Below are 89,251 nucleotides of genomic sequence, written 5' to 3'. Positions count from 1 at the left end.
TGAGGCGCATATTTTAATGAACCCCGTCTCGATGTCAACCTTTATTTTTAATTTATTTTCGAAGCCAACACCTGAAAACAAATTAAAACCGGTTAAACACCGCATAACAAAGATACTTAAAAAGATGTTCTAAAACAACACGTTATCTTCGTTATGACTCGTTGTCTTTGTCGTCCTTTCGGTGACTCCCTCAGCGAGTGGAGGCGTATTATAGAGACCTCCCTTCTGCCGTCAACACTTATTTCAACTTTTTAATAAAAAACGCAAAAAAACATCAAAACCGGTCAAAAAACACACAAAAGCATTTAAAACCGAACAAAAACAACCAGCTCAGGTACAAAAAACGCCCCAGTGGGGCGTTATGCAATACAGATTAAGCAAGGCTAGTTTTGGTTATTCTCTTCTTCTGCCATTGCATTCTCTAGTTCATCATCAAGCTCGTCATCTTTGGAGACAAAGAAGCGTGATAGCAGAATACCTAGTTCAAACAATAACCACATGGGTATTGCCAGCAAGCTCTGGGAGATAATATCCGGCGGCGTTAAAAGCATACCGATAACAAAACACCCTACGATAACGTACGCTCTTTTGCCCGCTAGGCTCTCCGCCGTAGTAGCTCCCGACCATATCAGCATGAGTGTGGCGATCGGTATTTCAAAAACAACGCCAAATGCAAAGAATAGCTTCAGCACAAAATCCAAATAGCTGCTGATATCCGTCATAACAGCAACACTTTCCGGCCCTACACTAGTAAAAAAGCCAAATATCAGTGGGAAGACCACAAAGTAAGCAAATGCGACCCCTGCATAGAAAAGGAAGATGCTCGACACAAGTAATGGGACTGCTAAACGCTTTTCATGACTGTACAGACCAGGCGCAATAAAGCTCCATACTTGGTGCAATATAAACGGGACCGCTGCAAAAATAGCCAGAACGAGGGTCAGTTTAAAAGGCGCAAAGAACGGCGATGTAACATCCGTTGCGATCATGCTTGTGCCTTCAGGAAGTAACGCAGTCAGCGGAGCAGACAGATACTCGTAAAGGTCATTAGCAAAATAGAACAACCCTAGGAAGATGACGAGCACGACTACTAACATGCGCATCACGCGCTGCCGCAACTCTACTAGGTGAGACACCAAGGTTTGTTCTTGGTCAGTTTCGGCGTGCTGGCTCATGCGTTAGAACTTTTACTGTCGGGATCTGTGGTTTGAGAGACTTTAGGCGAGTCGGCTGGCTGTGGCTTTTCTACCTGATCGACACTTTGCGCCATAGGTGACTCCTCGCTAAACGCACTGTTAAAGGGCTGCTTCATTTCTGCAAGCTCTTTGTCCAGCTCCTCTTTCTGGATCGCTGCTGTGCGCCGCAGCTCATCCATTCGGAGTTCTTCTGATATTTCGCTCTGAACACTGCTAATTGTTCGCTTAGCGCGGCCCACCCACAAGCCCACTGTGCGTACAGCTGTGGGTAGCTTTTCAGGGCCGAGCACAACCAGCGCAACAACGCCAATCATTAATAGCTCTGCAAATCCGATATCAAACATAGGCGTTTAAATCAGGATTGCTGCTGATCATTCGGCTTTTGCTGTTTCGTCGCCGTTTCATCCGCAGCTTTAAATGTTGCGTCTTGTTCGATCTTTTTCTCGTCAGTTGTTTCAGTAGCAGACTCTTCTTTCATCGCTTTTTTAAAGCCTTTAACTGCACCACCTAGGTCACCGCCTAAGTTACGTAGCTTTTTTGTGCCAAAAAGTAGAATGATGATGCCTAGAACAATGACTAGCTGCCAAATACTAATTCCACCAATGCCCATACTGTCCTCCAGTTCTTCAGCCTACCACTCAGGAATGGCCGTTATTTTTGTTGTCTATTTGCTTTCTCTTCAAGACCCGACATATCAAAGCGTCGCGCCAACTCATCTAAGACAGCCTGCGATGACTCCCCTAAGTGGGAAAGCATGACAAGGCTATGAAACCACAGATCGGCGGTTTCGTAGATGACATCTTTATTGTCACCACTATGCTGAGCATCTTTCGCAGCAATAATGGCTTCAACAGACTCCTCACCTACCTTCTCTAGGATTTTATTTAAGCCTTTCGCATGTAAGCTGGCGACATACGAGCTATCGCTACTGGCCTGCTTTCGTGCCTCAAGAATTTGATCAAGTTGCTGCAATACGTCTGACATTACTTCTCTTTCCCGCTGTAGATCGCTTTTGGGTCTTTGAGCACTTCATCAACACTCTCCCATTGGCCATCACGTAGTACACGATAAAAACAACTCTCTCTACCCGTATGACAAGCAATACCACCTAACTGCTCAACATCGAGCAAAAGTACATCACTGTCGCAGTCTAAACGGATCTCATGTAAGCGCTGCACATGGCCGGACTCTTCGCCTTTACGCCAGAGTTTACCGCGCGACCGAGACCAGTAAATTGCTCGCTGCTCGCTAACAGTAAGGCGCAACGCCTCTTCGTTCATCCAAGCAACCATGAGGATACGCCCGGTTTGGTAATCCTGAGCAATGGCCGGAATGAGACCATTACTATCCCATTTTACCTGTGCTAGCCAGCTGTCTGTCATCATCTCTTCTACTGTTCTGGATACTCAATATCGTGCAAGCATACCGGAAGCCCATTTGCAGCTCCATCTTACCGCCTGCGACTTAGGGCTCAGGCACGCATAGCAAAGTAGCTGCCAATACCTATGAATGCCCAACCCATTAACGAAATACTCTCAATGAGCTCTCGCGTCGTTTCATGTCCAACCCATAACCCTGCAATGATCAAAAGGGCTGCGATTACGCGGCTTTTCACGCGACGCTGACGAAGAGTCGCTTCCTTCAGCTTTTGCGCTTCTCGATTGCGCAGCTCATTCAAAGGCTGACTCTTAACACTCTGGAGCGCCTCAAAAACGAGCTGCGGTACTTGTGGCATCTTATCGAGCCAATCAGGTGCTTGCTGCTTCACAGTTGCGTAGGCAGCCTTCGGGCCAATACGCTCTTTCATCCAGTTCTCAAGGAAAGGCTTACCTGTCTGCCAAAGATCGAGCTCTGGGTATAGTTGACGGCCTAACCCCTCGATATTCAGCAGCGTCTTTTGTAGTAGTACAAGCTGGGGCTGGACTTCCATGTTGAAACGGCGCGCCGTCTGAAATAACCCCAATAGTACTTGGCCAAAAGAGATATCTTTTAGCGGCTTATTAAAGAACGGCTCGCAAACACTGCGAATAGCCGTTTCAAATGCGGTCACATTGGTATCTGCTGGCACCCAACCCGAATCGATATGCAGCTGTGCTACTTGCCGATAGTCTCGCGTAAAGAACGCTAAGAAATTACGCGCAAGATAACTCTGATCCTCCGCGGTTAAAGAGCCAATAATGCCGAAGTCTACAGCAATATATTGCGGTTCTTTCGGGTTATCACGCGATACAAAAATATTTCCAGGGTGCATATCCGCATGGAAGAAGCTATCGCGGAACACCTGAGTAAAGAAGATCTCTACCCCCCGTTCAGCTAGTTTCTTCATATCGGTGCCTTGTGCTACCAGTTCATCAACATTCGCCACCGGGATGCCACGAATACGCTCCATGACGATGACATTTTGACGGGTTAGATCCCAATACACTTCTGGCACATAGAGGACGTCGGAACCCTCAAAGTTACGTCTCAGCTGCGAGCCATTGGCCGCCTCTTTACGCAGATCCAACTCATCTAACAGTGTTTGTTCATATTCAGCGACCACTTCGACAGGACGCAGTCGGCGACCCTCTCGCCACAATGCGTGAATAATATGAGCAAGCGTAAAGAGTAGTGCGACATCTTTGCGTATGGTTTTGGCGATACCGGGACGGATGACCTTGACTACCGCTTCAGCGCCATCCGGTAGCTTCGCAAGATGTACCTGTGCAACAGAAGCAGAGGCTAGCGGTTGTGTATCAAACTCAGAAAACAGCTCACTGACAGGCGCTCCAAGCGACTTTTCAATAATACGCTGTGCTTGCTGACCATCGAAAGGCGGAACATTATCCTGCAGTTGCTTCAGCTCATTGGCAATATCATCTGGCAGCAGGTCGCGGCGCGTCGATAGCATCTGACCAAACTTAATAAATACCGGCCCTAAAGACTCTAGCGCTAACCTTAGGCGCTCAGCGCGCGGAGCTTCTACCTTAATAAATAAACGCCACGGCAAGATCAGCACCAAGAAGCGCAAGTACCACGGCAGTGGCAGCTCCTCAAGAAAGGTATCCAATCGATAACGGATAAAGGTTTGGGCTATTTTTAAACTTCGGGTTAGGCGGCGCACTGAAAAATCCTAAAAATCGACGGCGATGAAGAGCGGCCTAAAGTGTGCCCCTTATCGCTAATAAGGTAAAGCCTAAGCAACACAGACGCGGTTTCGTCCCTCTTGCTTTGCTTGATAAAGTGCACCGTCCGCACGCTCGAAAAGCTGATCCGGCGTATCACCGGCTTGGATCTCAGTAACGCCAAATGACATAGTGATGGTGACGGGTTTACCGTGAAAGTTAAACGGGCTTTTACCAATGGCGGCGCGTAGCTTGTCGATGCCTGTCTGAGCCTCGCTGGCTTTAGTCGATGGCATTAACACAACAAACTCCTCTCCACCGAAACGAGCAATGAAGTCTGCGCTGCGCAAATTGCGTGATAAAACACGTGCAACGAGTCTCAGTACCTTATCGCCCGCTAAATGACCATAGGTGTCATTGATGCGCTTGAAGTAATCAAGGTCGCCCACTGCGACAGAAAAACCCTGCTGGTAACGGGACCAACGTTCAAACTCTTTGCGCATATGGTCATCGTACGCGGCACGGTTGGGTAACCCTGTTAACGAGTCAGTGCGCGCTTTTTGCCGCTCCTCCTCCATATGTGTTTTAACGCGCTGAGTTTCCAGCTCCATTTCAGCAACACGGGCCATGAGTGAGTCATAACGCTCCTGCATACGCGTATCACGCTGCTCTTCATTACGGCGAAACTCATCCATCGCTTCGACAATACCGGCCAGTTGCGTCGCAACCGACTGCTTAAGCTCGCTTAGATCGATAGAGCTTTTGACCGCGCTTTGAATCTGCCCAACATCCTCGCGCACCTTTTGATCTAACAAACGGTGCGCATCTCCCGCTACCTGCTGCTCAGAGAAGCTCTCTTGCAAGAAGCTTTGCACCTCAGCCAGCTGTGAGTTCAGGTTAATGAGATAGTTTTCGAAATCTTCGTTCGTGGAGGTATGCGCAGCGCGCGCGAGTTCAACCACTTCTTTTAGGGCGTCCACAAGGACAGGGAGGGTTAAACCCTCGCGCAGTCTTGCCGCAATACGGTTCGCTTGCTGGCGAGCTGAGTCGCTCAGAATTAACAGATCAACCAAACTTGCCAGCTCGGCTTCAACCGGCGCCAGATCAATATCCGTCGAAGCATCTTGGCTTGGGCCACCTGCGATTTCTGTAATTAGCTTACCTTGCAAATCGACAAGCTCAGCAACAACGTCCGGCAGCTGATAGGTACTTTCTAGCTGCACCGGTGCAGTGCGCTCAAGTGTCAGCAGCGCTTCCGATAGAGAGGACTCCATCGTCAGATAACTCTTCAGCTGGCGAATCCAAGTGGAAACGGCTTCTAGAATAGCCTGCCCAGAAGCTGCTCGCTGTTGGTCTAGCGCTCGAATTTGCCGATCAACTTGGTCGAGTGCTGGCTTGGGCAGCCGCGTTGTAGATTGCTGAGGTTGTAGGTGAGGTTGAAGCGCATTAAGCGCATCGTCCAACGCCTGAGACTGGCCAGAAACGCCAACACTAAGACGAGTCGCAAGCTGCCTAAGTTGCTGCGCAGTTTGGTCATTTTCGTACGCTTCTAGCTCCTGCGCCGCTTCCTTATACTTCGCTTTCCAGTCGATCGTTTCCTTATTCACTCTACAGCCTCAGACTAAAGACGTTGACATGCCCAGCTTCATGTTAGTCCAAAGGTTCTTCGCGGGCTAGATTAGCAATCATACAGATACAAAAAAGCCGCTATTGAAGCGGCTTTTTTGTATCTATGTCGCGTCTAAATCACTGCTGTTCTTTCTCGACCAGGTAATCAACGACTTTTAACATCTGCTGCTGACCACCAGCCATCGCTGCTGTAATGCGATATTTGCCGTTCACAACCATCGATGGAACACCATCAATCTGGTAGCTACGCACCTTAGAATCGCCTTGGTTAAGCTTAGTATTCACCGCAAATGAGTTGAAGGTTTTTTCAAACTTAGCGCGATCGACACCTAAATCGGCATAGTAATCAGCCAGTGCCTCTAAATCACGGAAGCGTTTGCGCTGCAGGTGAATCGCGTCAAACATCGCTTGGTGAGTTTTCTCAACTTCACCGAGCAGCTCAGCCGTGTAGTAAGCGCGAGCCATCGGCTCCCAGCTACGGCCAAACACAACCGGAATACGCTTAAAGTCAACGCCGTCTGCTTGCTGCTTAACCCAGCTCTCTAGCAGTGGCTCAAACGTATTACAATGTGGGCATGGGTAGCCAAACATCTCGATAACTTCGACTTTGGATGGGTCAGCTGTTTTAACCGCTGTCGGCAGTACTTCGTAGTGCTTTCCTGCTTCAAACTCTTCAGCTTGTGCAACCAAACTTGCGCCAATTAACACAACAACTGACAACAGTTTTTTAAACATCGATAATCTCCGATCATTATTCTTGGACACCTCTGTGACCGGTGCCACACAAAAGGGTTCCTTCGTTCATAAAAAAAGGCAGCCGTAGCTGCCTTCATCTTGAGGTCTAAGCCGCTCGCTTAGTAAAGACCTTGAATGTAGCTAGATACCGCTTTGATCTCAACATCGCTCAGTTTAGCAGCGATATCACGCATCATTGCTTGTGGATCTTGGTTACGTGCAGATACGCGGAAGTCTTTCAACTGCTTAGCAGTGTAATCTGCATGCTGACCGCTCAATGCAGGATAGCCAGCAGATGCGATACCTTGACCATTGGCACCGTGACACGCTGTGCATGCTGGTACACCTTTAGCCGCTAGGCCTGCGCGATAGATTTGCTGACCAAGCTCAAGTTGGTCTTGTGCAACCTTACCGCCCTGCACTTTTTTGCTCGCATAGTAAGCCGCGATATCTTCTAAATCCTGATCGCTCATTGCATCCAGCAGGCCCGTCATCTCAACGATCTTACGGTCGCCTGATTTGATGTCTTGGAGCTGCTTCACCAGATATGTAGCATTCTGGCCAGCTAGTTTTGGGAAGTTGGCAATTGCACTGTTGCCGTCAGCACCGTGACAGGCAGCACATACTGCAGTTTTTCCTTGTCCTGCAGCGGCATCACCTGCTGCGTTCGCTACGCCCGTTATACCTAAGGTTAACAGTAAGCTGATCAGTAATTTGTTCATGATTAACCTAGACTCTTGTCATCTTAAAATGGATGTTTTTACTGTTTATTGCTGGGCAAAAACAGCACCAACGTAAACCTTTATTATGCCCATCTGCTAGAGGTTGACTCTATTCACGGGTAAAATTTGGCGGCATTATAACTTAATATCCCTATAAACTGGAACGGTTAATGTGTAGCCAGCCCTTTTCGGTAACCTAAAGTATATGCCCCATATCAATAAAACGATCCATTACAATGCCGCACACTTTTTAACAAGTGCCAGCAAGCTGAGCCAATGCCCTCCTGACGAGGGAGCAGAGGTTGCTTTCGCTGGCCGCTCGAATGCGGGCAAATCGAGTGCGATTAACGCATTAACCAACAACTCCAAGTTAGCTCGCACCTCAAAGACGCCGGGCCGCACTCAGCTGATCAACTTCTTTACACTCAATCATGAGTCGTTACGAATCGTTGACTTACCGGGCTACGGATATGCAAAAGTGCCGGTGGCGATGAAAGTTCACTGGCAGAAGCACTTGGATCAATATCTCCAAGAACGCATGTGCCTGCGCGGCGTCGTACTCGTCATGGATATCCGCCATCCCATGAAAGAGTTCGATCAGATGATGGTTGATTGGTGCGCGACCACCGGTGTGCCACTGCATGTGCTGCTCACCAAAGCGGACAAACTGAAAAAGGGCCCCGCCCAATCCACCGTGCTTAAGCTTCGCAAAGAGCTCACTGCACTCTTGGGAGATAGCGTATCCGTACAGCCTTTCTCGGCGCTAAAACGCAGCGGCATCGACGTCCTTCAACATCGCTTGAATGATTGGTTGTTAGCTGAAGAAGAGGGTGCGGATCACTCAGAAACGGTGGCACCTAGCGAGCCAGAGTAAAAAAAACTAGCACCCAGGCATGTGCGGAAGGGGAAAAAGCACACTGCCTGGGGCTAAGGCGTCCTGCTGCAACCCACACATCTTTACTACTGAACACTAGGAGGGGAACGATAAGATGTGTCTTCTTATTGACGACACCCTTTTTTGTTAGTTCCCCAATTGATCAAAAAAAAACCAATTATTTTCCTCTAGTGGGCCTGATCCCAATTGTCGCCCGCGCCAGCTTCAACGATTAAAGGTACCGCCAGCGCCGCTGCTTGCTGCATTTTTTGAGCAATTTCTGCCTTAAATTCATCGACTTGATCTGCTTTTGCTTCAAAGATCAACTCATCGTGGACCTGCATAATCATACGGGCATCAAAGCCACTGTTTGGCAACCACGCATCCACCTGCACCATCGCGCGCTTGATAATATCCGCAGCTGTGCCTTGCATCGGAGCATTAATCGCGGTGCGTTCTGCCGCTTGGCGCTGCATGGCGTTACGTGCATTAATAGCAGGCAGATAGAGTCGACGGCCAAACACGGTCTCTACATACCCCTGCTCACGCGCTTTTTCACGGATCTCTTCCATGTAGCGCTGCACGCCAGGATATGTCGCAAAGTAGTGGTCGATATACTCCTGCGCTTCGTTGCGGCCAATGCCTAACTGTTTACCCAAGCCAAACGCAGACATCCCATAGATCAAACCAAAGTTAATCGCCTTAGCACGGCGGCGTTGCTCCGTACTGACCTGCTCGATACTGGTTTTGAACACCTCTGCCGCGGTCGCGCGGTGAATGTCGTCACCGTGATTAAACGCGTTTAGCAGCCCCTCATCGCCCGACAGGTGCGCCATGATGCGCAGCTCAATCTGAGAGTAGTCCGCAGCCACAAGTTGGTAACCCTCTGGCGCGATAAACGCCTGACGGATACGACGGCCTTCCGCGGTACGGATTGGAATATTCTGCAAGTTAGGGTCTGTTGAGGAGAGGCGCCCGGTCGCCGTAACGGCCTGATGATAGGACGTATGAATGCGCCCCGTCGTTGGATTGATCATCTGCGGCAGCTTATCCGTGTAGGTAGATTTCAGCTTGCTCAGACTACGGTACTCTAGCAGCAGTTTAGGTAGCGGATAATCCAGCGCCAGCTCTTGAAGCACCTCCTCTGCCGTTGAGGGGACACCCTTCGGGGTCTTTTTAAGCACCGGCAACGCCTGTTTTTCGAACAGGATATGTTGTAGCTGTTTCGTGGATGCCAAATTGAAAGGCTCCCCTGCGAGCTCATGCGCTTCGCGCTCTAAGGCGGTTAAGCGTGTCTCTATCTCTAGGCTTTGTTTGCCCAATAGCTCCGCATTGACCAACGCACCGGTGCGCTCCATACCCGACAGCACAGGAATCAGAGGTTTCTCTATCTCTGTGAACACCTCAGCAAGGCGAGTCTCTGCGTCTAACTGTGGCGCAATCGCGTGATGCAGGCGCAACGTGATGTCCGCATCTTCAGCAGCGTAAGGACCCGCTTGCTCCAGATCGATCTGGTTAAACGTCAGCTGCTTCTTACCTTTGCCTGCAATCTCTTCAAATGAGACCGTTTTTACACCTAAATATTTATCAGCAAGGCTATCCATATCATGGCGCGTGGCGGTGGAGTTCAGTACGTACGATTCCAGCATGGTATCGAAAGCGATGCCACGCATGGCGATGTCATACCGGGCTAGCACATTCATATCAAACTTGATGTGCTGACCCACTTTAGATAACGATTCTTCCTCCAGCAGTGGCTTCAGCTTTGCGAGCACCACATCACGATCCAGTTGAGCTGGAGCACCGACATAATCGTGCCCTAATGGCACGTAAGCCGCCTCACCCACCTCAACAGCAAAGGAGACGCCCACCAGCTGCGCTTCCATATAGTCAAGCCGGTCAGTTTCTGTATCAAAGGCGATCAGTTCAGCGGCTTGCAAGCGCGTTAGCCAAGCATCGAAACGCGCCATATCGGTGATCACTTCATAGTTCGTCTGCACCGGTGCCGCCGGCTGCTCATCTGTTTCTGTCGCACCGCTATCGCCCTCTAACTCGCGTACCCAGCTGCGGAACTCATACTGCTGGAACAGCGCCAGCAGCGCAGCGCTATCTGGCTGCGGCGTGCCGATCTCATCGAGCGTGAAGTCTAGTGGCACATCGGTTTTGATCGTTGCTAGTAGGTAAGATAACTCGGCGACCTCGCGATGCTCCATCAGCTTCTTCGCCATTGTTTTGGAGCCCCGAAAGCCCAGCGCCGCGATATCATCCAAACGCTCATATAGCGCCTGCAGACCGCCAATACCTTGTAATAGAGCGAGCGCTGTTTTCTCACCCACACCTGGCACACCCGGAATGTTATCGACTTTATCGCCAAGCAGCGCCAAGTAGTCGATGATCAGCTCCGGCGGAATACCAAATTTCTCCTCAACACCCGCGCGGTCCATCGTGGTATCCGTCATGGTATTGATCAAGGTAACGTGCTCATCCACCAGTTGGGCCATATCTTTATCGCCGGTGGAGATCACAGTCTCGATACCGGCTGCGCTCGCTTGGCGTGCCATGGTGCCGATAACATCGTCAGCTTCCACACCCTCTTCAACAATTAAGGGTAGCCCCATCGCGCGAATAATACTGTGGATTGGCTCAACCTGTGCGCGCAGATCATCTGGCATGGATGGTCGGTTCGCTTTGTATTCTGCGTACAACTCATCGCGGAAGGTTTTTCCCTTGGCATCAAAGATCACGGCGATACGGGCATCCGCGTACTGCTTAATCAAACTACGTAGCATGGATGTCACGACACGAATCGCACCACTTGGCATCCCATCTGACGTGCGTAGGTCCGCCTGCTGAGAGGCAAAGAAAGCACGGTAAAGGTATGAGGAGCCATCAACTAAGATGAGAGGGGCAGCATTTTGAGTCATGATCTATCCGTTTGTAAAAGTTGCAGGCGCTTTACAGCAGCGATTTCCAAGCCCACAATCATAGTCAATCTGGCGCAGCCAACCAATGAGTAAAGACGATGATTAAACGTTTATTGATGATTCTGGCCCTATCGCTGCCGCTGGCAGTCTCCGCTACTGGTATTCCCGGCGATCCGGACGAAGGCGAGCCAGATATTCGGATCAGCTATAAAGAAGACAAGACCTATTATGAGTACCGCATTGGCGGGCAGCTCAAAGAAATAAAGGTGGTTCCGGCTGTCGGAAAGCCTTACTATCTGGTGCCTTCTGATGATGGCTCATTCGCACGTTTCGATGAGTCCTCCTTATTACTCCCAAAATGGGTCATTTTCCGTTGGTAATTCTGTGGCTGTATACACTCAACTAAACGACAATGAGATGCAGAGCCTGGTCGAGCAGTTTGATCTGGGCCAGCTGGTTTCCTATAAAGGCATCGAAGGCGGTATCGAAAATACCAACTACTTCGTCACACTGGATAAAGCCGGTACGACAAGTGAGTTTGTATTAACCATCTTTGAAGAGTTCGGCATGGATGACATGCCCTTCTTCGTTGAGCTCACCACTTGGCTGGCCGAGCGCGGGCTGGCCGTGCCCTCACCTTTCCAAGATCAAAACGGCATTGCGCTGAAAAAGATTCATGGCCGCCCTGCGCTGTTGCAACCGCGCTTTTACGGACATCACGTCGCCCAAGCCGACCTAACGCCCGCACACTGCGCCTCTATCGGTGCACAGCTAGCGCAGTTCCATATCGCCGGTGAAAACTTCTACCTGCGTCGCCAAGCACATCGCGGCGTATTTTGGTGGCGCCGCGAGAGCCATAACATCCAACGTCACCTGAGCCGTGAAGAGGGTGAGTTGCTGCTGCAAGAGGTCCGTCTATTTGATGAGCTTCGCGAGCAACCTTGGGGGCTGCCGATGGGCATTATTCATGGCGACCTTTTCCATGACAATGCGCTATTCGAAGGCGAAGAGGTCTCCGCCATACTGGATGTCTACAACGCAGCCACTGCATTTTGGCTGTTTGACCTAGCCATCGTAGCGAACGACTGGTGCACACGCCCCGACGGTTCCATCGACCTTGAGCGAGAAGCCGCATTGCTAGCGGCATACCATAAAATACGCCCATTCACAGACGATGAGCACAAAGCGTGGCCACAAATGGCACGTACAGCAGCGATGCGCTTCTGGCTGTCTCGTTTGATTCCGGCCTGTGGTATCGCCCAAGAAAACCGCCAAGGTGGCGACATGGTGATCAAGGATCCTGATGAGCTCAAGCGTATCTTGCTGCAGCGTATCAACCAACCCACTGATCTACCTGCCTAGTTAGTTATTAATCGATAAGCACTGCGAATTTGAATGGACGTTACAGAAATACTTGATGGTCTAAACGACGCACAACGCGCGGCGGTCTCCGCTCCCCTTCAGAACCTGTTGGTGTTAGCTGGGGCCGGCTCCGGTAAAACCCGCGTTTTGGTGCACCGTATTGCGTGGCTCGTACAGACCGAGGGGCTATCCCCCTACTCCATCATGGCGGTAACCTTCACCAATAAAGCAGCGCGCGAGATGCGCGGGCGTATCGAAGAGCTACTGGGTGTTAACCCCAATGGCATGTGGGTTGGCACATTCCACGGATTGGCGCATCGCATCTTACGTGCGCACTGGAAAGATGCGAACCTCAATGAAAACTTCCAGATCATGGACAGTGATGATCAGCTTCGCTTGATCAAACGTCTCTGCAAAGAAGCGAATCTAGATGAGAATCGCTGGCCTGCACGCCAATTCCAATGGTATATCAACGCGCAAAAGGATGAGGGGCTACGCAGCCGTCACATCGAACGCTCAAACGATCCACACACCAAAACTATGATTGGTATGTACGAGGCTTACGAAGAGGCCTGCGACCGTGGTGGCATGATCGACTTTGGCGAGTTATTGCTGCGCTGTTTAGAGTTGCTGCGCGACCTAAACCCGTCCCTGTTGCGCCACTACCAAGAGCGTTTTCGCTATATCCTCGTTGACGAGTTCCAAGATACCAACGCCATCCAATATGCATGGCTACGCTTACTATGCGGCAGCGAACCCAAATTGATGGCCGTGGGAGATGATGATCAGTCTATCTATGGTTGGCGCGGTGCACGCATCGAGAATATTCAGCAACTACCGACACACTTTGGCGCCGTCGAGACGATCCGTCTTGAGCAAAACTACCGCTCAACGCAAAGTATCTTGAAAGCCGCGAATGCGGTTATCGAGAACAACCAGGGCCGCTTGGGCAAAGAGCTTTGGACCGACGGCAACGATGGCGAGAAACTCTCTTTATACGCTGCCTTCAATGAGCAGGATGAAGCCCGCTTTATTGTTGGCCAGATCGAAAAGTGGCTAGCTGATGGTAATATGCTCAGCGATACGGCGATCCTATACCGCTCCAACGCTCAATCTCGAGTGCTTGAGGAAGCGCTAATACGCTCAGGCGTCCCTTATCGAATTTACGGCGGCCACCGCTTCTATGATCGCTTAGAAATTAAGAACGCGCTGGCATACCTGCGACTGGTCTCGAACCGCAATGACGATACCGCCATGGAGCGCGTGATTAACGTTCCGACGCGCGGTATCGGTACGCGCACCATTGACATTGTGCGCGAACATGCTCGCGCCGAAAACATCTCAATGTGGCGAGCTGCCAGCGAAATCGTTGAATATAAAAAGCTGCCAGCCCGTGCGTTAAACGCGCTACAAGGCTTCCTTGATCTGATCAACCAGATCGATACAGACTCCGCAGGCACAACACTGCATGAGCAAACCGACCATGCAATTGAGCTCAGCGGTCTGATTGACCATCATAAAAAAGAGAAAGGCGAGAAGGGCCAATCCCGTATTGAGAACTTAGAGGAGTTGGTCAACGCCGCGAAGCAGTTTAGCGGTCAGTGGGAAGCCACCATGGAAGCCCAAGAGAACACCACCGAGCTGGCAGCCTTCCTTGATCAAGCAGCGCTGGATGCTGGCGATGCGCAAGCGGAAGAGCACAAAGACAGCACTCAACTGATGACTCTACACTCCGCCAAAGGCCTTGAGTTCCCGATGGTATTCCTCGCCGGTATGGAGGAAGGGTTGTTCCCACACAGCATGTCTGCCGAAGAGCCCGGCCGCTTAGAGGAGGAGCGCCGACTGGCATATGTTGGCATCACCCGCGCGATGCAAAAGCTCTACCTAACCTATGCCGAAGCCCGCCGTATGCATGGCCAAGATAACTACAACCGCCCTTCGCGCTTTATCCAAGAGATTCCTATCGAGCTGATCGAAGAGGTGCGCCTCAATGCCACGATCAGCCGACCGATGGCCGCTGTCGATCGTCGCGAGGTCAATCAGTTCAACAACCATGTTGAGGAAACGAGCGATACGCCTGCTATTTATGTCGGACAAGCCGTGAAGCATCCGATCTTTGGGGTTGGCGTGGTGTTGAACTGTGAAGGTAGCGGTCCGCGTGCGCGGGTGCATGTGAACTTTGATGACGAAGGCACCAAGTGGTTAGTGGTCGGTTTTGCGAAGCTTGAGCCGATCTAGCGCACTTTTGCGGCGTTGTGCTGGTAACGTTTCAGCATAACGCCAATCGTGCATCCCAACAGCAGACCAACACCGTTGGCAAACAGATCCAGCCACTCTCCCCAGCGATTAACATAAGGCTGGATCAGCTCAATCATACCACTCCAGCCAAAAAGTACCGCAACGCCCCACCACCAGTAACGTGGCTGGCGCAACGCAAGTGGTAAGACCAGCGCCATGTAAGCGATAAGATGATGGGATTTATCACTCCCGGGTACGCCCTGCGGCAGCTGCTCAACGGGCCACAATGAAAGCGTAGTAATTAGCATCAACAAAGCAACGGTCAGCATTGGCCAACGCTGCTCTATCCACCCAATGAGCCGCTCCATGTTTATCCCCTGCTACCTAGTTCTCGTCAATGTGACGGCCAGCATACTGTTAGATAGCAAGAAAGTCATTTGCTATTAGAGGCGACTTTCAGCGACAATTTAGCGCTATTTTCACGATTTACCGGAGAGAGACCTTGTCTAAGAAAAACACCCGTGGTGAGCACGCAGAATTAACTAACAAGTTTGTTGCTCTTGCTAACCAGATGAAGAACGAAGGCTACAGCATCGAGATCGTTTCAGCTGCGATGATGAGCGCATCGTGTGTCTACACGACCTATTCTGTCGCTGGCAACGAAGGCATCCTGACACCTAAAGGTATCGACGCTATCGCAGACAAGTACAAAGAGACGCTCTCTTTTGTACAAACATCGAAAAAAGCTGAGCTTGAAGCAAAATCAGGTAAAGCGTAAGTCGTTATGCCGCGTTATACGATCTTCTCGACTCCCGTTATCACACCACTCATCAGCGCGGTTTCCGCAACAGCGCTGAAACTGTTGGGCTGGCAGATAAAAGGCATTAACGCGGCAGATACTCCGCGCTGCATCATTATTGGCGCACCGCATACGACAAATTGGGACCTTCCCTTCAGCTTGATGATCGCATTTCAGCTAAAAGTGCCGCTTTTTTGGATGGGTAAAGATTCCATCTTTAAGTTTCCTTTTGGCGGACTGATGCGTTGGATGGGAGGAATTCCTGTTGATCGCTCTCGGTCACATAATACGGTCACCACAACAGCACAACTGTTTGAGACGGATGCGTCATTGCGCATTCTTATGGCACCCGAGGGCACCCGTTCGGCGGTCAAAGGCTGGAAAAGCGGGTTTTATCATATTGCCGTGCAGGGCAACGTGCCAATTTTGCTCGGTTACATTGATTACAAGCGTAAAGTGGGCGGGATTGCGCAAGCCTTCTACCCAACCGGTGACTATGAAGCCGATTTGCAACAAATTAAGAGCATTTATAACCAATTGACATAATGAGTAAGGGTGCATTCATAAAAACCCTCTCAAAATCGCGTCTTTAAATGCCAGCTGAATTTGAACTCATGCTCAACTATAGCGAAGCCTGCGAGCGCAATAAGTATGCGATTGCCACTCATCTTGATGCCTACCTGCCTAACGTCCGCTCAGTGCTTGAAGTGGGCAGCGGATCGGGGCAACACGCTATCTTTCTTACTAGCCAACATCCACATCTCATTTGGCAGGCTTCCGATCGTGAGCAGTACTTGGATGCGCTCTCAATCAACCTTGAGCAATACGGTATTAGCTCACTGCCTCCCCCTATAGAACTGGATGTATTAAATCACTGGCCAACGCGGCAATACGACGCCCTGTTTAGTGCCAACAGTTTGCATATCATGAGCTGGAAAGAGGTAAAAGCGCTGTTTGCCGGCGCAGGCCGTGCGGTATCGCGCCGAGGTTGGCTCTTTATCTATGGCCCGTTTCGTTATCGAGACGGCTATACATCCGAGAGCAACCGCGAATTTGACGCTTGGCTCAAAGCACGTAATAGCGAAAGCGGTATCCGCGACTTCGAACAGGTAACCGAGTTAGCCGAGCAGCACGGCTTTGCTTTACGGGCCGATGTGGCGATGCCAGCGAACAACCAACTGTTGATTTGGCAACGCCTCTAATAGCGGTTACGCCGAGAAAGCCCGAATATGGCCACTGTTATCGATGGCAACTTGCACACATTCGGTTTCCGTCACTTTACGGCGTGTCGAGCCATCCGGGCAGCGGCCCCATACTTCAACTTTGATGCGGATTGAACTGGTACCGGTTTCCACTACCTGGGTGTAGAAACTCAGAATAGTCCCCACCAGCACTGGTGAGAAAAACTCCATCCCACCGGTTGAGACAGTCGCCACTCGGCCTTCTGTCACCGCACCCGCGCGCATCTCAGCGGCAAGCACCGCTTGTGAAGACACCCAACCACCGAAGACATCACCAAACATATTGGTGGCATCAGCCCCTGCGGGGCGTTTCAGCGTTAACTCACCTTCAGGTTGCTGCAAAGCAGTTTCATCCTGTGCGCTATCAATCTCGTTCACGGCTACTACAAAGTCCCTGTATCTATTTAGGGTTATGATTTTCAATCAGTTTACGCCAACCCTACCCATATTGCGACGCGAGTTTAGCGTCAGTTACGCTTATAGTTATCAGGTCGCCCGCAGGAAAAATTTCATCATGTCACATTAGTGTCACAAAGCACTCTTATAGTGAGCCCAACTTAACTAAAACAACTCGTCTCTGCTGGAGCACATGATGAAACCAATGAAGAAGTTAATCGCAGCTGCTGCCATTTCTGCGACTTGCATGACTGCTAACGCTGCAGACCTGCTGGACCCAAATCTGCCAACTTACACCAAGGCATCTGGCGTTTCCGGTAACCTGTCTAGCGTAGGTTCTGACACACTGGCTAACCTAATGACGCTTTGGGCAGAAGAGTTCAAGCGTACTTACCCGAACGTTAACGTTCAGATCCAAGCAGCGGGTTCTTCTACTGCGCCACCAGCATTGACTGAAGGCACATCAAACATGGGTCCTATGTCTCGTAAGATGAAAGACAAAGAGATCGAAGCGTTTGAGAAAAAATTCGGTTACAAGCCAACACCGGTTGCTGTAGCAATCGACGCACTTGCAGTGTTCGCACACAAAGATAACCCTATCCAAGGTCTATCTATCCCACAGGTTGACGCGATCTTCTCTTCTACACGTAAGTGTGGCGCAAAAGCAGAAGCAAGCACTTGGGGTGACGTAGGTGTTGAGGGTTCTTTGGCTGACAAGAGCATCCAACTGTTCGGTCGTAACTCAGTATCTGGTACTTACGGTTACTTCAAGAAGAAAGCGCTATGTAAAGGTGACTTCAAGAACAACGTAAACGAGCAGCCAGGTTCTGCATCGGTTGTACAGTCGATCTCTACATCTTTGAACGGTATCGGCTACTCCGGCATCGGTTACAAAACATCTTCTGTTCGTGCCCTGCCACTGGCTAAGAAAGAAGGTCAAGCATTCGTAGAAGCAACACCTGAAAATGCGGTAAACGGTACTTACCCGCTGTCTCGCTTCTTGTACGTGTACGTTAACAAGAAGCCTGGTCAAGCACTGCCACCAATGGAGCGTGAGTTCTTGAAGATGGTTATGGCTAAAGTGGGTCAAGAAGTTGTTGTGAAAGATGGCTACATCCCACTGCCAGCGAAAGTTGTTGAGAAGCAAATGTCTCAACTAGGTCTATAAGACCAGACAAAACATAGCTATATCAATAGCTTAAGGGAGTTCCGCAAGGAACTCCCTTTTGTCGTTAGGTATGCCCTGTAACATTAGTGTCACAAAGAATCATTACCCTAGCGGCACAGAATAGCTCCACCAGGACTGATATTTCCCATGAGCACTGAAAACACCACGACTCCACAAATCGATTTCAATACACCTGCACAGCAACGCCTGCGCAAACTCCGTGCATTGAAAGATAAATCTGCGACTGTGGGTATTGCGTTTGGCGGCATCAGCGTGATCATCGCAATCCTACTGATCTTCTTCTACTTGCTATACGAAGTCGCTCCGCTGTTCCAGTCGGCAACGATGGATCGTTGGCAGCAGGATGGCCGTACAGTCGAAGCCTACGCGTCTCCGGGTGAAGGCAAAACGCTTTACCTCTCTATGGAAGAGCAAGCTGAGATCGGCGTTCGTATTACAGATCAAGGCCAAGCGGTCTTTTTCAATACGTTAGATGGCACCGTTCTTAAAGAACAAGCGCTGCCACACCCCGCTGGTGCTGAGATCGCGAGCTTATCGGTTATATCAGAGGCGCAGCATCTACTTGCACTGGGCTACAGCAATGGTGAAGCGCTCATCTTTAAGCACGATTACAAGTCGACCTACCCAGACGGTGTGCGCGTTATTACACCGAGTATTGAATACCCTGTCGGTAGCGAGCTTATTCGTGTCGGCGATAAGCCACTCACTAAGCTGGCAGTAGCGTTCGACGAAGAGAACTGGAGCTTGATCGGCGGTGATGCGACAGGTATGACACAGACAATTCTATCCGTTGAGGTCAACATGATGACCGACGAGGTAGAGACAAGCCTGTCGTCTATCGAATTACCGGCATTCAATATCAAAGCTCAGAAGATCATCCAGCTGCCTGATCGCCGCTGGTTAATGATCGCAGGCAAAAACAAAGTCGCGGTTGTCGATCTACAAGCTGACGATGGCCCACAAACATCGCAAGTTGTCGAAGCAACCAGCGGTGAAATCACCGTATTCCAATTGCTGCTAGGTGGCAATGCGCTGTTGATCGGCGATAACCAAGGCAATATCAACCAGTGGTTCTTGGTGCGCGATCAGGACACTAACTGGCACTTAACGAAGATTCGTAGCTTTGAAGGTGGTAGCTCACCGGTGGTTGATATCTCCACCGAGCATCGCCGCAAAGGTTTCGCCTCAATTGATGAAGCCGGTACATTGCGCCTGTTTAACACAACAGCACACCGCAATGCGCTAACAGAAGCCGTAACCTCAGGTGAAGCAGACTACATCGCTTACGCGCCACGCTCGAACGCTCTACTCGTAGAAGAGAACAACATGCTGACATTGTGGGCTATCCACAATGAGCACCCAGATGTTTCGTGGAGCGCGCTGTGGGAGAAGGTGTGGTACGAAGGTTACCAAGAGCCCGAATTTATCTGGCAGTCCTCTGCTGCAAACAATGACTTCGAGCCCAAATACAGCCTTATGCCACTGGCGTTTGGTACGTTGAAAGCGGCGTTCTACGCCATGCTACTGGGTACACCGCTTGCCATCGCAGGTGCTGTCTACACGGCATACTTCATGGTTCCGGCGATGCGCCGCAAGGTCAAACCTTTTATCGAGCTGATGGAAGCACTACCGACGGTTATTTTGGGCTTCTTGGCCGGTCTATGGTTGGCACCTTTTATGGAGGATCAGTTAGCGGGCATATTCGTGATCCTGATGGTTGTCCCCATCGCGATCGTGACCTTTGGCTTCGTGTGGGCGCAAGTACCTAACCGCATCCGTTTCCTTATTCCAGAGGGCTGGGATGCTGCTTTACTGGTGCCTGTGATTATTCTCGCGGTGCTGTTTAGTTTAAATATTTCCGATGGCATCGAGGTTCTACTCTTTGGCGGCGATATGCGCCTATGGATCAGTAACGGTCTGGAGATTCCATATGATCAGCGTAACGCTCTCGTGGTGGGTATCGCGATGGGCTTTGCCGTTATCCCAACGATCTTCTCGATCACTGAGGATGCGATCTTTGCAGTCCCTAAACACTTGAGCTATGGCTCTTTGGCACTGGGCGCGACACCTTGGCAAACGCTGACACGTGTGGTGCTGCCAACAGCCAGCCCAGGTATCTTCTCCGCTCTGATGATCGGTATGGGCCGTGCGGTAGGTGAAACCATGATCGTACTGATGGCAACAGGTAATACCCCCATCATGGATATGAACATCTTTGAGGGTATGCGTACGCTGGCAGCTAACATCGCTGTCGAGATGCCCGAGTCAGAGGTCGGCAGTACCCACTACCGCATTCTGTTCTTAGCAGCGTTCGTACTGTTCCTGTTTACCTTTGTCGTCAATACGCTTGCCGAGCTGGTGCGCCAGCATCTACGTAAGAAGTACGGCTCACTGTAATACCGGATTATCGAGGATTGATGAAAATGAAAGTCTCTTTTTCTGAATGGGCCAAATCCGGATCACCTTGGGTTTGGTTAAACGCTGGAGCTGTTGCCATCAGCATTATTATGGTCGTGGGGCTATTGCTCCTGATCGCATCGCGCGGCTTGGTACACTTCTGGCCTGCGGATATTTTGCAAGCAACCTATTCGCAAAATAACCACTCTATTCGCATCATCGGTGAAACGGTTGATAGCGAGCGAGTTCCTGCAACACAGCTGCGGGATGCTGGCGTAGATGTACCAGAAGGTGTCGAAGAGATGCGCCGCGACCTGATGAAAATTGGTAACCGTGACGTAGGCGGTACCGATTTCACGTGGGTACTACACGACAATCTATCCAACCAGCAGTATCCAGAGATGCTGTTCGCGGCAGAGCGCCACGAATGGGGTAACTTCTATGGCTACCTGCGCGCACTTAAAGAGGGCGACACTGTTGTCGGCCAGTACGATGGCTACGACAAAACGCCTGAATATTTAGCGCTGTGGGACAAGTTTGAAGCGAGCATCGAGCGCGCGCAGGAGATTCATGACTCGATCTACCAGATCGAAAAGCATGAGATCGGCGCCATCAACTACGAGATCGAGCGCCTGCGCTTGAAGCAACGCTCATTGGAGCTAGACGGCTCTACCGATGCTGCCGCGTTCGCAGAAATTGACGCTCGCCGCGCAGAGCTTGGCGAAGAATATAAAGTACTGCAGGATGAACTTATCGATCTATACGGCCAGATCAACCGCGACAAAATCGTGGCTGAAGTATCAGGTGGCCAAACTATCGAGATCGATATCGCCAAAATCGTTCGCGCTTTCCGCCCGAACGACATGGGTATCTTTGCAAAGCTTGGCCATTACGGTAGCAAACTGTGGGAGTTTGTCTCAGACGAGCCACGTGAAGCGAATACGGAAGGGGGCATTTTCCCAGCGATCTTCGGTACCGTTTTGATGGTCATCATCATGTCGGTTCTGGTAACACCTTTCGGAGTTATCGCAGCGGTTTACCTGCGCGAGTATGCCAAACAAGGCTTCACTACGCGTTTGATCCGCATTGCGGTGAACAACTTAGCAGGCGTTCCATCTATTGTTTATGGTGTATTCGGCTTAGGTTTCTTCGTCTACTTCTTAGGCGGCAACATCGACCGTTTGTTCTACCCTGAAGCCCTGCCATCACCTACCTTTGGTACTGGCGGCCTCATGTGGGCATCCATCACGCTAGCACTGCTTACTGTTCCGGTGGTTATCGTAGCAACGGAAGAGGGTTTAACACGTATTCCACGCGCGATCCGCGAGGGTTCTTTGGCGCTTGGCGCAACAAAAGCAGAGACACTATGGAAAGTCGTACTGCCCATGGCGAGCCCTGCCATGATGACCGGTGTCATTCTTGCCATCGCACGTGCAGCCGGTGAGGTAGCCCCCCTCATGTTGGTGGGCGTTGTGAAGCTAGCACCAAACTTGCCGCTAGATGGGAACTACCCATTCCTGCACTTGGATCAGAAATTTATGCACTTGGGCTTCCATATCTATGATGTGGGCTTCCAGAGCCCTAACGTTGAAGCGGCTCGACCGCTAGTATATGCAACAGCACTATTGCTGGTTGCGGTTATCGCACTGCTTAACATCTCAGCAGTCCAGATCCGTAACCATCTGCGTGAAAAATACAAAGCGCTCGAAATGTAACGCTGTTTTAACGAATTTTAGAAAAAGGTTTATTGAAGATGACGACTGACGCGAAAACTCATGGCATCGATATCTCTTCGTTGCAGCGTGCCGACCGCAACCTTAGCCTCGATACCGAAACAACGACGCTACAGGTAAAGGACCTACGCTTGGCGTATGGCGAAAAAGAAGCGCTACACGGTATCAACATGGATATTCCGAAGAAACGTGTAACCGCCTTTATCGGCCCATCCGGTTGCGGTAAGTCTACCCTGCTACGCTGCTTCAACCGTATGAACGACTTAGTTGATGGTTGTAATATCTCCGGCCAGATCTTGCTGGATGGCAACAACATCTACGACCGTGCGGTAGAAGTTGCTGACTTGCGCCGCCGCGTGGGTATGGTGTTCCAGAAACCCAACCCATTCCCAAAATCGATCTACGAGAACGTGGCTTATGGCCTGCGTATCCAAGGCATCAATAAGAAGCGTGAAATTGATGAAACGGTTGAGTGGGCGCTTAAATCCGCTGCACTGTGGGATGAGGTAAAAGATCGCTTACATGAAAGCGCACTGGGTATGTCCGGTGGTCAGCAGCAACGTTTGGTTATCGCGCGTACCATCGCCGTGAAGCCAGAGGTTCTGCTGCTCGACGAACCCGCTTCTGCACTAGACCCTATCTCTACTTTGAAAATTGAAGAGCTGATCCACGAGCTGAAGAATGACTTCACGATCGTGATCGTTACCCACAACATGCAACAGGCAGCCCGTGTTTCCGACTATACTGCCTTCATGTATATGGGTGATTTGATCGAGTTTGGTGTAACAGACACCCTCTTCACTAACCCTGAGAAGAAGCAGACCGAAGACTACATCACAGGTCGTTACGGTTAACCGTAATCGCGTTCTCAATTAACTGAATATATAGGCCGGAGTACCTAACAGTGGAACTCAAACAGGACAACTACTCGACTCACATCTCACAGCAATTTAACGATGAGCTGGAAGAGATTCGTACCGAGCTACTTACCATGGGTGGTATCGTAGAGCGCCAAGTACATGATGCGGTTGAAGCCCTTCTGACCGGTGATGCGGAGATGGCCGAGCGGTCACGTCGCGTTGACAAGCAAACTAACGACATGGAAGTGATGATCGACGAGCGCTGCACAACGATCATTGCCCGCCGCCAACCGGCAGCGAGCGACCTGCGCCTGATCGTAGCGATCTCGAAAGCGGTCAACGACCTAGAGCGTATGGGCGATGAAGCTAGCCGTATCTGCCGCCATGCCATTGAGCTGGTTGAAGATGGCGACTCCCAACGCGGTTATCAGGAAGTTCGTCACATCGGTAACCTAGTGCGCAACATGGTGAAAGATGTACTGACCGCCTTTGCACGTAACGATGCTGAGCTGGCTTACCATGTCGCTAAGCAAGACAAAGCGGTTGATCTTGAGTACCGGACGGCGATGCGCTCACTGATGACCTATATGATGGAAGACTCACGCGCGATCTCGAGCTGTCTAAACGTCATCTGGGTACTGCGTAGCTTGGAGCGTATCGGTGATCACGCACGTAATATGTCTGAGCACCTGATCTACCTCGTTAGCGGTACCGATGTACGCCATCTGCCTCTGTCTGAGATTAAAGAGACAGCTGGCATTAGCGACAGCACCGAAGACTAAGCGCCTCTCAAACGCATCTAAACAGCGCCACATGGCGCTGTTTTTCGTTTCACTCAGCGACGACTAAGCCAACACACGCTAGCCTGCCTCCAAGTTTTTTCTCTATTGGCCGATACCTTGATTGAATAGGTATTCCAGGTAACGCACCGAGTGGTTTGATCTATGCTGCAATATATCGTTTATGCCGACCTCAACTGCCCGTACAGCTATGCATTGCACGAGCGCCTGTACGCGTTGAACTTGCTTGATCAAGTTGAGTATCGTTTGGTCGAACACGCCCAAGATATCGGCTTGCAAGGTAACTCTCCCGATCTACTCGCGGAGCTTGCCAGCGACGTTTTTTCGGTTCGCAGCTACGCCAGTGATATCAGTATTGCTCTACCTCCCGAGCGCCCTGATAGCCGCTTTGCCAATTTATGCGTTATTGCTGCGGGTCTCATCGATCCTGAAAAAGCCCAACTTTTCCGCCGCCTGTTTTACAAAGCGCTTTGGGTTGATGGACTTGATATCGCAAGTCCTGCGGTCATCTTTGATTGTCTGGAAGCCGCCGGTTTACCCACCGAGTTATCGGTCGATTTTGAGTGCGAAGAGATACTTGATACCTGGCAGGATGCTTGGGAATCTAGCCATGTGGGATCCCGCGTCCCTGTTATTCTTGCCAGCGACGGGCGTAAGCTACTCGGATTAGCTACCAACGAAGAGATCACCGCATTCTTTGCCGGCGAGTCCACCGATGTTGAGTATGACTCGGGTAAAGCCTGCAAGTACGCGCAGCACCATACCATCGCAGTATTCGCCCCCGAGGGCATCAGCACCGTCTGGCAAACCATTGATGCTTTGCGCGCCAGTTACAATATTTTACTCCCCGCCACCTTCGCTGACCTGAAGCAGTTACTGGAATCCGCCGAGCAAACGCCGGATCTGATTCTGGTCGCCGCAGGTGATGGGTGGCTGCAAAACTTGCTCTACTGCCAACGGATGGTGCAGCAGTTTAATCATGCGTTTATACCGATCGCGATTGCGGGCGCAGAATCAGATGATCAACAGGAGGTCACCGCTTACTCCCACGGCGTATCGGATTATCTTGTCCAAGACCGCGCCCCCGCAGTGCTCAAAGCGCGTATACGCATGATGTTAGATCTCAAGCGCTCGCGTGATGTGCTAGAGCGTTCGGCTCGGATCGATGGCCTCACAGGTGTAAACAACCGTCGTGAGTTCGAAAAGCAGCTCGAGATGGAGTGGCGCCGCTGTGCTCGCACCCGTCAGCCGTTGTCACTCATTATGGTGGATGTAGATCACTTCAAAGCATTTAACGACCGATACGGTCATTTAGCGGGCGATAGTTGCCTGCGACGTGTGGCCAGTGCCATGCAAAACAGTGTTAATCGCTCCCACGATGCTATTTTTCGCTACGGTGGAGAGGAGTTCGCCGTGCTGCTGCCAGATACGGATAAAGCCGGCGCGCTCAACGTGGCACAAGCTATTCGCGATCAAATTCTCGCTCTTGGTATTCCTCACGACCGCTCATCAGCCGGTCTGGTGGTGACCGCCAGCCAAGGCTTGGAGACCTTAGTGCCCAGTGCCGAGAACAGCCCGCACCAACTGGTAGAGCACGCCGACACTGCGCTCTATAAAGCGAAAAAGCGCAGCCGTAACTGCGTGGTTGCTGCCTAACGCGCGTGCGTATCCCAATAATCGGCTAACGGCGGGAATCTCTCGATCAGTCCCGCTTTGCCCAGTTCATGCATCAAGGCAATATTCCGCTCGGGGATCGCATCAGGGTCCTTATAGTGGGCCAAGACTCTACTCATCTGGTTTTCACGAATGATGTGCAACATTGGAAAGGGAGAGCGGTTGGTCCAATGGCTTAGGTCATCTTGATCCACACCCGCAAACAGATAACCCGGATGAAAGCTAGCGACCTGAAACTGCTCACTCATTCCTGCTTGATCGAGTAACCGCTCGCAGGTGTGTAACAGGTCGAGATAGTCGTAAAAGTCAGCGGTTGCGTTGGGAAATATATAGAGTGTTGTTGCCACGCTTTTTTCATCGCTGCGCTGAATGAGGTCTAACTCACCTAAAAAGCCCGCCGCGACGTCCTCATCGGTTGCTGCGTCAGTAACGCTGTAACGCACTGAATCTTGCTTAACGACGGGCGCGGCAAACGGGCATAAGTTCAGCCCCACTACCATCGTTTCAACCCATGCACGCGTTAATGTAGCCGCTGCTACTTTGTCTTGCTCTGAAGATATTTTCATGGCCGCATCCTAATTCATTGTGGCGCTAATCGAAAGTGACCAAGCGCACGCTTTCGTAAGGCCAGCGGTGACGTGCTGCATGGGAAAGGAGTAGAATACCTGCCGAGCTTATAAAGGAATTGTTTGTGCCCGTCCGCCACTCTCTTATTCACGCCAGTTTTGATGCCCGCTGGTATCATTTGCGCCGCTTGTCCGCACTCCATGCGCCCTACCACTGGCAGCGCTGGTTAACCGACCGCGGCTCACTGACGCAGCACCTGATGAATGCCAGCCAAGGTCATTTTAGCGTTGAAGTGATTGCACAAGGCTGGGGACGCCCGAACCGCTCGGAAGCACAGATATTGGGAATGCCACCACGCCAGCTCGCACTCATTCGTGAAGTTCATTTACTGGGCAATCAGGAGCCGTGGGTTTACGCACGCTCAATCATCCCTGCGGCAACGCTGACGGGTCGCGAGCGACAGCTCCACCACGTCGGTAACCGGTCGCTAGGCAGTGTGCTCTTTAATGACCGAACCATGCGCCGCGGCCCCCTCGAAGTCAGCCGGTTCGATATCACCAGCGAGCAAACGCTATGGGCACGGCGCTCCCAATTTTATCTATCCGGTAAACCCCTACTCGTGTGCGAGGTTTTTTTACCGGCACTAGAGCAGGTAAACTATCAGCCCACAACGAGCTAGCCCTGACCTCAAACAGGGTTGAATTCCATTAGCATACCGTCACGGCGACTTTCAAAGATGACGGGTGATGATATAAAAGGATTGTTATGCCCGGTGCCTCCCTATTTAAGCCCATGAGCTTACGCGAGCGGTTGGATGTCTATGTCAATTTGACGCGCTTCAACCGGCCGATCGGCAGCTACCTGCTGTTATGGCCAACCTTGTGGGCACTATGGATCGCATCTGAAGGCATTCCCGATCTCAAGCTCATTGTTATCTTTACATTGGGCGTTTTTCTGACGCGCTCCGCTGGCTGTGTTATCAACGACTTTGCAGATCGGAAAGTTGATGGGCATGTAAAGCGCACCGCTCAACGCCCCTTAGCGACGGGAAAAATCACCGCCAAAGAAGCGCTATTACTGTTTGCTGCGCTCATGCTTGTTGCATTTGGCTTAGTGCTGCTAACCAATACGATGACGATTCTTATGTCATTTGGTGGTCTGTTTCTCGCATCACTCTACCCTTTTATGAAACGTTATACCCACCTACCGCAAGTGGTTCTCGGCGCCGCGTTCGGATGGGCGATCCCCATGGCATTTACCGCTGTCGGCGAACAGATTCCGCTGATCGCATGGGTGATCTACAGTGCCAAGCTACTCTGGACCGTAGCCTATGACACCATGTACGCCATGGTTGATCGAGATGATGACCTCAAGATTGGTATCAAATCGACCGCTATTCTGTTTGGCCAATACGATAAACTCATTATCGCGATACTGCTGATACTTACTCTTATCCTCCTTGTAGTAGCGGGCTTTCTGGCTCAGCTCGGTGGCTTTTACTATCTCGGCCTACTGGGGGCTGTCGGTTGCTTTGTTTACCAGATGCGGCTGATCAAAGATCGCGAGCGAGACCCTTGTTTTCGTGCCTTTTTGAATAACCACTACGCGGGGTTGTCGGTCTTTGTTGGCATTTTTCTTCACTATCTTTAGTGAATTGTTCTAGCATGTAACAATAGTGTCACAATAAAACATTGTAATACTCCCGTCTTATTTTAAGCGTAAGAGGCGGTTTACCCATGTCGGCAAGCAAGAAAGTGCTGATCGTTGATGACGAAGCTCCTATCAGGGAAATGATTGCAGTAGCTCTGGAGATGGCAGGCTACGAGTGCATCGAGGCAGATAATGCTCAAGAAGCACATGCGTTAGTTGTTGATCAAAAGCCAGATATGATTCTGCTCGATTGGATGATGCCAAACATGAGTGGCATTGAGTTGGCGCGCCGCCTGCGCAAAGATGAAACCACTGCTGATGTGCCGATTATTATGCTCACGGCTAAAACGGAAGAGGAGCATAAGGTAAAAGGCCTTGAAGCCGGTGTTGATGACTACATCACCAAGCCTTTTTCACCTCGCGAGCTCGTTGCACGCCTCAAAGCGGTGCTTCGCCGAGCTACGCCTAAAGGGATCGAAGAACCCGTTACAGTTGAAGGGTTAACACTCGATCCAATTTCACACCGCGTGACCGCCAATGACAAGCCGATAGAGCTTGGCCCAACCGAGTTTCGTTTGTTACAGTTCTTCATGACCCACCAAGACCGCGCATACTCCCGTGGGCAGTTGCTCGATATGGTTTGGGGTGGCAATGTTTACGTTGAAGAACGCACTGTGGATGTGCATATCCGACGCTTGCGCAAAGCGCTAGGTAGTCAGCACGACCATTTGGTACAAACAGTGCGCGGCACGGGCTACCGCTTCTCGACGCAGGTTGCATAGCACCGCTGCTGCACGCAATCTAGGTTAAACAGTTTATGCAAAAATCGCCTCGTGCTGGCGTTAGCGGCCTCTTTGCTGTTATCGCACTGCCAGCTTTTATTGGCTTACTGCTAGGTAGTTTAAGTTGGGGACTGGTTGCGGGTTTATCGCTCTGGGCCTACCTGCAACTACGACAAACACGCCGCCTGCAAAAATGGCTATTAAGCACCGATTTGCTGCCGCCTGAAAGCCATGGCCAGTGGGGCGATATCTTCGATGATCTCGCGCGCTTGCAAAAGCGCCATCGCAACAAGAGCAAAGATCTACGTAGTGTTATCAGCCGCTTTCAGCAGTCCTCCTCTGCCCTTCCTGATGCGGTCGTTATTGTTGATAAGCAAAATAACTTAGAGTGGTGGAATCGTGCGGCTGAGCGGCTGATCGGCTTGAAAAGCTCAGCTGATCGCGGCAAACCTCTCATGAACTTGCTGCGCGACCCTCGCTTTATTCGCTATTACCGCAAAGGGCAGTACGAAGAGCCTTTGCAGTTACCTAGCCCGCTGCACAACGATACGGTTTTACAGTACCAGATCACCGAGTTTGGTGTGGGTGATCGTTTGATTGTTGCCCGTGATATTACGCGACTAATACGTCTTGAGCAGACGCGACAAGACTTTGTTGCTAATGCATCACACGAGCTGCGCACACCGCTTACAGTTATTCGCGGCTACCTCGAAACCTTTCTGGACCAGCCGCTACCCAAACCCATGGAGCGCGCACTCACACAGATGCAGAATCAAGCCATTCGTATGGAGAGCTTAGTATCCGATCTGCTGCTACTGTCGCGGCTTGAAGCCAGCCAACACATTCCCGATGAAAACCCTGTCAATATTCAAGGGATGCTGCGTTCCATTCAGGCTGATGCAATCGCGCTATCTGGCGATAAAGAGCATCGTATAGAGTTAGATGCCAACCCCAACTATGACCTGCTGGGGCAGTCACAAGAGCTGCAAAACGCCTTCTCTAACCTTGTGTTTAACGCGGTTCGCTACACGCCCGCTCAAGGCCATATCAAGGTAACTTGGGAAGTAGACACTGAAGGTGGTCATCTATGTGTGACCGATGATGGTATTGGTATCGATTCGATCCACCTTGAGCGCCTAACTGAGCGTTTTTATCGCGTCGATGAAGGGCGCTCTTCTGCCACAGGTGGAACGGGGTTGGGGCTCGCAATTGTGAAGCACGCGCTGCAGCGCCACGGCGCTCGCTTAGAGATTGAAAGCCAACCCGGGGTTGGTAGCAGCTTCTGCTGCCACTTCTCCCGAGATATGCTCACCAAGACACCGCAGTCGCTGGTGAGCTAGGTGCTAGCAACCTGCGCGCTGGGCTTGGTCTTCGCACCAGTACAGCGTCGCACCAATGACCGCAGCAGGCATCATGATCAGATTCACCACCGGAATCAGCATCCCCATCTGAACGATAGCACCGAAGCTCAATGAGGTAAGATTGCGCTCAGCTAGCAGCTCTTTCATACGACGGAAAGTAACTTTGTTGTTATCCATGGGATAGTCACAATATTGAATTGCCATCATCCAAGCGCCGAAGACAAACCAGAGCAGTGGCGAGAGCAAGTTAACGCCGGGTATCAGGCTGATAACGAGCAACGCCAATAAACGTGGCAAGTAGTACGCTAGCTTAGACAGCTCACGCGCAAGCGCGCGTGGCACCATCGTCAGCAACCCCTTCCAGCCATCATCGGCGATACGCACACCCCGTTGCTGTAGCTCCACCTTCTCAGACAGGAAGCCATTGAACGGCGCGGCGATCATGTTCGCTACGATAGAGAAGCCGTAATAAACAACAATTAACACCAACAGTGCAAACAAAGGCCAAAGTAGGAAATCAAGAAAAGATAACCACGTTGGCAACTGTGACATCCAGTACGCCACCCAACGATCAAACTCATTGATCAGCAACCAGATAGCACCCGAGAACAGCAGAATGTTTATCAACAACGGGATCAGAACGAACTGGCGAATACCCGGCTGCGTCAGCATGCTAAAACCACGTAAAAGGTAGCCCGCTCCTTTGACAGGATTTCCTCGCATCTTAACTCCTAAGCAACAAAAAAGACGATAAAGCGCATAACCACAGCAAGAATCATCAAACCTAGTCCTGCACGGTTTACTTTGAATTCGATCGCATTAAAGCTGATCGTTGGCTGCCAAAACATCAGCACTGACTTCATATCTTTGGTACGTCCAACATACATCGCCAACGATACGCAAAATACGATCAATCCACCCCAGAATAGAAAAGGCTCAATCGTGGCTAGAAAGTTCATTTATCACTGCTCCTTTTGGTCTTATAAGGTGCCATAGACTAGCAGAATTGCGTTACAGGAGCTGCACAGATAGGCTTAAGTCTACTCTAATGTTTGACCGAAACAGCCCAGTAGCGAGGAGCACCGCGTGAAAGCAATACAACTACACACCTTTGGCGGTAACGATGTCTTAGGATATGAAGAGGTAAGCGAACCGAGCCTGAAGTTAGGTGATGTGCTGGTTCGAACCCATGCGGCGGGTATCAACCCCATCGATTGGAAAACATGTTCTGGCGGCGGTGCTGCACCCTTCATTGGTGAGTTACCCTTTATTCCAGGATGGGAGTTCTCAGGTACAGTGATGGCATGTGGTGCAGATGTAGCGGACTATCAAACAGCTGATCGCGTTTGTGGCTTTATCCACTTTCCAGCGCGCGCAGGCTGCTTCGCTGAACAGATCGCGGCACCCGCCGCATCACTGGCGAGAGTCCCCGAAAATGTCGATATGAATGTGGCAGCAGCGCTCCCTCTAGCAGGTTTAACAGCTTGGCAAGCGCTCTTTGAGGGCGCTAACTTGCAACCCAAGCAACGCATTCTCATCCTAGCGGCTGCAGGCGGTGTGGGCCATTTAGCCGTTCAGTTGGCAGCACACAAAAACGCCACCGTTATTGGTACTGCTTCTGCACCTAAGCATGCTTATCTTCGCGAGTTAGGCTGTCATGAAGTGATCGACTACCAAGCCGCCAACGTGGCCGATGTGATCGAGCCTGTCGATGTGATTCTCGACTGCGTGGGTGGGCAACACGCCATCAACGCTCTACCCGCACTCAAAGCGGACGGCGTGATGGTCACACTACCTACGGTAACAAAGGATGAGGTGATAGCAGCGGGTGAAGCAGCCGACCGGAAAGTGCTCAGTATGCGGGCGGTGCCTAATGCCGCACAACTGGCCCAAATGCTCAATCTAGCGGCAAGCGGAGATCTCGTACTGTCTGTCGCTGCTGAATATAAGCCTGAGCAGTTGGGTGAAGCGTTTGACCAGATCGCCTCAGGACGAACCCAAGGCAAGCTGGTTTTACGCTTCAAGTAGCTGAGCTGATACGCCGTGCTAGCGTGCTCCCTGCTGTGCGCTAGCACGCACAATATTGACAGCGTTTTGCAAAAACTGGCTGCGCTCGCTTTTATCGTCAATCTCGGTTGCAAGTACTTTGATCAACTCAGCAACCTTACTCTTTTGCGCACCATGCTCGCTGTACCATTGATCATATGCATCATCGAAAACAATCGATGCCGCTGGACCAATATAAACGGCTAACCCTTCACGCAACTGATCCATGACCCCTAGCAGTTCCGCTTCGTGCCAAGGGCGCCCCGGGCGCTTAGGCTTAGCTGCAGCTTTATCTGGTGCCGTTGCGGGCGTTTCCTCCACCGCATCAGGTGTTAGCTGCTTGCGGATTTTCGGTACAGCAGAGCGAATGCTGGTATTGATAAGGGCTAGATTCACGTCCTTATCCGTCATCATCAGCAGTAGCACATCTGAGTTGATCGCGTAGCCAATCAATAAGTTTTCATCTAATTCGAGAAATACCTCTCGGTGGTCTAGGTCCATCCCCTCAACCGCCATAAAGATCTGCCTAATAACACGGCAGGCACCCGCGATGTTTTCATCCAGAATGCTGGGGAATGTAGAGGCATCGACAGCGTCCTCTTTGAAGAGGCAGCTATGGTGAATCCCACCGAGTAGTTCGAGGTCTTTTAGTATTTTTTCCATAGCTTAAACGTCAACCCCACTGCAAAAGATCGTCAACTTGTTGCTTCAACGCACGAAACGATACCCGATTGGAGGATTGGATCCCGAGCACCTGTTCCGAGTCATTGAGAAATACGGTGATGTTATCCTCTTTCGCGCTACGCAAAGAGACGCTTTGCACCTTACCAAGGTCAGATACTTCTTCGAACACTTTGACAACGCCAGAGACGAACCCTACGAAGTCGTTGACTTCACCAGACTCAATAGAGGAGGTAACTACATCACCCATATCATCGGTTAACGCCGCTCCTTTGACGCCTTTAAAGTTCATTACGTCATCAACAATTGAATCTTTCATCACGACCTCTTCTCCGCGATAATCCTGAATCTCATAGCTGGATGCATCAACAGGTACCCATTCCTCTTCAAGCTCAGCGTCATTAGCTATCGCTCTCTTGGCAAGCTCAGCCCACTCGTTAAAGCGTACTTTATCTTGCAGGAGTTCCTCAACAACTGGCAAGACACTGGATGCTTTACGTGCATCGATAAAACGCACTCGGGCGTTAATACCCATCTCTTCTAGCGTATTTTCATACTCTAGTAGTGTTGGGGTATCACGTAGATCAGATCGGGTTACCCCAACGATGACAGGTTTACGCGAGATAAGCTCAGCGAACTCTTGCGCATAGTACTTAAGGTCTCGCATGGGATAGTTGCGTGTATTGTCCACCAAAAAGACGATACCCGCGCAGTCAGCGGCGATATTGGTCGCCAACATATCCCACATAAATTTGAAGCGCGCCTGCCCAGGCGTACCGTAGAGTTGCACAGCTTCATCATCACTTAAAGTGAGACAGCCGTAATCCATAGCTACCGTCGTCGTAGGCTTTCGTCTTCCGGTGACATCTGAAGCCTTCGCTTCGGTTTCAATATTCTCGTGGTCGTCGCAAATCGAGCGAATAGCCGAGGTCTTACCTGCCCCGACTGGCCCGATAAAAAGCAGTTTATGATAGTCCATTCGTAGCGATCCAAATGCGCTGGCGTTGCAGCGCTTCATTATTATTGTTGTCAGTCTACTCGTGACAGGTTTGGCTCCTAGCCAGCTTTCGCATCCCTGAAAGGCAGAGTATAAAAAATAGCCTAATTACCGACATAAATGAAGGGAGCAACCCAAGTTCAGTTAATTAAGCCTGAATGCATACGAAATTAAGGGGGATTAGAGCAGAAAAATGCTTGCTGGCGCATCAGTAATCGACAACCCTCGCCACGAATATTGTTATCCCAACAAAAATATTTCGCCCAAGATTTGTCATCTTCAGTTGGCTTCTCTCGGAACTCCGGCACGCCATCACAGAAGCCTGGTGTTGCGCTTGCTTGGCTTAGACAGGCTTTGAGAAATACACCGTTATTGACGGTACAGCTATATCCGAGGCAACCATCAAAGGACTGCAGCGCCTCATTTAAACACGCTTGCTGGTCGTTCTGCTTACCAAAATCGAGCCCAGCACGTTGATACTGTTCTTTTTGCTCGGCACGTTCAGCGTTAAAGTCCGCTAACCATGCATCGCGATTCAGCCAAAACAGGGATGTAGCAACGACAACTAGAAGCAGCGCTCCCAACCACACTTTTTTTGCCATGACAGTTCCTTATCAGCGGGGCCGTTAACGACGCCTGTAGAGACCAAAAATACACATAAAGAGACCTAACACAGCCACCAGCATACCGCCGTTCACTGCAAGAGGATGACGTGCCATGTAAGGCACAAAGGGGTGCTGGTTATCCATATCGCACGCCATTAGGCTGTAGTTGAAACTACCACCACTGGACAAGCAATCGTTAACGCTGCTTTGTTCATACATAAAGCCTGCCATGAGCGCCAAGCATGGCAGCACCAGCAGGATGAGTCCGACGCGTAACATTAGATATCTTCTGTGCTGATGCCAATATTGCTAAAGCCTTCATTGCGTGCCAGCTCACGGAGCGACTTCACGAAGTCTCGGTCCAGTTGTTTAGTATTGAGCAGGCGCTCGACAACTGTCTCTTGGAACTCATCTTCTTGGATCATCAGTTCGTGGTTGGTAATGAAGCGGATAATCTCTTCATCAGACATCTGATCATCGCCTTCAGAGACTTCAATAAAGGTGGCAACAGCTTCACGGGATACGTTGCCTACAGCAACCGCTTCATCAACGTCCGCCTCCAGTAGGCAAACTAGCGTTGAGTAAAGTGATACCACCGCATCCAGCGCAGGTGATGCACCATACATCTCAAACTCATCCAGATCTGGCATATTGTTTTCGACTTTATCCAGCTGCACCTCGAAGTTCATCTTCGCGCCGCCCGGTACCAACGACTGCCAAACGCCATCCAAAATCGTAGCTAGCTGCTTTTGATCACCAAACTCCACAAGGCTACTGAACAAAGCAAAGTTCGGAAACTGCCGCTCGGTCAACGCTGCGCAGTATGCGGCGAGCTTGATATGGTCCAAAGTCCGCAGTTGCCCCTCTACAGGTAGTCGGTCTGTCATGTGAATGATCTCTTTCCACGTCTGATGAGGCCCCTATTGTATGATATTTCAGCGGATTTGCAGCTACTCTGAAAGGAAACCGTGGTTTTACGGATAAATAACTCATACCTTTGTTGATATACTTTTTCAGAATCCGTAACCCTTTTGCAAAATGACGAGAAGAATAATGCAAAGCAGCTTTCTTATCCCCTTAGTCAAAGGGATCGATTGCCTCAGCGAGTGGACCGGCAAGCTTATCGCTTGGCTAACCCTGCTCATGGTCATCGTCACCTTTGTCATCGTTGTTATGCGCTACGTCCTGAGTATCGGAAACGTGGCGCTTCAAGAATCGGTCATTTACATGCACAGCTTCGTGTTCCTATTAGGTGCAGCATATACGCTTAAGCATGATGGCCACGTGCGTGTTGATATCTTCTATCGCCCGCTTTCAGAGCGTAACAAAGCGATCATCAACATCATCGGTACTCTGTTCCTGCTGATTCCTGTGGCCGGTTTTATCGGTTACATCTCTTGGGACTATGTAGCCAGCTCATGGGAACTCAAAGAGGGGTCACAAGAAGCTGGCGGTTTGGACTTTAGGTACTTACTGAAGAGTGCGCTTGTGGTAATGCCAACGCTAATGATTCTCCAAGGGATTGCGGAATTAGGTCGCTGTATTCTTGTATTAACGGGTCAAGGCCACCTGTTAGAGGAAGATGTTTCGGAGCACCCAGTATGATCGAGTATCTATCTCTTTTCCTATTTTTAGCGGCTGTACTCGTACTGCTGATGGGCTACTCAGTCGCCTTCTCACTGGCCGGAACTGGGTTGCTTTTCGCCGCCGTAGGTGCAGCAACCGGCCACTTTGATGCCGTATTCCTAGAGGCGATCCCGAACCGTCTAATTGGCATCATGAATAACGAGGTCTTAATAGCCGTCCCGCTGTTCGTCTTTATGGGCGTTATGCTCGAGAAGTCCAAGATCGCAGAGGAACTGCTCGATACGATGGCGTCTCTGTTCGGTCCAATACGTGGAGGCTTGGGTATCTCTGTCACGGTGGTGGGCATGCTGCTCGCTGCGAGTACCGGTATCGTGGGCGCAACCGTTGTTACCATGGGCTTGTTGTCACTGCCAACCATGCTACGACGCGGTTATGACCCACAGGTTGCTACCGGTGTCATCTGTGCGTCAGGTACGCTCGGCCAGATAATCCCACCCTCAATTGTATTGGTGTTACTGGGCGATGTTATCAGCTCAGCTTACCAACAAGCACAGATCGACCAAGGTATCTTTTCACCCGAAACCGTTACCGTCGGCGACCTCTTCTTAGGTGCATTAATACCCGGTTTGTTGCTTGTTTTGGCTTACATTCTCTACTTGGTTTACAAAGCGGTCGCGGCCCCTGAAACCGTACCTGCTATTCCTGAAGAGGATCGTGGCTCACGTGCAGAGCTACCCGGTAAAGTTATGAAGGTGTTACTGCCACCTATTATGCTGATCGGCTTAGTACTCGGTTCAATCCTTGGAGGCCTGGCGACACCCACTGAAGCTGCGGCTGTAGGTGCTGTTGGTGCGATTGTACTGTCGATATTTAAGCGCAGCTTCAATCTTAAAGTACTCAACGAAGTGATGCGCTCCACCACTCAGGTTAGCTCCATGGTGTTTATCATTTTGGTGGGTGCATCGATCTTCTCTCTCGTATTCCGCGGCTACGGCGGCGACGACCTGGTTCGCGAATTCCTGACCGATCTACCCGGTGGTATGTGGGGTGCCTTGGTTGTTGTGATGCTCGTGATGTTCTTGCTCGGCTTCTTCCTCGACTTTATCGAGATCACATTCGTTGTCGTGCCAATCGTTGCGCCTATTCTGCTCACCATGGGACTGGACCCAGTATGGCTAGGTATCATGATTGCGCTTAACCTCCAAACGTCATTCCTGACACCGCCGTTCGGGTTTGCGCTCTTCTATTTGCGAGGTGTTGCACCGGAATCGATCGCGACCATGCAGATATACAAGGGTGTTATTCCATTCATCGTTATTCAGCTCTGTATGCTTGGCTTGCTGGCCGCATGGCCATCGTTAGCCACTTGGCTACCAGAGGTTGTCTACGGCTAGAAAACAATGGTGTCAAAGCCACCTTTCAAGGTGGCTTTTTTATGCCTAAGCCTCTGCGCTGGCAGCTAAAGCCTAAAAGGCAGGCACAAAAAAGCCGCTCTATTGAGCGGCTTTTAGCAATCATCATCACTTACACAGGGTTACGTGCATTCAGATATGCTTGTTCAGACACTTGGTGCCATTTCGTTGCTTGATCACGGAACTGAACGAATGACTCATAAACTTTCTTCGTCATTTCGTCTTTAGCCGCCTCTTCTGCAACCACTTCGTCAGAGAGTTGCTTCAGCTTGCTAAGAACATCATCTGGGAACTTACGCAGTTGCACGCCTTGTTCTTTAACCAACTGCTCAAGAGAGCGGTTATTCTTCGCCGTGAAGTCAGCCAGCATGTCTTGGTTAGCAACTCGAATCGCGTTACGTACCAATACTTGCAAGTCCTTAGGAAGCGCTTCAAGTGCTTCTTTATTGACGAAGCATTCCAGCGTTGTGCCTGGCTCATGCCAACCTGGGTAGTAGTAGAACTTAGCAGCTTTGTGCAAACCGAACGCGGCATCGTTGTATGGGCCCACCCACTCAGTCGCATCAATCGCCCCTGATTGTAGTGATGGGAAGATTTCACCACCCGGCAACAAGACTGGTGTACCGCCGGCACGTTTCAAGACTTCACCACCGAGACCCGGCATACGCATTTTCAGGCCTTTTAGGTCGTCAACAGAGTTAATCTCTTTGTTGAACCAACCGCCCATCTGAACGCCTGTGTTACCTGCAGCACCCGGCACAAGGCCGAATTCAGCATAAACTTCTTCCCACAGCTCCATACCACCACCGTGGTAAAGCCAGCTGTTCATCTCCTGAGCCGTTAGGCCAAAGGGTACAGCGGCGAAGAACTGAGCTGCGCGGCTCTTACCCTTCCAGTAGTAAGAGGCGCCATGTCCCATTTCCGCGGTACCACGTGATACGGCATCGAAGATCTCCAACGCACCAACAAGCTCTTTGGCGCCGTACACTTTTACCTGTACGCGGCCACCTGTCATTTCGTTGATGAGCTTAGCTAGGTTATTCGCGCCCGTTCCCAAGCCAGGGAAGTTCTTCGGCCACGTAGTCACCATTTTCCATTTGAACTCAGGTGCTGCCTGAGCAGTTGTAGACATCATGGCGCCAGTAGCTACCGCTGTAGCACCTGCACCTTTCAAAAATTGACGACGCTTCACTGATCTACTCCCTTTATTCGTTATTCATTTTTTCAGGATAGTAGTTTGAACATAGCATGCACCCTACCCCCCTGCAATCCTGTATAGCCCTTTGCTAATACGTACGTGAAATTACTGACACAACAGCGACTTATCGCCATTCTCACAGGGGCACTCGCCGCCACACGTTAGGGGGTTTTACGTTTCGCTGATATACTAAAGGCTCACTTTAGTTGTTAGCGTTGAATGTGGCCCTACGTTGAACTCCTCGAACCTGCTGAAATCAATCGAAGATGCACGGCCTAAGCTGCGAAAATCGGAGCAAAAGGTAGCCGACTACGTTTTGGCGCACCCAAACGAGGTGATCCATATGCGGATCGTCGACCTCGCATCCGAAGCCAATGTCAGTGAGCCAACCGTGGTGCGCTTTTGCCGGGGTCTACACTATGATGGTTTCCAAGATTTCAAACTCACGCTAGCTCAAGGCTTAGCAAGCAACGCAAACTTCGAACAATTTGCCCTCGACTCGAAAGATACTGTTGCACAGTTCAAGCAGAAAATCTTCGACTCGATGATCGGCAACATGATCAATATCCGTGACCAACTTGAAGCACACGATCTGGAGCGCGCCATAGAAGCGTTGGTGAATGCTAAACGGATCGAGTTCTACGGCTTCGGCGCCTCTGCCGCTGTCTGTAGCGATGCTCAGCACAAGTTCTACCGCTTGCAGATCTCTGCAGCCGCGTACTCTGACCCTCATATGCAGACCATCTCAGCGGTCTCACTGACTAAGAATGATGTGGTGGTTGCGATCTCCCAAACAGGCCGCACTAAAGACCTGCTGCACACGGTCAAGCTTGTGCGCGAAACCGGCGCAACGGTGATAGCCCTGTGTCCAAGCAATACCCCGCTGGCCGAGATGGCGAGCATCGCGATCCATATCGATGTCGAGGAAGATAAAGACCTGAGCACCCTGATGTCATCCCGCGTGCTCCACTTGGTTGTTATCGATGTACTAGCGGTTGGTGTTGCCATGCGACTCGGCCCGCAACTACTGGATCACCTCAAGACCATCAAGCGCAGCTTGCGCAGCTTGCGCCAGCAAGAGAAGCGAATTCCACCTCGTCGCCCCTGATAAACGCCTGCCTTATTGTCATATTTCTGCAAGATAAGCTGACTAACCTTTAGCCTAAACCTGGTTGAAAAGTGAGCAGCTTTTCGCTAGATATATAGTGTTGATGTATCCTGAGGACCTGTCCTGAGGCATAAAATTCGGCTGGTACTCAGAGGAATGAGCGAGGTTGACGACTATGTTAAATCAAAAAACCAGCGATCTGAGCAATGTGCAGATTGAAGTGATTGATACATTAATTGGCTTTGAGGAAGAGGAGAAGATCAAGAGCAAACAGCTCGCTTCCAAACGGCTGTTAGCTGCTCGGCGTGCCATAGAAGAGCACAAAGAAGCGCTGCGCTTGGCCGAAGATATCGACCAAGACGCGTGGTTCGGAGAGCTAGAATAGCCCGCTAAGACGCATCTGAATATAAGATATTCAGCGGCACAGACTGCCCATCCCCTAACACAACCGCAGCATGGTGGCGCTTGAGCTGACGCGGCTCGGGCGCTCCACATGAGTGTGCAATCATCTCCACCTCGTGTACCAGCTTGTTATGGTACTTGTAGACACGCTCCGCTTTATCATCTGGCACAAGACCTTGTTGAAGCTCGGGGTCATGGGTAGTGATACCCGTTGGGCAGGTGTTTTTGTTGCACTGTAACGCCTGTATGCATCCGAGAGAGAACATAAAGCCACGCGCCGAAACGACAAAATCAGCACCAAGACAGATCGCTGCGGCCACATCTGTTGGGTTGATCATCTTACCGGAAACAACAAGACGTACTCGGCTACGTAAGCCATGTTGAGCTAACTTATCCACCAGCAAAGGTAAGCTTTCGCGCAGCGGCAAACCCACGTTGTCCATCAATGGCATGGGGGCTGCGCCAGTGCCGCCGTCTGCACTGTCTAATGTTATGAAGTCTGGCGCGCGTTCAATACCACGCTCGATCACGGTTTGGCAGAACTCATCAATCCATGCGGTGGTGCCCAAAACAAGCTTAAAGCCGCAAGGTTTACCGGTTACTCGACGAACCCGCTCAACCATATCTAGCAGATCAGCAACTGAGCCTATATCGGGATGGCGGTTCGGACTAATCGACGCTTTACCTTCGGGTATACCACGAATCTCAGCAATATCTCGATTAACTTTCTCCGCAGGCAGGATGCCGCCCTTTCCGGGCTTCGCGCCTTGGCTGAGCTTAATTTCGAACATCTTCACTTGGCCAATCGATGCTTTCTCCTTGAGCTTTTCATCACTCAACTGACCTTCAGCATCACGAACACCGTATTTCGCAGTCCCGATCTGATACACCAGATCACAACCACCTTCCAAGTGGAATGGCGACAACCCACCCTCACCGGTGTTCATCCAGCAACCCGCTTTGGCGGCACCACGCGATAAAGCTTGCACCGCAGGTTTAGACAATGCGCCATAACTCATTCCAGAGATATTAAAAAACGAAGCGGCTTCATAGGGCTGCTCACAGAAGGGGCCGATTACCATCGTTTGCGTAGGCGCTGCATCTTCCTCCAAGGTTGGAAACGGGCAGTTCAAAAAGTAGTAGGTGCCAGGTTTACGCAGATCTTTAGTCGAACCAAACGCAATGGTGTTATCTACCCCTTTGGCGGCCCGATACACCCAGCTACGTTGCGCGCGGTTAAAAGGTAGCTCTTCTCGGTCCATCGCAAAAAAGTACTGGCGAAAGAACTCGCCAAGGTGCTCAAACAGATACCTGAAGCGCCCAATAAGAGGGTAGTTGCGGCGAATCGTCTGGGCAGTTTGTTGTTTATCTTGATAGTAAAGTACAGCAGCAGTAGTCAGCAGACCGGCGATGACTAATAGAAAAATAACGCCAACAACGGCAATGAAATTGACCGCAAAAGAAGTAACCGCATCCATTATCTTATTATCCTACTTTGGGAGGTTTTTACGCATCCTACTGTATCCTCTGCCAACTGATAAGTGCGGCAAGTACGATGTTATAGTAGTGTGAATGTAGATCAATAATATCCGCTGTGGGGAACTTATCGCCGCGGTTGGCATCCATTCTGGTCGTCGTGATACGTTTCATGAGTACTGTAACTGTGCAAAAGTCGCTTAACTACATCGCTATCTGCGCTCTGCTTATCTTTGGCGGCATCCTGTCGCCGATTGGGATGCAGTCATCGCATGGTATCGCAGTGTTATATTTCGCTGAGCACCAACACGAGTTACACACAGACGCCTCCGCGCATCACGATATATCCGATCACGTTCACGAAACATCCGCCTACCGCCACAGTCCTGGAACCTATTACCTAGCATCTGTGCGCGAAACAAGCGCGATTCAGGTCATTTACTCCAACCACGCAGCCAGTGTGCCTAAGCCTCCTCCGAAGCCTGCGCGTTTTATCTAACGCCCAAATTTATTTGTAAATTTCGATCAATTTCGGAGACTTTTTATGCAACTTGCACTGTTGCGAGGGTCGTTGCGCCTATTTATTGCGCCGCTATCGCTCCTCCTCACGCTTTTGCTTGTTCTACTGCTGCTGGGCATCAGCGAACAAGCGCTAGCCCACGCTGTAGCTCAAGGTGATAAGGGCTACATTCAAGAGATCAGCGGCGTAAAGCTGATCGCTTTCATCTATCTCGGTGCCAAGCATATGGTAACGGGGTACGACCATTTACTGTTTCTACTCGGCATTATCTTTTTTCTCTACCGGCTGCGGGATATTACGCTCTACGTCAGCCTGTTTGCGCTCGGCCACTCAACCACAATGGTGATCGGCGTGTACTTCAATCTGGCAATCAATAGCTACATTATTGACGCCATTATTGGTCTCTCTGTTGTTTACAAAGCGCTAGATAATCTCGGCGCCTATCAGCGCTGGTTTGGTTTTCAGCCCAATACGCGTGTCATGACGATGGTTTTTGGTCTGTGTCACGGATTTGGCTTGGCATCCAAAGTGATCGACTACGAAATTGCCCAAGATGGGTTACTTCCCAACCTGATCGCTTTCAACGTTGGTGTCGAGATGGGGCAACTGATCGCGCTCAGCGCCATTTTGATTCTGATGGGTTACTGGCGTCGCCAACCAAGCTTCTTCAAACATGCCTACTCTGCCAATGTACTAATGATGGGCGCGGGCTTTACGTTAATCGGTTATCACCTTGTTGGCCTTGCAGTCAGCTAGTTAAGAGAGACACATCATGTTTAATACACATATTCCATCAACAGCAGAACTCCCCTCTACCAAGCAACTTATTAAGTCCACCCTACTGGCATTGGTTGCGGCGATAGTGCTGCTCATCACGGTTGTTTTACCGGCTGAGTATGCCATTGATCCCACGGGCATTGGCCGGGTAATCGGCCTGACCGAAATGGGCGAGATCAGAGAACAACTAGCGGCAGAAACCGCTGCGGATGAGCAAAGCGCTACTGCAACAGCGCCCCAACGCGCAGTTGAGCTGGCGCCAACAATCGCTGAGCCAAAACCGACAAGCTTGCAGCCGTTACCAACAATGGCTAAACCAAGCACAGTGCAAGAGGTCGCCACCGCCCAGCCTACACCACCCACCCCTGTCTGGCGGGATACCACCACCGTCACCTTGACGCCCGGACAAGGCACCGAGATTAAGATGACGATGCGCAAAGGTGAGGTCGCCCAGTTTGAGTGGCAGTCTCCTGAGGGCCCATTGAACTTTGATACTCATGGTGAAGGGCCAGAAGGCTCCATTAGCTATAAAAAAGGCCGCGGTGTTGCTGGCGAAGCCGGTGAGCTAACCGCAGCATTTGATGGCAACCACGGCTGGTTTTTCCGCAATCGTAATCCGCAAACAGTGACGTTTACGCTCAATACCAAGGGCAGCTACCTCGTGTTAAAGCGCACGAAGTAACCACTCCAATGAGGGGCATCTTAGCCCCTCTTTTATGTGCCGTATGCTAGGGCAGCATCCAAGCAACCACCTTGTTGTCCAACATCATCGGTGCATACAACATACTTCCGTATCTGCCAATATCCGCCAAGCCCGGAGCTGTTTGCAGCACTGTTCGGCGCTCGTTATCTTCCAACCGATACAGCGCACCACTGATCCAATCGCTGATATATAACGCCTTCTGATAGCTCACGACCCCATCTAAATTACCAAGTTGATAACCCGTCGCTATAGGCTTGAGCTGCTGACTGCTTGGGTCTATCTGGTATAACGTACCCGGCGTTTTAGTGGTGAAATCCGACTGAATATCCAACCCCCAACTCGCCACAAAAAGCTGCCCATCTTCCCAAAGTAGCCCATTGGGGTGAGGCATTTTTTCTGGCTCCAACCACAACGCCAATTGCTGATCCGCTAAGCGATAGATGCCTCCAGCTAACATATCCGAAACATAGATAGACCCATCGGGCGCGGCCGTCACATCATTTAGCATGTGGGCATGAGGTGCATGATAGCGCTCAGATACCTTGCCGCTGGTAAGGTCGATCTCATGTAACACCTGCATATCTGCCACATAGAGCTTACCCTTGCTGATGGCCATTCCTTTAGGCGCATTAAAGCCAGCGAGCCAGTGCCGTGTAAAGCGCTGACCCTCGCGATCCACTCGGCTGATGTAACCTTTACCGTTGAGTTCCAGCGGCGCGCCATTGATATTTGAGATGTACAGCCATTCACCCTGTGCATCCGCAACCACTGACTCCGGCTGGTCTAGTGCATCAAGCTGCCATGCTTGCTGCAATGCCGGCTCTGCCATTAATACTTGGCTGCTAAGCAGTAAACTTCCTAACGCGGCCTTCGCTAATTTAAAAGACATAAATACACTCTCCTGAAGATAGTCGTTGATCTTGCTACACAACAAGAGGATATTTAAAAGATACCAGGTAACAACAATTAGCGAACAGGGTATCTAAAATTGATACTTAATTGAAAATTGGAGCGCACATCATGGCACCTCAGCAAGAACTCAATGGTCTATTCCGAGCCCTTAAACAGGTGCTGAAAACGCAGGGGCTACGCTATCGCGACCTTGCCGTAATGCTCGAAACATCAGAAGTGACCGTGAAGCGGCTCTTTCAGGAGCAGGATTGCAAAATGAGCCGCTTAACGGAGATATGCGAGGTACTTGGTATCAGCCTCACGGAGTTAATGAGCTTAGCCGAACATACACCAACCGAGCCCTCAACTCTGTCGACTGAAACAGAGCAAGCGCTCGCAGAGAAACCAGCGCTGTTCAGCTGCTTGGTACTGCTGCTTAGCGGCTTTAGCAGTCATGATATTGCTCACGCAAACCAGCTTAGCCAAGCTGACACCTATCGCTATATGCGCGAACTAGAGAAGCTACAGCTCCTACGGCTAGGGAAAAATGACTCCGTTCACCTGACGGTACAAGTGCCGATTCGTTGGCGTCTAGACGGGCCTTTGCATCAAATGCTTGTTCAGATCAATCAGGCCTTTATCGAGCACACCATCAACGAGCAACATAGCGGCAACTTTCCTTTCTTTTCAACAAGCCGCTTGCTCAGTCAGCACAGTGCAAAACAACTGCAAGAGGAGGTCAATCAGCTCTATCAGCGCTTTCAAAAGCAAGCATCATTGGATCAACTGTTCTACCCTGTCGAAACACTGGTGCCCTACAAGATGGTCACCACCCTCGCCCCATTTACAGTATCTAAGTTTTTCGAATTGCCGCCGTTTGACGAACAACCTTAGCGTGCTGCCATTCAGGAGCCGGATTCGGCCAACTGAGCCGCAGCCGCGCGCTTTTCAGCCAATGCTTGGCGGATGATCTGCCAAGATGAGCTAAGGAACAGCGTCGCCATAATCAGCGCTGTTAGGAGATCAGGCCATGGCGTATCGGTGTACCACACACCGCTTGCAGCGAGTAACACAACCAAGTTGCCTATCGCATCATTACGGCTACAAAGCCAAACCGAGCGCACATTTGCATCGCCATTGCGGTAACGCATTAAGAGCAGCACGCTCAGCATATTGGCACTAAACGCTGCTATTGCCACCCAGCCCATTGTGAAAGCGTCTGGCTGATTCAGCACCCAGATTCGATAAAGCGTACTGCCCACTACCCAGATCGCCATCAATAACAAGCTGATCCCCTTAATTAATGCAGCACTGCTGCGCACGGTTAGCGCTTTGCCAATCGCCCACAAACTAATACCGTAGCTTAAGGTATCTCCCAGAAAATCAAGCGCATCTGCTTGCAAGGCCTGCGATTGTGCGCTGATACCTGCCAGCATCTCGACACCAAACATCACCGCATTGATCGCGATAATAAACCAGAGAATACGTTTGTAGCTCGCACTTAGCCCGGTAAACTCTGTCTTTGCGCAACAACTAGACACTGTCGGAACCTCTTTACTTGTTGATCGTCAGAATAACTATAAAACCTATAGTAGCTAGAGGTTCAAGAGGTTAAATGCTGATGCCTAACACAACCTATTCGATCGGAACATTAGCCAAGTACAGTGGCTGCAAAGTCCCCACTATTCGCTGGTATGAAGCACGCGGTCTACTCTCCAAACCTGATAGAAACGCAGGCAACCAACGCCGCTACCGCGATACCCATCTCAAGGAGTTACGTTTTATTCGCCACGCACGTGCGCTCGGATTCGACCTCGCAGCGATAGAGCAACTGAAGATGCTCAGTAGCTGCTGCTTGACCGACCATCTCCAAGCCGATGATATTGCACGGCGTCATCTCGCGGATATCCAGCAAAAGATCCGTCAGCTACGTGCAATGGAAACAGAATTAGAGCAGATGATTACCCAATGTAATTATGATCAGGAGCACCAGTGCCATGTGTTAGATGTACTTGCCGACCACTCGCTGTGCCAAACGCACCATGAGTTTGATGATGTCGATTGTACAGCGGATAAAACAGGTTGAGGTGCTGAGGGAAGCTCACGAAAAAGCCCCCTAAGCGGTGATCACTTAGGGGGCTTAAAGCAAAGGTTACATTGCTAAGGTTTATTCAACCGTTACCGACTTGGCTAGGTTACGCGGCTGATCCACATCCGTACCTTTGAGTACCGCAACATGGTAGGAAAGCAGTTGTAGCGGCACTGTATAAACGATCGGTTCCAGCACTTCAGGGACTTCTGGCATCTCCAATACATGGATACCTTCACCCGGTTGTACCTCTTGAGAGCAACCTGCAAACACAAACAACTCACCACCACGAGCGCTCACCTCTTGCAGGTTCGCTTTCAGCTTATCCAGCATCTCGTTACGCGGCGCCACTGTGACCACAGGCATATCTTTATCGACGAGGGCAAGAGGGCCATGCTTAAGCTCACCCGCCGGATAGGCTTCAGCGTGGATGTACGAGATCTCTTTGAGCTTCAGCGCACCCTCCATCGCCACCGGATAGAGCGTGCCACGCCCTAAGAAGAGAGAGTGGTTTTTCTCGGCAAACGCTTGGGACATCTCTTCAATAGAGCCATCCATCTTAATAGCGTGCTCCATCAGCCCCGGCAATTGCGCAAGCAACGCAACGATCTCACGCTCCTTCTCTTGGCTCAGCTTGAAGCGGCGTCCCAATACCAGTGTAGTCAGCAACAAACCGACCAACTGCGTCGTAAACGCTTTAGTTGAGGCAACACCAATTTCTGGGCCCGCGTTTGTCATCAAGTTAAGATCCGACTCACGTACGAGAGAACTCGCAGGTACGTTACAGATCGTCAGGCTCGCCAGTATTTGGTCTTGCACATCGCGCAACGCAGCCAAGGTGTCAGCCGTTTCACCCGACTGAGATATCGAGATAAACAGCGTACCTTCACTAATCACAACAGGGCGATAGCGGTATTCGCTGGCCACCTCAACATGACATGGGATGCCCGCTAAACCTTCCATCCAATATTTTGCGATCATACCGGCGTGGTAGCTGGTACCACAGGCTATAATTTGTACCTGCTTAACCTGATCAAAGATCACTGCAGCTTGTTCACCAAACGCACTTTCGTCAACCAAGCCATCTTTGATGCGATCTTCAAAGGCCGCGTGAGTTACCGCTGGCTGCTCGTAGATCTCTTTGAGCATGTAATGCTTGAAGCCTGCTTTATCAGCCGATGTCACGCTGTGCTCATATTGTGATACCGCACGCTCAGCAGGTTCGCCCACTTTATCCCAAACGATGATTTCATCTTTTGTCAGCAGCGCAATATCGCCCTCTTCTAGGAACATAAAGCGATCCGTTACCGGTAGCAGCGCAAGCTGGTCAGACGCGATAAAGTTCTCGCCAATACCTACGCCAATTACCAGCGGGCTACCTTTACGTGCAGCCACCAGTTCACCCGGCTTATCACGGTGCATTACACCCAGCGCAAAAGCACCCTCCAATGAGGCAACGATCTGCTGCACAGCTTGTGTTAGATCCAAGCCAGTTTGCATAGCACGATCTAATAAGTGAGCGATAACCTCAGTATCCGTATCGGAGCTAAACGCATAGCCGCTCGACGTTAGATCGGCTTTCAGCGCTTCGAAGTTCTCAATAATGCCGTTGTGAACAACAGCGATGGCGCTACCCGACATGTGCGGGTGAGCATTACGCTCTGATGGCTTACCATGGGTAGCCCAGCGCGTATGCGCAATACCAGTAGAGCCGGTGAGCGGCGTATCATCATGGGCATCAGCTAACGCCTGAACCTTACCTTCACGGCGCAGACGCTGAATCTCGGCACCGCTCCATACAGCCATACCGGCAGAGTCATAGCCACGGTACTCAAGACGGCGTAGCCCCTCCAATAAAACACCAGATACCGAACGCTCTGCCGCAGCCCCAACAATTCCACACATAATTAACTCCTTACTTCTTTACCGGGCGCTGCCAGTTGGATAGGTTGACTTGCTTAGCGCGTGCGACGGCAAGCTCATCACCATCAATGTTTTTTGTGATCGTAGAACCGGCTCCCACTGTCGCTCCCGCTCCCACACTCACTGGGGCAACGAGTGACGTATTAGAGCCAATAAATGCTCCATCACCGATCTCTGTTTTAGATTTATTCACACCATCGTAGTTACACGTGATTGTGCCCGCACCTACGTTTACGTTGCTGCCGATTTCGGCATCGCCAATATAGGTAAGGTGATTCACTTTTGAGCCAGGGCCGATTTTTGCTTTCTTCGTCTCAACAAAGTTGCCAACTTTGGCACCGGTTGCCAGTTCAGTACCTGGACGAATACGGGCGAATGGACCAATATCACATGCCTCACCAATGACAGCGTCTTCGATGACAGTATTCGCTTTAACTACCGTACCTGCTGCAATTGACGCATTCTTGATATAGCAGTTAGGGCCGATCTGTACATCTTTACCAATCTCAACCGTACCCTCGAAAACGGCGTTTACATCGATGATCACGTCACCTGCAACGCTGACATGGCCTCGCACATCAACACGGCTTGGGTCTGCCAGTGTGGCACCATTCACCATTAACTGCTCAGCCTGCTGTGCTTGATACCAGCGCTCCAACTCAGCCAACTGCACACGGTTATTGACGCCTTGTACCTCTTGCTCGCAGGATGGGTGCTGGGTTTCGATCTCGATACCGCGCTCCGATGCCATAGCGATCACATCGGTTAGGTAATATTCGCCTTGCGCATTGTCAGAAGAGAGCTGAGGCAACCAGTCAATCAACCAACGGTTGGGCAACGCCATGATGCCCGTGTTCACTTCATTGATGGCAAGTTGCTCTGCATTGGCATCTTTCTGTTCAACAATGGCAACCACGCGGCCGTTGTCTCGGACAATACGGCCATATCCTGTGGGGTTGTCCAGTTTCACAGTCAGCAATCCTAGCTTGTCATTCTGCGCAGAAGAGACCAGCTCAGCCATCGTTTCTGAACGTGTAAGCGGTACATCACCATACAAAATTAGTGAGACACCTGCAGGATCTAGCGCCGGCAGTGCCTGCGCAACCGCATGACCGGTGCCTAGTTGCTCAGTTTGCAGGGCGAAAGTGACCGCTGCATCGGCAAGCGTTTCACGTACTTTTTCCGCACCATGACCTATCACCACATGCGGCTGGACACTGCCAAGCTCTGCTGCGTTTTCAAGAACATGCTTCACCATCGGTTTACCACCAACACAGTGAAGTACTTTAGGAAGCGCCGACTTCATTCGGCTACCTTGGCCCGCAGCCAGAATCACAATATCCGTTGTCATGTTGTTCACTTTTGATTGAAGGGCATTTATTGACATTAATAGGGTCTTTACGGCTAATCTATATCAAACCGATATCTATACAATACTCATTGTCAGGAATATTTTGACAAATGCATTATCCAGCACTTGAAAACATTGGCCTGAGTCAACGCGAAGTCTCCATTTATCGAGCCTTACTCGCACTGGGCCCGAGCCCGATAAGAGCCATCGCGGAAAAAGCAGACATAAATCGAGGCACAACTTACGACTGCCTAAAAGTCTTACTACAAAAAGGTTTAGTCAGTTACCTGCCCAAAGGCAAGCGGCGTTTATTCTCTCCGCAACCACCAGAGGTATTACTCCAACTAGCAGAGCAGCGCCAACAGTCGCTAGACGACGCCATTACTAAGCTTAAAACCAGCATTATCCCTGAGCTAACGCACCTACAACCCGATTTTAGTGCCGCCAATGTCCAGTTCTATGAAGGCGATGATGGCATCGAGTTTGTGCTACGGGATATTCTGAACAGCGTCTCTGCGCTGCCCGAGAGGCGCTACTGTGTTTTCTCTTCTAAGCCTATCAGGGATCACCTTTACCGCCCCTTTCCCAACTATACGGCTCAGCGTATTCAACGCGGAATCCAAGTTCAGGTGATTGCAATTGGAGACGGTGGTGAAGATGCTAAGTTATCAGAGCGAAAATGGATAAAAACTGAAGGAAAAGTCGATGCTGCCTATATTGCCATCTACCCACCGAAGTGTGCGGTGATCTCTTTGGCTTCAAATAACTACCCCACCGCGGTGGTTATCGACTCAAAGGAGGTTGCTGGCGCTCAACAGATCATATTCGATACACTGTGGCGCTTATTGTAACGATCGCGCCACAATAATCGTTATACTAAGAGGATATTAGGGACAATCTAGATCACAGCGGATGTAAATGGAATTTAAACGTACGCGGCATGCGCAACCATTCGTGCTGTTTTTCTTTGCTCAAGCTTTGCTAACACTACTTATCGGCCTACCTGATTAGATGAGTGTAGATGCTTTAGTGCAACTATATGAAGGCCAACAGGTCCGTTTAACCCGCCGATTATGCCTTCCCTTTTCTTTATAAGTTCAACAACCCTGAAAGTTAGCCCAGCAACACGTCGCTACGCCGAGGCTGATTAAGCCAAACAAAAAAAGGCAGCCGAAGCTGCCTTTTTTGTGCGAGTCGTAACTCGACGACGTCAGTGTTACTTTCCAAGCTTTTTGCGAATCTCTTGAACCGTACGCAACTGAGCAGCTGCTTCGGCCAACTGAGATGCAGCGCGGCCATAATCTAGCTCGCTCTGCTTTTCGCCAATTGCCTGTTGTGCTTGTTTCTGAGCTTCTAGAGCCGCTGCTTCGTCAAGATCAGCAGCATGCAACGCAGAGTCTGCAAGTACTGTTACCTTGTTAGGCTGAACTTCTAGGAAGCCGCCAGAAACATAAAAAATATCCTGCTCGCCGCCCTGCTTGCGCAGTTCGACAGGGCCTGGTTTCAGTTCCGTGAGAAGCGGAGCGTGACCTGGGTATACACCCAAGTCACCCAGGCTACCTGTTACGGATACGAACTCGATCAAGCCTGAGAAGATCTCTTCTTGAGCACTTACGATATCGCAATGAACAGTCATAGCCATGTTTCTTACCTCTTTAGGTTGTCACCAGACGCTTACATGCTCTTGGCTTTTTCGATCGCTTCTTCGATACCACCAACCATGTAGAAAGCTTGCTCTGGTAGGCTGTCATATTCGCCTTCCAGGATGCCTTTAAAGCCACGGATAGTTTCTTTCAAAGGAACGTACTTACCAGGCGCACCTGTAAATACCTCAGCTACGAAGAATGGCTGAGATAGGAAACGCTGGATTTTACGAGCACGAGCAACGATCTGCTTGTCTTCTTCAGACAGCTCATCCATACCCAAGATCGCGATGATGTCTTTCAGCTCTTTGTAGCGCTGCAGAACACCTTGAACATTACGAGCGATGTCGTAGTGCTCTTGACCGATTACCAGTGGATCCAACTGACGAGATGTAGAATCTAGTGGATCTACCGCTGGGTAGATACCTAGCTCTGCGATTTGACGAGACAATACAACTGTTGCGTCAAGGTGAGAGAAGGTTGTTGCTGGAGATGGGTCAGTCAAGTCATCCGCTGGTACGTATACCGCTTGGATAGACGTGATAGAGCCCGTCTTAGTCGATGTGATACGCTCCTGAAGAACACCCATCTCTTCCGCTAGAGTAGGCTGGTAACCTACTGCAGAAGGCATACGACCTAGCAGTGCTGATACCTCAGTACCTGCTAGTGTGTAACGGTAGATGTTGTCTACGAACAACAGTACGTCACGGCCTTCATCACGGAATTTCTCAGCCATTGTCAGGCCTGTCAGCGCTACACGCAGACGGTTACCTGGTGGCTCATTCATCTGACCGTAAACCAGAGATACTTTATCCAATACGTTGGATTCTTTCATCTCGTAGTAGAAGTCGTTACCCTCACGAGTACGCTCACCTACACCTGCGAATACGGAGAAACCGGAGTGCTCGATCGCGATGTTACGGATCAGCTCCATCATGTTTACGGTTTTACCTACACCCGCACCACCGAACAGACCTACTTTACCACCCTTAGCGAATGGGCATACCAAGTCGATTACCTTGATACCAGTCTCTAGCAGCTCGTTAGAAGCTGCTTGCTCAGCGTAAGATGGCGCAGAGCGGTGGATAGGCATACGCTCATCTTCACCGATTTCGCCACACTCATCGATAGGATTACCTAGTACGTCCATGATACGGCCCAGCGTTGCTGTACCGACAGGAACAGATACTGGAGCACCTGTGTTTTCTACGTCCCAACCACGGCTCACACCTTCGGTCTGACCCATAGCGATTGCGCGTACAACACCATCACCCAGCTGTTGCTGAACTTCAAGCGTTAGACCTGTTTTACCAACGGTCAGCGCATCGTATACCTTCGGTACACTGTCACGTGGGAATTCCACGTCGACTACCGCACCGATAATCTGAACAATTTGTCCGCTACTCATGTTCGGATCCTCTTAAATTCTTAACCCGTTAAACGCATTAAACCGCAGCCGCACCACCAACGATCTCAGAGATTTCCTGAGTGATCGCTGCCTGACGCGCTTTGTTGTAAACCATCTGCAACTCATCGATGAGGTTGCCTGCGTTATCTGTTGCGTTTTTCATCGCCAGCATTCGTGCTGCTTGTTCACAAGCATTGTTCTCAACAACCGCCTGGTAAACGACACATTCAACGTAACGCGTCAGCAAGCTATCTAGTAGCTCTTTTGCATCCGGCTCGTAAATGTAATCCCAGTGGTGATTCAGCTCGTCGTCGTCCTTTGCCGGTAACGGCAGCACCTGCTCTACGGTAGGTTTCTGTGTCATCGTATTAACGAAGTCATTCGATACAATGAACAGACGATCGATATTGCCATTGCTAAAGGAGTCCAGCATCACTTTTACAGACCCAATTAGGTCTTCCATCTGCGGTGCATCACCTAGATGAGTTTTTGCTGCTACTACATTGCCGCCATAATTCTTAAAGAATGTGACCGCTTTAGACCCCAGTGCACAGATATCAATCTCTACACCCTTGTCGCTGTACTCTTTCATGCTAAGTACGGCTTGCTTAAACGCATTCACGTTCAAACCACCACACAAACCACGATCAGTTGCGACAACGATGAAACCAACACGCTTTACATCACGTTCTTCCATGTAAAGGTGCTTGTATTCAGGTTTGGATTTCGCCAAGTGCTGAACAACGCCACGGATACTGCGAGAATACGGGCGGGAAGACTGCATGCGATCTTGAGCCTTACGCATCTTACTTGCAGCAACCATTTCCATAGCGCTGGTAATCTTACGTGTGCTACCGATACTCGCAATTTGCGTCTTAATCTCTTTTCCGACTGCCATAGTTCCGCCTTTATTACCTTAACTTAGTAAGGCCTGCCTCATGTTAGTAGCAGGCCATCACGCAGTAGCGCTTACCAAGTTTGCGTTGACTTGAACTTCTCGATACCAGCTTTGAACTGCGCAGCGATTTCATCGCTGTAGTTACCGCTCTGGTTGATATCACCCATCAGATCAGCGTATTCGCTGTTGAAGAAGGAGATAAGAGCCGCTTCAAAGTCTAGGATTTTGTTCAGTTCGACGTCTTTCAGGTAACCTTCGTTTGCAGCGTACAGGCTAAGGCCCATTTCAGCTACAGACATTGGTGAATACTGCTTCTGCTTCATCAGCTCAGTTACAGCCTGACCATGCTCGAGCTGGGCACGTGTTGCATCATCAAGATCTGATGCGAACTGCGCAAACGCAGCCAATTCACGGTACTGAGCAAGAGCTAGACGTACACCGCCACCCAACTTCTTGATGATCTTAGTCTGCGCTGCACCACCTACACGGGATACAGACAAACCTGCGTTGATCGCTGGACGTACACCTGAGTTGAACAGGCTAGATTCCAAGAAGATCTGACCATCAGTGATGGAGATAACGTTTGTTGGTACGAATGCAGATACGTCACCGCCTTGAGTTTCGATAACAGGCAGAGCTGTCAAAGAACCTGTTTGGCCTTTCACTTCACCGTTCGTGAATTTCTCAACGTAGTCAGCGTTAACGCGCGCAGCACGCTCCAGCAGACGAGAGTGAAGATAGAAAACGTCACCAGGGTAAGCTTCACGACCCGGTGGACGACGCAACAGCAAGGAGATCTGACGGTATGCCCATGCCTGTTTTGTCAGGTCATCGTATACGATCAGTGCATCTTCACCGCGGTCACGGAAGTATTCGCCCATTGTACAACCAGCGTATGGTGCCAAGAACTGCATTGCTGCAGGATCAGCCGCACCGGCAGCAACAACAATGGTGTGATCCATTGCGCCGTGCTCTTCAAGCTTGCGTACAACGTTTGCAATAGTCGATTGCTTTTGACCAACCGCTACGTAGATACAAGTAACACCCGTATCTTTCTGGTTGATAATAGCGTCGATAGCGATCGCAGATTTACCAATCTGACGGTCACCGATGATCAACTCACGCTGACCACGACCGATTGGAACCATTGCGTCGATTGATTTCAGACCTGTTTGTACAGGCTGGTCTACACCTTGACGCTCGATTACACCTGGTGCAACTTTTTCAACAGCATCAGTCAGATCAGTTTCAATCGGACCTTTACCATCGATTGGGTTACCCAACGCGTCAACAACGCGGCCACGAAGTTGTGGGCCAACAGGTACTTCCAAGATACGACCAGTACAACGTGCAGTCATACCTTCGACTAGGCTTTGGTAATCGCCCAGTACTACAGCACCTACTGAGTCGCGCTCTAGGTTAAGCGCCATACCGTAGATACCATTAGGGAACTCGATCATTTCCCCGTACATTACGTCAGCTAGACCGTGGATCAGAATGATACCATCAGATACGCTGACGATAGTGCCCTCGTTTCGGGCTTCAGAAGACACATCCAGTTCTTCGATGCGCTTCTTGAGAATCTCGCTGATCTCAGATGGATTCAGTTGCTGCATGGTTATTCCTCATACTCAGGACTTCATAGCTTCGGCTAGTTTCGCTAAACGCGAGCGAACAGAGCCATCGATTACCAGGTCCTGTGAACGCACGATTACACCACCAAGAATCGATTTATCGACCGCAGGTGTAATATTCACGTCACGACCCAGCTTCGCGCTGAGAGCCTGAGTTAATTTTTGTTGCTGCTGCTCATCCAGTTCATAAGCAGTCGTCAAATCGATATCGACTGACTTCTGCTGAATCGCTTTAAGCTGCTCAAACTGCGCACTAATTTCAGGTAACAAAGCTAAGCGCTTGTTGTCGGCCAGCAAACGTACAAAGTTGCTGCCAGACTCATCTAGCACTTTTTCGCAAACAGCAACGATAACGTCGCCCTTTTGCTCAGTTGTTACTGCTGGGTTGTTCAGCACCTGTGCCATAGCTTCATCAACTGAAACCGCAGCAACAGATGCCAACATAGTTGACCATTGATCAACCGCACCCTTTTCTAACGCAAATTCAAATGCAGCTTTCGTGTAGGGACGAGCGACTGTATTGAGTTCAGCCATCGTAAACCTCGCTTAAAGCTCCGCTGCCAGTTTATCAACCAGCTTAGCGTGGGCTGCCTGGTCAACCGATGCTTCAAGAATCTTCTCTGCGCCAGCAACAGCCAATACAGCTACTTGCTCACGTAAAGCTTCTTTAGCACGGTTAACTTCCTGTTCGATTTCAGCTTCAGCCGCGTGCTTGATGCGTTCTGCTTCTGCACGCGCTTGCTCTTTAGCTTCTTCGACCAATTGGTTTGCCCGCTTATTAGCCTGTTCGATGATGGCGGCTGCCTGCTCTTTGCTCTCACGCATGTTTGCAACAGCTTTTTCTTGAGCCAATTGCAGGTCACGCTCAGCACGTTCAGCAGCGTCCAAACCATCTGCAATCTTCTTCTTACGCTCTGCTAGGGCACCTGTGATAGGTGGCCATACATACTTCATGCAGAACATGACGAAGATAGCGAAGGAGATAGCTTGGCCGATGATGGTTAAATTAATATTCACGCCATTACCTCTCGCGGTTCGTTATTACGTAGTAACTCGATTTAGATTAAGAATTTTCTATCCGAGAGTTACGCAACAGCGAACATCAGGTACATGCCCAGACCAACACCGATCATTGGAACCGCATCTACCAGACCCATTACGATGAAGAAGTTAGAGCGTAGTAGTGGTACCAACTCAGGTTGACGCGCAGCGCCTTCCAAGAATTTACCACCTAGGTTACCGATACCAACAGCAGCACCAATTGCAGCAAGGCCCATCAGGACAGCAGCAGCCAGGAATACTAGAGCGTTAGCCATTTCCATCAGTTTTTCTCCACTTAAAGTTTTAAAGTTAAAGTTAAAGTTAAAATGTAAATCTTCAGTTATTAATCAAATGCCAGTTCACACTGGGATTTAGTGATCGTCGTGCGCCATAGCGAGGTAAACGATCGTCAGTACCATAAAGATAAATGCCTGCAGAGTGATTACCAGAATGTGGAAGATCGCCCATGGTACAGACAAGAACCATTGTGCCCAGAAAGGTAGCAATGCAATCAGGATGAAGATCATCTCACCTGCGTACATGTTACCGAATAGTCGCAATGCCAAGGAGATAGGCTTAGCAAGTAGGCCTACAACCTCTAGGAACAAGTTGAATGGCAAGAACCATTTACCTAGCGGCATGAAAGACAGCTCTGCTAAGAAGCCGCCAACACCTTTCTGTTTGATGCTGTAGTAAACGATCAGGAAGAAAACACTGAACGCCATACCTAGTGTCGCGTTAGGGTCAGTTGTTGGTACGATTTTCATGTAACCAACACCCATTTGCTGGGCAAGATAAGGTACCCAATCGATTGGCACAAGGTCCATCAAGTTCATGAGGAAGATCCATACAAAAATGGTCAAAGCAAGCGGTGCAATCACAGCATTTTTGTAATGGAAAATACTCTTAACGTTGTCATCTACGAAGTCGATGATCGTTTCGATGAAGTTTTGCAAACGCCCAGGGACGCCCGCTGTTGCTGTTTCAGCAACTTTTTTGAACAACCAAATGAAAAATAAACCCAGCCCAATAGACCAGAGCATAGTATCCACGTGAATCGCCCAAAAGCCGAAGTCACCGGGCATAACACCATTTGCAGTATCAACGAAGCGCCAGCTGTCTGTCTTTTCGTGATAGCCGAACGTGAGGTTCGTTAAGTGGTGGGATATATACTCTGAGGATGTTACTGTGTCACCGCTGCTAGCCATTCTCAGTTCTCTCGTTTCAAAGTTTAAGGAATCGGTCATCGACCTTCATTTGCAGGTACCAATTAAGTATCTGCAGCAGCACAAAGGTCAGAAATAAGGGAAATGGGCTCAACGGTTGAACCAAGATAAAGACAGCGGCAAAGCACGCTATCGTAATCACCATTTTCCATATTTCACCGATGTACATATCAGCCAATACACCTCGCGGCGTATCGCTGCTTCGGCTAAGAACCCGCCATGCAAAATAAGCATTAGGGACAAGGTATGTAACGCCCCCTAACAAAGCAGAGTACCCGGCGGTCACACTGTGTAGTAACGAGATTAACGCAACGCACAACGTAAACACGGTTTGTATCTGGAAGATTCGCGTCACTTTCTTACGCGTTAGCCGCGTAAACTTCCCACCAGGGGATGAATTACTCATGACTTTCTCAGATAGCTCATCATCAGTCTTTGTATGTTATGCAAATTTTGGATACACAGATCCGAAATAGCGTGCCGATTATATGGACTTCGCACGCTATTCTCAACCGGCGTTTTCGGGTTTTGCACTAATGTATTAACGCAGATCACAACGTTTATGCGGGTGTTTCCTGATTAAACTTAACTAGTGTGTTTTATATTTCTTTTATTTCAACAAGTTAAGTATCGAATCACGTAGCTCTTCGGAATCGAAATTGATTGTAATCTTTCCTTTTCCCTTGGCGTTTTGATTGATTGCCACTTTGGTCGCTAAGTGGCGAGATAGATCGCTGGCGATTTGCGACAGTGCAGGATTTTGTAGTGCTGGTTTCGCTTGCTGTGGCGGTTGCTCGCCGGCCTGGATACGTCTGACAAGCTCTTCGGCTTGACGTACCGACAGCGCTTTTCCTGTCACCTCTTGCGCAGCTTCAACCTGAAGCGCTCCATCCAGTGCCAATAATGCACGCGCATGACCCATCTCAATATCGCCATACTCCAGCATTTTGCGCACATCGGGAGTGAGTTTAATCAAGCGTAACAGGTTCGCGATAGCTGAGCGTGATTTACCAACTGCATCGGCGACCTGTTGCTGGGTTAATTCAAACTCAGATTGTAAGCGCTGTAGAGCAATCGCCTCCTCCATTGGATTGAGGTTTTCGCGCTGAATATTTTCGATAAGCGCCATCGCAATCGCGGCTTCATCGGGTACATCTTTGACAACCGCGGGAATGACTTCCAGACCCGCCATCTGCGCTGCTCGCCAGCGACGCTCACCGGCGATGATCTCATAACGTGCATCTTCGATGGGACGAACGACAATCGGCTGCATGACACCATGAGCGCGAATAGACTCCGCTAACTCTTCCAACGCTTCAGGCTCTATATCTCGGCGCGGCTGATAACGACCCCGCTGGACTTTATGGACAGATAATTCAGGGTAAGCGTCGGCTAACGCTTGCTCTAGGCCCTCTGATGCAGGTTCAGCTGCGTCCGTGGTAGGGTTATTCACTCCGCCAAGTAGCGCATCAAGACCGCGCCCAAGTCCTCGTTTTTTGGCCATGTTATATCCTGCTAGTCAGCCAGTTCAGCAGTTCGCTGATCCATTTCCGTTTTGCGCGATAGTTCACCCGCAAGCGCAAGGTAAGCGAGCGAGCCACGTGAGTTTTTATCATAGAGAAGAGCAGGAAGGCCGTGAGATGGCGCTTCTGCTAGACGTACGTTGCGCGGTATGACCGTACGGTAAACTTTATCGCCAAAGTAGTCTACTAGATGGCTTGAGACGTCTTTGGTGAGACTCATGCGCGGGTCAAACATAGTACGCAGAATCCCTTCGATTTTAAGCTCGGGGTTGAGGCGTTTATTGATCTTCTCAACCGTACCAATCAACGCACTAATCCCTTCCAATGCATAGTACTCACACTGCATAGGGATAATAACACCAGCCGAAGCAGCTAATGCATTCACTGTCAGCAGGTTCAGCGATGGCGGGTTGTCTAACAAAATGAAGTCGTACTGATCGGCGATGTTTTGCAGCGCCATTTTCAAACGGAACTCGCGTCGAGGTAGTTGCAGTAGTTCTACCTCGGCCGCCGTTAAATCTCCATTGGCACCGATCACATCATAGTGAACTGGCAAGCCTTTAATAATGCACTCTTGAGCATCAGCTTGTCCGGTCAGCAATTCATACGCGGAGGTCTCAAGCTCGTGCTTATCAACCCCGCTGCCCATCGTAGCGTTACCTTGCGGGTCAAGATCGATCAGTAGTACACGCTTTTTAGTTGCAGCAAGTGATGCTGCTAAATTAACGCAGGTTGTCGTCTTGCCCACTCCACCCTTTTGGTTAGTGATGGTCAGAATTTTGGCCATGGTTATTCCCTTCCTAACACCAATAGGTGGCGCGTTCCATCGGTACCGGGTACGAGCAATGGATGGCTCTCTTTAAGCTCGAAGCCGGCGGGTAGTGCTGCTAATTCTTCATCTGGGTACTGCCCCTTCATGGCTAAAAATACCCCATCATCCGCACACAGTTGTTGTGTCCAAGTGATCATATCTTCCAGTGATGCGAAAGCGCGAGAGATCACCTCTGGGAACGCGGGTTCGTCGCACTCCTCTGCTCGTCCGTTGATAATTGCGAGATTATCCAACCCCAGCGTTACCTTGACGTGATTTTGAAAACGCGTCTTTTTACCGTTGGAGTCAAGCGTCACCACGCGAACATTGGGTAGACAGATCGCCAGCGGGATACCTGGCAGTCCCGGACCACTGCCCACATCGATGATGCGGGGGCCTCTAACAAAAGGCACAACGCTTAAGCTATCCACCAAGTGGCGCGACACCATCTCAGAAGGGTCCCGCACAGCGGTCAAGTTGTATGCTTTATTCCACTTGATAAGCAGCTCAAGGTAGTTGATCAGCTGATCAATTTGCTGATCCGTTAAGTTTAATGAGAGCGCGGTTGCTTGCTGCTCTAGTAGCGCCCGAAGCGACATCAAATCCATTAATTGGCTGCCTTACTCTGCTTTTTTAGCATCTGTTGTTTTTTGATATGAACCAAGAGTAGCGAGATCGCCGCAGGTGTTATCCCTTGGATTCGCGAAGCTTGCGCGATACTGACCGGCTTTTGGGCAATTAGTTTAGTTTTCAATTCATTGGATAAGCCGCCCACAAGCTCATAATCAAAGTCATCAGGCAGAGGGGTGTTTTCTTGTTGGCGCATACGCTCTATATCGTCAATTTGGCGATCGATATAGCCCGCGTACTTAAACTGGATCTCAACCTGTTCTGCGACACGCGGATCCTCAACCGCTTCGCCTTTTAAGGCTGCGACATCGCTGTAGGTTAGCTCAGGTCGTTTGATCAGATCGGCTAAGTTGTACTCGCGCGTCAGCGGTGACGATAGTTTAGTGTTAAGGACCTCTGCAGCTTGTGTGCCCGGCTGAACCCATGTGCTCTTTAAGCGTTGCTGTTCAAGCTCAATCGCCTCTTTTTTGCGGCAAAATGCAGCCCAACGCTCATCACCGACAAGACCTAACTCGCGGCCTTTCTCCGTCAAACGTAAATCTGCATTATCTTCACGCAAAATCAAACGATATTCAGCGCGGCTTGTGAACATACGATACGGCTCGGAGGTGCCAAGGGTGATTAAGTCATCGACCAGCACCCCGATATAGGCTTCATCACGGCGTGGGTACCACTGCTCTTTATCAAGTGCTCGCGCTGCCGCATTCGCACCAGCAAGCAGCCCTTGTGCTCCCGCCTCTTCATAACCGGTGGTACCGTTGATCTGACCTGCAAAGTAGAGGCCATCGATCACTTTGGTTTCCAAGGTGTGCTTAAGATCCTGCGGATTGAAGTAATCGTATTCGATGGCATAGCCTGGACGCAGGATATGTGCGTTCTCAAAACCACGAATTGAGCGTACTGCCGCTAGCTGAATATCAAACGGCAAGCTGGTTGAGATGCCATTTGGATATAGCTCATGTGTTGTTAACCCTTCTGGCTCGACAAAAACCTGATGCTGGTCTTTGTCCGCGAAGCGCATAATTTTATCCTCAACCGACGGGCAGTAGCGTGGGCCTACGCCATCGATTACCCCTGTGTATAAAGGCGATCGATCAAGGCCACTACGCAATATTTCGTGAGTACGCTCATTGGTGTGGGTGATATAACAACTGATCTGACGCGGATGATCTGCCGTTGATCCCATGAAAGACATCACAGGCGTTGGCGTATCGCCAGGTTGCTCCTGCATCAGTGAGAAATCAACGCTACGTGCGTCAATTCTGGGGGGGGTACCTGTTTTTAGGCGATCTACCCGCAGGGGCAATGCACGTAGCCTCTCAGCTAAGGCCAGTGATGGAGGATCGCCTGCTCGACCACCTTGGTAGTTATCCATGCCAATGTGGATCTTACCGCCCAAGAATGTCCCTGCAGTTAACACAACGGATTCAGCGTAAAAGCGAATACCCGTTTGGGTGACAACACCCTTAACTTGATCCTGTTCAACGATCAGGTCATCAGCGCCTTGTTGGAATAGCTGAAGGTTGGGTTGGTTTTCTAAGGTCTCACGGATCGCTGCTTTATATAACACCCGGTCAGCTTGAGCACGTGTAGCACGAACAGCAGGGCCTTTTCGGGAGTTGAGTGTCCGAAATTGGATACCTGCCTTATCGGTAGCTTTTGCCATTGCGCCATCAAGCGCATCGATCTCCTTAACCAAATGGCTCTTACCGATACCACCTATCGCTGGATTACAGGACATCTGTCCTAATGTCTCAATATTATGGCTCAGCAGCAGTGTTGACGCTCCCATACGCGCTGCAGCCAGTGCTGCTTCTGTTCCAGCGTGTCCACCGCCGATCACAATGACATCAAAACGATCTGGATAATCCACTTAACCTATACCCCAATGAAACATGTACCTACCGATACGGCTGACCGGTGAAAGAAAAGAGCCGCATTATACAACTCTATTCAACGGGAAGAAATGTATAAAAATTGATCAGCTCTACCTGTCTAACCAAATTTCTTTATCCACCTGTATATAAATAAAGAAAAGAGAATATATATATTTAGAAGATTATTATGTTGATTGTTATTAAGTGCCGAATTTATGTTACCAAGTGATAAAAATCATTATATAACAACAAGATATTTACTATCTAACCGTGTTGAGTAGTTGTCTCAGAGGTGAGCACACCCTTTTGGTAGCTTGTGAGTAAAAATGTGCTTTTTTCACAGCCTTGGTTACCCACTAAAATATGCACCGTTTTTTAAACAGGTTTCTTCACGGGTATTCGGAGTAACTTAATTATGTTGATTGCTTTGTGCATAAGTGTGTGAGAAGCGGGTATATCTATTTACATTCTGTTATCCACAAAAAGATTTTTAATAATCCCTGTTATTTTTCCTATATAAACAATGAGTTATCTCTTACTTCGTTGTTTCCAACAAAATGCCCACAGACTTGTTATTGAGGCTTTATATTCCTGTGTGGCTTGTGTTTAACTTTAAATGATCATTTTTATGTCAGTTTTTGAAATGTTATCCACAGCTTGTTGGGGGTATCGTGCTTAAAGACTGTGTATTGGGTGTGTAGCAGTTGAAGTTGAGGTAAAACAGTGTGCTGAGGCAAGGCCAGAAAAGTGATAGGCCCACATAAGGAATACGTGTTAAAATTGGCGTTTTTTCGCGAGCAGAACGCTAAAAGAGCTCGGTATTCTTTCCGAGATTTTCCACTGTAGCTTTCGTATCTATTTGTTTACTAGGGATTTTCCAGCTTTTTAACGAAAGCCTATGGAGAGGGAGTTTGTTGCTACTGTGAACCTGTCTTTTTAGTCAGGTTCTTTAGATTCTGCCATCGTTTTTCAGAAAAGAGAATATTTTTTTTGACTCTTGAGTCAGGTTTGTTGAGAGCCATGACTGAAAGGGTCAGAACGAGGACGATAATGACGACTTCTTTGGCAGGTGATATGCCAAACCAACCACCTAGGCTGGTAATGAAAAGTATCACCAAGCAGTATCCTGGCTGTCTCGCTAACGATGCGGTTGATCTAGAGATCGCCGGTGGTGAGATTCACGCGCTACTCGGTGAGAACGGTGCCGGTAAAAGCACCCTAATGAAAATCATCTATGGTGTCGTAAAGCCAGATAGCGGCGAAGTTTACTGGGAAGGTGAGCGGGTACAAATTAAAGATCCGGCCCACGCAAGACGACTCGGTGTTGGGATGGTGTTTCAGCACTTCTCCCTTTTTGAAACGCTGACCATCACAGAAAATATCGCATTGGCATTAGGTGATGAAGCTGGGGATCTGAAGGCTTTGGCTGATAAGATACGTACCGTTTCTGAGCGTTATGGTATGGCCTTGAATCCAGATCGCCACGTGCACTCCTTATCTGTCGGTGAGCGCCAACGCGTCGAGATTGTGCGCTGCTTGGTTCAGGATATTAAGCTACTGATTCTCGACGAGCCTACCTCGGTGCTGACTCCTCAAGAGGTTGATACGCTCTTTATTACCCTGCGCCGCCTTGCTGAAGAGGGCTGCAGCATCTTGTTTATCAGCCATAAACTCAATGAAGTCAAAGCGCTTTGCCATCACGCCACGATTCTCCGAGGCGGCCGCCTATCGGGTGACTGCATCCCTGCGCAAGAGAGCCCGGCTAGCATGGCGAGAATGATGGTGGGTGACGAGACACCGATCACGATGGACTATGAGAAGGTGCTGGGTAGTGATGTGTTCTTGCAAGTTCGCGGCTTAACGCGTATTAGCGAAGATCCATTTGGCGTGGACCTTAAAGGCATTGATCTGGATGTTCATGCGGGCGAAATTGTGGGTATCGCCGGTGTTGCGGGAAATGGCCAAGAGGAGCTACTCGCTGCTCTCAGTGGTGAGGATACCGTTGAAAACCATGATGCGATTCACTTTCCTTGTGGCCCTGTCGGGCACCTTTGCCCAGAAAAGCGCCGTCGCAAAGGCTTGGCGTTTGTACCTGAAGAGCGCTTGGGTCGTGGTGCTGTGCCGGATATGAGCTTGAAGGAAAACGCGCTGTTAACCGGCTTTTTAACAGGGCTCGTGAGTAAACGTGGCATGATCGACCACCAAGGCACTGAGAGCTTTGCACAGAAGATCATCAACCAGTTTAAGGTCAAAACGCCGGGCAGTGAGACCCATGCAAAGAGCCTTTCTGGTGGTAATCTTCAAAAGTTCATCATTGGTCGTGAGATCATGCAAAAACCGCAGCTGCTGATTGCTGCTCACCCCACTTGGGGTGTGGATATCGGCGCGGCAACAGCGATCCATCAGGCGCTCATTGAGCTGCGTAACCAAGGTGCAGCGATTCTGGTGGTATCTGAAGATATCGATGAACTATTTCTAATCTCTGATCGCTTGTGCGCCATCTGCGATGGTGAACTATCGCCACTGAAACCGACGCCGGAAACCTCTTTAGAGGAGGTCGGCCAGTGGATGACTGGTGTGTTTGATACCGCCACTCATGCGAACTCTACATCGTAAGGATATATTATGCTTGTTAAGCTCGAACCCCGTGGTCAGCACTCGCGTAAGATGGCATATCTATCGCCAGTACTGGCGGGTGTACTCACATTGATCACTAGCGGTATCTTCTTTTTCCTGCAAGGACTCGACCCGATACACGCCCTGAAAACCATGCTCTACACACCTATTTCAGACACCTATGGCCTGGCTGAATGGTGCGTAAAGGCAGCACCGATTCTGTTATGTGCGATTGGGCTTGCCGTGGTCTTTAAAGCACAAGTTTGGAATATCGGTGCTGAGGGGCAGTTATTGATTGGTGGACTACTGGCCAGTAGCGTTGCTGTGAATGTGATCGAAGCGGAGGGTATCTGGGTACTGCCAGCGATTCTTCTGGCAGGTGTTATTGGTGGTGCGTTGTGGGCTTTGCTCGCGGCATGGCTAAAAACACACTTCAATGCCAACGAGATCCTCACGACTATCATGCTCAACTATATCGCCTTGAACCTATTAGTGTTCTCGGTGCACGGCCCTTTAAAAGATCCCAACGGTTTCAACTTCCCTGAATCTGCCATGTTTGGCGATGCATCGCTGATGCCTGTCTTAATTGAGGATACACGGGTCCATGCAGGTATTTTATTTGCTCTATTCGCTGTTGCTGCAATATGGGTATTGCTCAGCCGCAGCTTTATGGGCTTCCAGATTAAAGTACTTGGTCTGGATCACAGCGCCGCGCGTTTGGCGGGCTTTAAAAGTAAGCGTTTGGTGTGGGTAACCATGCTGATTAGCGGCGGTTTAGCAGGCCTTGCGGGTGCCGGCGAAGTGACAGGCCCACTTGGTCAGTTAGTACCGCAAATTTCACCGGGCTATGGCTATGCAGCGATTATCGTTGCGTTCCTTGGCCGTTTGCACCCGGTGGGCATTTTGTTGGCGAGCTTGCTGATGGCTTTGATCTACATGGGTGGTGAGATGGCTCAGATCGAGCTGAATATGCCGGTGGCCATCACCGGTTTGTTCCAAGGTTTACTGCTCTTCTATCTATTGGCATGTGATGTATTGATCAACTTCCGTGTCACCCTACCTTGGTTATCCTCGCAAAAGACGACAGCGGAGCAAGTAAACTAATGGATATCGATCTAATTACCAACGTGCTCTATGCGATGATCCGTACTGGAACACCGCTGCTGATTGTGGCATTGGGCGAAATGGTCTGCGAAAAAAGCGGCGTGTTAAACCTTGGTCAGGAAGGGATGATGCTGATGGGAGCGGTCATTGGCTTTATCGCTACCCTGCTCTCTGGCAACGTTTGGTTAGGCTTTATTTGTGCGATGTTGGCCGGTGTTTTGATGTCCCAGTTATTTGCTGTAATTGCTCTGGGTCTGAGCGCCAACCAAGTGGCTACCGGGCTTGCCTTGACAATTTTTGGTACGGGTTTATCTGCGTTTATCGGTTCTGACTATGTTGGCAAGCCGATCGACGGTTTAGGTGTGATCGCTATTCCTGTACTGAGCGATATTCCCATTATCGGCAAGATGCTGTTTGCACAGGACCTGATCGTCTACTTCTCTTTTGGCTTATTTGCTGCCGTTTACTGGTTCTTCCGCTCTAGCCGCACGGGATTAGTTGTTAAAGCCGTGGGCGAGAACCCACACGCCGCGAATGCGATCGGTTTACCGGTGATGCGCACGCGCTATCTTGCTGTTGCGTTTGGTGGCGCTATGGCAGGTTTAGCGGGTGGATATCTATCGCTGGCCTATACACCTTTGTGGGCAGAAAACATGACGGCAGGACGTGGTTGGATCGCGTTAGCGCTGGTGGTCTTTGCAACTTGGCGTGCTGAGCGGGTGCTGTTGGGAGCCTATCTGTTTGGTTTGGCGAGCATTCTCCATCTTGTGGCACAAGGTTTGGGCTTTGCGGTATCACCAAACCTGCTGGCCATGCTGCCATACATCGCGACAATTCTGGTTTTGGTTATGCTGTCTCGCAACAGCGGGCGCAGTAAGTTGTACACACCAGCGTCGCTTGGTAAGCCATTCCATGCGAGTAGCTAATGCACAAGCGTTTGCTCGCTATCAAGGTTTGATAGGTAACGGCAATAAAACCTGACCTTTAGGTTATAATTCGCGATTAACATCGCCCCAAGGTAGAGATTGGGGCGCTCTATTTCGCTTTAAGAGGAAGACTCAATGGCTCAGCTGCCCTACAGCAAAGATTTCCCGGTTTCATGGGATGAATTACACCGAAACTCACGTGCGCTATCGTGGCGTCTACTGGAGCTTGGCCCCTGGAAAGGCATCATCGCAATTACACGTGGTGGTTTGGTACCGGCAGCGATCTTAGCGCGTGAGTTGGATATCCGCTTAATCGACACTATTTGCGTCACCAGCTATGGCACGGCCGAAAATCAAGGCGAAGCGATGCAACAAGGCGAACTTAATGTACTCAAGTCTGTTGAAGGCGACGGTGAAGGCTATTTGCTGGTGGATGATCTCGTCGATACGGGTAAAACAGCTAAATTCGTCCGTGAGATGCTGCCCAAGGCGCACTTTGTGACGCTTTACGCCAAGCCTGCGGGCCGTCCGCTTGTGGACACCTATGTGATGGAAGTCAGCCAAGATACTTGGATTCGCTTCCCTTGGGATATGGAATATACCTTCTCGACCCCATTGGCAGACCGTCATTCGGGTTGAAACCTAACTACTCCAATTGAATGTGAAGTTTTAACGAGGAACGCGTAAATGAAAAAACCAGCGTTGAAGAAGCTCCTAACCGGTCTTGTTGCAGGTTTAGGCTTAGCTGCCACCCTTAGCGTACAAGCTGCTGATCAAATGAAAGTCGGCTTTGTTTATGTTGGCCCAATCGGTGACCATGGCTGGAGCTACCAGCACGACCAAGGCCGTTTAGCGGTTGAAAAGCACTTTGGTGACAAAGTGAAAACCACTTACGTTGAAAACGTGCCAGAAGGCGCTGACGCTGAGCGCGTGATTCGTAACCTAGCAAAGACTGGTCACAAACTGATCTTTACGACGTCATTTGGTTTTATGAACCCGACGTTGAAAGTTGCGAAGCAGTTCCCTCGTGTAACATTTGAGCACGCAACAGGATACAAGCAAGCGAAAAACGTAGGTACTTATATCTCTAATACCTACGAAGGCCGTTATGTTGCAGGCTTTGTGGCGGCGAAAGTTACCAAGTCGAACAAGATTGGTTATATCGCATCGTTCCCGATTCCAGAGGTTATTCGTGATATCAACGCCGTTCAAATGGCTTTGAACAAGTACAACCCAGAGGCTGAGCTGAAGATCATCTGGGTAAACAGCTGGTTCGATCCAGGTAAAGAAGCGGATGCGGCAAATGCGATGATCGACCAAGGTGTTGACGTGATTCTGCAGCACACGGATAGCCCAGCGGCGATGCAGGCAGCTAACCGTCGCGGCGTTTACGCGGTTGGCCAAGCATCAGATATGCAGCACTTTGGTCCAAAAGCGCATGTGATGTCTGTGGTTAACGAATGGGCTCCGTTCTACATCAACCGCGTTCAGCAGGTAATGGATGGTACGTGGAAGTCTGAAGACCACTGGGGTGGCATGGCAGAAGGTGAGATCGTTATTCCTGAGTTTACCAACGTTCCGGCAGACGTGGCTGAAGAAGCTCAGAGCCTGATCGATGCGATTAGTGCAGGCAAGCTACACCCATTCGCTGGCCCGATTAAAAACCAAAAGGGTGAGCTAAAAGTTGCTGAAGGTGAGATCCTAGAGCACGGTGAAATGGCTGGTATGAACTGGTTTATCGAAGGTGTTAGCAGCGAGATTCCAAAGTAATCTGCTCTGTTTAACCTTAAAAAAAAGCCCAGCTATGCTGGGCTTTTTTGTGGCTATCTATTTATTCAAAAAACTTGTTTAGTCGCGCTGATAAATACTAAAAAGTAAGTGCTTACTATCTTTTTACCCTCAATATAGAAAAACTACTTTAATACAGATTTTTTGATAAATCGTGGCTCAACTCACTTATTTACCGATACAGAAGCTTGAGAATATGCGGCCTAACAGGTCATCGCTACTGAACTGTCCGGTAATCTCTCCTAACGCGTGCTGAGCTTGGCGTAAATCCTCTGCCAGTAGCTCGCCAGCCCCGTGAAGCTGCAACTGATCAAGACCTGTTTGCAAAGACTCCTGTGCCGTTTGTAGTGCCTCTAAGTGGCGGCGGCGCGCAAGGAATCCACCCTCTGTTGTTGCTTGATAACCCATGCATGTTTTTAAGTGCTCGCGCAGTTGTTCAATGCCCTGATCAGCCTTTGCCGAGAGATGTAAAACAGGGATCTCTCCTGCGCTCGTCATGCCAATGACCTCATTACTAAGGTCGGCTTTGTTGCGGATAACGGTAATTTTGCTGTCGTCCTGAAGCTGGTCAACGAACTCTGGCCAGATCTGGTGCGGATCGTCTGCTGCGGTTTTCGTACTATCAACCATGAGTAATACGCGGTCCGCCTTGTGGATCTCCTCCCATGCACGTTGAATGCCGATCCGCTCCACTTCATCAGGAGCATCACGTAAGCCTGCTGTATCGATGATATGGAGGGGCATCCCATCGATATGGATATGCTCGCGCAGGACATCGCGCGTGGTCCCTTCGATATCCGTTACAATCGCTGTTTCGCGCCCTGCCAGTGCGTTCAGCAGGCTCGATTTGCCTGCATTTGGGCGCCCAGCGATGACGACGCTCATCCCTTCGCGAATCAGAGAGCCCTGCCGTGCTTCCTGCTGAACGGCATTAAGGTTTGCCATAATCGCTTGTAAGTCGCTGAGCACTTTGCCATCGGCCAAGAAGTCGATCTCCTCCTCGGGAAAGTCGATCGCCGCTTCCACATAGATGCGCAACTGGATCAGCGACTCAAGCAGCACATCAACGCGCTTGGAAAACTCCCCTTGTAGCGAGCGCAGCGCACAGCGTGCAGCCTGTTGTGAGGCGCTGTCGATCAGGTCAGCAATCGCTTCGGCTTGAGTTAAGTCCATCTTATCGTTGAGGAAAGCCCGTTCTGAGAACTCGCCCGGGCGGGCTAACCGAGCGCCCAATGCTTGCACACGTTGCAGTAGGAAGTCGATCACGATGGGGCCGCCGTGGCCTTGTAGCTCTAATACGTCTTCACCGGTAAACGAATTGGGGCCGGGGAAAAACAGTGCGATGCCCTCGTCTAACTCAGCGCCATTCGCATCGAGGAAGACTCCATAGTGCGCGTGACGCGGCGCGGGAAGCATGCCAAGCACCTCTTGGGCAATCGCCTGCGCTTTCGGGCCCGAGACGCGCACGATACCCACACCTCCGCGTCCTGGCGCTGTTGCTTGTGCAGCGATGGTGTCTTGGTTGGCAAAAGACATAGCAAACTCCTGAGTTTAGTAACAAAAAAGGCTCCCGTAGGAGCCTTTTTGAGGGATGACGCTATCTTAAGATGCGCTATCGCCTGCTTCAATCTGTTTGTTGATAACGTACTGCTGTGCGATCGACAAGATGTTGTTAACCACCCAGTACAGTGTCAGACCTGCTGGGAACCACAGGAAGAAGAAAGTGAAGAGAATCGGTAGCATTTTCATCACTTTTGCCTGCATTGGGTCCGGCGGTGTTGGGTTCAACAACTGCTGAATGAACATCGTCGCGCCCATCAAAATTGGCAGGATAAAGTAAGGGTCTTTGACGGACAGGTCTGTCAGATATAGGAAATCTGCGTGGCGCAGCTCCACAGACTCCATCAGCACCCAGTATAGCGCGATGAAGATCGGCATCTGAGCAAGAATAGGTAAACAGCCACCCAGTGGATTGATCTTCTCTTTCTGGTAGAGGGACATCATCTCTTGAGACATCTTCTGGCGATCATCACCATAGAGCTCTTTGAGACGCTGCATCTCTGGGCCGAATTTACGCATCTTCGCCATTGACTTGAATGCCCTAGCATTCAGGTTAAAGAGCGCAGCTTTAACAACAATCGTGATACCAATGATTGCCAAGCCCCAGTTACCTACTAAGTTATGGATTTTGTCTAGCAACCAGTGCAGAGGTGATGCAACCCACCAGAGCCAGCCATAATCTAGCGTTAGCTCAAGGTTAGGTGCTGCTGCTTCCATCTGGTCAAGGTCTTTAGGACCAACGTAGAAATTAGCAGAAACGGTTTTTTCTTGGCCAGGTGCCACTTCCAGAACAGGTGACACAAAACCAACAATATAGTTGCCGTTTAGCTTGCGTGAGCTGTAGGTGTAATCTGCACCCGGTGATGGAATCCATGCACTTGTAAAGTAGTGCTGTACCATCGCAACCCAACCATCTGCTGAGGTTTGTTTAAAGTTTGCATCATCGATATCGTCAAAGTCGTACTTGTTATAGTTGTTCTCGGCTGTCGAGAACACTGGCCCCAAGTATGACTGCATTCCCATGTCTGTTGATGCATTTGGATCTTCACTGCGGTCACGCTTGATCTGACCGAACAGGCTGGCTTGGAATGTTTCTTGGGATTGGTTATCAACGATGTAAGAGACGTTGATGAGGTATGAGCCCTGTGTAAACGTGAAGCGTTTGATGTAGTTCACGCCTTGGCCATCAGTAAAGGTTAGATCGACATCTAGCTTGCCGCTCTCGTCCATCTCAAACGCCGTTTGGCTGACGCGATAAGTTGGGCGGCCATCTTTGCTTGCGTCTGGGCCATCTTTACCGATCAAGCCACTCTGTGACACATACGTACGGTTGCCGGTTTGCTCGAGCATCACAAAGGAAAGCTCACTACCGACGCTCGCCGCATGTTTTGGCAAGGCTACCTGAATAATGTCGCCGCCTTTGCTATCGATCAGGACATCTAGCACGTCAGTTTTGGCAGAGATCAATTGTGCCTGTGCCTGAGTTTCTGAAGTGCCGGTGGATGGAATATCTCCCGCCGCTTTACTCTCTTCAGTCGGTAAATCGCCTGCAACAGGTGTACTACCGTATTGAGAAACAGAGGCTACCGGAGCTTGTGCCTGGGCTGGCTGGCCATAGTCTTCATTCCACTGCAACACCAGCATATAGGAGATGAGAGCTAAAGCTGCAACCAATATGACTCGCTGTACATCCATAAGATAAGGGACCGTTAACTTTGCTTGTTCGTTGGTTTTTTGGCTTTTTTATTCAACCGCGCCCAGCATTTTTTGGTCAGGTGATGAAGTTCATCCGCGCTGAGGTCTCCCAAACCGGAACGTGCCAATATCACCATATCGACGGGTGGAAGTTGCTGCTGGTTGAGGCGAAAAGACTCGCGAATGATACGCCGAACGTGATTTCGTTTCACTGCTCTGCGAACATTTTTTTTCGAGATGACGAACCCTAACCGAGGATGGTCGAGTCCATTTGGGCGGGCAAGAATAAGGATCCGCTGGTCTGGTACTTTCAGGGTGACGTCGTCAAAGACGGACTTGAAGTCCCCGGCCGTTAAAAGACGTAGCTGCCGGGGAAATCCGAACTCGGTCATTCAAAAGTAACCAGACCTCGGCTGCTACCTATATTAGGCAGACAGACGCTTGCGGCCTTTAGCACGACGACGGTTGATTACTGCGCGGCCGCTTTTAGTAGCCATGCGAGCACGGAAACCGTGAGTACGTGCACGTTTCAAAACGCTTGGTTGAAATGTTCTTTTCATCAGTCAGTCCTGTCTAACGCTCGTTGGTGCTCGTAATTGCGGGCGGGGCCGACATAAGAGCAAAATTAAAGACGCGGAATTCTAGTTAAATATTGATCGATTATCAAACCCTTTTTTGAAATTAGGACAGATATTTTACGATAACGGCATTAAAAACAGAGTTTTATTTTTGTGTTATTAACTCAAATATTTTCTTTATAAACAAATATTTGAGTTGTTATTAAGTCTTTAGATAGTCTGTTGTTATCCCAAAAAACGATGCATTTAAGTATCGATTTGTCGTGAAATGGCGTGTATCTAATCTTTTTATCCAATTTAGTGCTTATTTATGCACTGGATGTGGATAAGTGCTTTAAGTCAATGTAAAATGGCAGGATTATTAATTAGAAACAGATGTTAGTCGGGCATTACACAGCCCTTTATTACAAGCGTCTGTCATCTTACTGCTTATGTTTCGGAGCAACTATGTTGGTTGAATTATGGGAACGCTGCTTGCCTAGCTTGCAGAGCGAGTTCCCAGCCCAACAATACAATATGTGGATTCGGCCACTGCGCGTTGAAGAGGGCAGCGGCTCCGTACTTGTGTTGGTTGCGCCTAATCGTTTTGTACGCGATTGGGTCAACGACAAGTTTCTATCCCGTATTCGCCAAGTGGTGTGTGATGTATCGGGTGATATCAGCGCCGATGTGCGGGTAGAGGCCAGTGCGGTATCGCCGCACATGATGAGCCGACGTATGCCTCCTGCTCCGCCGCGCCCTGTTGCTCCACCGCCGCCCCCTGCTCCGCCAGCTTACGAGCCGCCTCCGCAGCCAACACCGGTTGCCGCACCTGTGCAGCAGCCCGTCTATCGACCGGAGCCGGAAGTGGTTCAACCTGTGCCTGCGATGGCAGCTCCAGAACCTGCATCAGAGATGTCGCTCTACACGCCACCTCCACAACTGGAGCTAGATGTAGGCCCAGCGGCTGAGCCAGAACGCCACGTTGATGTTGAGGGCGGCGTACGCCATCAATCGAACCTAAACCAAGCGTTTACGTTCCAGTCTTTTGTCCAGGGTAAGTCGAACCAGCTGGCATTAGCGGCAGCTCAGCAAGTAGCGGACAACCCCGGCGGTGCTTACAACCCACTCTTTATATATGGTGGTGTGGGTCTTGGTAAAACCCACTTGATGCACGCTGTTGGTATGGAGATGCTGCGTCAAAATCCAAACGCTCGGATCGTGTATTTGCATTCAGAGCGCTTTGTTGCCGATATGGTTAAGGCTTTGCAGCTGAATGCCATCAATGATTTCAAGCGTTACTACCGTTCGGTCGATGCGCTCCTCATTGACGATATTCAGTTCTTCGCTGGCAAAGAACGCTCTCAAGAGGAGTTCTTCCACACCTTTAACGCATTGTTAGAGGGTGGCCAGCAGATGATCTTAACGAGTGATCGCTATCCTAAAGAGATTAATGGTGTTGAAGAGCGCCTAAAATCCCGTTTCGGTTGGGGTTTGACGGTTGCGATCGAGCCACCTGAGCTTGAAACCCGTGTCGCGATTGTTATGAAGAAGGCGCAAGAGGCAAAAATCAGCCTGCCAGATGATGCAGCGTTCTTCCTTGCACAAAAGATTCGTTCGAATGTTCGCGAGCTTGAGGGCGCGTTAAAACGCGTGATTGCCAACGCTCATTTCACGGGCAATGCGATCACCACGCCGTTCATTAAAGAGTCGCTGAAAGACCTGCTAGCATTACAGGACAAACAAGTTAGTATTGACAATATTCAGCGTGTGGTCGCCGAGTATTATAAAATTAAAGTCTCCGATCTATTATCGAAACGCAGAAGTCGTTCTGTCGCGCGGCCACGTCAGGTTGCGATGAGCATTGCAAAAGAACTCACCAACCATAGCTTGCCGGAGATCGGCAACGCCTTTGGTGGCCGAGATCACACGACGGTTCTACATGCGTGCCGCAAAATCAAAGAGTTGCGCGAAACCGATGTAGATATAAGAGAGGATTACCAGAACCTGCTGCGTCATTTGACGGCGTAGTGTCGGATCTAACTAAGGTAGATAACCATGAGATTCGTAATTTCACGTGAAGCACTAATCAAGCCACTGCAGTTGGTTGCAGGTGTCGTTGAGCGCCGTCAGACATTACCTGTGCTATCTAACATTTTGCTGGTGGCCGAGGGCGATCAGCTGTCGCTAACGGGTACCGACTTAGAGGTGGAGCTAGTGGGCCGCGTCACGTTGGACCAGCCTGCTGATGCTGGCTCCATTACGGTACCGGCGCGTAAGTTGATGGATATCTGTAAATCTCTATCGGATGATGCACAGATCGAATTCACGCTCGATGGCCAAAAGATGGTCATTAAAGCTGGCCGTAGCCGCTTTACGTTATCCACGTTACCGGCAACTGAGTTCCCGAACGTTGAAGACAGCCCACAAACCTTGGATCTAACGCTGTCGCAAGGTCAGCTGCGCCATCTTATCGAGCAAACTGGCTTCTCCATGGCTCAGCAGGATGTGCGCTATTACCTTAACGGCATGCTGCTAGAGATCGCAGACGGCTCGTTGCGTACCGTTGCAACAGATGGCCACCGGTTGGCAACCAGTGTTGCCCCTGTTGAGACAGATCAGACGTCGCAACACCAGATTATCGTGCCGCGCAAAGGTATTCTTGAGCTAGCGCGCCTGTTACAGCAAGGCGATGAGCCATTGAAGCTGGTGATCGGTGCCAACCATATCCGTGCTCACGTGGGCGATTTTATCTTCACGTCGAAGCTGGTTGACGGCAAATTCCCTGATTATCAGCGTGTGATCCCGCGTAATGGCGATAAAGCGGTACTGGGTGATCGCCAAGAACTGCGTAAAGTCTTTAGCCGTATCGCGATTCTCTCTAACGAAAAATATCGCGGTGTGCGTCTATCGCTGACGAGCGGCGCTTTACAGGTGATGGCGAACAACCCAGAGCAGGAAGAAGCGGAAGAAACGGTTGCGATCGATTATCAAGGCGATACGCTAGAGATCGGCTTCAACGTGAACTACCTGCTGGATGTGTTATCCATTCTGAACTCAGATGTGGTGCGCTTCACCCTGTCTGACTCCAACAGCAGTGCCCTAGTAGAGGGCTACGACGAGGACGGAAGTCTGTTCGTTGTTATGCCGATGCGTATGTAAGCGCGCCCGAAACGGTGTCAGGGGAGCACGGCTCCCCTGCTCTTTTTTATATGCCTATTAGCTCCCTCTCGATCTCCCACATACGCAATATTCAACAGGCCGAACTGACACCCTCATCGCGGATAAACGTTATCTATGGTGAAAATGGCAGTGGTAAAACCTCATTGTTGGAAGCGATCCACTTTTTGGGCCTGACGCGCTCCTTTCGTACCAGCCAGTTTAAATATCTCGTGACGCAAGATACCCCCCAAGCACTGGTTTTTGCGCAGCTAGCGCAGGGCGCACATGCAGCTAAACCACTGGGTGTGGAGCGCCAAACCAGCGGTGACGTGCGCATCCGCTATGATGCGAATACGATTGATCTGGCCGAGCTGGCTGGCTTATTGCCGCTGCAGGTGATTAATACCGACACCTTCGATCTACTAGAGGGTAGCCCAGCCAATCGGCGCCAGTTTATCGACTGGGGTGCGTTTTACTTCGATCCTGCGTTTATTCAGGTGTGGAGAGGCTTTAAACGTGTACTTCAGCAGAGAAATTCCCTACTGAAATGTGGTAAAATCGACCCTGCCGTGCGGCAAGTTTGGGATCGCGAATTTATCCAGTATGCACAGCGTATTACGGAGCTGCGTTTTGCCTATATAGAGCAGCTTATTCCCGACTTTGAAGCCATTTTGGCGCACCTGTTCAGTGGCGCAGAGATACGTCTGAACTTCTCCCCAGGTTGGGATCAGAAGGTGCCACTCGATGAGCTATTGGGAGCGCAACTGGAGCGTGATATCCGGCAAGGTTATACCAGTGCTGGGCCGCAACGGGCAGATTTACGAGTAAAAGCCGATGGCATTAGCGCTGCTGAGCGTTTATCCCGCGGCCAAAAGAAACTGGTGGTCAGCGCATTAAAGCTGGCGCAGGGCACGTTGTATCACCGCTTGAGTGGTCGCCCATGTGTGTATCTGATCGACGATCTACCGTCAGAGCTTGATCAGCAGCATAGCCGCCTGTTTTGTGAATACTTAGAACAAACAACTAATCAATGTTTCATCACCTGTGTTGATCCTGCGAGCTTACGCACAGTATGGCGCCCAGAAACGGATGTCGCCTATTTCAAGATCAACGCTGGAGAGCTGGTGCAGACACACTGAGTCAGGAGATAGCCCATGAGCGGCGAAGAGCAGAATTACGATTCCAGTAGTATTAAAGTCCTGAAAGGGCTCGATGCCGTTCGCAAACGTCCTGGAATGTATATCGGTGACACGGACGACGGCACCGGCTTGCACCATATGGTATTTGAGATTGTCGATAACTCCATCGACGAAGCGCTCGCGGGCCACTGTAGCGAGATCAAGGTCGTGATCCACCCTGATGAGAGCGTTTCGGTATCGGATAACGGCCGAGGTATCCCAACGGATATTCACCCAGAGGAAGGCGTGTCTGCTGCTGAGGTTATCATGACGGTACTACACGCCGGTGGTAAGTTTGATGACAACAGCTATAAAGTCTCTGGTGGTTTGCACGGTGTGGGTGTATCGGTTGTAAACGCCCTCTCTAGCGAGCTGAAAATGACGATCCGCCGCAACGGCCAAGTACACGAGCAAACCTACGTGCACGGTGTGCCGCAAGCGCCACTGAAAGTGGTGGGTGAAACGGATCAGTCGGGCACTGAAGTGCGCTTCCGCGCCTCTGAAGAAACTTTCAGCAACGTTGAGTTCCAGTTCGACATCTTAGCTAAGCGCTTGCGTGAGTTATCATTCTTGAACTCTGGTGTGCGCATTGTGCTGCTTGATGAGCGCAGTGGTCGCCAAGAGGTGTTCGAATACGCAGGTGGTTTGAGCGCGTTTGTTGAGTTCCTCAACCAGAACAAATCGTCAGTGAATAAGATCTTCCACTTCACTGCGATGCACGAAAATGGCGTGGGTGTTGAGGTTTCCCTACAGTGGAATGACTCCTACCAAGAGAGCATTCACTGTTTCACCAACAACATTCCGCAACGTGATGGCGGTACGCACCTATCTGGCTTCCGTTCGGCGCTAACGCGCTCGTTGAACAGCTATATTGAGAGTGAAGGCCTTAACAAAGGCGGTAAGATCGCAACCTCAGGTGATGATTGCCGCGAAGGCTTGTGTGCGATTATCTCCGTTAAAGTACCTGATCCTAAGTTCTCTTCACAGACCAAAGACAAACTCGTCTCTTCTGAGGTAAAAACCGCCGTTGAGCAGCTGTTTGCACAAGAGTTTGTTGATTATCTGCAGGAAAACCCGCAGGAATCAAAAGCGGTTGTGAACAAGATGATCGATGCAGCGCGCGCCCGTGAAGCGGCACGTAAAGCGCGGGAAATGACACGCCGTAAAGGTGCGCTCGATATTGCGGGTCTGCCAGGGAAATTGGCAGACTGCCAAGAGAAAGACCCAGCGCTTTCAGAACTCTACCTCGTGGAGGGTGACTCTGCAGGCGGGTCGGCTAAGCAGGGCCGTAACCGCAAAAACCAAGCCATTCTGCCGCTGAAAGGTAAAATCCTTAACGTAGAAAAAGCGCGCTTTGACAAAATGCTCACCTCTGCAGAAGTGGGCACGCTGATTACTGCACTTGGCTGCGGTATTGGCCGTGAAGAGTTCAATCCAGACAAGTTACGTTACCATCGCATCATTATCATGACCGATGCCGACGTGGATGGATCGCACATCCGTACTCTGCTGCTAACCTTCTTCTTCCGTCAAATGCCAGAACTGATTGAACGTGGCCATGTGTATATCGCCCAGCCGCCGCTCTACAAAATCAAAAAAGGTAAGCAAGAGCAGTACTTAAAAGATGATGACGCGCTAGAAAACTACCTACTGCAAGGCGCGCTAGATGGCGCGAGCTTCCACGTGAGTGAAGGTGCCCCTGCAGTCAAAGGTGAAGCACTTGAAGCGCTAGTTAACCAGTACCGCACAGTTGATCGTATTATCGAGCGCCTGAGCAAACTGTACCCTGCTCAAGCGTTAACGCAGATGATCTACCTGCCAACCCTGAGCCAAGAAGCCTTGCATAGTGAAGAGCAAGTCAGCGAGTGGCTAGACCAACTGACTGACGCACTGCAAGACAATGCACTGGCTAGCGAGCAATTTGATGGCCGTATCACCTATGACAAAGAGCATAGCCTTTACATTCCAGAGATCACGTATATCCACCATGGTGTTGATTCGCACTATGTATTTAAAGGTGATTTCTTTGCATCGAAAGAGTACACAGCGATTGCAAACCTCGCAAACACGCTGGATGGCATGTTAGAGGAAGGCGCTTATGTGCAACGTGGCGAACGCCGCCTAGAAATCAGCCGTTTCAAAGATGGCATCGAATGGCTGCTGGATCTCTCCCGCCGCGGCAACTCGGTACAGCGCTATAAGGGACTGGGTGAGATGAACCCAGAACAACTGTGGGAAACCACCATGGACCCAGAAGCACGCCGTATGTTGCAAGTCACGATTGAAGACGCGATCACGGCCGATCAGCTGTTCACTACACTGATGGGTGATGAAGTAGAACCGCGCCGCGACTTTATCGAAAGCAACGCACTACATGCAACGAATATCGACGCTTAATTTGTCATTTCTCATTTGAAATGAAACAGGAATAAAAAAGCAGCCGAGTGGCTGCTTTTTTATATGATTACCTCTGTTTCAGGTGGTAATGGGGCGTCTTCCCTTATCGAGAGATCATCATAATAAAACCTCTTAAACCTTTTAATTACGGCAATAGATACTTCATCTTCTCTTCTAACTGCAGGAGTAACATCCATTCCTGCACTTATCAGGATGTCAGAATAGCTATTCAAGGCATCTATTGCGCTTTGAATATTGTCTGTGAAATCTGTTGGAACTAAGCCCAGCAAGTTGATCTGGTAGTTTTCTTCCGGGGTGATTTCTCGATCAGGTAGGATTTCTACATAGATACCAGAAAGGTGTTGATTGGCGCTCTTTGCCTTCTTCTTTCGCTTATCTTTCGGGTCCGCTGCGGCTATTCGGTTGTTAAATTCTGTCGGTAGAGCGGGTCTAGAGTATCTGGCAGCAAGCCAAGATGTATAGCTATCTAATTGCTTTGCTTCAATAGCTCGTTGTGAGTCAGGAAGTAGCTCGAGAAGCTGTTCTTTAGGAATCTGGATTTTTTCATAGGCCTTTAACTCTACAGACACCTCATCAAAGACTTCTTGACCATCGGTTTCGACCAAAATTGGCATATGCAAGAAACGAGGGTTTTTATTATAGGCCAGATTTCCGTTACTTTTTTCAACTATTCGGGCGATAGAGGCTTCTATGTATGGGTCAGAAGCTAAATTATTATTGGCAATATCACATGACTGTGAAGCAATGATCAGCACTATATCGTCAAGATCATCATAGCCTCTACCTTCGAGGAGACTAGGGACTGCATCTCTTGTAACTATAGAGCCCTGTCTCCATCCTGATGATTCTAGTTGAGTTCCAATCAAATTGAACGGGCTCCATAGATTTTAAGCGAATGGGTCTGCTAGAGCAGGAGTTGGTTGAGCTTGAAGCTGCAGTCTTGACCCTGCAAATAGTACTAAGTCTTTGTCTATTTCCGCCTCAATGAGCAGTTGAAAAATACTTAGATTATTTACGACTGGCTGATGAAGTTGCTCTTTAGTTAACTCAAGGCCAGCATGCTGCCAAGCTTTAACGAGGGTCATTAGGTTAAAGACTCGTTGCATGGCTGTCTTTCTTGGAGTCACCTCCCCTTTAATCCAGTTATAAAGGGTTTTTCTGCTTTGTACCTTAAGAACGTCAGCTAACTCTTCCTTGGTTAGAGCGAACGCTGCAGTGATATCGTTGACAGTAGAAGCTAGATTGTTATGGCTTTCTTTAATTATCTTCGTGTTGGCCCCAGTTGGGGTTACGCTGAATAGGCTGGATACGTTACCTCCAGAGCCCCGGTAAAGAGTAAAGCCTTTCTGTAACTCTTCTTCTGGAAGAATAAGGTGGATAGCTGGAGGGTTAAGAGCCTTATTAATAGCCCCTGACGCAAAGTATGCATCATTAGGCATATCCATCGCCATTATGACCATTTTTTGTTCCTCGCATAATCCGTTGTGGTTCTCCAGAATGCATCTCTGGAGATATCGTGAAGCTTAGTTAGATAGTCAATTATTGTATCAGCTTCGAAACTTACTGGTTCATCAGACGGTTCCCAATAATGATCAAAGTCTAAAATTATTCTTTCACTGACGGAATCGTCTCTGTCAATAAGAACAGGGAGGCCCTGAACATCTGGTAAAGAACTCAGGTTATGGTGACCATATAGTGTTCGAATGGCAAGGCCACCGAGATCTGTAGAAAGAAAAAATTCACTTCTTTGTTGTTGGATTTGTCCTAGGCTCTCAATGCAACTAGGAGTACTAAATTGACTATCCACTAACTCAGAAATTGTCTCTCCTTCGCCCACTATAACAAGATCACTAAACCTTAAACCAATTCTTAAGATTAGACTTGGCTCAACGATATCAATGAGGCTATTCAAGGCTGTCTCACACGCATGAGCAAAGCCTTCAAATCGAGGATAATCGGCTGTTACATAGATTAAGCGCTCTTGGTTAATATCAATAGCGCTTCTTTTGTCTGCCGAAATAAATGCCCATCTATCTATCTGCGAGACGGAGATACCACCCGGTTGCACTTGAACAACTTGCTCTCCTTTTTTGTCAGGAATTGGATATTCCTTTCTTAGCGCTTCTTGAAGTCTTGGAATATATTCCGAAATTTGCATTACAGGAGAGAAACGAAATTCAGCAAGAGCAAACTTAAGCGGTTGATTCTCAAGCTTTTTATAGTTTTTCATGAGTATTCCTCTCAAGACTTTGCGGGACACCTAAAAAATTATACATCAAATTACACAAAGTATTACACATTGTGTGTATCGACTCTCTTATGATGTTTTAAAGTTTTTTAAGTTCAATTGTTACTAAAAAACAGGGTTGGGTTTCCTATAAATCGGAAGTTAGCTTGAAAGGGCTTATGTGAACCGCCACCGACTTGATAGACACCTTTCAGCTTAAAAGGTGATAGTGATTCATGTGAAATTGCGTGGTAAGCGGCTTCTCATTCATCCTGAAATGGCGCAAGGTGAGTGGGTTTGTGAGTACTCACCTATCCTCTGAAATAGGCGGCTGTGTTCTTGCTCGACCGCTGTGCATCATCTGCTATAAACCGTAAGTTCCAACCGATTAGATTTTCTTTATTGAGTGCTCAGCATAAAGCTTTCTCTGTGTGTAGCTACAAGAGATTATTATCCGGTGGGGGCTAGCTTACACTTGCTCTCTGTTCTGGTTTTGGCACGATCTAGTCACACCTCTCTTTATGTAACGTAGTATGCGAAAAGCGGCATTTTTCAGCGCTTTTAGCATCCTAGTTGCAACCTTTGCGCGCTCCAGTCTGCCACGTTGTAGATAGAAATCGATATCTTCGCTCGTTAAATTTTCTTTTCTAGGTTGCATCCTAACACCCTCTGGCTTACTGATTTGCAGGCTTATATTGCGGTGGTTTAGGTTTGGCGACAAACGAGTTATATTGACCTATCAATTAAAATATTTTTATTGAGAAGATATGCGACTCCCTCCACTCAATGCTATTCGTGCCTTTGAAGTGGCTTCTCGGCACTTGAGCTTTAAGAAAGCCGCTGAGGAGCTATTTGTGACGCCCGCGGCTATCAGCTATCAGATAAAACTGCTGGAGGAGCATCTGGGTATGACGCTCTTCGAGCGCCATAATCGGCAGGTTGTTTTGACTAAAGAAGCGCGGCAAGCTCTGCCGCTGTTAAGCTTAGGCTTTGAGCAGATCGAAAAAGGCATTGGCTTATTAGAGCAGGTCTCCTCTCCTAATTTTGTTGTTAGTACCGGCCCTGCCTTTGCTATCAAATGGCTTGCTCCGCGGTTACACGAGTTCTCGGCGCTCTACCCTGATGTGAATGCGAGTATTTTGGCGAGCCTGCACATTACTAACTTTAGAGTGGAGCCCGTTGATGCTGCAGTCAGGTTTGGGCGCTTTGATGATACCCACCTGTTTGCGGAAAAGCTGGTGGATGAGTTTGTTGTGCCTCTCTGCCATCCGGGCTGGCTAGCGGCTCAAGGTGGCTTACGTCAGCCTGCGGACATATTTAATCACCCGCTTATTCATGACGATTCCATCTTCTTTGACCCCTCAGCACCAAGCTGGGAAAGCTATGCCCAGCAGCAAGGGATCACTGGCGTCGATACCCACAGTGGTGTGCGTTTTAACCAAGCAGATCACGCCTTACAAGCAGCGATGGATGGTGCGGGTATTGTCCTTAGCCGCAGTTTATTGGCTGAGCCTGACGTTCGCGCTGGGCGTTTGGTTAAGCTCTTTCCAGAAACGGCAATGGACACGGGTATGGCGCGCTATTATGCGTGCCCGCGTGAAAAAGCAGACCGGCGTGAGAACCAAGTCTTTCTAGCGTGGTTGAAGTCGCTTTTGGCAGATTACTAGTGCTATCTAGTCGTCGAAGAGCCAGTGCTTCAGTAGGACGGTGACTCTCGGCATAATGACGTATGTCATCAGCAAAACCTGCAGGACGACAACGATCAATATGGTGATTGCGCTGGGGAGTGGCCCAAGTAAAGGTTTTAGCAGAAGGTTTAGGCCTAGCACCAAAGCGTAAACGATACCGATAAGCACGATAGCCATTTTATGCGGGCTAGGCGGTTTATGAGCTGGTAGCTCTGGTAATGTAAACCAAAACTCTAAGCCGGTGCCCTGCTGGGTTGATGCTTCGCCCTCAACTAAACCTTCCAGATTCTTCAACAACTGAGCACGGACCTCCGACTGCTCCCATCCTTGGCAGTTGGTGTAGTTATCGAACCGATAGATAATGACGTACTCATCATTGGTGGCTGAGCTTGGCCGCAGAATAGTGGCGCCTTGGTGGCCCTTAAAATCAGCTGCGGCGCTCACAAGGTCAGATACACACTGCTCATACGCGGCTTCCGAGCCTGGCTTCACCTTGCGTGAAACACTAACAGTGACTGGCCCTTCGTCTCCGGGATGGTTGCTCCAGTGCGTCTCTTTGTTTGTCACGCGCATGCTCCTGTGCTTCGGCTTGTATCAGCTATGAGCCAAAATTAACCGCTCTGGCCTAGTGAAAGCAAATAATCGTGCGGTGAAGGTAGAGCTTCTCTTAGCCTGTGCCTGCTTTGTATATAACAAGCACGGCACTCACCAAAACATGCTAATAGGTAGGTTTAGCGGCGGGTTGTGCCACCCAGCTCGTGCATAATCTGGCTGGCGCTCTTTTTTAGCGCCGTCACCAAGCGCTCTTGGACACCGTCTTTATGCATCACCACATCTGGGCCAGAGATATTGATGGCCGCTACCACCTCACCTGTGAAGTTCCGCACCGGTACGGCAATCGCCGTTGAGTAGTCTGAATAGTGCATGCTCCAGCCTTGTGCACGCTCTTTTTCACACATCGCCAGTAGATCAGGTAACGTCTGTGGTGCTGGCTCTGGGTAGCCATCTAAGCGTTGCCCTTGATAGAGCTGCTCAAGCTCATCTGGTGATAAACCGATCAACAGTGCACGCCCCATGGCAGTGATATGGCAAGGAAAGCGCGTGCCAACAGGAACGTTTACAGAAACCCGCTGTAACGCCAATGCGCGAAACACATAAAGGGTCTCGTTGCCCTCGCGAATGGCAAGGTGGCTGGATAAGGAGGTGCTGTCCCGAAGTTGGGTGATAAAAGGAGCAGCCACTTCAACAATTTCGCGGCTGGCTAGATAGCTAAAACCGCGGCTGACAACCTGCGAACCCAATGAATAGGTGTTGGTCCCCGTTTTTTTTAGGTAGCCCATGGAGGTCAGCGTTTGTACGATGCGGTACAGCGAGTTCGAGCTAACGCCTAAAGCGGCGGCCATCTCCGCTTGTGAGAGGTTACGGCGTTGGCTATCAAACATCTCAAGGATCTGAAGCCCCTTTTCGAGCGCCGGTACTATGTAGTTGTTTTTGTTTTCAGCCATCAATCCTTACCTGTATACGGTTCGCAAAAGAGCACCTTGAGGTGCTCTTTTTTCGCCAGCGTCCTGTGCGTTAGTTGGCGGCAACGTAGGGTTGCACGCGGCTCTGGCGGTAGTTACGCAGCAGTATCGCCACAACCACCGAACCGGCAAGCAGTACCAGCCAAGGTAGAGATCCAACCAGTGCCAATCCGGCAATAGTCAGCAGAGCTTTCTCGGCCTTTTGCAACGGTGCGCAGAAGAATCCGATATACGCAGCAGACAGTGCCAGGATGCAGAGGATACCGCTGATCATGGCCAAGGCAAACTCTTGTGCATCAAAATCGAGGAACAACAAGCTTGGCGCATAGATAAACATAAATGGTACCAGCGCTTTACCCATCGATAGGCGGAACGCGGTTGTGCCGGTGCGCATGGGGTCAGACCCCGAGATGCCCGCGCCTGCGTATGCCGCCAGCGCCACAGGTGGTGTCACATCAGCTAATACACCGTAGTAGAAGATAAAGAAGTGGCAGGCTAGTAGCGCAATGCCAAACTCATCCAGTGCCGGAGCAACGATCGATGCCAAGATAATGTATGTCGGTGTTGTTGGGATACCCGCGCCCATTAGGATACAGGCCAGTGATACCAAGATCAGTGCGACAAACAGTGTAGTGGAGGCTTGATCGAGCAAGCCAAAGGGGACGATCATCGTCAACCAGGTGCCGAAATCTGTGGCTAAGCCAACAATCGCGCCGGAGAACTTAAAGCCAAGACCGGTCAGTGTCGTCACACCCAACAGGAAGCCGACGCAAGCGCAGGCTGCGGTGATCGCAATCGACTGCTTAGCGCCCTCCTCTAGGCTGAAAATCAGCCGTGAAGGTGTCAGCACGCTCTCGCTATCAAGTTTTGTGAAACCCACTGGCTTGAGCAGCAGCGGGATGTAGGAACACAACACCGTAAGGATAATGCCCCAGAATGCTGCAAGGAATGGCGTGAACTGCATCAAGAGCAACGTAACCATCACGATGAGCGGAATGGTTTGGTGCCAATGGCGTGCCATAACATCACGAAAACGCGGGATATCTTCAGCGGGCATACCCTCAAGGCCTAAGCGGCGCGCTTCAAAGTGAACCATGCACAGCGTCGCAAGGTAGTGGAATGCAGCGGGAATAATGGCGATAAGAATCAGCTCGTTATAGGGTACTCCTAGCATTTCCGACATGACAAAGGCGGATGCACCCATAATTGGCGGTGTGATCTGTCCACCACAGGACGCCGCAGCTTCTGTTGCCGCTGCGAAACGCCCGCTGAAACCGTAGCGCTGCATCATCGGGATCGTAAAAGCGCCTGTGGTTACCGTATTGGCAACCGGCGAACCGGAGATCATGCCAAAAAAGCCAGATGACACCACGGAAACTTTGGCTGGGCCTCCGGCATAGCGGCCAGCCAGCAGCGTTGCCAGCTCAATGAATAGCTGGCCAAGCCCAGAAGCCTGAGCCAAGACACCAAAGAGGACAAAATGGAACACGTAGGTTGCGACAACACCAATGGCGATGCCATAGATACCCTCGGTGCCTAAGTAGAGATGCTCAACAAGGCGGATGATATCGTAGCCACGGTGCGCTAAAACGCCCGGCAGCTGAGGGCCAAACATGGCGTACAGCAACGCCAAAACGCCAATAATAGACAGCGACTCGCCCATCGTGCGGCGGGCACCCTCAATCACCATCAAAATGGCGACGCCACCCATCAGGTAGTCCATCGTTTGCGGGAAGCCCACGTTGATGATGAAGATCTCATCAAAGAAGTAGACCAGATAACCCGAGAAACCCGCACCGAGTATCGCTAACGGCCAGTCCAACCAGCCGGGTTTATTGCCGCGGCCACCCAAGAATGACAAGGGCAACGCCGATAGCGCCATCATCCCCGCAAAGAGATAGATGCCAGCATTGATCACCCAAGACAGGTTGCTACCCAATGCCGAGACCAGCTGGTGGGCGATCAATAGATAAAAGAGGCCATACATCAGGCCTAACGCGATGCCCACTTTCGGGCGCTTTGCCGCTTTACGCGGGAAAACCAAGAATAGCAGCCCCATGATCATCGTCATGTGGACGGTACGGTGAGAAACTTCGTTGAGTAGACCAAAGCCTGCGGTGTAGATGTGGAAGACACTCAGAGAGACACACACCAAGGTGACAAAGTGTTTCAGGCCGCCGCGAAGGTCGCGAAAGTTACTCTCGTTGTCATACTCTTTGATCAGGTTGTCCAGATCTTCCTGATGCATCTGCGTCGTTCCATGCGTGGGCTGCTCGCCCTGGGTGCGCTCAGTGTTCATAGCTTTTGCTCAGTGTTGCAGTGGCTGATCGGACGAATACGTAAACCGTTATCGGGCCACTGATTTAGATTTATTGTTGTGTTGTCGGTGTGCAACCGGTTTTTAAAACGTGCATCGGTACGCACGAGCAAATCGGGTATTGGCCGTTCCATGTGTAATACGAACTCACCCTCTTTATGCTCGAAAGCGATGGCATCAGGCTCCCCTAGCATGGATGGCAGCCCTTGTCCGTGGGCGATAAAGTGCTCTGCCGTTTGCACGATGCGATACCCTGCGGAATCCTGTTCGATACGATAACGATCGGTCACCGGTGTGAGTGAAACCGAATGGATAAACGATAACGAAAAAGCAGGTGTCGGCAGAGCAACACAGGTGAGTGATTGCGCTGCACGATAGTCCTCTATCTGCAGAGCAACCGCCCCACTCTGATGGCTGACAAGCATCGCGAACGAGCTTGCCAGCCAAGGGATAGCCTTACTTAATAAGGCCTTTTTCACGGTAGTAACGCTCAGCACCTGGGTGCAATGGAATTGATACAGACTCTAGCGCCGTTTGTACGCTGATCTCTTTACCCTTCACGTGTACTTTCGCCAATGTATCGGTGTTTTCGTACAGCGCTTTGGTCACCGCGTAAGCGATATCCTCTGGTAGGTCTGTGTGCGTTGCCCAGATAGCGCGCACAGCAATCGTTTCCACATCTTTATCCACACCCTTATACGTGCCAGCTGGCAGGGTTGTCTGTGCATAATAGGGTTGTTTTTCTAACAGCTTTTTCACAGGTGCGCCGGTCAGTGGCACGATGCTGATATCGTGGCCATTGGATAACTCGACAATGGAAGCGGTCGGTGAGCCTGCTGTGATCAGCGATGCATCCAAGTTACCATCCTTGATCTTTTCAGCAGATTGCGAGAACGAAGAGTAATCCTCTTTGATGTCATCGCGGCTCATGTCGTAAGCGCTGAGTAGGTCGCCCAGTAGTTGCCATTGGCCAGAACCCGGCGAGCCCGAGCTGATAGAACGGCCCTTCAAGTCAGCGAAGTTGTTGATGCCCGGCTGTGCCACCAGTTGTACGGTCTCTGGGTATAGGGCGCCCAGCGCACGCAGGTTTTTGATCTCTTTACCTTTGAACTGGTTTTTACCGTTGTAAGCTGCATCAAGCACATCAGCGGCAACAAACGCTGATTCGATAGAACCACGGCCTAGTAGGCCTGCGTTAGCGACCGAAGCATTACCTGTTTCTGCCGTTGCTGAAATCTTCTTACCTTGCAGCTCACTGTTGTTAGAGATGACCTGTGCCAGCATCCCTCCCAGTGGATAATAAGTACCGCCGGTGCCGCCCGTTGCGATACCGAAAAACACACGTTCCTGAGCCTGAGCGACACCCGCTGCTAGCCCTGTGGATAACGCAGCGGAGATCAGAAGTGTCTTTAGCTTTGTTTTCATTGTTTACTTCCTTTCGATTAGAGGCGTGAGATCACGCACGGGTTTTCCGGCTGATGCCGAGTCACTAAGCAGCGCGTTCGCCAATATCGCAGCGGTGCGTGCTGTTACCCCTTGCAAGTCGCAGGAGGGATTTAATTCAGTTAGCTCCACCAAGGGCAGCCCTAGGCGGCAGTGTTGAGCACTTTGCTTAATCTGAGCGATAACCGCCTCAATAACAGCAAGGCTAACCCCGCGGGAGGCCGGCGCGCTAACGCCCGGCGCTTGGTAGTGCGGTAATACATCCAGATCGATCGTCAAATACAGCGCATCGACAGATTGCGTAAAGGCATCTATCTCGTCACAAATTGCTGGTAGGTGTGCGGCTGTCATCTCGTGAT

At 50.1% G+C, this 89,251-nt stretch carries 90 protein-coding genes (1 of these 90 running past the window's edge); 38 read left to right on the top strand and 52 right to left on the bottom strand.

Features of this window, described 5'->3' with window-relative positions; all coding sequences use genetic code 11:
- Positions 1 to 383 precede the first annotated feature (383 nt).
- The 9 genes from tatC to EOE65_RS07490 form a co-directional block, all read right to left on the bottom strand.
- The gene (gene tatC, locus EOE65_RS07530) at positions 384 to 1,175 is read right to left on the bottom strand and encodes a twin-arginine translocase subunit TatC (protein WP_127693676.1); all 792 of its coding nucleotides are present in this window, start codon (positions 1,173 to 1,175) and stop codon (positions 384 to 386) included.
- Positions 1,172 to 1,540, bottom strand: a complete 369-nt coding sequence (gene tatB, locus EOE65_RS07525; protein ID WP_127693675.1) for a Sec-independent protein translocase protein TatB — start codon at positions 1,538 to 1,540, stop codon at positions 1,172 to 1,174. The genes tatC and tatB overlap by 4 nt, the downstream gene beginning before the upstream one ends.
- Positions 1,541 to 1,551: 11 nt before the next feature.
- Positions 1,552 to 1,806: a Sec-independent protein translocase subunit TatA gene (gene tatA / locus EOE65_RS07520; protein ID WP_127693674.1), complete on the bottom strand. Its 255-nt coding sequence runs from the start codon at positions 1,804 to 1,806 to the stop codon at positions 1,552 to 1,554.
- Between the two features lie 41 nt (positions 1,807 to 1,847).
- Positions 1,848 to 2,180, bottom strand: coding sequence for a phosphoribosyl-ATP diphosphatase (locus EOE65_RS07515; protein ID WP_127693673.1), 333 nt, complete (start codon positions 2,178 to 2,180; stop codon positions 1,848 to 1,850).
- Complete coding sequence (gene hisI / locus EOE65_RS07510) at positions 2,180 to 2,578, bottom strand: phosphoribosyl-AMP cyclohydrolase (RefSeq protein ID WP_127693706.1); 399 nt, start codon at positions 2,576 to 2,578, stop codon at positions 2,180 to 2,182. Before hisI ends, EOE65_RS07515 begins: the two co-directional genes overlap by 1 nt.
- Before the next feature lie 89 nt (positions 2,579 to 2,667).
- Positions 2,668 to 4,299 carry a ubiquinone biosynthesis regulatory protein kinase UbiB gene (ubiB, locus tag EOE65_RS07505; protein ID WP_127693672.1) on the bottom strand — a complete coding sequence of 544 codons (1,632 nt, stop codon included), beginning with the start codon at positions 4,297 to 4,299 and terminating at the stop codon, positions 2,668 to 2,670.
- A 72-nt stretch (positions 4,300 to 4,371) separates the two neighbouring features.
- Positions 4,372 to 5,907, bottom strand: a complete 1,536-nt coding sequence (locus EOE65_RS07500) for a GGDEF domain-containing protein (protein WP_127693671.1) — start codon at positions 5,905 to 5,907, stop codon at positions 4,372 to 4,374.
- A gap of 139 nt (positions 5,908 to 6,046) precedes the next feature.
- A complete protein-coding gene (locus EOE65_RS07495; protein ID WP_127693670.1) occupies positions 6,047 to 6,664 on the bottom strand; it encodes a thiol:disulfide interchange protein DsbA/DsbL in 618 nt (205 codons plus the stop codon).
- A gap of 119 nt (positions 6,665 to 6,783) precedes the next feature.
- On the bottom strand, positions 6,784 to 7,386 hold the full coding sequence (locus EOE65_RS07490; protein WP_127693669.1) for a c-type cytochrome: 603 nt from the start codon (positions 7,384 to 7,386) through the stop codon (positions 6,784 to 6,786).
- 205 nt (positions 7,387 to 7,591) lie between these two features.
- Between EOE65_RS07490 and yihA the strand changes: the two genes are divergently transcribed.
- A complete protein-coding gene (gene yihA / locus EOE65_RS07485) occupies positions 7,592 to 8,260 on the top strand; it encodes a ribosome biogenesis GTP-binding protein YihA/YsxC (RefSeq protein WP_127693668.1) in 669 nt (222 codons plus the stop codon).
- Between the two features lie 188 nt (positions 8,261 to 8,448).
- Here the strand turns inward: yihA and polA are convergent, their stop codons facing one another.
- Complete coding sequence (gene polA, locus EOE65_RS07480) at positions 8,449 to 11,184, bottom strand: DNA polymerase I (protein WP_127693667.1); 2,736 nt, start codon at positions 11,182 to 11,184, stop codon at positions 8,449 to 8,451.
- Between the two features lie 98 nt (positions 11,185 to 11,282).
- On the opposite strand from polA, the gene EOE65_RS07475 reads away from it, so the two are divergent.
- From EOE65_RS07475 to uvrD, 3 genes are read left to right on the top strand one after another with little or no spacing between them, the layout of a single operon-like run.
- Positions 11,283 to 11,564, top strand: coding sequence for a DUF2782 domain-containing protein (locus EOE65_RS07475; protein WP_127693666.1), 282 nt, complete (start codon positions 11,283 to 11,285; stop codon positions 11,562 to 11,564).
- Positions 11,518 to 12,546 (top strand): homoserine kinase, encoded by a 1,029-nt coding sequence (locus tag EOE65_RS07470; protein WP_276317500.1) that lies wholly within the window; start codon positions 11,518 to 11,520, stop codon positions 12,544 to 12,546. Before EOE65_RS07475 ends, EOE65_RS07470 begins: the two co-directional genes overlap by 47 nt.
- A gap of 33 nt (positions 12,547 to 12,579) precedes the next feature.
- Complete coding sequence (uvrD, locus tag EOE65_RS07465; RefSeq protein ID WP_127693664.1) at positions 12,580 to 14,784, top strand: DNA helicase II; 2,205 nt, start codon at positions 12,580 to 12,582, stop codon at positions 14,782 to 14,784.
- On the opposite strand, the gene EOE65_RS07460 is transcribed toward uvrD, so the two are convergent.
- A complete protein-coding gene (locus EOE65_RS07460; protein WP_127693663.1) occupies positions 14,781 to 15,152 on the bottom strand; it encodes a VanZ family protein in 372 nt (123 codons plus the stop codon). The two genes, uvrD and EOE65_RS07460, sit on opposite strands and share 4 nt — an antisense overlap.
- Before the next feature lie 134 nt (positions 15,153 to 15,286).
- Between EOE65_RS07460 and EOE65_RS07455 the strand changes: the two genes are divergently transcribed.
- The 3 genes from EOE65_RS07455 to EOE65_RS07445 are packed head-to-tail and all read left to right on the top strand — an operon-like array spanning position 15,287 to position 16,785.
- Positions 15,287 to 15,562 carry a DUF3144 domain-containing protein gene (locus tag EOE65_RS07455; RefSeq protein ID WP_206052630.1) on the top strand — a complete coding sequence of 92 codons (276 nt, stop codon included), beginning with the start codon at positions 15,287 to 15,289 and terminating at the stop codon, positions 15,560 to 15,562.
- Positions 15,563 to 15,568: 6 nt separating this feature from the next.
- The gene (locus EOE65_RS07450) at positions 15,569 to 16,129 is read left to right on the top strand and encodes a lysophospholipid acyltransferase family protein (protein ID WP_127693662.1); all 561 of its coding nucleotides are present in this window, start codon (positions 15,569 to 15,571) and stop codon (positions 16,127 to 16,129) included.
- A 47-nt stretch (positions 16,130 to 16,176) separates the two neighbouring features.
- A complete protein-coding gene (locus EOE65_RS07445) occupies positions 16,177 to 16,785 on the top strand; it encodes a DUF938 domain-containing protein (RefSeq protein ID WP_240656935.1) in 609 nt (202 codons plus the stop codon).
- Positions 16,786 to 16,791: 6 nt separating this feature from the next.
- Here the strand turns inward: EOE65_RS07445 and EOE65_RS07440 are convergent, their stop codons facing one another.
- The gene (locus tag EOE65_RS07440; RefSeq protein ID WP_240656934.1) at positions 16,792 to 17,202 is read right to left on the bottom strand and encodes an acyl-CoA thioesterase; all 411 of its coding nucleotides are present in this window, start codon (positions 17,200 to 17,202) and stop codon (positions 16,792 to 16,794) included.
- Between the two features lie 214 nt (positions 17,203 to 17,416).
- Here EOE65_RS07440 and EOE65_RS07435 point away from each other — a divergent pair, with 214 nt between their 5' ends.
- The 6 genes from EOE65_RS07435 (at position 17,417) to EOE65_RS07410 (ending at position 25,855) form a co-directional block, all read left to right on the top strand.
- The gene (locus EOE65_RS07435; RefSeq protein ID WP_127693661.1) at positions 17,417 to 18,388 is read left to right on the top strand and encodes a PstS family phosphate ABC transporter substrate-binding protein; all 972 of its coding nucleotides are present in this window, start codon (positions 17,417 to 17,419) and stop codon (positions 18,386 to 18,388) included.
- 147 nt (positions 18,389 to 18,535) lie between these two features.
- Positions 18,536 to 20,806 carry an ABC transporter permease subunit gene (locus tag EOE65_RS07430; RefSeq protein ID WP_127693660.1) on the top strand — a complete coding sequence of 757 codons (2,271 nt, stop codon included), beginning with the start codon at positions 18,536 to 18,538 and terminating at the stop codon, positions 20,804 to 20,806.
- Positions 20,807 to 20,832: 26 nt separating this feature from the next.
- A complete protein-coding gene (gene pstA, locus EOE65_RS07425) occupies positions 20,833 to 22,521 on the top strand; it encodes a phosphate ABC transporter permease PstA (protein WP_206052629.1) in 1,689 nt (562 codons plus the stop codon).
- Between the two features lie 38 nt (positions 22,522 to 22,559).
- The gene (gene pstB, locus EOE65_RS07420) at positions 22,560 to 23,393 is read left to right on the top strand and encodes a phosphate ABC transporter ATP-binding protein PstB (RefSeq protein WP_127693658.1); all 834 of its coding nucleotides are present in this window, start codon (positions 22,560 to 22,562) and stop codon (positions 23,391 to 23,393) included.
- Positions 23,394 to 23,443: 50 nt separating this feature from the next.
- On the top strand, positions 23,444 to 24,181 hold the full coding sequence (phoU, locus tag EOE65_RS07415) for a phosphate signaling complex protein PhoU (protein WP_127693657.1): 738 nt from the start codon (positions 23,444 to 23,446) through the stop codon (positions 24,179 to 24,181).
- A 162-nt stretch (positions 24,182 to 24,343) separates the two neighbouring features.
- Positions 24,344 to 25,855: a diguanylate cyclase gene (locus tag EOE65_RS07410; RefSeq protein ID WP_127693656.1), complete on the top strand. Its 1,512-nt coding sequence runs from the start codon at positions 24,344 to 24,346 to the stop codon at positions 25,853 to 25,855.
- On the opposite strand, the gene EOE65_RS07405 is transcribed toward EOE65_RS07410, so the two are convergent.
- The gene (locus tag EOE65_RS07405) at positions 25,852 to 26,439 is read right to left on the bottom strand and encodes a DUF1415 domain-containing protein (protein WP_127693655.1); all 588 of its coding nucleotides are present in this window, start codon (positions 26,437 to 26,439) and stop codon (positions 25,852 to 25,854) included. The two genes, EOE65_RS07410 and EOE65_RS07405, sit on opposite strands and share 4 nt — an antisense overlap.
- 125 nt (positions 26,440 to 26,564) lie before the next feature.
- Here EOE65_RS07405 and EOE65_RS07400 point away from each other — a divergent pair, with 125 nt between their 5' ends.
- From EOE65_RS07400 to phoR, 4 genes are all read left to right on the top strand, one after another.
- Positions 26,565 to 27,119: a chorismate--pyruvate lyase family protein gene (locus EOE65_RS07400; protein ID WP_127693654.1), complete on the top strand. Its 555-nt coding sequence runs from the start codon at positions 26,565 to 26,567 to the stop codon at positions 27,117 to 27,119.
- A gap of 86 nt (positions 27,120 to 27,205) precedes the next feature.
- Complete coding sequence (gene ubiA, locus EOE65_RS07395) at positions 27,206 to 28,090, top strand: 4-hydroxybenzoate octaprenyltransferase (RefSeq protein ID WP_420846524.1); 885 nt, start codon at positions 27,206 to 27,208, stop codon at positions 28,088 to 28,090.
- A gap of 86 nt (positions 28,091 to 28,176) precedes the next feature.
- Positions 28,177 to 28,872: a phosphate regulon transcriptional regulator PhoB gene (gene phoB / locus EOE65_RS07390; RefSeq protein WP_127693653.1), complete on the top strand. Its 696-nt coding sequence runs from the start codon at positions 28,177 to 28,179 to the stop codon at positions 28,870 to 28,872.
- Positions 28,873 to 28,907: 35 nt separating this feature from the next.
- A complete protein-coding gene (gene phoR / locus EOE65_RS07385) occupies positions 28,908 to 30,212 on the top strand; it encodes a phosphate regulon sensor histidine kinase PhoR (RefSeq protein ID WP_127693652.1) in 1,305 nt (434 codons plus the stop codon).
- A gap of 3 nt (positions 30,213 to 30,215) precedes the next feature.
- On the opposite strand, the gene cysZ is transcribed toward phoR, so the two are convergent.
- Complete coding sequence (cysZ, locus tag EOE65_RS07380) at positions 30,216 to 30,956, bottom strand: sulfate transporter CysZ (protein ID WP_127693651.1); 741 nt, start codon at positions 30,954 to 30,956, stop codon at positions 30,216 to 30,218.
- An 8-nt stretch (positions 30,957 to 30,964) separates the two neighbouring features.
- Positions 30,965 to 31,192 carry a hypothetical protein gene (locus tag EOE65_RS07375; protein ID WP_127693650.1) on the bottom strand — a complete coding sequence of 76 codons (228 nt, stop codon included), beginning with the start codon at positions 31,190 to 31,192 and terminating at the stop codon, positions 30,965 to 30,967.
- A gap of 127 nt (positions 31,193 to 31,319) precedes the next feature.
- On the opposite strand from EOE65_RS07375, the gene EOE65_RS07370 reads away from it, so the two are divergent.
- On the top strand, positions 31,320 to 32,261 hold the full coding sequence (locus EOE65_RS07370; RefSeq protein ID WP_127693649.1) for an NADP-dependent oxidoreductase: 942 nt from the start codon (positions 31,320 to 31,322) through the stop codon (positions 32,259 to 32,261).
- A gap of 18 nt (positions 32,262 to 32,279) precedes the next feature.
- On the opposite strand, the gene EOE65_RS07365 is transcribed toward EOE65_RS07370, so the two are convergent.
- From EOE65_RS07365 to EOE65_RS07345, 5 genes are all read right to left on the bottom strand, one after another.
- Positions 32,280 to 32,942, bottom strand: coding sequence for a DUF8082 domain-containing protein (locus tag EOE65_RS07365; RefSeq protein ID WP_127693648.1), 663 nt, complete (start codon positions 32,940 to 32,942; stop codon positions 32,280 to 32,282).
- Positions 32,943 to 32,952: 10 nt separating this feature from the next.
- Positions 32,953 to 33,939 (bottom strand): GTP-binding protein, encoded by a 987-nt coding sequence (locus EOE65_RS07360; protein ID WP_127693647.1) that lies wholly within the window; start codon positions 33,937 to 33,939, stop codon positions 32,953 to 32,955.
- 188 nt (positions 33,940 to 34,127) lie between these two features.
- Positions 34,128 to 34,559, bottom strand: a complete 432-nt coding sequence (locus tag EOE65_RS18445; protein ID WP_240656933.1) for a hypothetical protein — start codon at positions 34,557 to 34,559, stop codon at positions 34,128 to 34,130.
- Between the two features lie 24 nt (positions 34,560 to 34,583).
- A complete protein-coding gene (locus EOE65_RS07350) occupies positions 34,584 to 34,841 on the bottom strand; it encodes a hypothetical protein (RefSeq protein ID WP_127693646.1) in 258 nt (85 codons plus the stop codon).
- Complete coding sequence (locus tag EOE65_RS07345) at positions 34,841 to 35,449, bottom strand: YjaG family protein (protein WP_127693645.1); 609 nt, start codon at positions 35,447 to 35,449, stop codon at positions 34,841 to 34,843. Before EOE65_RS07345 ends, EOE65_RS07350 begins: the two co-directional genes overlap by 1 nt.
- A gap of 166 nt (positions 35,450 to 35,615) precedes the next feature.
- On the opposite strand from EOE65_RS07345, the gene EOE65_RS07340 reads away from it, so the two are divergent.
- Both EOE65_RS07340 and EOE65_RS07335 read left to right on the top strand, forming a co-directional pair.
- A complete protein-coding gene (locus tag EOE65_RS07340) occupies positions 35,616 to 36,167 on the top strand; it encodes a TRAP transporter small permease subunit (RefSeq protein ID WP_127693644.1) in 552 nt (183 codons plus the stop codon).
- Positions 36,164 to 37,543: a TRAP transporter large permease gene (locus EOE65_RS07335; protein WP_127693643.1), complete on the top strand. Its 1,380-nt coding sequence runs from the start codon at positions 36,164 to 36,166 to the stop codon at positions 37,541 to 37,543. The genes EOE65_RS07340 and EOE65_RS07335 overlap by 4 nt, the downstream gene beginning before the upstream one ends.
- A gap of 130 nt (positions 37,544 to 37,673) precedes the next feature.
- Here EOE65_RS07335 and EOE65_RS07330 read toward each other — a convergent pair whose 3' ends face one another.
- Positions 37,674 to 38,753 carry a TRAP transporter substrate-binding protein gene (locus EOE65_RS07330; protein WP_127693642.1) on the bottom strand — a complete coding sequence of 360 codons (1,080 nt, stop codon included), beginning with the start codon at positions 38,751 to 38,753 and terminating at the stop codon, positions 37,674 to 37,676.
- Positions 38,754 to 38,991: 238 nt separating this feature from the next.
- Here EOE65_RS07330 and hexR point away from each other — a divergent pair, with 238 nt between their 5' ends.
- On the top strand, positions 38,992 to 39,867 hold the full coding sequence (hexR, locus tag EOE65_RS07325; protein WP_127693641.1) for a transcriptional regulator HexR: 876 nt from the start codon (positions 38,992 to 38,994) through the stop codon (positions 39,865 to 39,867).
- 175 nt (positions 39,868 to 40,042) lie between these two features.
- Positions 40,043 to 40,252 carry a PA3496 family putative envelope integrity protein gene (locus EOE65_RS07320; RefSeq protein ID WP_127693640.1) on the top strand — a complete coding sequence of 70 codons (210 nt, stop codon included), beginning with the start codon at positions 40,043 to 40,045 and terminating at the stop codon, positions 40,250 to 40,252.
- A gap of 4 nt (positions 40,253 to 40,256) precedes the next feature.
- On the opposite strand, the gene EOE65_RS07315 is transcribed toward EOE65_RS07320, so the two are convergent.
- On the bottom strand, positions 40,257 to 41,747 hold the full coding sequence (locus EOE65_RS07315) for an FMN-binding glutamate synthase family protein (protein WP_127693639.1): 1,491 nt from the start codon (positions 41,745 to 41,747) through the stop codon (positions 40,257 to 40,259).
- A 170-nt stretch (positions 41,748 to 41,917) separates the two neighbouring features.
- Between EOE65_RS07315 and EOE65_RS07310 the strand changes: the two genes are divergently transcribed.
- Genes EOE65_RS07310 through EOE65_RS07300 form a run of 3 tightly spaced genes read left to right on the top strand, consistent with a single transcriptional unit; the run spans position 41,918 to position 43,724 of the window.
- Positions 41,918 to 42,244 carry a hypothetical protein gene (locus EOE65_RS07310; protein WP_127693638.1) on the top strand — a complete coding sequence of 109 codons (327 nt, stop codon included), beginning with the start codon at positions 41,918 to 41,920 and terminating at the stop codon, positions 42,242 to 42,244.
- A 45-nt stretch (positions 42,245 to 42,289) separates the two neighbouring features.
- The gene (locus tag EOE65_RS07305; RefSeq protein WP_127693637.1) at positions 42,290 to 43,021 is read left to right on the top strand and encodes a HupE/UreJ family protein; all 732 of its coding nucleotides are present in this window, start codon (positions 42,290 to 42,292) and stop codon (positions 43,019 to 43,021) included.
- A gap of 16 nt (positions 43,022 to 43,037) precedes the next feature.
- Positions 43,038 to 43,724 (top strand): transmembrane anchor protein, encoded by a 687-nt coding sequence (locus EOE65_RS07300; protein ID WP_127693636.1) that lies wholly within the window; start codon positions 43,038 to 43,040, stop codon positions 43,722 to 43,724.
- 46 nt (positions 43,725 to 43,770) lie between these two features.
- On the opposite strand, the gene EOE65_RS07295 is transcribed toward EOE65_RS07300, so the two are convergent.
- Positions 43,771 to 44,634, bottom strand: coding sequence for an SMP-30/gluconolactonase/LRE family protein (locus EOE65_RS07295; protein ID WP_127693635.1), 864 nt, complete (start codon positions 44,632 to 44,634; stop codon positions 43,771 to 43,773).
- A gap of 131 nt (positions 44,635 to 44,765) precedes the next feature.
- Here EOE65_RS07295 and EOE65_RS07290 point away from each other — a divergent pair, with 131 nt between their 5' ends.
- On the top strand, positions 44,766 to 45,530 hold the full coding sequence (locus EOE65_RS07290; RefSeq protein WP_127693634.1) for a helix-turn-helix domain-containing protein: 765 nt from the start codon (positions 44,766 to 44,768) through the stop codon (positions 45,528 to 45,530).
- An 11-nt stretch (positions 45,531 to 45,541) separates the two neighbouring features.
- Here the strand turns inward: EOE65_RS07290 and EOE65_RS07285 are convergent, their stop codons facing one another.
- Positions 45,542 to 46,177: a cation efflux transmembrane domain-containing protein gene (locus tag EOE65_RS07285; RefSeq protein ID WP_127693633.1), complete on the bottom strand. Its 636-nt coding sequence runs from the start codon at positions 46,175 to 46,177 to the stop codon at positions 45,542 to 45,544.
- 74 nt (positions 46,178 to 46,251) lie between these two features.
- Between EOE65_RS07285 and EOE65_RS07280 the strand changes: the two genes are divergently transcribed.
- A complete protein-coding gene (locus EOE65_RS07280; RefSeq protein WP_240656932.1) occupies positions 46,252 to 46,722 on the top strand; it encodes a MerR family transcriptional regulator in 471 nt (156 codons plus the stop codon).
- Positions 46,723 to 46,803: 81 nt separating this feature from the next.
- Here EOE65_RS07280 and glmS read toward each other — a convergent pair whose 3' ends face one another.
- On the bottom strand, positions 46,804 to 48,630 hold the full coding sequence (glmS, locus tag EOE65_RS07275) for a glutamine--fructose-6-phosphate transaminase (isomerizing) (RefSeq protein WP_127693632.1): 1,827 nt from the start codon (positions 48,628 to 48,630) through the stop codon (positions 46,804 to 46,806).
- Between the two features lie 10 nt (positions 48,631 to 48,640).
- Complete coding sequence (gene glmU / locus EOE65_RS07270; protein ID WP_127693631.1) at positions 48,641 to 49,999, bottom strand: bifunctional UDP-N-acetylglucosamine diphosphorylase/glucosamine-1-phosphate N-acetyltransferase GlmU; 1,359 nt, start codon at positions 49,997 to 49,999, stop codon at positions 48,641 to 48,643.
- A gap of 110 nt (positions 50,000 to 50,109) precedes the next feature.
- Here glmU and EOE65_RS07265 point away from each other — a divergent pair, with 110 nt between their 5' ends.
- Positions 50,110 to 50,850: a TrmB family transcriptional regulator gene (locus EOE65_RS07265; RefSeq protein ID WP_127693630.1), complete on the top strand. Its 741-nt coding sequence runs from the start codon at positions 50,110 to 50,112 to the stop codon at positions 50,848 to 50,850.
- A gap of 365 nt (positions 50,851 to 51,215) precedes the next feature.
- Here the strand turns inward: EOE65_RS07265 and EOE65_RS07260 are convergent, their stop codons facing one another.
- From EOE65_RS07260 to mnmG, 13 genes are all read right to left on the bottom strand, one after another.
- Complete coding sequence (locus EOE65_RS07260) at positions 51,216 to 51,641, bottom strand: F0F1 ATP synthase subunit epsilon (protein WP_127693629.1); 426 nt, start codon at positions 51,639 to 51,641, stop codon at positions 51,216 to 51,218.
- Positions 51,642 to 51,673: 32 nt separating this feature from the next.
- On the bottom strand, positions 51,674 to 53,050 hold the full coding sequence (gene atpD / locus EOE65_RS07255) for a F0F1 ATP synthase subunit beta (protein ID WP_127693628.1): 1,377 nt from the start codon (positions 53,048 to 53,050) through the stop codon (positions 51,674 to 51,676).
- 37 nt (positions 53,051 to 53,087) lie between these two features.
- On the bottom strand, positions 53,088 to 53,948 hold the full coding sequence (gene atpG / locus EOE65_RS07250; protein ID WP_127693627.1) for a F0F1 ATP synthase subunit gamma: 861 nt from the start codon (positions 53,946 to 53,948) through the stop codon (positions 53,088 to 53,090).
- 71 nt (positions 53,949 to 54,019) lie between these two features.
- Complete coding sequence (gene atpA, locus EOE65_RS07245) at positions 54,020 to 55,564, bottom strand: F0F1 ATP synthase subunit alpha (RefSeq protein ID WP_127693626.1); 1,545 nt, start codon at positions 55,562 to 55,564, stop codon at positions 54,020 to 54,022.
- A 15-nt stretch (positions 55,565 to 55,579) separates the two neighbouring features.
- Positions 55,580 to 56,116, bottom strand: a complete 537-nt coding sequence (locus EOE65_RS07240) for a F0F1 ATP synthase subunit delta (RefSeq protein WP_127693625.1) — start codon at positions 56,114 to 56,116, stop codon at positions 55,580 to 55,582.
- 12 nt (positions 56,117 to 56,128) lie between these two features.
- A complete protein-coding gene (locus EOE65_RS07235; protein WP_127693624.1) occupies positions 56,129 to 56,599 on the bottom strand; it encodes a F0F1 ATP synthase subunit B in 471 nt (156 codons plus the stop codon).
- A 68-nt stretch (positions 56,600 to 56,667) separates the two neighbouring features.
- Positions 56,668 to 56,904: a F0F1 ATP synthase subunit C gene (atpE, locus tag EOE65_RS07230; protein WP_127693623.1), complete on the bottom strand. Its 237-nt coding sequence runs from the start codon at positions 56,902 to 56,904 to the stop codon at positions 56,668 to 56,670.
- A gap of 90 nt (positions 56,905 to 56,994) precedes the next feature.
- On the bottom strand, positions 56,995 to 57,831 hold the full coding sequence (gene atpB / locus EOE65_RS07225) for a F0F1 ATP synthase subunit A (protein WP_127693622.1): 837 nt from the start codon (positions 57,829 to 57,831) through the stop codon (positions 56,995 to 56,997).
- A gap of 16 nt (positions 57,832 to 57,847) precedes the next feature.
- On the bottom strand, positions 57,848 to 58,255 hold the full coding sequence (locus tag EOE65_RS07220) for an ATP synthase subunit I (RefSeq protein ID WP_127693621.1): 408 nt from the start codon (positions 58,253 to 58,255) through the stop codon (positions 57,848 to 57,850).
- Between the two features lie 204 nt (positions 58,256 to 58,459).
- Positions 58,460 to 59,353: a ParB/RepB/Spo0J family partition protein gene (locus tag EOE65_RS07215; RefSeq protein ID WP_127693620.1), complete on the bottom strand. Its 894-nt coding sequence runs from the start codon at positions 59,351 to 59,353 to the stop codon at positions 58,460 to 58,462.
- A gap of 11 nt (positions 59,354 to 59,364) precedes the next feature.
- Positions 59,365 to 60,159, bottom strand: a complete 795-nt coding sequence (locus tag EOE65_RS07210) for a ParA family protein (RefSeq protein ID WP_127693619.1) — start codon at positions 60,157 to 60,159, stop codon at positions 59,365 to 59,367.
- Positions 60,160 to 60,161: 2 nt separating this feature from the next.
- A complete protein-coding gene (gene rsmG, locus EOE65_RS07205) occupies positions 60,162 to 60,791 on the bottom strand; it encodes a 16S rRNA (guanine(527)-N(7))-methyltransferase RsmG (RefSeq protein ID WP_127693618.1) in 630 nt (209 codons plus the stop codon).
- Positions 60,791 to 62,686, bottom strand: a complete 1,896-nt coding sequence (gene mnmG, locus EOE65_RS07200; RefSeq protein WP_127693617.1) for a tRNA uridine-5-carboxymethylaminomethyl(34) synthesis enzyme MnmG — start codon at positions 62,684 to 62,686, stop codon at positions 60,791 to 60,793. Before mnmG ends, rsmG begins: the two co-directional genes overlap by 1 nt.
- A gap of 1,054 nt (positions 62,687 to 63,740) precedes the next feature.
- Here mnmG and EOE65_RS07195 point away from each other — a divergent pair.
- The 5 genes from EOE65_RS07195 (at position 63,741) to EOE65_RS07175 (ending at position 69,106) form a co-directional block, all read left to right on the top strand.
- Complete coding sequence (locus EOE65_RS07195; RefSeq protein ID WP_240656931.1) at positions 63,741 to 65,306, top strand: ABC transporter ATP-binding protein; 1,566 nt, start codon at positions 63,741 to 63,743, stop codon at positions 65,304 to 65,306.
- 9 nt (positions 65,307 to 65,315) lie between these two features.
- Positions 65,316 to 66,410 (top strand): ABC transporter permease, encoded by a 1,095-nt coding sequence (locus EOE65_RS07190; RefSeq protein ID WP_127693616.1) that lies wholly within the window; start codon positions 65,316 to 65,318, stop codon positions 66,408 to 66,410.
- Complete coding sequence (locus tag EOE65_RS07185) at positions 66,410 to 67,336, top strand: ABC transporter permease (RefSeq protein WP_127693615.1); 927 nt, start codon at positions 66,410 to 66,412, stop codon at positions 67,334 to 67,336. Before EOE65_RS07190 ends, EOE65_RS07185 begins: the two co-directional genes overlap by 1 nt.
- 135 nt (positions 67,337 to 67,471) lie before the next feature.
- Positions 67,472 to 67,975 carry a xanthine phosphoribosyltransferase gene (gene gpt / locus EOE65_RS07180; RefSeq protein WP_127693614.1) on the top strand — a complete coding sequence of 168 codons (504 nt, stop codon included), beginning with the start codon at positions 67,472 to 67,474 and terminating at the stop codon, positions 67,973 to 67,975.
- 48 nt (positions 67,976 to 68,023) lie between these two features.
- On the top strand, positions 68,024 to 69,106 hold the full coding sequence (locus EOE65_RS07175; protein WP_127693613.1) for a BMP family ABC transporter substrate-binding protein: 1,083 nt from the start codon (positions 68,024 to 68,026) through the stop codon (positions 69,104 to 69,106).
- A gap of 186 nt (positions 69,107 to 69,292) precedes the next feature.
- Here the strand turns inward: EOE65_RS07175 and mnmE are convergent, their stop codons facing one another.
- The 4 genes from mnmE to rpmH form a co-directional block, all read right to left on the bottom strand.
- Positions 69,293 to 70,660, bottom strand: a complete 1,368-nt coding sequence (mnmE, locus tag EOE65_RS07170; protein WP_127693612.1) for a tRNA uridine-5-carboxymethylaminomethyl(34) synthesis GTPase MnmE — start codon at positions 70,658 to 70,660, stop codon at positions 69,293 to 69,295.
- A gap of 66 nt (positions 70,661 to 70,726) precedes the next feature.
- Positions 70,727 to 72,379 (bottom strand): membrane protein insertase YidC, encoded by a 1,653-nt coding sequence (yidC, locus tag EOE65_RS07165; protein WP_127693611.1) that lies wholly within the window; start codon positions 72,377 to 72,379, stop codon positions 70,727 to 70,729.
- Between the two features lie 14 nt (positions 72,380 to 72,393).
- Complete coding sequence (rnpA, locus tag EOE65_RS07160; RefSeq protein ID WP_127693610.1) at positions 72,394 to 72,771, bottom strand: ribonuclease P protein component; 378 nt, start codon at positions 72,769 to 72,771, stop codon at positions 72,394 to 72,396.
- 33 nt (positions 72,772 to 72,804) lie between these two features.
- Positions 72,805 to 72,939 carry a 50S ribosomal protein L34 gene (rpmH, locus tag EOE65_RS07155; protein ID WP_127693609.1) on the bottom strand — a complete coding sequence of 45 codons (135 nt, stop codon included), beginning with the start codon at positions 72,937 to 72,939 and terminating at the stop codon, positions 72,805 to 72,807.
- 465 nt (positions 72,940 to 73,404) lie between these two features.
- Between rpmH and dnaA the strand changes: the two genes are divergently transcribed.
- From dnaA to gyrB, 4 genes are read left to right on the top strand one after another with little or no spacing between them, the layout of a single operon-like run.
- The gene (dnaA, locus tag EOE65_RS07150; RefSeq protein ID WP_127693608.1) at positions 73,405 to 74,967 is read left to right on the top strand and encodes a chromosomal replication initiator protein DnaA; all 1,563 of its coding nucleotides are present in this window, start codon (positions 73,405 to 73,407) and stop codon (positions 74,965 to 74,967) included.
- A 27-nt stretch (positions 74,968 to 74,994) separates the two neighbouring features.
- Complete coding sequence (dnaN, locus tag EOE65_RS07145) at positions 74,995 to 76,098, top strand: DNA polymerase III subunit beta (RefSeq protein ID WP_127693607.1); 1,104 nt, start codon at positions 74,995 to 74,997, stop codon at positions 76,096 to 76,098.
- 50 nt (positions 76,099 to 76,148) lie between these two features.
- The gene (gene recF / locus EOE65_RS07140) at positions 76,149 to 77,237 is read left to right on the top strand and encodes a DNA replication/repair protein RecF (RefSeq protein ID WP_127693606.1); all 1,089 of its coding nucleotides are present in this window, start codon (positions 76,149 to 76,151) and stop codon (positions 77,235 to 77,237) included.
- Between the two features lie 15 nt (positions 77,238 to 77,252).
- Positions 77,253 to 79,673: a DNA topoisomerase (ATP-hydrolyzing) subunit B gene (gene gyrB / locus EOE65_RS07135; RefSeq protein WP_127693605.1), complete on the top strand. Its 2,421-nt coding sequence runs from the start codon at positions 77,253 to 77,255 to the stop codon at positions 79,671 to 79,673.
- A gap of 59 nt (positions 79,674 to 79,732) precedes the next feature.
- On the opposite strand, the gene EOE65_RS07130 is transcribed toward gyrB, so the two are convergent.
- The 3 genes from EOE65_RS07130 to EOE65_RS07120 are packed head-to-tail and all read right to left on the bottom strand — an operon-like array spanning position 79,733 to position 81,924.
- Positions 79,733 to 80,560, bottom strand: coding sequence for a hypothetical protein (locus tag EOE65_RS07130; RefSeq protein WP_127693604.1), 828 nt, complete (start codon positions 80,558 to 80,560; stop codon positions 79,733 to 79,735).
- Positions 80,561 to 80,581: 21 nt separating this feature from the next.
- Entirely contained in the window at positions 80,582 to 81,133 is a 552-nt protein-coding gene (locus tag EOE65_RS07125) for a helix-turn-helix domain-containing protein (RefSeq protein WP_127693603.1), read from the bottom strand.
- An 11-nt stretch (positions 81,134 to 81,144) separates the two neighbouring features.
- A complete protein-coding gene (locus EOE65_RS07120) occupies positions 81,145 to 81,924 on the bottom strand; it encodes a TIGR04255 family protein (RefSeq protein WP_127693602.1) in 780 nt (259 codons plus the stop codon).
- Between the two features lie 764 nt (positions 81,925 to 82,688).
- Between EOE65_RS07120 and EOE65_RS07115 the strand changes: the two genes are divergently transcribed.
- Positions 82,689 to 83,588 (top strand): LysR substrate-binding domain-containing protein, encoded by a 900-nt coding sequence (locus EOE65_RS07115; RefSeq protein ID WP_127693601.1) that lies wholly within the window; start codon positions 82,689 to 82,691, stop codon positions 83,586 to 83,588.
- Positions 83,589 to 83,594: 6 nt separating this feature from the next.
- Here the strand turns inward: EOE65_RS07115 and EOE65_RS07110 are convergent, their stop codons facing one another.
- The 6 genes from EOE65_RS07110 to hutG all read right to left on the bottom strand — a co-directional run.
- Positions 83,595 to 84,176: an antibiotic biosynthesis monooxygenase gene (locus tag EOE65_RS07110; protein ID WP_240656930.1), complete on the bottom strand. Its 582-nt coding sequence runs from the start codon at positions 84,174 to 84,176 to the stop codon at positions 83,595 to 83,597.
- A 164-nt stretch (positions 84,177 to 84,340) separates the two neighbouring features.
- Positions 84,341 to 85,114 (bottom strand): IclR family transcriptional regulator, encoded by a 774-nt coding sequence (locus tag EOE65_RS07105; RefSeq protein WP_127693599.1) that lies wholly within the window; start codon positions 85,112 to 85,114, stop codon positions 84,341 to 84,343.
- Between the two features lie 70 nt (positions 85,115 to 85,184).
- Positions 85,185 to 87,431 (bottom strand): TRAP transporter permease, encoded by a 2,247-nt coding sequence (locus EOE65_RS07100; protein ID WP_127693598.1) that lies wholly within the window; start codon positions 87,429 to 87,431, stop codon positions 85,185 to 85,187.
- Entirely contained in the window at positions 87,428 to 87,928 is a 501-nt protein-coding gene (locus EOE65_RS07095) for a DUF1850 domain-containing protein (RefSeq protein ID WP_127693597.1), read from the bottom strand. The genes EOE65_RS07100 and EOE65_RS07095 overlap by 4 nt, the downstream gene beginning before the upstream one ends.
- Entirely contained in the window at positions 87,906 to 88,874 is a 969-nt protein-coding gene (locus EOE65_RS07090) for a TAXI family TRAP transporter solute-binding subunit (RefSeq protein ID WP_127693596.1), read from the bottom strand. Before EOE65_RS07090 ends, EOE65_RS07095 begins: the two co-directional genes overlap by 23 nt.
- 3 nt (positions 88,875 to 88,877) lie before the next feature.
- Positions 88,878 to 89,251: the 3' end of a formimidoylglutamase gene (gene hutG / locus EOE65_RS07085; RefSeq protein WP_127693595.1), read on the bottom strand. 646 nt of this gene lie beyond the right edge of the window; the window shows 374 of its 1,020 coding nt (coding positions 647-1,020); its start codon lies off the right edge, out of view; its stop codon occupies positions 88,878 to 88,880.

The organism is Neptunomonas marina, from assembly GCF_004005935.1.
In the GTDB taxonomy this organism is placed as follows: Bacteria; Pseudomonadota; Gammaproteobacteria; order Pseudomonadales; family Balneatricaceae; genus Neptunomonas; species Neptunomonas marina.
Note: the sequence above shows the minus strand (reverse complement) of the source record. Positions and strands in the feature narration are given on the sequence as shown.

Bases quoted from the DNA above. Each gene is read 5' to 3' on its own strand.
- tatC (WP_127693676.1), bottom strand. From the start codon at position 1,175: ATGAGCCAGCACGCCGAAACTGACCAAGAACAAACCTTGGTGTCTCAC.
- tatB (WP_127693675.1), bottom strand. From the start codon at position 1,540: ATGTTTGATATCGGATTTGCAGAGCTATTAATGATTGGCGTTGTTGCG.
- tatA (WP_127693674.1), bottom strand. From the start codon at position 1,806: ATGGGCATTGGTGGAATTAGTATTTGGCAGCTAGTCATTGTTCTAGGC.
- EOE65_RS07515 (WP_127693673.1), bottom strand. From the start codon at position 2,180: ATGTCAGACGTATTGCAGCAACTTGATCAAATTCTTGAGGCACGAAAG.
- hisI (WP_127693706.1), bottom strand. From the start codon at position 2,578: ATGACAGACAGCTGGCTAGCACAGGTAAAATGGGATAGTAATGGTCTC.
- EOE65_RS07495 (WP_127693670.1), bottom strand. From the start codon at position 6,664: ATGTTTAAAAAACTGTTGTCAGTTGTTGTGTTAATTGGCGCAAGTTTG.
- EOE65_RS07490 (WP_127693669.1), bottom strand. From the start codon at position 7,386: ATGAACAAATTACTGATCAGCTTACTGTTAACCTTAGGTATAACGGGC.
- yihA (WP_127693668.1), top strand. From the start codon at position 7,592: ATGCCCCATATCAATAAAACGATCCATTACAATGCCGCACACTTTTTA.
- polA (WP_127693667.1), bottom strand. From the start codon at position 11,184: ATGACTCAAAATGCTGCCCCTCTCATCTTAGTTGATGGCTCCTCATAC.
- EOE65_RS07475 (WP_127693666.1), top strand. From the start codon at position 11,283: ATGATTAAACGTTTATTGATGATTCTGGCCCTATCGCTGCCGCTGGCA.
- EOE65_RS07470 (WP_276317500.1), top strand. From the start codon at position 11,518: ATGAGTCCTCCTTATTACTCCCAAAATGGGTCATTTTCCGTTGGTAAT.
- uvrD (WP_127693664.1), top strand. From the start codon at position 12,580: ATGGACGTTACAGAAATACTTGATGGTCTAAACGACGCACAACGCGCG.
- EOE65_RS07460 (WP_127693663.1), bottom strand. From the start codon at position 15,152: ATGGAGCGGCTCATTGGGTGGATAGAGCAGCGTTGGCCAATGCTGACC.
- EOE65_RS07450 (WP_127693662.1), top strand. From the start codon at position 15,569: ATGCCGCGTTATACGATCTTCTCGACTCCCGTTATCACACCACTCATC.
- EOE65_RS07445 (WP_240656935.1), top strand. From the start codon at position 16,177: ATGCCAGCTGAATTTGAACTCATGCTCAACTATAGCGAAGCCTGCGAG.
- EOE65_RS07435 (WP_127693661.1), top strand. From the start codon at position 17,417: ATGAAACCAATGAAGAAGTTAATCGCAGCTGCTGCCATTTCTGCGACT.
- EOE65_RS07430 (WP_127693660.1), top strand. From the start codon at position 18,536: ATGAGCACTGAAAACACCACGACTCCACAAATCGATTTCAATACACCT.
- pstA (WP_206052629.1), top strand. From the start codon at position 20,833: ATGAAAGTCTCTTTTTCTGAATGGGCCAAATCCGGATCACCTTGGGTT.
- pstB (WP_127693658.1), top strand. From the start codon at position 22,560: ATGACGACTGACGCGAAAACTCATGGCATCGATATCTCTTCGTTGCAG.
- EOE65_RS07410 (WP_127693656.1), top strand. From the start codon at position 24,344: ATGCTGCAATATATCGTTTATGCCGACCTCAACTGCCCGTACAGCTAT.
- EOE65_RS07405 (WP_127693655.1), bottom strand. From the start codon at position 26,439: ATGAAAATATCTTCAGAGCAAGACAAAGTAGCAGCGGCTACATTAACG.
- ubiA (WP_420846524.1), top strand. From the start codon at position 27,206: ATGCCCGGTGCCTCCCTATTTAAGCCCATGAGCTTACGCGAGCGGTTG.
- phoB (WP_127693653.1), top strand. From the start codon at position 28,177: ATGTCGGCAAGCAAGAAAGTGCTGATCGTTGATGACGAAGCTCCTATC.
- phoR (WP_127693652.1), top strand. From the start codon at position 28,908: ATGCAAAAATCGCCTCGTGCTGGCGTTAGCGGCCTCTTTGCTGTTATC.
- cysZ (WP_127693651.1), bottom strand. From the start codon at position 30,956: ATGCGAGGAAATCCTGTCAAAGGAGCGGGCTACCTTTTACGTGGTTTT.
- EOE65_RS07375 (WP_127693650.1), bottom strand. From the start codon at position 31,192: ATGAACTTTCTAGCCACGATTGAGCCTTTTCTATTCTGGGGTGGATTG.
- EOE65_RS07365 (WP_127693648.1), bottom strand. From the start codon at position 32,942: ATGGAAAAAATACTAAAAGACCTCGAACTACTCGGTGGGATTCACCAT.
- EOE65_RS07360 (WP_127693647.1), bottom strand. From the start codon at position 33,939: ATGGACTATCATAAACTGCTTTTTATCGGGCCAGTCGGGGCAGGTAAG.
- EOE65_RS18445 (WP_240656933.1), bottom strand. From the start codon at position 34,559: ATGGCAAAAAAAGTGTGGTTGGGAGCGCTGCTTCTAGTTGTCGTTGCT.
- EOE65_RS07350 (WP_127693646.1), bottom strand. From the start codon at position 34,841: ATGTTACGCGTCGGACTCATCCTGCTGGTGCTGCCATGCTTGGCGCTC.
- EOE65_RS07345 (WP_127693645.1), bottom strand. From the start codon at position 35,449: ATGACAGACCGACTACCTGTAGAGGGGCAACTGCGGACTTTGGACCAT.
- EOE65_RS07340 (WP_127693644.1), top strand. From the start codon at position 35,616: ATGCAAAGCAGCTTTCTTATCCCCTTAGTCAAAGGGATCGATTGCCTC.
- EOE65_RS07335 (WP_127693643.1), top strand. From the start codon at position 36,164: ATGATCGAGTATCTATCTCTTTTCCTATTTTTAGCGGCTGTACTCGTA.
- EOE65_RS07320 (WP_127693640.1), top strand. From the start codon at position 40,043: ATGTTAAATCAAAAAACCAGCGATCTGAGCAATGTGCAGATTGAAGTG.
- EOE65_RS07315 (WP_127693639.1), bottom strand. From the start codon at position 41,747: ATGGATGCGGTTACTTCTTTTGCGGTCAATTTCATTGCCGTTGTTGGC.
- EOE65_RS07310 (WP_127693638.1), top strand. From the start codon at position 41,918: ATGAGTACTGTAACTGTGCAAAAGTCGCTTAACTACATCGCTATCTGC.
- EOE65_RS07305 (WP_127693637.1), top strand. From the start codon at position 42,290: ATGCAACTTGCACTGTTGCGAGGGTCGTTGCGCCTATTTATTGCGCCG.
- EOE65_RS07300 (WP_127693636.1), top strand. From the start codon at position 43,038: ATGTTTAATACACATATTCCATCAACAGCAGAACTCCCCTCTACCAAG.
- EOE65_RS07295 (WP_127693635.1), bottom strand. From the start codon at position 44,634: ATGTCTTTTAAATTAGCGAAGGCCGCGTTAGGAAGTTTACTGCTTAGC.
- EOE65_RS07290 (WP_127693634.1), top strand. From the start codon at position 44,766: ATGGCACCTCAGCAAGAACTCAATGGTCTATTCCGAGCCCTTAAACAG.
- EOE65_RS07280 (WP_240656932.1), top strand. From the start codon at position 46,252: ATGCTGATGCCTAACACAACCTATTCGATCGGAACATTAGCCAAGTAC.
- glmS (WP_127693632.1), bottom strand. From the start codon at position 48,630: ATGTGTGGAATTGTTGGGGCTGCGGCAGAGCGTTCGGTATCTGGTGTT.
- glmU (WP_127693631.1), bottom strand. From the start codon at position 49,999: ATGACAACGGATATTGTGATTCTGGCTGCGGGCCAAGGTAGCCGAATG.
- EOE65_RS07265 (WP_127693630.1), top strand. From the start codon at position 50,110: ATGCATTATCCAGCACTTGAAAACATTGGCCTGAGTCAACGCGAAGTC.
- EOE65_RS07260 (WP_127693629.1), bottom strand. From the start codon at position 51,641: ATGGCTATGACTGTTCATTGCGATATCGTAAGTGCTCAAGAAGAGATC.
- atpD (WP_127693628.1), bottom strand. From the start codon at position 53,050: ATGAGTAGCGGACAAATTGTTCAGATTATCGGTGCGGTAGTCGACGTG.
- atpG (WP_127693627.1), bottom strand. From the start codon at position 53,948: ATGGCAGTCGGAAAAGAGATTAAGACGCAAATTGCGAGTATCGGTAGC.
- atpA (WP_127693626.1), bottom strand. From the start codon at position 55,564: ATGCAGCAACTGAATCCATCTGAGATCAGCGAGATTCTCAAGAAGCGC.
- EOE65_RS07240 (WP_127693625.1), bottom strand. From the start codon at position 56,116: ATGGCTGAACTCAATACAGTCGCTCGTCCCTACACGAAAGCTGCATTT.
- atpE (WP_127693623.1), bottom strand. From the start codon at position 56,904: ATGGAAATGGCTAACGCTCTAGTATTCCTGGCTGCTGCTGTCCTGATG.
- atpB (WP_127693622.1), bottom strand. From the start codon at position 57,831: ATGGCTAGCAGCGGTGACACAGTAACATCCTCAGAGTATATATCCCAC.
- EOE65_RS07220 (WP_127693621.1), bottom strand. From the start codon at position 58,255: ATGAGTAATTCATCCCCTGGTGGGAAGTTTACGCGGCTAACGCGTAAG.
- EOE65_RS07215 (WP_127693620.1), bottom strand. From the start codon at position 59,353: ATGGCCAAAAAACGAGGACTTGGGCGCGGTCTTGATGCGCTACTTGGC.
- EOE65_RS07210 (WP_127693619.1), bottom strand. From the start codon at position 60,159: ATGGCCAAAATTCTGACCATCACTAACCAAAAGGGTGGAGTGGGCAAG.
- rsmG (WP_127693618.1), bottom strand. From the start codon at position 60,791: ATGGATTTGATGTCGCTTCGGGCGCTACTAGAGCAGCAAGCAACCGCG.
- EOE65_RS07195 (WP_240656931.1), top strand. From the start codon at position 63,741: ATGACGACTTCTTTGGCAGGTGATATGCCAAACCAACCACCTAGGCTG.
- EOE65_RS07190 (WP_127693616.1), top strand. From the start codon at position 65,316: ATGCTTGTTAAGCTCGAACCCCGTGGTCAGCACTCGCGTAAGATGGCA.
- EOE65_RS07185 (WP_127693615.1), top strand. From the start codon at position 66,410: ATGGATATCGATCTAATTACCAACGTGCTCTATGCGATGATCCGTACT.
- gpt (WP_127693614.1), top strand. From the start codon at position 67,472: ATGGCTCAGCTGCCCTACAGCAAAGATTTCCCGGTTTCATGGGATGAA.
- EOE65_RS07175 (WP_127693613.1), top strand. From the start codon at position 68,024: ATGAAAAAACCAGCGTTGAAGAAGCTCCTAACCGGTCTTGTTGCAGGT.
- mnmE (WP_127693612.1), bottom strand. From the start codon at position 70,660: ATGTCTTTTGCCAACCAAGACACCATCGCTGCACAAGCAACAGCGCCA.
- yidC (WP_127693611.1), bottom strand. From the start codon at position 72,379: ATGGATGTACAGCGAGTCATATTGGTTGCAGCTTTAGCTCTCATCTCC.
- rnpA (WP_127693610.1), bottom strand. From the start codon at position 72,771: ATGACCGAGTTCGGATTTCCCCGGCAGCTACGTCTTTTAACGGCCGGG.
- rpmH (WP_127693609.1), bottom strand. From the start codon at position 72,939: ATGAAAAGAACATTTCAACCAAGCGTTTTGAAACGTGCACGTACTCAC.
- dnaA (WP_127693608.1), top strand. From the start codon at position 73,405: ATGTTGGTTGAATTATGGGAACGCTGCTTGCCTAGCTTGCAGAGCGAG.
- dnaN (WP_127693607.1), top strand. From the start codon at position 74,995: ATGAGATTCGTAATTTCACGTGAAGCACTAATCAAGCCACTGCAGTTG.
- recF (WP_127693606.1), top strand. From the start codon at position 76,149: ATGCCTATTAGCTCCCTCTCGATCTCCCACATACGCAATATTCAACAG.
- gyrB (WP_127693605.1), top strand. From the start codon at position 77,253: ATGAGCGGCGAAGAGCAGAATTACGATTCCAGTAGTATTAAAGTCCTG.
- EOE65_RS07125 (WP_127693603.1), bottom strand. From the start codon at position 81,133: ATGCCTAATGATGCATACTTTGCGTCAGGGGCTATTAATAAGGCTCTT.
- EOE65_RS07120 (WP_127693602.1), bottom strand. From the start codon at position 81,924: ATGAAAAACTATAAAAAGCTTGAGAATCAACCGCTTAAGTTTGCTCTT.
- EOE65_RS07115 (WP_127693601.1), top strand. From the start codon at position 82,689: ATGCGACTCCCTCCACTCAATGCTATTCGTGCCTTTGAAGTGGCTTCT.
- EOE65_RS07105 (WP_127693599.1), bottom strand. From the start codon at position 85,114: ATGGCTGAAAACAAAAACAACTACATAGTACCGGCGCTCGAAAAGGGG.
- EOE65_RS07100 (WP_127693598.1), bottom strand. From the start codon at position 87,431: ATGAACACTGAGCGCACCCAGGGCGAGCAGCCCACGCATGGAACGACG.
- EOE65_RS07090 (WP_127693596.1), bottom strand. From the start codon at position 88,874: ATGAAAACAAAGCTAAAGACACTTCTGATCTCCGCTGCGTTATCCACA.